This is a genomic window from Candidatus Pseudothioglobus sp. Uisw_041, from assembly GCF_048087625.1.
Taxonomy (GTDB): domain Bacteria; phylum Pseudomonadota; class Gammaproteobacteria; order PS1; family Pseudothioglobaceae; genus Pseudothioglobus.
Genome location: NZ_CP159805.1, coordinates 1 through 115,343 on the forward strand (window position 1 = coordinate 1; position 115,343 = coordinate 115,343).

Genomic DNA, 115,343 nt, shown 5'->3' on the forward strand with positions numbered 1-115,343 from the left:
AGGCCTAAATATCAACCAAATCTAACAAAGGCTTTAATCATCTTTAGGCTTATTACAGGTATCATTAGAATATTGTTTTCCTATTTTAACCTTCTTTCTTATGTCTCAGACTTGGGTCCAGTGCCTAGAATCGCTAAAAAATACACTGCCATTAGGTGAGTTCAGTGTGTGGGTTAAGCCCCTAAAAGCAGCAGAAAGAAATGAGACTCTTTACCTCTATGCGCCTAGTGCTTCTGCACTTAAGTATATAAATAACCATAAAAATCTAGAGGCTGCAATTGTTCTCGCAGTATCAGAGTTTGATCGAAAACTAAAGGTTAGGTTTGGCGTTGTTGACTCTAGTAAAAAAATTGCCGGTCAAACAAAGCACCATACAACTCCATTATTCCCAGAATATACTTTTGATAGTCTGGTTTTAGGAAGTGCTAATCAGGTTGCGGCTCTTGCGAGTAGACAGATTGCAGAGAAGATTGGGGCCTCTCCATACAATCCTTTTATTATTTATGGTGAGTCTGGCCTTGGAAAAACCCACCTGATGCAAGCTGCAGGGCATCTTGCGCTAGAAAAAAACCCCAATACAAAAATAATATATGTTCCATTAATGGATTTTGTAAGAAATATTACAACCAGCCTAAGGCATAATACGATAGAAAATGTTAAGCTCTTTTATCAGTCAGCTGATTTATTGTTGGTTGACGACATTCACTTAATAGCTGGCAAAGATAAATCACAAGAAGAATTTTTTCATATTTTTAATTTTTTGTTCAGTACAAAAAAACAGATTATTTTTACATGTGACCAACCACCTAAAAATATTAAAGATCTTGAAAATAGGCTTAAAACTCGTTTTTCGCAAGGCTTAAATTTACAGCTTTCACCCCCAGAGTTAGAAATGAGGGCAGCTATCTTATTAAAGAAGTCTCAAAATCCTAAGATATCTCTTGATCTTAGTGAGGATGTTGCTCTTTTTATTGCAAGTCATGTTGTTTCGAATGTTAGAGATCTAGAAGGGGCGCTTCTTAAACTAAAGGCTTTTGTTGACTTTTCTCAAATAGATCATTCTTTTATAACCAAAGATGTTGTAGAGGGCGCACTAGGTGATCTAATTAAACCAAAAAAACTTATTATTGAAGTAAATGAAGTTCAAAAAACAGTTAGTAAGTTTTATGGGATAACAGTTTCTGACTTAATTTCAAATTCGCGAAAACAGCATTTAGTCAAAGCAAGACAAATGGCAATCTACTTATGTCACGAACTAACATCTTTATCGTTAGCAAAAATTGGTCAAAATTTTGGAAACAGGGACCACTCTACGGTTTTGTATTCCTGTGAAAAACTGAAAGGGCTTATAAATACAAACGAAGAGATAAAAAACGATATTGAAAATATAACAATTAAAATTACTAACTTATAAACAAAAAATTATAAGTTGTGTTGTTGATAAGAAACAAAACATCTTATAATTAGAACAATAACTAACAATAGTGTAAAAACAAACCTGAAGATATTAACAAGATATACACCACTTATGCTGTTGATTTTAAAAAGAAAAAAATAGAAATTAACAGAAAATAAGAACACTAATAATAATAATAATTAATTTATAAAGACATCCAGCCTATGAACACTGAATTAAGCGTTGAAGAATTAATTGAACCACTACAAACTGTAATTGGGGTTGTTGAAAAAAAACAAACCCTCCCAATACTTTCGCATGTATTAATTCAATTAAAAGACAAAGTATTAACGCTTACGACAACAGATATGGAACTTGAAATAAGTGCTTCGAATGAAATAAAAAGTGAAACAGAGGTGACATTCACAATATATGCAAAAGATCTAATAGATATTGTAAGAAAACTCCCAGAGAAAACAAAAATTAAATTTAAAATTGAAGAAAATAAAGTTTATCTAAATGCAAATAAGAATACATTTGAGTTAAATACATTCAATCATTTAGATTTTCCAGCGCTTCCTAAAACACAAAATACAAGCGTAATAAAAATAAAACAAGAAGCACTAAAAGAACTAATAGAAAACACAAGTTTTTCTATGGGAAATCAAGATATAAGGGCTTATTTAAACGGACTGTTTTTTGAGTTAAACAAAGACTCGTTAACTGTTGTAGCAACTGATGGACATAGACTCTCAATTGGTGAAGTAAAACAAAGCAATAATTTAGAAGATAAAAAAACAGTAATTCTTCCAAGAAAAGCAGTGTTAGAGTTAACCAAACTACTAAATAAAAGTACTCAAGATATGGCAGAAATTCATCTATCAGACAACTATTTCTCATTAGTAGATACAAATACGAAAATTATTAGTCGTTTAATTGATGGGAATTTTCCAAATTATAAGCAAGTTATGCCAACCGACTTCAGCAATACAATTGTTATAGATCGAGCAGACTTTCTCTCTAGCTTACAACAGGCATCAATTTTTGTTGACGAAAGAACAAAGGGTGTAAAACTGGTTTTTAGAGATGACAAGCTTAGTATATTTTCTCACTCAGAAAGAGGAAGGGCTGAAACGCAAATAGAAGTTACAAAACAAGAAAAAGAACTTGAAATTGCTTTTAACATCCATTACTTAATCTCTGTTTTAGAGAAATTAAGCTCAAAAGAAGTAAATATGGTTATACCAGGTGGCGAAAATAAATCTTGTTTACTAAGCGCGATGGGTGATGAAAGCTATCATTACATAATCATGCCAATGAGAATATAGCCAAAATTAATACATGGCAATAATTGAGAAACTGCATGTTGCAAGATTTAGAAATTTAAACGATCAGTATCTAGAACCCAACAAAAATATAAACCTAATTCTTGGCAGTAATGGCCAAGGAAAAACTAACTTTATTGAGTCTATATATTATTTAGGACACAGTCGATCGTTTAAAACAAAAAATATTAAAGATGTAATTCCTTTTGAAAAAGACCTTATTCAAATAAATGCAATAATCGATGGTGAAAAGTTAACTTTAAGTAAATCTAAAAGTAAAAGCACTATTGTAATTGGCACTGAAAAAATTACCAGTAATAGCCTTTTAAGCCAACACCTACCAACACAAATTATTTCTCCTGATAGGGGCTTTATAGTAGGCGGTACACCAAAACTTAAAAGATCTTATCTAGATTGGGGTGTTTTTCATGATAACAAAGAAGTATTAAAAACATATAAATCCTATAATAAAACCCTAAAAAATATAAATGCAATACTAACAGGAAATAATCAAAATCAACTTGAAGAGTGGTTCTCAAAATTCGCCTTCTTATCTGTTGAGATTACTCAAGCCCGAATAAACTACATACAGAAACTGACACAAATACTTGGAGAGAGCCCCTTGCTGTCTCTTAAGAGTTTTGTTGATTCCACAAAAAGCCTAGAGTTTAAATTACAAACAGGCTGGGTAAAGGATGTTGATAGCTTTAACCAAAACGAAATTAAAAAATATCTCCAAAACAATAAAAGTTCTTTTATAAAAACCAAACATTTGGGGTGTGGTCCACACAGGGCCTCAATTGATTTCTATTTAAGTAAAAAAAATGAAGGTTTTCTTTCAAGGGGGGAGCAAAAGAAACTTTCAATTGTTTTTTGGATGCTTCAAGTACTTGTATTAGCAAAAGACAACTCTGACCCAGTCGTTCTGATTGACGATATTTCTTCGGAGCTAGACCAGGAAAAAATTAACTCAATACTTGATTTTTTGACAAACCTAAATATACAAATATTTATAACCGATATTGGAAATAAAGACCTTCCTTTAGATCCAAAAAAAACCAATATTTATCTTATTAAGAATGGAGTTATCACTAGTGTTTAAGCTGTAATTTCTCTATTACAGCAATGTGAAAAATGTTATATGATTTATCGACAAAGTTACTACCCGTGGTATAATAAATTCATTTTTTAAGGGCCATTTATGACTGAAGAATACCAAGCCTCCAATATTAAAGTTTTAAAGGGTTTAGACGCTGTTAGAAAGCGCCCTGGAATGTATATTGGTGATACAGACGATGGTACTGGTCTTCATCATATGGTGTTCGAAGTTGTTGATAATTCAATTGATGAGGCTCTAGCTGGCCACTGCTCAAAAATTGAGGTTGTAATACACGATGATAACTCAATATCTGTAACAGATGATGGTCGCGGAATACCAGTCGATATTCATCCTGAAGAAGGAATATCTGCAGCTGAAGTTATTATGACCGTACTTCATGCTGGCGGTAAGTTTGACGATAACTCATACAAGGTTTCTGGTGGTCTTCATGGAGTTGGTGTCTCTGTAGTAAACGCCCTCTCTGAAACACTAAAATTATCCATTCATAGGTCTGGTGAAAGCTATGAGCAGGACTATGTTCTAGGTGTTCCAGTTTCACCAATTAAAACCATAGGAAAATCAGATAAAACAGGTACAACAATTCACTTCAAGCCAAGTGTGGAGATTTTCACTGAAACAGTTTTTAAGTTTGAGACTTTGTCAAATAGATTACGTGAACTGTCTTTTTTAAATTCAGGTGTTCGTATTGAAATTCATGATGAGCGCACTGATCAAAAAGATATTTTTGTTTATGAGGGGGGTATTAAAGCTTTTGTAGAACACTTAAACAAGTCTAAAAACCCAATTCATAATGACATTATTTCAATTTCTACAGAGAAAGACGATATTACTGTTGACGTAGCACTCCAATGGAGTGACTCCTACAATGAAAGTGTATATTGCTTTACTAATAACATTCCACAAAGAGATGGTGGGGCGCATCTTGCTGGCTTAAGAGCTGCATTAACACGAACTCTTAATAACTTCATAGATGCATCAGGGTTAGCAAAAAAAGAAAAAGCTGCTATTACTGGTGAAGATACTCGAGAGGGTTTGACTGCTATATTGTCAATTAAGGTACCAGACCCTAAGTTTTCATCACAAACAAAAGATAAGTTAGTTTCATCTGAAGTTAGAGCGCCAGTTGAGTCTTCTGTAAGTGAGAAATTAAGTGAATATCTTCTTGAAAATCCTGCTGAAGCTAAAATTATTATTGGAAAAATTTTTGATGCCTCCAGGGCTCGTGACGCTGCTAGAAAAGCACGTGAAATGACTCGTCGTAAAGGCGCTTTAGATATAGCAGGACTTCCAGGAAAGCTAAGCGACTGTCAAACTAAAGACCCTGCTGAATCAGAAATTTTCTTAGTAGAGGGTGATTCTGCTGGAGGATCAGCCAAACAAGGAAGGGACAGAAGAACACAAGCAATTCTACCCCTAAAAGGTAAAATTTTAAATGTAGAAAAAGCAAGATTTGAAAAAATTCTATCTTCTCAAGAGGTTGGAACACTGATTACTGCTTTGGGTTGTGGTATTGGTAAAGAAGAGTATGACCTTATAAAGCTTAGATATCACAAGATAGTTATTATGACAGACGCCGATGTTGATGGTGCCCACATTAGAACCCTGCTTTTAACGTTCTTCTATCGTCACTACCCAGAGCTAATTGAGAATGGCTATTTATTTATTGCACAACCACCCCTTTATAAAATTAAAAAAGGCAAGCAAGAGCGATATCTTAAGGATGATATTGAGCTTAATGAATATCTTCAGCAAGAGGCAATCCATGATGCTAGTCTTTTTGTTAGCAAGGATGCTCCAGCTATTCAGGGAATGGCGCTTGAAAAGCTTGTTACTAAGTACTATAGTACAATTGGCACTATTGAAAAAGTTGGTAAAAAATATAATGAGCCTTTGTTAATGTCTATGTTGGGAATGCCAAAATTAGATTTATCTGACGAAAAAATATCGCAAGAATGGTGTGTTAAACTTCAAGAGAAAATGAACAACAATAGCTCGATGTCAGAGCAAAATATTTTAGAGTTTAAAAATAATAGCATCCTATACTCTTTGAAAACTTATGGAGTAGAAGTGACAAATATTTGTCTTGATGAGGGCTTTTTTAACTCAGCAGAGTATAAAAAAATTGAGGCATATTCAGATCAAGTTGAGAGTATGTTTGATGATGAGACATACATTCAAAAAGGCGCCAAAGAAATTAAAACACCTAATTTTTCTACTGCTCTGAATTTTTTACTTGTTGAAGCAAGAAAAGGACAGGGGTTTCAGAGATACAAGGGGCTAGGAGAGATGAACCCTGATCAGCTTTGGGACACTACGATGAACCCAGAGACAAGAGTAATGCTTCGAGTGAAAATTGAAGACGCTATAGCCTCTAATGATGTTTTCACAACATTAATGGGCGATGAAGTAGAGCCAAGAAGGAACTTCATTGAACAAAACGCCCTAAAAGTTGATAACTTAGATTTTTAATTAAGTAAAACTTGCCGTGATTTAAATTCAAGCGGTTATGAATTTATTTATTAATACCTTGACCTTGTTTGTAAGATAATAAATAGAGTTTTCTTATAATGAAGTGGGGCCATGTCAATAAAACATCCGGTAATTGCCATAACTGGGTCTTCTGGTGCTGGTACATCGACCGTTAAAAATGCGTTTAATCATATTTTCTCACGTGTTGGAGCAACTCCAGTACTTATTGAAGGTGATAGCTTTCATAAATTTGATCGTAAACAAATGAAAAGTACCATGGAGGCTGAAGATAAAAAAGGAAATAAATACTTTAGTCATTTTGGTCCAGAGGCCAACCACTTTGATTTAATTGAAAACACCTTTAGAGATTATGGTGAAAAAGGCCATTGCAAGCGCCGCTACTATATTCATTCTGACGAAGAAGGCATCCCTTTTGGAAAAAAAGCTGGGGAGTTTACTGATTGGGAGGAGGTAGGAAGGGATAGTGATTTGCTATTTTATGAAGGGCTTCATGGTGGTGTTAAAGATGGAAATATAGATGTTGCAAAATTTGTTGATTTGTTGATTGGTGTAGTACCTGTAGTAAACTTAGAGTGGATCCAAAAAATTCATAGAGACAAAGAGCAAAGAGGCTATTCGGCTGAAGCAACAGTAGACACAATTCACAGAAGAATGTGGGACTATATTAATTATCTCACGCCTCAGTTTTCAAGAACACATATTAATTTTCAGCGTGTTCCAACAGTAGACACTTCAAACCCCTTTATTGCAAGAGACATACCAACTCAGGATGAAAGCTTTGTAGTTGTTAGGTTTCAAGACCATAAGTACTGCGACTTTGTTTATTTACAAGATATGGTTGCAGGTTCTTTTATGTCACGGCCAAATACCTTGGTTGTTCCTGGAGGTAAAATGGGCTTTGTAATGGAGCTAATATTAAGAGAGCAAATTGAAAAAATGTTAAATCGTTAATTCCATTCACAGTAACTATAATTTTTATTTAACAACTATGTTTATAAGTTTGTTTGGAACAACAATAACTTTAATTATTTCTTTGTTTTTTATATGTTTACTAACCCCTTCATCAGTAAAAGCTAACTCTTGGATTTTTTGATTGTCAGAGTTTAATGGGACCATCATTTTTGCTCTTAATTTTCCATTAACTTGGACTATGGTTTGTATATTGTCTTGAATAAGCGCAGATTCGTCAACAACTGGCCATTTAGCATCGACTACAGCCTCTTTACCGCCTAATAAAAGCCAAAGATGATGACATAAATGGGGAATTACTGGACTAAGACACTTGACCATGATTTCAATCGATTCTTGCCTAACAGCGACTCCTTTTTCAGTCGTATCTGTAAATTTAGACAAAGTATTGTTGAGCTCCATCATGGTTGCAATGGCTGTATTAAACGAATGTCTTCTGCCTAAATCGTCACCTACTTTTTTTAGCGCTAAATGTGTTCTTTTCCTAACTTCTTTTTGCCCATCATTTAGATCTTCAAGACTAACTTTCAAGGCTTTATTGTTTTTATTGGAATCTATAAACCCAGTAACAAGACGATAAAATTTGTTTACAAACCTATAGGCACCCTCAATTCCAGTATCTGACCACTCAAGATCTTGAGTTGGTGGCGCTGCAAAAAGTATAAAAAGTCTTGCCGTATCAGCTCCATACTTAGCAATCATTTCTTGAGGATCAACTGTATTTCCTTTTGATTTGCTCATTTTGGCGCCATCTTTCAAAACCATTCCTTGTGTAAGAAGATTTGTAAAAGGTTCACTCGCTTTAATTATTCCCTCGTCACGCAATAGTTTTGTGAAAAAACGCGAGTATAAAAGGTGCAAGATTGCATGTTCAATTCCACCTATATATTGGTCTACAGGAAGCCAATAGTTTGCACGCTCATCCAAAATAGCATTGCTTTGATCGACACATGTGTATCTTGCAAAGTACCAAGAAGATTCAAAAAAAGTATCAAAAGTATCCGTTTCTCTTTCCGCCTTTCTGCCGCATTTAGGGCACAATACGCTATAAAAATTAGGCATCTTTTTTAATGGAGAACCAACACCATCAAGCTCAACATTTTCAGGAAGCCTTACAGGCAGGTTTTCAAGGCTTTCTGCAACAGCTCCACAAGAAGGGCAGTTAATTATTGGGATTGGGCAGCCCCAGTAACGCTGTCTTGAAACACCCCAATCCCTAAGACGATAATTAGTCTTTAGCTCCCCCATCTTCAGCGTAGAAAGTTTTTCACTAATTGCGCTAAACGCCTGGTCAAAGCCTAAGCCGTTGAACTCACCAGAGTTTATAAGAATTCCTTTTTCAACGTAAGCTGTTTTGCTAGTATCTACATTACCACTTTGGTCAGAAATAACATTAACGATAGATATATTATATTTTTTTGCAAACTCATAGTCCCTTTGGTCATGCGCAGGAACGCTCATTACTGCCCCAGTTCCATAGCCCATAAGAACAAAGTTTGCTATCCAAATTGGAGTAGATTCGCCCGTTATTGGGTGAATACAAGTCAATCCAGAATCAATGCCTTTTTTCTCCATAGTTTCAATAGCTGCTTCAGCCGTTTCCATTTTTTTACACTCTTCAAGAAACATTTGAATTTCATTGCTACCCTTTCCAGCCTTAATAGCAAGGGGGTGTTCTGCAGCAATTGCAAGATAAGTAACGCCCAATAAAGTATCAGGTCTTGTGGTATATACAGTTAGTGCTTCAGACCCATTAAGCTTAAATTTAATGTCAAGTCCAACAGATTTGCCAATCCAATTTGTTTGCATCATTTTTACAGCATCTGGCCAGCCGTCGAGTTTTTGTATGTCCGCAAGAAGCTCTTCTGCGTAATCAGTTATTTTCATATACCACTGAGAAATCTCTTTCTTTTCAACAGGCGCACCAGATCGCCAGCCACAACCTTCAACCACTTGCTCATTAGCCAAAACTGTTTGGTCTACAGGGTCCCAGTTTACGACTGCTTTTTTCTTATACACAAGGCCCTTCTCAAATAGCTTTACAAAAAACCATTGTTCCCAGCGATAGTACTCTGGATGACAAGTTGCTAATTCTCTTGACCAGTCATAACCAAAACCCAACTCTACAAGCTGTTCCTTCATGTGCTTAATGTTTTCATAAGTCCACCCAGCAGGAGGAACTTGATTTTTTATAGCAGCGTTTTCAGCTGGAAGTCCAAATGCATCCCAGCCAATAGGCTGCATAACATTCTTTCCAAGCATTTTCTGGTATCTTGAAATTACGTCGCCGATACTATAGTTTCGAACATGACCCATATGAAGCCTTCCAGAAGGATAAGGCAGCATTGATAGGCAGAAATACTTTTCTTTAGTTTTATCTTCAACCACAACAAAGGAGTTATTTGAGGCCCAATATTCTTGTGCTTCTTTTTCAATTAAAGTGGTGTTATATTCTTTTTGCATCATTAATTTTATAAGTTTTTAATTTAAATTAAGAGAGCCAACTAAAGATTGAACGTCTTTCATGTTGTGTTTTATTAGATATTTACTAATCCCTTCGTTTATTTCTTGGCAAACAAGGGGATCATAAAAGAGTGCAGTTCCAATACCAACTGTGTCTGCCCCAGCAATGATGAATTCAATCGCATCATTAGCCGACACAATTCCCCCTTGTCCAATTATAGGGACATTATATTTTTTACTAACCTGGTAAACCTGGTGAACCTTCAGAAGTGCAATCGGTTTTATAGCAGGACCAGATAGCCCTCCTTGATTATTTCCTATTACTGGCTTTTGTTTTTCAATATCAATAGCCATTCCCATGACTGTATTTATAACGGCAAGCCCATCACTTCCAGCATCAATACACCTTAATGCATTGGAGGCAATGTCTGTTTGATTTGGAGATAGCTTTGTAATAATTGGTTTAGAAGTATTTTTTCTGCAAATCTCAACAACTCTAAAAGACATCTCGGGGTCATTACCAAAAGCAACCCCACCTTCTTTTACATTTGGACATGAAATATTGATTTCAATGGCGTCGATATCAGAGTCATCAAAGTGTTTTGCAATTTCACCATATTCTTCAACGGTTGATCCAGAAATATTAATAATGAATTTAGTTTCTTGTTTATCCAGGCCTGGCATTATGTCGTTTATGACAGCAGTTGTTCCTGGATTTTGAAGGCCAATAGCGTTGAGCATTCCATTAGGAGTTTCAGCAATTCTGTGTAGTTTGTTTCCAAGCCTTGGCTCAAGAGTAGTCCCTTTTAAGCAGACCGCACCGACATCGGAGTTAGAGAAGCCCTTGATTCGAGTGTACTCTTCACCAAACCCAACACACCCGGAAAGCAAAATGATTGGTGAGTTTAATGCCATCCCACAAAAACTTGTTTTAAGATTATTTTGCATTGCCGTCATTATACTTTTATGGCGACTTGGAGGTTGATAACTTCGTCTAAAATGTTGCTATGAATGGAGTTTTTATAACAGGCAGTAATACAGAGGTTGGTAAAACTACTGTAGCCATTGAAATTGTTAGGCATCTCAGTAAGGCAAGAGAGGTTAAGGTTCGAAAGCCTGTTGAAACAAATTGTGAGCTGTTGAATGGAGACTATATTCCAAAAGATGCTGTTGCACTTAAAGAGGCCTGCAATTCTAAGGAGCTTTTAAACATAGTATGTCCTAATTGCTTCACTCTTGAAGCAAGCCCCGAAGAAGCCAGTGCAAATGTTGGAAAGGCGCTAAGTTTAGATGACTTAGTACGTGCCTGTAACGACCAAGTGGGAGACAGTTTTGTCTTAGTAGAGGGGGCAGGTGGGATCTATTCCCCAATTGCAGAAAGATCCCTTAACTCTGACCTTGCCGTTTGTCTTCAGCTGCCAGTTATCATTGTTGTTCGAGACGAGCTAGGCGCTGTTAGCCAAGGATTGCTGGCTATTGAGGCTGCAAAGAAAAATAATCTAAAAATTGTGTGTCTTGTGTTAAACGAAATTAAACCGAACACGCTTTCTAATAAAGAGTCTCTTGCTGCATACACAGATGTTCCAATACTTCCTTTTGCAAAAGGAAATATTGAATTTTTTAATTCTAAAATTGAAAGACTAATCTAATATAGTTAGATTTGGTTTCTGGTTTTCTTGATCAAGGGGATCGGCTTTGTTGTCAAAAAACATTCCCTCACCATTTTCTTTGGCATAAATAGACAATACCGCGTTGCACGGTACAATAATTTTTTCAGGCCTTCCATTAAATCTAGCCTTAAAGCTAATAGACTTGTTGGTTATTACTCGGCCTTCTGTTGCAGAAGAGGCAATGTTTAAAATAATTTTACCGTCACTTGCAAAGCCTTCAGGAATCGAAACACCTGTTTTTTCAGAGTTAACTAGTATATGAGGCGTAAAACTAGAGTCCTCTATCCAATCACAGTAAGCGCGGATTAAATAGGGGACTACACTTGACATAAGTTTCTTTAATTAAAGTCCTTTTCAGCAAAAGTTAGGCTTTCATGAAAACCCTCTTTTTCAAAAAGCCTGTTTGCGTATTCCATAATTGGTTTTGCTTTTTTACCGTCTAAAGATATGCCCAAAAGATTAAGACGCCATAGAATGGGGGCGATACAGACATCAACAAGGGTCATTGTTTCACTTTTAAAATAGGGCTTATGAGAGAATAAAGGCAGTAGCTCTATAAGATTTCCATGTAAAGTTTTTCTTGCAGCATCACTTTCCTTTTTGGCGCCATGTAGAATTTTATCAACAAGCTCGTACCAGCAGCCTTCTGATCTCGTGAAACGATAAATTAGAAGGCGTTTTTCCGCTTTTTCAATAGGATCAACTGGCAAAAGAGGAGGAAAGGGGAATCTTTCATCTAGGTATTCCATAATTACAGAGAGGTCATATAGAACCATTCCTCTATCAAAAAGTGTTGGAAGAGTTTCACAAGGATTGAGCTCTAAAACTTCTTCTGGCATTTCATCAAACTTAAGCTCTATAACCTCTCGCTCAATTAACTTGTGAGCCATAATAAATCGAACTGCATGTGACTCAAGCTCTTCAGAAGAAGCATAGAGGGTCGTTGAAGACGGATTAGGTTTAGATAGCATAGTTTTTGCACCAAATTAAAAAAAAATAGCCTTGCCTTTTAGAGCAAGGGATGTAAAGATAAAGATTGTATCAGAAATTAATCGCGCGGCCTCCATATGCCGTATTTAACATCTTTCCAGTACTCTCTCTTAAGCATATAGGCAAGAATAAATAGAATACTAAGGAACAGTAATACCCACTTACCTAGTTTTAGGCGGATTAGCTTTGCTGGCTCACCAACATAGTCTAAGAAATTTGTTATATCAAGAACGCTCTGGTCAAACTCTGCTTCAGACTGACTTTCTCTTAATGGCCATAAGACATCTGGCATAGAAGCATTTACCAGAACTTTATTGTTTACCCCAAAAATTCTCTCCTCATCATCATAAAAACTTCTGAGGTAAGTATAAATCCAGTCAGTTCCTTTTGACCTTGAAACTAAAGAAAGGTCTGGCGGAACGCCTCCAAACCATTTAGTTGCAGCACCTTCTGGCATGGCTGTAGTAATGGTTTGCCCTACTTTATTTCCAGCAAACATTAGATTTCTAGCAACATGCTCTTCGGTTAGGTTTAGGTCTTTAGCAATTCGATTGTAACGCATCAAGCTTATCTCATGACAACCTGAGCAATAATTCATAAAAAGTTTTGCGCCATTTTGTAAGGAGGCTTCGTCAAAAATATCAGTATCTGCATGATCTAAATGAACCTTACTAGCAGCAAAAATGTTTACGGAAAAAAGAAGAACAGATAAGCCAACTATTAATTTTAATTTAATATTCATATATTATCCAGTAACCCTCTCTGGAACCTCTTTGGTTTTTCCTAGAGTGCTAAACCAGGGCATTAAGATAAAAAATGAAAAATACAAAGTCGTAAAAATACGAGCCAGTAAAACATATAAAGGGGTAACCGGTTGAACACCAAGCCAGCCTAGCATAATAAAGCTGACAACAAAAGTCCCAAGAATCCATTTATAGATTGGGCTTCGATAGCGTATTGATTTAACTGGACTTCGATCTAGCCAAGGAAGGAGGAAAAACACCCCAAGCGCTGCAAACATTCCTAATACTCCAGGAAATTGTGAGCCAAACAGTGGAGGAATTGCCCTTAATACTGAGTAATAGGGAGTTAAGTACCATAATGGCGCAATATGTTCTGGAGTTTTAAGTGGATTGGCCTCGATGAAATTCGGAGCCTCTAGAAAATACCCGTTTAGTGCTGGTGCATAAAAAACAACTGCACAAAATATCCATAAAAACCCAACAACAACAACACTATCTTTAATTGTGAAGTATGGATGAAAGGGGATTCCGTCTTTTGGAATACCATCCGCATCTTTATTTTTCTTTATTTCAATTCCATCTGGATTGTTTGATCCAACGTGGTGAAGAGCAACAATATGCAAAAAAACAAGAACAACAAGAATAAGTGGAATGACAACAACATGCAATGAAAAGAAACGATTTAAAGTCGCATCACCAACAGCATAATCACCCAAAATCCAAACTAATAAATCTGGGCCTACAATCGGAACTGATCCAAAAAGTGAAATAATTACTTGAGCACCCCAAAACGACATTTGTCCCCAAGGCAAAACATAGCCCATGAAAGCTTCAGCTAATAAAAGAATATATAACACCATACCAAGTATCCATATCAATTCCCTCGGTCCCTTATAAGAACCATATAAAAGGGCGCGCATCATATGAAGATAAATTATTACAAAAAAAGCAGAGGCCCCTGTTGAGTGCATATAGCGTATAAACCAGCCCCATTCAACGTCTCTCATAATATACTCAACGGAGGCAAAAGCATACTCTGCGTCAGGCTTATAGTGCATGGTTAAGAATATCCCAGTAACCAGCTGCATTAAAAGCATCACTACTGCTAAGCCACCAAAGAAATACCAGAAATTAAAGTTTCTGGGGGTGTAGTATTCTGCTAAATGTTCATTAATAACTTTAGATAATGGAAATCTTTGGTCTATCCAACTTTGTTTATTATTCATATTTTCTCTTATGTTTTTTGTTGGTCAACTCCAATACGAATCAATGAATCAGTGACGTATTGATACGGAGGGATTACTAGGTTAGTTGGAGCAGGCACGCCTGCATAAACCCTTCCAGCAAGGTCAAACTTAGAGCCATGACATGGACAATAAAAACCACCTTTCCAACTGTCTCCACCAAGATCAGCTGCACCAGGCTCTGGCCTATATGTTGGAGAGCAGCCTAAGTGTGTGCAAACCCCAACGATAACAGCAACACTTTCTTTATTTTTGATCGCTCGAAAATTAGACGTTACATAATTTGGCTGTTGGTTTTTAGAGTTGCCTGTACCGTTTGGATCATCAAGATTTTTAATTAGGTCTTCTGAGTCAAGAGACTCTAATGCCTTTTCATCACGTTTAAATATCCACACAGGTTTTTTACGCCATAAAACACGAACAAGCTGACCAGCCTCTAATTTAGAAATATCAACATCTATAGGGGCTCCTGCTGCTTTAGCTTTAGCTGACGGTTTCCACGTTGATAAAAAAGGCCATGCTGCAAAACCAACACCAACCGCACCAACTACACTAGTGGCTTTGGTTAAAAAACGTCTTTTCTTTAGGTCGATTGTTTGTTCGGACATAAAAATGTTTTAAGATATTAAGATAAAAAGCCGCACCATTATAATGTAAATGGTTGATATTTAAAAGCAAAAAATGACCCAAATGACTAGTAGTTTTTTTTATCAACCTTAATAGTGATTGATTTGATATTTGTTAGGCCCTCGATTTGTTTAATTAAAGAGAGGAGATTTGTTTTTTGTTTTTCAGCTCGGAAGGCTATGGATGAGTTTTTAGCAAGTAGGGTAACGCCTTGAGAGCCTAAAAAGCAAAGATTAAGACCTTTAAACTGTTCAGAGTACTGCGCCTTAATTAATGCGTTTAAGTGGTTATGTTCTTTTGCTTTTTCAAATAAAGAGCTTAGATTGCTCCCAACTTTAAAATTTGTAGGGTTTCCTTTTGTTTTGTCTTGCATATATGAGAAAATACCCCAGTTTTATTAATTAATTTCGTTCGTCTTCTATGAGTATTATAAATAATGTTTTATCAAAAGTTTTAGGGTCTCATAATGACCGGCTAATAAAAAAGTATAACGGCCAAGTTTCCAAAATTAATTCGTTGGAAGAAAAGATGCGCTCGATGAGTGATGACGAGCTTGTCTCAATGACGGCAGAGCTAAAAGAGAGACTAAGTAATAAAGAGAGTGAGGAAAGCATTTTAGCTGAGTCTTTTGCCATTGTCAGAGAAGCAAGTCAAAGAGTTTTAGGTTTGCGGCATTATGATGTCCAGCTTATTGGCGGCATGGTTCTTAATGAGGGTAGTATTGCGGAAATGGGAACTGGTGAAGGAAAAACATTGGTTGCAACATTGCCAGCCTATCTAAATGCACTTGCTGGAAAGGGTGTTCACATTGTAACTGTTAATGACTATTTAGCAAAGCGTGACTCTGAATGGATGGGAAAAGTATTTTCTTTTCTTGGGCTTTCAGTTGGAACGGTTTTTTCAGGAATGTCTGGTGATGAAAAACAAAAAGCTTATTCTTGTGATATCACTTATGCAACAAATAATGAGCTTGGTTTTGACTATCTTAGAGACAATATGGCTTTTTCTCAAGAGCAAAAAACACAAAAAAAGCTTGCCTTTGCAATTATTGACGAGGTTGACTCGATCTTAATCGATGAGGCTAGAACGCCACTAGTTATATCTGGGCCAACAGGCGATCATGCTGAGGTCTACATCGCGATAGATAAAATGATTCCAAGCTTCACACTTCAAACCGAAGTTGGGGAGGGCAAGGAGGTTGAGGTTATAGTTGCAGGAGATTACACTCTTGACGAAAAACATAAACAGGTTTTTCTTACTGATGATGGACATATTAAAGCTGAAGACATGCTTATAGCCGCTGGCGCCTTAGCCCCAGAATCAAGCTTATATGACTCCAGCAATATTATTTTGATGCAACACTTATTGTCAGGACTTAGGGCCCATGTATTGTTTAAAAAAAATGTTGATTATCTCGTTAAAGACGATGAAGTTGTCATTGTTGATGAGTTTACTGGAAGAACAATGGAAGGCAGAAGATGGTCGGAAGGGCTTCATCAGGCAATAGAGGCAAAGGAAAATGTAAGCATTAAAAAAGAAAACCAAACCCTAGCATCAATAACATATCAAAATTATTTTAGGCTTTACGAGAAGCTATCAGGAATGACAGGAACAGCTGAAACAGAAGCATCAGAACTTCAAGACATTTATGGCCTAGAGGTTGTTGTTGTTCCTCCCAATACAATCTCCTCAAGGATTGATCACTCAGACCTAATTTATGGAACGACGAATGAAAAGCTTGATGCTGTTATGAAAGATATTCAGGCGTGTCAAAAAATTATGCAACCAGTTCTTGTGGGAACAAACAGCATCGAAAGCTCTGAAAGTGTTTCCGCTCTTCTAACGAAAAATAAAATTAAACACGAGGTTCTTAACGCGAAGCAGCACCAACGTGAGGCTGAGATTATTGCAAATGCTGGGGCTCCAGGAGCCGTAACTATCTCAACAAATATGGCTGGAAGGGGAACAGACATTGTTTTAGGAGGAAGGCCATTAGAGGGCGCTAATGAGGCAGAAACAGAGTCTTGGAAAGCTAAGCATCAAAGCGTTATAGACTCGGGAGGCCTGCACATAATTGGTACAGAGCGCAATGAGTCACGAAGGGTCGACAACCAGCTACGCGGACGATCAGGAAGACAGGGAGATATTGGATCAACGCGGTTTTATCTGTCACTTGAAGATAGCTTAATGAAGATATTCGCATCTGAAAAAACAGCCTCCATGATGAAAAAGCTTGGTATGAAGGAAGGAGAAGCCCTTGAACATAGTTGGCTGAATAAAACAATTGCCAATGCACAAAAGAAAGTAGAGGGGATGCATTATGACGCGCGAAAACACCTTCTTGAATATGACGATGTTGCAAATGACCAAAGAAAAGTGGTTTACCAGCTAAGAGATGAGTTAATGGGGACAGAAGATGTCAAGGAGCGCTATGAGGCTATTAGGGACGGCGTAATTAGCGACCTATTTTTTGAATATATTTCTCCAAAAGCACTTGAGGCGGATTGGGATGTTGGGGGCCTTGAAAGTGCTTTAGCTTTAGATTACTCTTCAGATATACCAGTACAAAAAAGTATTGACGAAGGCCTTAATGTTGACCAAGTTTTAAAAATGATATTGGAAGGTTTTATGGTTTCACATAAGGTTAAAGAGACTGCTATAGGCAGTGAAACTATGAGAACCTTTGAAAAAGCAGTTATGCTTCGAGCCCTTGATCAGCACTGGAAGGACCATCTTGCGGTTATGGATCAGCTAAGGCAAAGCGTTAATTTAAGAGGATATGGGCAGAAAAATCCTGTGCAGGAGTACAAGCGAGAGTCTTTTTCGATGTTTACAGTTTTGCTTGACACAATCAATAGTGAAATGGTTAAGGCGCTTTGTAGTCTTAATATTGATCAGGCTAATGCGCAATCTACCCCAACTTCTGGCGAGCTGCAAAGCCAAGAAAAGATCAGCCCCGCGCAGGAAAAAAAGCCCATAGCTCCAAGACCAAGGATTACTAGACAGCCCTCCAAGTTAAAGGTTGGGAGAAATGACCCTTGCCCTTGTGGATCTGGAAAAAAATATAAGCAATGCCATGGATAAAGCTTATTTTTTTGGAGGCAGCGCGTTCTAAATGGAGAAAATAACGCTCACTAAGCCGGACGACTGGCATCTGCACCTTAGAGGAGGGTCTGCAATGAAGTCTGTTGTTGGCATGAGCGCTTTACAGATGGGACGTGCGGTTATTATGCCAAATCTTTCACCGCCAATAAGAGATGTATCGCAAGCAATAGCTTATCATAAAGAAATCATGAGCGCTTTGCCAATAGAGTCAAATTTTAATCCTCTGATGGTGCTTTATCTTACAGATAGCACAACTAAAAATGAAATTATTGAGGCGAGTGAAGCCCAAGAAGTTCATGCAGTAAAGTTTTATCCTGCTGGAGCTACAACTAACTCAGATAGTGGAGTGACAAACCTGTTAAGCGCATACCCTGCTATAGAGCAAATGCAAAAAGAAGGGCTGCCGCTACTAATACATGGCGAAGTAACCGATATTGATATTGATATCTTTGACCGAGAAAAGGCTTTTATAGACAGAACGTTAACTAAACTAGTTCGAGACTTTCCTGGTCTAAAGATAGTTCTTGAGCACATAACAACAAAAGACGCTGTTGACTTTGTAAATGAATGTGAAATAAATATAGCGGCAACAATAACACCGCATCACCTCTTAGCAAACAGGAATCATATGCTGGTAGGGGGAATTAAGCCACATTTTTATTGCCTACCTGTGCTGAAAAGAAGATCGCCTCATCAAGAGGCATTAATTGCAGCAGCGACCTCAGGAAGTCCAAAATTTTTCCTAGGCACAGATTCGGCGCCACACGAGAAGCACCAAAAAGAGTCATCATGCGGATGCGCAGGATCTTTAGCGCACATGCGGCCATTGAGCTTTATGCTGAAGCATTTGATAGGAATGGAAAAATTGAAAAGCTAGAGGGGTTCGCGTCTTTTTTTGGTGCTGATTTTTATGGCCTTGAAAGAAACCAAGAAAAAATTACACTAGAAAAGGCTACATGGCGAATACCTGAGAGTTATAATTTTTCTGGTTCACATGTGGTGCCCTTTTTTGCGGGAGAGGACCTCTCTTGGAAGCTATTAACTTAAAAAATCCATACTTTTAAAGTAATCTTTGCTTTTTTCAACATCATTTTTAATTTGACTTTTAAGTTCTTCAAGTGAATTAAATTTTAATTCATCCCTACACTTTTGTTTAAAAACAACAGTCGCACGCTCACCATAAATTTCTTGATTAAAGTTAAAAATAAAAACTTCTAAAAGGACCTTGGTGCCACCTATTGTTGGTCTTTTACCAATATTGCACACACCAGTATAGGTTTTACTGTTAATTTTAACTAGTACACTATAGACGCCGAGAACAGGGCTGAGTTTTCGTCTGATACTTATATTTGCGGTAGGAAATCCAATTGTTCTCCCCATTTTTTCACCATGCGTAACCCTGCCGCTAATTGAGAAAGGCCTTCCAAGATAAGTTTCAGCTTTTATAAAGTTTCCTTGGGAGAGCAGTTTTCGTATTGCTGAACTGCTAATTCGCTGGCCTTCAAGATGAACAGCGTTAATCTTATTAACTAAATAGCCTTTTTCAGATGACATCTCTTGAAGCATTGAAAAGTCTCCAAGACGGCCCTTACCAAATCGAAAGTCATCGCCAATGAAGCAGTACTTTACGCCAACTTTGTTAACCAGAGTTTGGTTGATAAAAGACTCAGCGCTTATTTCGGAAAAAGCTTTGTTAAATCTTATTAAAAGGTGTTTATCTATGCCAAGCGATTCAAGAAAAAGGTGTTTGTCCCTAAAGCTGCTTAGTTTCGCTTTTGTCCTTCCAAAAAAAGATTCAGGGGTCACAGAAAAAGAAATTACAAGAGATGGTATGCCTTTATTTTTTGCAGTTGAGACAAGTTGTTTTAGTATTTCCTGATGTCCCACATGTACGCCATCAAAATTGCCAATGGTAAGAACACAGCCAGATTGATGTTTAAGATTATGAAGGCCGCGTATTAGTTCCATTATGCTATTTTACTCACAGCTTTAATGATGATTTAGTAAATCAAGTGAATGAATAATTTTTTTAACTGGTGCGGGAACACCAAGAGTAATATTATGTGTTTTGTAGTAATTATCAGATGATTCTGGGGAGCTTACAATAATTGGACTAATCCAAAGAGTGTAATGACTAAATGTGTGTTTGAATTTAGTAAGTGATTTGACGATTTTTGCCTTAGGGTTGTGGCTAATAATTTTCTCTTCTATTTCTTCTTTGTTTTCTGAGCACTCAGCAAAGCTCCATAGCCCTCCCCAAATTCCTTCGCTTGGTCTTTTTGTAAGATAAATTTCACCTTTTTCATTTTTATAAATTAAGAATACAATATTTCGTTCAGGTTTTATTTTTTTAGGCTTTTTATTTGGATAAATGTCCTGTTGATTATGATTAAAGGCGTCACAATTTTTTGATATAGAGCAGCTTTGACAATGTGGTTTTCTTGGGGTGCAAACAGTTGCCCCAAAATCCATTATTGCTTGTGTGTACTCTGCATTTTGTTTTTCAGGAGTATGAAGTTCTGCAAGACGCCATAATTCATTCATAACATTACTCGAGCTATAGTGGCCTGCTACCCTGTGGTATCTTGTCAAGACTCGTTTTACATTGCCATCAAGGATTGCATGTGGCTGGTTGAACGTAAGAGATAAGATAGCTCCAGCAGTTGACTTGCCAACCCCAGGAAGCGCTATAACCTCTAAATAGGTTTTGGGAAAAATCCCCCCATATAGTGATAAAGTAATTTGTGCAGTTTTATGCAAATTACGAGCCCGGCTATAGTAACCAAGGCCAGCCCATGCGGCCAAAACATCATCCTCGCTTGCATTAGCAAGCGAAGTTATATCTGGAAATTTTTTAACGAAATTGTTGAAATAATCAATAACAGTTTTAACTTGAGTTTGTTGCAACATAACCTCAGATAGCCATACGTGATATCCATTTGGAGGGCTAGATTGCCAAGGAAGGTTTTTTCTGCCATGTTTTATAAACCAATTTAAGAGACCACTCGTTAACTCCGTCACTTCTCTAGGTTTAGCGGATTATTTGGGTCAATAGTCTGCATAAAAGGCTTTCTAATGTTTTCATTAGTTACCTGATAAACACAGCCAATCCAGTTATTAATAATAGCACTAGCACTATCATGCCAGGTATTATCTAGGGTTTTTGTAAGAATCTCTTCTGGAAATTCTTTAATAGTCGCTGTTTTATTTATAAGCCTAGCACGATACTCTGTCAAAATAGCGCAACTCTGTAGTGACAAATAATTGCTTGGAAATGGTGGATAGTTTGAGGTTCTTTTTTCGAGGTAAAGCGAAACTTCTCTTTTATACTCCTTTAAAAGGCTGACGGAGTCATATTCAGGGTGCCCTTGAAAGAAGACAATTCTAAAAAGATCAGGACTCACTGCGAGGTGAACGCCAATTGCGCTTTTAGCTAAAACTACAGCTTTTGCCTCTTCAAATTGGGCCTCAGTGATCTCATTAAATCTTGAGTGTGGTATGTCAAAGCGAGTGTTAACACCCTTAACAAGAGGGTGTGTTCTATCAATTACCTGATGAGGAAATACGCCCCAATGTTTTTTTCCAATGGCCTTTCTTTTCTGGCCATACTTAAACTCTAAAACAGCATGGGTTGCAAGGCAAGAGCATAAGGTTGAGGTTACGTTTTCATAAGACCAGTCAACCACCTCTCTCAGCTGCTCATAAAATGGAGCGAGCCGAAGGTCTGGATCAGTCACATTAGCGCCCGTAATAATTAACGCATCAAGTCCTTGAAGTTTAATTTCTTCAAAGGTTTTATAGTGCTCTTTAATGTGCGCTGTCGAATGTTTTTCTCTTTTAATGCTTGAAAGTGAAAAAGGGTGGACATAAAACTGAGCAATTTGATTTGAATGGCCTATCAATCGAAAAAACTGCCTCTCTGTTGCTTCAAGCGCAGAATCGGGCATCATATTTAATAACCCAATATGAAGCTCTCTAATGGTTTGATGTTGAGCCCTCTCAATAGAAAGAATTGTTTCGCCTTGTTTTGCAAGACGTTCAAATGAAGGTAGTTTAGAGTGTGCTATTAGAGGCATGTTATTTAAGCGCGCTAGAGATTAAATTTAAGACGTCCTTTGCAGAACCGCATTTATGAAGCGCATCACTTTCTATTGTGCAGCCATATTCATCTGCAAGTGCGTTGTATTTTTTAAGCCTATCTGCAACTAGTTTTGGAAACACCCAGCTAACAAAAGCATTTGGGTTAATTTGAGCTGCGTAAGCTAAACTATTTTCTTCCAAGTAGGAGTGAAGAGCTTCCTCAAAAAACTTTGGGTTATAGTACATTGGCTTTGGCCGGCTTTTAGCTCTATCAATAAGTAATCTCTCATTTTCCTTACTTGTTTTAATATAAATAATTAGTGTTTTTTCTGACAGAAGTTGATAAAGTTTTCTGTCTTCTAGCTCGCACAGACTTCCCCCAGCATCGTTAATAAAATGAGTATAACCGTCTTTTAAAGACTGATTAATAAAATGAGGGACCTCATACATTGTCTTTTTTTCTGCCTCCAAAAAAAGACTTTGGCGGCGAATAAACTCCTTAATAGGAAGGCCGCCTTCTTCAGGATTGCCAACTTTTCCAAGAAACGCAGAAATGGGCTCTAAGTTATCAAAAGTAACTTGACTATTAACACTTATAGAGTTGTTTTCTATAAGTGGCTTAAGCCATGAATCATTTTTCATTTTGTTAGCTACATTGTTAATGATGGCTTCTTTAAGATGAGTCGCTCCAATTCTATAATCTCCAGAAAAATGGTACCACCCACCTTCTTCGCCAATAAGTTTAGCAAGATGAGTCTTCCCTACTCCAGACATCCCAAGAAGTGTTAATCGCTTATTTTTTTGATTTATAAACTGTTTGGCAGAATTTATCATATTGACTTTCATTAGTCCATTAGCTGCTTACTGTAAGGTGATACGAGCTAAATTTTCTTATATTAAGCACACCACTGTCCAACAACAAATATTGTCCTTTTATGCCTTCTAGAACACCTGTGATGATAGGCGTCTTATCAAAGTTTAAAGACACAACCTTTGTAGGATATTTTAGCACAGGGTAGTTTATATTTACCTCATCATCACTAAGGACTGTGGCTTCAGTTTCTTTTATCGTGCCTGCAATTTCACCTAGTAATGTCTCTTTTAGAGACGAAAGATTTGATTGCTCCACTTCATTTTTCAGCATATTTCGCCAGTTTGTTTTGTCGGCAACAAATTGTTTTAATGCAACCTCAATCTTCCCAGAATCTAGACGTGACTTTGCCTCAAGTATAGGCAGCGCTGAAACTGCCCCTTGTTCAATCCAGCGGCTATAAATCCTTTTTTTATTGGTGATTCCAACCTTAGGCTTCGATGTATTTGCAAGATAAATAATGGTTGGCTGAAAACAGTAGTTAAGACCCCATTGAGGCTCTCTACAAGTGCCCTCAGAATAGTGACAAGTCTCAGGCCTCATGATGCATAGGTCGCATCTAGCTAAAACTTGTGTGCATGGAAAGCAATAGCCCCCAGACCAACTTTTTTTAGTCCTTACTCCACAATTAGCACAAAGTATTATGTCATTATATTTGAGCTCAATATGCTTTCCTACAAAAGCATTCATGTCAATTAGATTCTCTCCAATAGGAAGGCTATACTTTGCGCTGACCCCTTCAAGAGTAGTGTTCATCATTTTTATGTGGCCACTTAACTGCATAATATCGATTGAATGTCCCTATATTTTTCAGCAGTTTTATTCATAATTGACTCTGGAATTATCGGAGCAGGAGGGGCTTTATCCCAGTCAAGAGTTTCAAGATAGTCTCTAATAATTTGTTTATCAAAGCTTTTTGGACTTTTCCCTGAAGAATAGTCGGCCAAAGACCAAAATCTTGAAGAATCTGGAGTTAAAATTTCATCCATTAGGGTCAACTTGTTTTCAGAGTCCAGGCCAAATTCAAACTTTGTGTCAGCAATAATAACGCTTCGAGATAGCGCATGTTTTTCAGCAAAATTATAAAGAGTAAGGCTTATTTTTTTGATTTGCTCTGCAATATCTTCCCCCACTAGCGAAGCAACTTCTTTGAAAGATATATTGGCATCATGCTTACCAGGTGCAGCTTTTGAAGAAGGAGTAAAAATAGGCTTTTTAAGTTTTTCAGCAAGAACCATATTAGGAGGGAGGTCTATTCCACAAATAGACCCAGATCCTAAGTATTCTTTCCAGCCAGAGCCAATTAAGTAGCCTCTTACAACAGCTTCAATAGGCAGAGGTTTGAGTTTTTTTACAACAATTGCCCTTCCTTCAAGCGCTTCAGCCTCATTACCTGGCAACACTTCATCAAGCCTAATGTTTGTTAGGTGGTTTTGAATAATGTGCTCAGTTTTATCAAACCAATAGTTTGCTATTGATGTGAGAATTTTTCCTTTTTCTGTAATAGGCTGATCAAAAACAACATCAAAAGCTGAAAGCCTGTCGGTTGTCACTATAAGCATGTTGTCTTTGTCAATATCAAAAATATCCCTCACCTTGCCGCGATGAAGAAGAGGTAGGGATAGCTTTGTTTGCAAACTGGAATGCATAATATTCATAAAACAAACTAAAGTATTCATTTTAATCGATTGCGCTATTGCTGAGGTATTGATATAACTGAAGAGCAAAAGAGCGTTACTTTATATTTAAATCCTGAAGAATTCTTCGCGCTCTTTTTTGAAACTCTGGCATAGCGCTAGTTGGCACGAAAGATTGTTTAGGTAATTTTATTTTTTCAGGATCTTGGTGGACCCCATTAACTCGAATTTCATAATGAAGATGGGGACCAGTAGATTGGCCTGTAGTCCCTACATAGCCAATTAACTCCCCTTTTTTAACTTTTTTTCCAGACTTTAAGCCCGTAGCAAATTTTGATAGGTGGGCATAAACGGTAAGATAGTTGGAGCCATGCTTTAAATAGATAACGTTGCCATAGCCAGATAACGTGGCCCTATATTTCACAATTCCTTTTGCAGGCGCATAGACCGGAGTTCCAGAGGGAGCTGCAAAATCAGTGCCTCGATGTGAGCGATAGATCTTGAGCGTAGGGTGGAATCGCCTTTTTGTAAAGCCCGAGCTAATTCGATTATATTTTGTAGGAGCAAACGTAAAGGTGTCGTTTATAGTGGCGCCCTTTGAAGTAAAGTATTTATTTTGACCAAGAGTATTTTTATATGAAAAAAGTGCAATAGTTTTTCTACTTCCAACGTAAATCATTGCAATTGGAGTTTTTCCTCCATTCCAAGACAATATAAATTTGTCACCCTTTCTTAGGTCTCTACTAAGGTCCATCTCCCATGAAAAGTTATCAACCATCATTTTAGTAACTTCAGCAGCTACCCCGGCTTTTTTGGCGTCATAGTTTAGAGACTTTTTGATTGTAATTATGGTCTGAGATAATTTCCCAATTGGCTGGATATTGGCTTTTCCATAATTAAAAGATTGGCCATCATAGGTTATAAATAAAGGGTTGTCATTAGCTGGACTATAAATGATTTGGTCTAGCTCGTGATTATCGTTAAGGGTTATCCTAAACTTATCACCAGGATAAATATTGTTAAGCCTCTTAGCCCTTTCATCAGAGGCCATTAGTTTTTTGAGAAGCTTTCCTGATAGGCCTGTGCTAAAGAAGAATTTGTAAAACGCGTCACCTCTTGATACTTTAAAACTATAGTCATGTGTTCCACTGGCAGCAGAAGGAGCGCTTAAAAAAACGCAAAATGATAACAAGGTGATTAAGAAAGATTTATACATTTAGGACGGTTTGTTATGAAAGACTCGGCTCAATAACAGACCGAGCTATTTGACGAGAAAGATAGTCATTTTCCACAACACTTGCAAGCGTGTCAAGCCTCGAAATAGGAGCTATAGCTAAGGTTTTTTCTATAATTTTGCTAATGTCTAGAAACCCTATTTTTTTATTTAAAAAAGCGTCCACAGCAACCTCATTTGCAGCATTAAGCGTTCCAGGGGAGCTCTGCCCTTGTTCTAAAGCATCATATGCTAGTCCTAGGCATTTGAACCTATCCATATCGGGCGATAAAAATTCTAGTGATGTTTGCTTGGTAAGATCAAGCTCTTCAACACCAGAAGTTTGCCGGCTTGGATAGGATAATGCATAAGATATGGCGCTTCTCATGTCTGGCAGCCCAAGTTGTGATAACACACTGCCATCATTGAAATAAACAAACGAGTGAATAATACTTTGGGGATGAATTACTACCTCGATTTTAGAAGACGAAAGTTGAAATAGGAAGTGAGCTTCAATTACCTCCAAGCCTTTGTTCATCATGGTAGCAGAGTCAACTGATATTTTTTGGCCCATTTTCCATTTTGGGTGCGCGCAGGCCTGTTTTGGGGTTGCTTTATTAAGTTCTGCTATTGGTGTTTTTAGAAAAGGACCGCCTGACGCAGTTAACTGTATTTTATTAAGGCCCTGTTTGCCACCTTGGAGGCATTGAAATATTGCACTATGTTCTGAGTCCACAGGGATTAATTCTGCCCCAGACTCTTTGGCGGCAGCAACTAATAAATTACCACCTAGGACTAGAGACTCCTTATTTGCAAGCATAACTCTTTTTCCTGAGGTCACCGCTGCAAAAGTTGAAGATAGTCCAGCGCTTCCAACTATTGCCGCCATAACAAAATCTGTATTTTTATGAGAGGCTATATCATTTAAAGCGCCCTCACCTTGTAAAACGATAACCCCTTCTGGCACAACTTTTCTTAAGCTCTCTGCAGCCTCTTCATTAGCCATTACTACAAATTTTGGCATGTGCTTAATGCAAAGCTTTTCCATTTCCCTCCAGCTATTGTTTGCCGTTAAGGCAAAGACGTTATATTTTTCTGGATGAAGTGACATAACAGCTAGTGTGTTTAGTCCAATTGAGCCCGTTGCCCCTAAAATAGCTATATTTTTCATAGCAAGAACACAATTAAAAGAAAAAATATTGGAGCAGACGATGTTAAGCTATCTATTCTATCTAGTATTCCGCCGTGTCCAGGAAGGATATTACCACTATCTTTTACTTCTGCAATGCGCTTTAAAACGCTCTCAAATAAGTCACCAAGAACTGACACAAGTGAAATCATCAGGGCTATAAAACTAAATATTAAAAAATCACTCAATATCGGCGCTTGGGTTGAAACATATACGTACAAAATAGCAACCACTTGAGCAAGAGCAGCCCCACCAAATACTCCTTCAAGTGTTTTTCCAGGACTAACACTTGGACACAACTTAGTTTTACCAAAAAGCTTGCCTGCAAAATAAGCGCCGATATCTGCCGCCCAGATTAAAATCAAAAGAATCAAGACTAGCATGGGGTCTAACAAGTGAAGTGCCATTAATGCGATTGCCATTGGCACAAAAATAAACAAACCGTTGACTAGCTTAACTAATAAATATTTTTTGAGTAGGCGAGAGCCTTTTGGAAATATTACTACCCAAACTAAGGCGATTAACCACCAAATTGCAGCAGCATATAAGATAGTTAAACTTGAAAGAGCATTACTTAGAAAATAGGTTACTAATAATATAAGTAAAGCATAAAGAGCCTTGCCCGCTAAATGCTTTATTTGAATTAGATTGCAGTACTCCCAAGAACTAATAATAAGAATTAAAGCAACGGCTAATGCAAAGCTAGTTTGAGTCAATACCAAGATACCAAAAACTGTAATTGGCGCAACAATAGAGGCCGTTAAGATTCTCTTAAGAAGCATTATTTTTCACCATTTCGCTTTCCAAATCGGCGCTCTCTCAAGTGAAATGCCTCTATAGCTGCATCTAGTTCATGCTCATCAAAGTTGGGCCACAAGGTGTTACAGAAATATAGTTCACTATAAGCAATCTCCCAGAGCAAGAAGTTGCTTATCCTTAATTCTCCACTTGTTCTAATTAACAGGTCTACTTTAGGAAAATCTGCGAGAGAAGAGTGCGCGTGGAAAAGGGAGGCATCAATTTTTTCAGGATCGATTTCTCCGTTGACAGACTTAATAGCAATTTTTTTGGCAGATTCTGCGATATCCCACTGACCACCATAGTTTGCAGCTATAACAAGATTGAGGCCATTATTATTTTTGAGCTGTTTTTCTGCGTCAATAGCTAGCCGCTGTATTTCAGGAGTAAAAACGGAAAGATCTCCTATAATTTTAAGCTTAATATTGTTATCGTTTAGTTTCGTTGTTTCATTTTTCAAAACAGTTAAAAAAAGCTTGAATAAAAGTCCAACTTCTTCACTAGAACGATTTAAGTTTTCACTACTAAAGGCAAATAGAGTTAATGTATTAACGCCCAACTGACCACAATGCTTAACAATTTTTCTAACACTTTGAACCCCCTTTTGGTGGCCACTTGAGCGAGGAAGGTGCTTTGATTTTGCCCATCTTCCATTTCCATCCATAATGATAGCTATATGTTGGGGCGGTAGTTTTTCGTCTTTAAATGAGCCTAGTTTTTTTTCAGTCATGGAGCGCAATTATACCTATTAGGGCCTTCAAAACCTAATCCAAAGTATCCATTGATGGGGCTTGATACTATCATTAACATAATGCACTAAAAAATCTGACTAGGTTTATGCGGTAAAATAATGCTTCATGAGCTTAGCAAAAAGAATAATCCCATGCTTAGATGTCCGCGACGGGAGAGTTGTCAAAGGCGTCAAGTTTATTGATATTAAAGATGCTGGGGATCCGGTTGAGGTGGCAAAGCGTTATGATAACGAAGGTGCTGACGAAATAACATTTCTAGATATTACGGCATCACATGAAGGAAGAAACACCACGATAGAAATGGTTGAGAGGATTGCTAATCAGGTCTTTATTCCGCTCACTGTTGGCGGCGGCATTCGAAAGGCTGATGATGTTCGCGCAATGTTAATGGCGGGCGCTGATAAAGTTGCAGTTAACTCTGCTGCAATTTTTAACCCAAAACTTATTAATGAGCTTTGCGCTATATTTGGCTCGCAGTGTATCGTTATAGCTATTGATGCAAAGCGAGTGTCCTTTAATCCATTGAAATGGGAAATATTCACCCATGGAGGGCGAAAACCTACAGGTATTAATGCCATAGATTGGGCCGTAAAAATGACAGAAGGAGAAAATGGTGCTGGAGAAATTCTTCTAACATCAATGGATAGGGACGGCACTAAAGATGGATTTGATCTTGAGCTAACTAAGGCAGTTTCTGACGCGGTTGACGTTCCTTTAATTGCCTCTGGCGGGGTTGGAAATTTATCACACTTATCTGAGGGCGTTATTGATGGCGGAGCCGATGCAGTTCTTGCTGCTAGCATCTTTCACTTTGGAGAGTTTACTTTAGAAGAAGCTAAAAAAGCAATGCGAGAAAATGGCATAGAAGTTAGGCTTTAGCTGGTTGAGTTTTTAAGTTCATAAGCGTATCATTACGCAGTTTTGACTCTAGGGAACAAATGACAGTAAAAAAAGATTTTTGGGTATTGTTATCGATATTTATTCTGCCCATAGCCATTGGTACTTTATTTTTTTATTTGAATCCGACTTATTTCAGTCAGAATACGGTTAACTATGGTGAGCTTATTCGCCCAGTTATAACAACTGAAAAAGTCGATATTGAATTTGAAGACGATGCCACATTTAATGGCTTTTGGACGCTTGCATACGCTTCAAAAAACTGTGATAGAATCTGTGAACAGGCTGTAGCAGATATTAAAACGATCCGCACCCTCATAAACATGGACATGCGAAGAATTCAAAGAGTTTTGATTACTGAAGATGGGTCGCTACCTATGGTTAGCGATGAAAACTTACTTATAGCTAAAGTTACTAATGAAAAGTTAGCTGCTAAGCTTGCAGAGTTTCCAGAAAACTCAATTTTTCTAATTGATCCAATTGGTAACTTTATGCTGTATTACAACTCAAAAGACATCAACATTAAGTTTGTGCTAAAAGATCTTAAGCGCCTACTTAAATATTCAAGGATAGGCTAATGGGCAGTCTTCCCTCTCTTAGAGACCTTTTGGGGCTTTGTAAGCTGAAAGTTGTCTCGCTGATTTTGCTTACGGCTGTTGTTGGAATGCTGTTAGCAGTGCCATACCTTCCTAATCTCTTTCTAATTGTTGTCGCTTCTGCAGGAATATCATTAGCCGCAATGTCCGCTGCAGTTTTTAATCACGTGGTCGATGAAAAAATTGATACAAAGATGTCTCGTACCGATCGACGCCCCTTGCCTGAGGGCAGAGTAACGAGAAACCAAGCGCTAATATGGGGTTTCTTTTTAGGCATTGTGGGCATTTCATTATTAGTAATTTATGTTAACTTATTGACTGCAATTTTGACGCTTATTTCTTTGATCGGCTACGCTGTTTTTTATACAATGTATTTAAAGAGGGCTACGCCTCAAAATATAGTTATTGGCGGCGCCGCAGGCGCTGCGCCTCCAGTTCTTGGATGGACCTCTATAGCAGGATCCCAGGGCATTGAATATGCGCTTTTGCTTTTTTTAATTGTCTTTATTTGGACGCCTCCGCACTTTTGGGCGTTAGCAATTCATAGGCGAGAAGAATATAAGAAAGCTGAAATACCAATGCTTCCAGTTACCCATGGCCTTGAATTCACTCGAGTACAAATTCTTTTATATACAGTGCTATTATTTTTGGTTGCTCTGCTGCCTTACCTGACAGGTATGAGCGGTTTAATTTACTTAGTTTCAGCCGCAACTCTAGGAGCACTATTTTTAGGCTACTCTATTAAGATTTTTATAGAGCCTGAAAATCCTCACATTGCATTTAAAACCTTTAAATTCTCGATTAATTATTTAATGGTTTTATTTTTAGCACTATTACTTGATCATTATCTTTTGATGACCTTTGGAGTCTCTTCATAGTAATGAGTTCTTTGCTTCAGGTTTTTAAAGCAGTAGCTTCAGCAATGATTGGAGTTGGGAAAAAGAAAAACCTAGTTAAAGATTTTGAGGCGACAGAGAAGACGGGCCCTTGGCCATATATAATTGTTGGAATTATTATGACCGCGCTTTTTATTGGAACTATTCTATTTGCAGTTAGGCTTGTACTACCTTAGATTTTCGATAATTATATCAATTGCCTTTGCCATTGCTAGAGGCTCATGAGGACTTGTCAAAAGAGCTGTGAGCTTTAATTCTGGGTTAAAAAGTAAGTAGCTGCTTGTGTGATCAATGTCATAGTGATCACCATGATCATGATTGCTATGATCTTCCAGCGCTAATTTTTGTGACCCAACTACTTCATGATAAACCCCTAACGAGCTGCTAATTGACATTAGCTCATCTTGATGAGCGGTCAAACCTAAAAAGGTAGGGTTAAATGCGCCTGCAAACTGATCAAGTTTTCCAATATCACGCATAGGGTCTACCGATATAAAAACAACTTGAAGTTTCTTTTGATTTTCCATCAACTGGTATGTCAGATTGATCTTTGAAAGGTCTATTGGGCAAACGTCTGGACATGATGTGTAGCCAAAATATAATAGCACCCATTTTCCTTGAGACACATCTGATAAGTGCGTCGCTATTGACCCATCATTAATAAAGTTTAGCTTCTCTGAAACAGACTTTGCCTCAGGATATAAAGATGCTGCAGGGGCAACAGATTTTTTGAGATCCTGCATATTTGGCTTACCACCAGCATAAAAAAAAGTAGCTATAGCCGCAATTGTGACTACCAAAAGTAAAGATATTTGGGTAGTTTTGTTCATATCATTAGGCAGTATTTTGATTAAACATTCTATGTGCGAGGCTTATTAAGCTTAACAAAAGAAAAAGAGCAACTGCGTTGTGCATTACCGCAGCAAACATTGGTAGTGACATGACTACATTTATAATACCAAGTGCAACCTGAACACCTAAAAGAGCCAGAACTATGACAATGTTTTTTTGAAAAGCCAGGTAGTTTTTTAGGGCAAAAGATAAAGCTATTATCGCTGCAGTAACAACTAGCGCACCAACTCTATGTACCATCTGAATGGCAGTTCTGGTTTGATTTTCCAAAATTCCAAACTCATAATCTACTCCAAGCTCACCCCAATAATAGGCATTTTTAAAGTCCATATCTTTAGGCCACATCTCACCCAAACAAGTAGGAAAATATTCACCACAAGAAAGTGCTGCATAGTTAGTACTTGTCCAGCCGCCCAGAAATATTTGGAATATCAGTAAAGCCGTTACTATGATGAGTATTAATTTATGGCGTTTTAAAACAGGCTGCCCAATTTTTGGTTGTGGACGCTGATTCAAAAAAAGCCAAAATAACAAAGTGGTTGTTGAGAAGCCCCCAAACAAATGCATGGTAACTATGCCTGGGTGAACCTGTTCGGTAACAGTCCACATTCCAAGCGCGCCTTGAAAGCCAACCAGTAAAAGCAAAGCTGTGGGAAGCTTAATAGATTGCTCTCTTTCGGTTTTACGAAATACTGCCAGTAAAAATATAACAAGGATTGAAAGTCCTAGTATTGAGGCGGCGTACCTATGAACCATTTCTTTCCATGCTTTAGCAACATCAAGGGGCCTTTCATATTCACTCGAAATAACATCTGGAACTAATAACTCGCCATAACATCCTGGCCAATCTGGACAACCAAGGCCTGCATCTGCAAGACGAGTATAGGCCCCAAGAATGACAACTATAAGAGCTAAGATTAAGGAAATATTAATGGTTTTATTGAACATAGTCGGTAATTAGTTTAGTCAGAGAGATATTTTAATTGAAGCAAGTTAAATTTTGAAAAATTACGTTAATTATTTTTTATTTCTTGATAATATATATGGCTCTTGATTGCATTTTCAATCTTTTGGTCTTTCTTTTTTAAAGCTAGGGTGGCAAGCGAAAAAAGTTCAACCAATATTGAGAATAAAGGTGAATTTTTACTTGGTAAAAAGACGATAAACAGGTATCATTTGATTGCATTTTTTATTTGACAATTGAAATTGCATATTTAAGAGCTATATATCTATTTAATAATATAGCTATACAAAGATTTAATTCGGAGATTCTATGAAATTATTGTTTAAACTTACCGGCGCATTTACTGCACTTTTGAGCTCCAAGTCTGTCTTGGCAGAGTACACATTCAATATGACCAAAGGCGTTACAGATATCAGTAACGATATTTGGGGCCTTCACATGATGGTATTTTGGGTTTGTGTCGGTATTGGTGTTGTTGTTTTTGGTGCAATGTTTTATTCAATTATTGCACACAGAAAGTCAAAAGGAGCTAAGGCTTCTAACTTTCATGAGAGCACGACAGTAGAGTTTTTATGGACAGGAATACCAGTTTTGATTCTAATCGCAATGGCTATCCCAGCTTCAAAGACACTTATTGACATTGAGGTTCTGGATAAGGCTGATATGACTATAAAGGTAACTGGAGTAAGGTGGAAGTGGCAATATGACTATCCTGAAGAGGGCATAAGCTTTGCTTCTAATCTCGCACAATCGTCTATGGATGTTATTAAGGGGACACCTGAAGAGCGTGAAGCTGTTCACAAAGATGGCGGCTACCTTCGCGAAGTTGATAAGCGTTTAGTCGTTCCAGTAGATACAACAATTCGTTTTTTGATTACATCAAATGATGTAATTCATAACTGGTGGGTTCCAGCGTTTGGCCTTAAGCAAGATGCAAACCCAGGATTTATAAATGATGCATGGGCAAAACCCAACATAATTGGAACTTATAGAGGGCAGTGCGCTGAGCTGTGCGGAAAAGGCCATGGATTTATGCCTATTGTTGTTGATGTTGTTTCTAAAGCTGACTACGCTGAGTGGGTTGAAAGTATGCAGGCTGAAAAAGTTGCTGAACTTGCAAGCGCTACTCAAGTTTGGACTGAGGCAGATCTTGTTGCTAAGGGAGAAACTGTATACAACGCAAACTGTTCTGGCTGCCATCAAAAAGACGGCACCGGTATTCCTGGTGTCTTTCCTGCAATGATTGGGTCAGAGGTAGCCAATGGCCCAGCAGCATACCAACTTAATCTAGTTATAAATGGAGTGGTCGGAAGAATGCCTTCATTTAAGGCGCTAAGTGATTCTGACATAGCTGCAGTAATAACATACGAAAGAAGATCTTTTGGTAATAATGGATCAGTTGTTCAACCTTCAGATGTTACATCTGCACGTTAATTTAAGGAGAAATATATGAGCTCAACTACAACGGCAGCATACGATGATCACGGTCATGGCCCTGAAAAAGGACTTCTAAGATGGGTTAAAACAACCAATCATAAAGATATTGGAACGCTATATATGTGGTTTGCATTTGCAATGCTTCTTATAGGTGGTTCACTTGCAATGGGAATTCGAGCAGAGCTTTTACAGCCTGGCTTGCAATTATTTGAACCACAGTTTTATAATCAGCTGACTACAATGCATGGTTTAATTATGGTTTTTGGAGCGATTATGCCGGCCTTTGTTGGTTTGGCAAACTGGCTTATTCCTTTAATGGTAGGAGCGCCAGATATGGCTCTGCCAAGAATGAATAATTGGAGTTTTTGGATCTTGCCGTTTGCAGGAGCAATTCTTTTGAGTACGTTCTTTATGGAGGGTGGAGCGCCTGCTTTTGGCTGGACTTTTTACGCACCACTTTCAACCACGTTTGCTCCAGACTCAACTGACTTCTTCATTTTTGCAATTCACTTACTAGGATTTTCTTCAATTATGGGAGCGATTAACATTATTGCTACGGTTCTTAATATGAAGGCCCCAGAAATGCGATTAATGGACATGCCACTTTTTGTATGGACATGGTTAATCACATCGTTTTTGTTAATTGGTGCAATGCCAGTTCTAGCAGGAGCTGTTACGATGATGCTGACGGATCGAAACTTTGGCACAGCATTTTTTGATGCGGCGGGCGGCGGTGATCCAGTAATGTTCCAGCATATTTTTTGGTTCTTTGGTCATCCAGAGGTCTATATTATGATTTTGCCAGCCTTTGGTATCATCTCTCATATTATTCCAACCTTTGCTAGGAAGCCTCTTTTTGGCTACTCTTCAATGGTTTATGCAACGGCATCAATTGCATTTTTGTCATATATAGTATGGGCTCACCATATGTTCTTAACGGGAATGCCTGTGGCAGGCGAGCTTTACTTTATGTACGCAACAATGTTAATTGCAGTCCCTACTGGAGTAAAAGTTTTTAACTGGGTTGCCACGATGTGGAAGGGCTCTTTGAGCTTTGAAACACCTATGCTTTGGGCGCTTGCGTTTGTATTTTTATTTACGATTGGTGGTTTTTCTGGACTAATGCTTGGCATCGCTCCAGCCGATATTCAGTACCACGATACTTATTTTGTAGTTGCTCATTTTCATTATGTTCTTGTAACTGGAGCACTATGGGGAATCATTGCAGCAGTATTTTACTGGCTTCCTAAGTGGACAGGAAAGATGTACAACGAGCCCCTTGCTAAATTTCATTTCTGGTGGGCGCTTATCTCGGTTAATGTAACGTTCTTCCCTCAACACTTCTTGGGACTTGCTGGAATGCCGCGTCGTATTCCTGACTACTCACTTCAGTTTGCTGACTTTAACTTTATCTCTTCAATTGGTGCATTTTCTTTTGGACTGTCATTCTTATTGCTTACTTACATTGTTGTAAATTGCATCCGTAATGGTAAGCCAGCAGACGCAAGACCGTGGGAAAGCGCTAAAGGTCTAGAGTGGACTTTAGCATCACCAATTGCTTATCATACGTTTGACGTTCCGCCAACAAGAGCTGAAATTTTGGCAGAGTCTCAGAGTAATTAATGGTAGATAAAAAAAACAATAGAGGTGTTGGTATAACTGCATTGATAGTTGCTGGTGTTGCAATTGGGCTATATGCACTAACCATTGCCCTTAACTCCTAACGTGGAAAGAAAAAAAATTACAAAAAGTTTTTGGATAAAGCTAGTTTCCGTTCCAATCTTGATGTTCTTTTTTGCCTACGCGATGGTGCCTTTATATGATGTGCTGTGCGACATCACAGGTTTTAATGGAAAGACTGGTAGAGTAGAAACAGAAAAGCAGTATCAAGTAAATGAAGAGAGATTGGTGAGTGTTAGTTTTTTTGCGGCAACGACTCCTGGCTTCCCAGTTCAGTTTGCGCCGAAAGTAAGCTCGATGGAAGTCATACCTGGAAAGTTTTATACTACCAGCTACATTGCTAAAAATACGACCGATGAAATAATTTATGGTCAAGCAATTCCAAGTGTTGCGCCTACAGATGCGGCTCTTCACTTTAAAAAGCTAGAGTGTTTTTGTTTTGTAAAGCAGGCGTTTCAACCTAATGAAGAGGTCGAAATGACGCTTCGATTTGTAATTGAGCCTGAAATGGATGAGTGGATCAAAGATGTTAGTTTGTCCTATAATTTTTATAAGTTAGATAGTTAAGAAAGGGGAAGAAAAATGAGTAACGAAAAATATTATGTACCTCATGGCACCTACTGGCCGATTATTGGATCAATTGGTGTTTCAACTTTATTTGTAGGGTTTGCGAACCAAATGCATGATGTAAGTTGGGGTTGGCCTGTGATGGTTTTGGGTTTTGCAATAATTGCATTTATGTTATTTGGATGGATTGGAACAGTTGTCAGTGAGAGTATTGGCGGACTCTACAATTCACAAGTTGACAAATCTTTTCGATGGGGAATGAGTTGGTTTATCTTTTCTGAGGTAATGTTTTTTGCAGCCTTCTTTGGTGCTCTTTTATACGCAAGAGTTTTGAGTGTGCCTTGGCTTGGTGGCGAGTACAACAATATTTATACGCCAGAGTTGTGGGAGGGCTTTAAATCAGCTTGGCCTCTTATTACTACTCCTGGTGAAGTAGGGCAGAACGGCGTTACTTTTGCTACTAACTTTAAACTAGTAGATACTTGGGGACTTCCAGCGCTAAATACGGGACTTCTTTTAACTTCAGGTGTCACTTTAACTTATGCTCATCACGCTTTAAGGGCTGGCCATAGAAACGCATTGATGGCTTGGATGCTAGCAACAATTGCGCTAGGGGTTGTGTTCCTGGGCTTCCAAATTACTGAGTATGGACATGCCTACCACGATGGATTAAAGCTAACTTCTGGAATTTATGGATCAACGTTTTACTTGCTGACAGGATTCCATGGTTTCCACGTAACCATTGGCGTGATTATGCTGACAGTAATTCTTTATCGTATTCAAAAAGGACACTTCAATTTGGAGAATCATTTCGCCTTTGAAGGCGTTGCTTGGTATTGGCATTTTGTTGACGTAGTCTGGCTAGGGCTATTCATATTCGTATACTGGATATAATTACGAATATATGGTTTTGTAAAAGGCCCCTTCGTTGGGGTCTTTTTTTTCAATTAACGTAGGAAAACTATGGATTATTTTGTAATAGCTATAATTGTATTAATATTTTTCTTTTTAGGCGCCGCTGTTATTGGCTTACTTAAAGGCGGCAGAGAAGGTTCTGACAAAATGTTTAAAGCGCTAAGAATGAGGATTATTCTTTCAGTTTTCTTGTTTGTCTTTTTACTATTTGCTAATTATATTGGATGGATAGAGCCTAATAACTTTAACCTGCTGCCAACCCAATAATGAGCTTACGTTTTATTCTTCCTTCGATTCTAATAACTGCGACCTTTGCATTTTTAGTATCCCTCGGTTTTTGGCAGCTGGAACGAGCCGATGACAAACGCAGTATCGAGGCCTCAATAAAGCAGGCGAATACTGGCAGCGTTGAACTTATCAGGAAAGAAGAAGGCCTTCAAAGCAAAGAGTATTATGAGGTTCGACTTCAGGGAAAGTACTTAAGTGATAAGCAGTTTATCTATGACAATCAAATTGTTGACCAAGTTTCAGGCTATTATGTTCTAACTCCTTATGCCTTAGAAGGCCAGTCAAAAGCTATCTTAATTAATCGAGGCTTTATTCCATGGAACGGGCGTAGAGATAAATTAGCAGATATAGTTATTGGACATGAGACTAGAGAAATAAAGGTACAGATCTCAAAACCAATTAAGAGAATGGAGCTCAAGCCAAGTGAAGTTGGTATTCAATTTCCAGTCCTAATCCAATCGATCGACCTACAAGATATGGCTGATAGAGCCAAGGTTGATTTTTCAAGTGTCATTGGCTTGTTAGATGCGTCTGCCTCTAATGGTTTCATTAGAAAATGGGAGCCGTACACTGGAAGTATTGAAAAGCATATAGGGTATGCTGTTCAATGGTTTTTGATGGCCCTTGTTCTTGCAATAATAGGAATTCGTATTGCGATAAAGCAGCGCAAAAAATAATCAAATTTTGATGGTATAAAACATTCTTTAAATAAAAAAGCTTACTGTATAATTTCCCACTAAGCCGAAGTAGCACAGTTGGTAGTGCAACTGATTTGTAATCAGTAGGTCGCCAGTTCGAGTCCGGCCTTCGGCACCAATAAATAAGTATTAAGCGGTCTAAATGACCGCTTTTTTATTGTTAATTTTTTACTCGTTCTCGTAAAATGAATTTTTGTACTTTTCCAGTTGAGGTTTTTGGAATGGCCTCAAAAATAAATTTACGTGGTAATTTAAATGAAGCCATGTTGTCACGGCACCATTGACCAAGTTCCTCTTCTGAGGCTTTCTGGTTTTTGTTAAGTTCTATAAATGCGCAAGGGGACTCGCCCCATTTTTCATGAGGCATTGCTACAACTGCTGCTGCATTAACAGCAGGGTGCTTATGTAATACCTCTTCTATTTCAATTGAGGATATATTTTCACCGCCAGAGATAATAATGTCCTTTGAGCGGTCCTTAAGCTGAATGTAGCTATCATTATGAATGACCGCTAAGTCACCTGAGTGAAACCATCCGCCTGCAAATGATTCTTCAGACGCCTTTTTATTTTTTAAATAACCCTTCATGACTACATTGCCCCTAAACATTACTTCACCAATAGTCTTTCCGTCATGAGGAACGGGTTTCATGGTTTTTGGATTAACAACATCTAGAGATTCTAGTGGCAGATAACGAACGCCTTGACGGGCTTTTAGTGAAGCTTGTTTTTCCTTATTAAGGTCATTCCATTCTTGGTGCCATTCATTAACAACTGCAGGGCCATAGGTTTCAGAGAGGCCATATAGATGAGTGACATTAAAGCCCGATACGTTCATTTCAGTAAGTGTTTTCTCAGGGGGAGGTGCTGCAGCGGTAAAGAACTCAACTCTGTTTTCAAGCAAACGCCTTTTACTATTTTCTAGTGAAAGAATTGTTGACATAACAACTGGAGCCCCACATAAGTGAGTCACTTTGTAATCGGACAAGGCGTCCCAAATCGGTTCAGGTTTGACGTGTCTTAAACAAACATGTGTTCCAATTATTGCAGACATTGTCCAAGGAAAGCACCAGCCGTTGCAGTGGAACATTGGCAGCGTCCAAAGATAGACTGCGTGTTTATTAATTGAGGCAATGAGCGCATTGCCTTGAGCTAATAGGTAAGCGCCGCGATGATGAGAAACAACTCCTTTCGGGTTTCCTGTAGTTCCAGAGGTATAATTTAGTGATATTGCATCCCACTCATCTTCGGGCATAAGCCAATCAAACCCGGAGTCTCCACCAGATAAAAAAGACTCGTATTCAACCGCTTCACTTAGGGAGTCACTTATTGGAAATTCACTGTCACTGTAGTCAATTAAAATCGGATTTACCTTAGATAGTTCTAATGCAGATCGAATGGCGCTAATAAACTCACGATCTACAATCAGCACTTTAGTATTAGCATGATCAATTTGGTAGGCAATTGTTGCGGCATCAAGTCGCGTATTTATACTATGTAAAACAGCTCCACACATTGGAACGCCATAATGCGACTCGAGCATTGCAGGAGTATTTGCAAGAATTACTGATACAGTATCACCGCGATTAACCCCTTTTTTTGAAAGTGCAGATGCAAGCTGACAAGAGCGCTGATAGAACTCACTATAGCTTCGCTTTATGGACCCATGAATTATTGCTGTGTAGTCTGGAAATACTGACGCCGCTCTTTCAAGAAAAGTAATTGGCGTTAGAGGCTGATAGTTAGCTGGATTTCGATCTAAATCAGTGTTGTAAGGATTGCCCATAATCGTTATGACTATTCATCTTGCCATTTAGGCTGACGTTTTTCTAGAAATGCATTAATGCCCTCTTTTGCATCAAGTGTCAGCATATTATCGACCATTACTTTTGATGCATAATCGTAAGCATCAGAAATAGACATATCTTTCTGATTGTAGAAAGCTTGTTTGCCAGTTTTTAAAGTCATACTTGATTTTGAGGCAATCACTTCAGCAAGCTCCATAGCGCTTATAGTTAAATTTTTATCGTTTACAACGCGATTGATAAGGCCAATGCTCTCTGCTTTATTTGCATCCACCATTTTTCCAGTTAATAGCATTTCCATCGCTGCTTTGTTGGATATGTTTCGAGATAGCGCGACCATAGGAGTTGAGCAAAAAAGACCAATATTGACGCCTGGCGTAATATATCGTGAGGATTCTCCACCAACAGCTAGGTCACAACACGCGACAAGCTGGCAGCCAGCTGCAGCTGCTACTCCAGCAACCTCAGCAATGATTGGCTTAGGATGATTGACAATTAGCTGCATGAGGGCAGAGCAGGATGAAAAAACTTTTGTGAAGTATTCGAGCCCATCATCATCAGCACTTCTTCCAGCAGACATTTGTTTTAAGTCATGACCAGAGCAAAATGCAGGGCCGTTAGCAGCAATTATGATTACTCTGGTCTTTCCATCTTTTGAGGCGTGATTAAGAGACAGAGTAATTGCAGTCATCATCTCTTCAGACAAAGCATTTCTTCGTTTGGCATCGTTTAGTGTTAAGCGAAAGACGCCATTATCAGTAAATTCTTCAAGCAGTATTGATTCGATAGGACTTTCCTTGTTGCTCATAAAATAAGCCTTATATTAGCATATACGCTTTAAATTTTTTTAAATGTTTATGTTAACTTCTACGCCAGAGTCTAGAGTATTTGCAATGAAGCAATATCTGTGAGCTCTGTCATGCATCTTTTCTAATTCTTCATGACTAACTTCAAAACCATGGTCAAAGGATACTTTTGGATGCAGGTCTATTTTATTTACAATCATTTGCTTCTTATCATTCTTGCCTAGGTGTGCAATTGCATGATCTTCGTAGGATAATACAGGCCACTTTGTTTTTGCTGAAAGAGCTAAAAAAGTCATCATATGACAGCTGCTTAATGAGGCAGCTAGAGCTTGTTCAGGGTTGGTGTTTTCAGCTGAGCCACCCCAGTCAGGAGCAGTGTCAGCCTTAACCATGTAATGATCATTGTATGAAACTTCATGTTCGCTAGAAAATTTTCCAGGAGAGAGTTCTTCTTCTTTTCTCTTCCAGTTAAGTTTGATAGATAGTTCAGACATAAACTTTCTCCTAAATAATTTTGATCGGTTTAAGACGCTGAAGTAATTTTTTTCTTAGGGTCATAGAATGGTTTTTGCACAACCTTAATAGGATGATTTCCCTCTGATGTTCGAGTTTCTGCAACCATATCTATAGCCGAATAGTTAACATCTATAATAGCAAGTGCAATATTTTTGTCAAGCCTAGGCGAGTAAACTGCTGACGTTATGTAGCCAACCTCACTTGAATCTATAAAAATTGGCCAGTAGCTGGTATTGGGATGCTGAAGAGGTGGGCATGAGATCTCTACACCAACTTGTCTTCGCTTAACTCCCTCAGATTGAATTTTTTTAAGTGCATCTTTTCCAATAAAGTCTGCACCCATTTCAAGGTCAACGAGTCGATCTAATCCAAGCTCAAATGGATTTACAGTGTAGTCCATATCTGCCTGGTAAGAAAGCATACCTCCCTCAATTCTTCTTATTGTTGAAGTATGTCCGGGAACCAGCCCCATTGGTTTGCCAATTTCCATGATGTGGTCCCAGAGTTCATTTCCTCGAGAGCCATCACGTAGGTATATTTCATAACCTAACTCACTTGACCAGCCTGTTCTGGAAATGATTAATGGGATCCCATTCAGTTCAAACTCTTCTAGCCAGTAATATTTAAGGCTATCTATTCTTTCACCAAAGATTGCTTTTGCAATATCGCCTGACTTAGGACCTTGAAGCTGAAGCGGCGATACATCAGGCTCACCTAAATTAACATCTAGGCCAGAGTTGACGGCGACACCTTTGGCCCACATCAAAATATCGCTATCAGCCAAAGATAGCCAGAAGTGATTTTCACCAAGCCTTAAGAGTACGGGATCATTTAATACGCCACCATTTTCATCAGTAATAAGTACATACTTGCACTGCCCAACAGCACACTCAGAAAGGTTTCGAGGCGTTAGTAATTGTACAAATCTAGCAGCATCTGGGCCCGTTATTTCAACTTGACGCTCAACTGCAACATCACAAAGAATGGCCTCGTTCACAAGATTCCAGAAGTTTTGTATTGGATCACCAAAGTCTCTAGGGATATACATATGATTGTAGACTGAAAATCCCTGTGCTCCCCAGCGCACTGTCGCATCAAAATATGGAGACTTCCTCACCTGGGTTCCAAAACTAAATTCTTTTTTCATAGACACTAATTCGCATTAAATAAAAGCGAAATAATACACATTTTTCAATGTGTTGCAGATGTTTTTATTGCGCTTTTTGGCTATGTTATAAAGTTTGTTTCTCGAGTCAGTTCCGAAAGAATTTCGGGTCCCTCAGATCTTAGGATTACAATCTCTTCAAGTCTAACCCCAAATCTGCCTTGAAGGTAAATCCCTGGCTCAACTGAGAACACCATTCCTTCATCAAGTATTACTTCGGATGTTGCAGTTATATAAGGTGGCTCATGAATGTCAATACCAAGCCCATGACCTAAGCGGTGAACAAAGAATTCTCCATAACCTGCTTCAGTAATGACATCCCTTGCAGCAGCGTCAACTTCTTTTGCCATCACGCCTGGTTTCGCAGCTGCCATAGCTGCTTGCACTGCACGCTCTACAATCGCATGAACTTCAAGATAATCTTTTGGTGGTTCTCCCACTACCGACATGCGTGTCATGTCACTTGGGAAGGTTCCTTTTCGACCACCGATATCAATCAATACTACGTCACCATTTTCTACTTTTCTGTTTCCAGTATGATGATGCGGGAAAGCACCATTTGGGCCAGATCCCACAATGCAAAATTGAGGTTTAGCGCCTTCTGAGATAAAGTGTTTATTTATTGCTTCACCAATTTCAAGCTCAGTCACACCTTCTTTAATTGCTGCAAAACCAGCTTTCATTGCTCGATCATCGATTAGCGCATTCTCTTTAAGATTAGAGTACTCATCATTATCTTTGCGCATCCTAAGTGCGCCAATAGTAGAATTAGTAAACTCATAGGTCGGTTTTGGTAAGGCGTCGATAAGTATTAAAGCAAAGTGAGAGCGCATTGCTTCATCTATAGCAATGTGTTTTGCATTTGATGAGCCGGTATAAGAGAGAGCCTCATCTAGTGCTTCTTCGGGACCGTTTTCATCTTTCCAGCTAAACATTTTAATATCAGAGCGCTTCATTGCATCCTCTGCATTCACTGACGGCATGAGGAAGGCATCATTTTCCAATCCCATCAATAACATACAAGGTCTTTCATCAGGAGAGGGGTTGAAGCCTAACAACCATTTCATATGGGTGCCAGGACCAAGGGCAATTAAATCAACATTGTTATCCTTCATGCGAGTGCGCACAGAGTTTATTTTTTGTTGCATAAGCTTTTCTAATAAATTTATAAATAAATTAAATTATAGATTCAATTTTAGGCATTAGTCTAATAAGTTCTTTAGTATATTGGTGCTCTGGATTATTAAATAATTCCTCAGATTCTTTTGTTTCACAAATACTTCCATTTTTAAGCACTACAATCCTATTACACATTTGTCTAATTACAGGAAGATCATGGCTAATAAACAACATAGTAAGGTGAAGCTCATCTTGAATATCTTTTAAAAGATTTAATACTTGAGCTTGTATGCTCACATCCAAGGCAGAAGTAGGCTCATCACAAATTAATAAGCTTGGTCTTGTAGCTAAAGCCCTGGCAATTGATATTCTTTGTCTTTGCCCTCCAGAAAATTCATGAGGATATCGATCCAATGACTGTCTTGACATTCCAACAATATCTATCAAATCGTAAAGATTTTGCGTGAGCTCATTCTTATTAATATTTTTTTGAAAAAGCTTTATTGGTTCAGATATTATGTCTCTTACTTTAAATCTTGGATTTAAAGATGAATATGGGTCTTGAAATATCATCTGAATTTGGCCCCTACTCTTATCAATTTGATATTTTTTTTTCAAATTATAAAGTGAGATATCATTATAAAAAATTTCTCCATTACTTGGCCTTACAAGACCTGTAATAATTTTTGCTATTGTTGATTTTCCTGAACCAGATTCACCAACTAAACCTAGAGTTTCACCTTCAAAAAGCTCAAAAGATACATTATCAACCGCCTTCTCTACTTTATTAGCTGACTCATTTTTTGATCCAAATGAAAAATTATTTATCAAAGATTTATCATCAAAAATTTTAGTAACACCTGCCAGTTGTAAAACTTTTTTATCTTTATTTTTTTCTCTAACTCCCCAAGTTTTAATGATTTTTTTTGTTAAATTTTTAGAATCAGATGTAATTTCTTTTCCATCAGGACTAATAAGTCTGAATCTATCAATTTTTTTATTTGTGGGAGGCACAGAAATAACTAAGCTTCTAGCCTCATTAGATTTAGGGTTCGTTAACAATTCTTTAGTATCACCTTGCTCAACAATAAGCCCATGTCTCATAACAATAACTTTATCTGTTGTCTCAGCAATAACGCCCATATCATGCGTAATAATAATTACACCTAAATTTCTTTTTTTAGTAAGATCTTTAAGTAGTTCTAGTATTTGATGTTGAATACTTACATCTAGAGCAGTTGTTGGTTCATCAGCTATAATTAAATCCGGCTCACAACTTATTGCTAAAGCAATAACAACCCTTTGACGCATTCCTCCACTAAATTGATGAGGATAATCTTCAATTCTTTTTTCAGCGTTATCTATTCCAACTTCTTCTAAGAGTTGAATCGATTTTTTCAATGCATCTTGATAGTTTAAATTTAGATGTGTTTGAATAGTTTCAATTAATTGATCTTTTATTTTAAATAATGGATTTAAGGATGTTTGAGGATCTTGAAAAACAAATCCAATTTTCTTTCCTCTAATTTTTTGAATGAGCTCTTCGTTATCTCTTAATTCATAATTATCAATTTTAATTGATCCACTTGTTATTTCTCCTGGTGGATCAATTAAATTTATGATGGCATTTGCAATGGTAGATTTTCCAGAGCCAGATTCACCAACTATGCCTAATATTTCACCCCTTTCCAATGTGAATTCAACATCTTTACTAGCAACAATTGTTTCTTTTCTAGTTGGATAGCTAATATTTAAATTTTTAACCTCTAAAAAACTCATCTTATTTTTAATTTTGGATTTAAGGCGTCTCTCATCCAATCTCCCAATAGGTTAATAGATAAAGCTAAAACGATTAAAAAGATAGCTGGGAAAAATGTAATCCACCATTCACCTGAAAATAAAAAACTATTTCCAAATCTAATTAATGTCCCTAGTGAAGGTGTGGTGGGCGGCACCCCTACGCCTAAAAAACTTAATGTAGATTCTGTGATTATTGCAAGAGCTAATCCGATTGTAGCAATCACTAAGAGAGGCCTAAGTATGTTTGGTAAGATATGTTTAAACATAATTAGAATGTTTGATAGTCCTATAATTCTCGAAGCTGAAACATATTCTTTATTTTTTTCAACCAGAGTAGACGCTCTAGAAACTCTAGCAAACTGTGGCCATTCAGAGATACCAATCGCAAAAATTAACACGTAAATTGCCATGTCACTATGCATCGATTGTGAAATGAATGATTTCGCGATACCATTTACGAGTAGAGCCATTAGAATACTTGGTATTGTTAATTGGACATCTGTAATTCGCATGACAACTATCTCATATTTACCACCTATATAGCCAGCAGTAACACCAAGGAATACTCCAAGTGTCATCGCAAAAAGTATTGATGCAAATCCGACGATTAATGAAATTCTTGAGCCATAGATAATTGTTGAGAACATGTCTCTTCCCTGTTGATCTGTTCCAAGAATAAAGCTAGAGCTTCCACCCTCAGACCATGAAGGTGGGGTAAATGCATCCATTAATGAGACTGAAGCTGGATCAAAAGGGTTGTAGGGGGAAACTACTCCAGCAAAAACTGAACAAAGTAAAATAATGAATAAAATAGTAGTAGAGATAACTGCAATTTTTGAGTTAAAAAAGCTATACCCTATATCGGTATCATAAATTTTATTAAAGGTTTTTTTTAACATCTCTAGCTCGCCTCTTCCTTAAGTCTTATTCTTGGGTCGATAAAATAATAGGTGATATCAACAACGAAATTTATCATAACAAAAATAAAGGCAACCATAATCATGTAGGCCGACATTATCGGTATATCAACAAAGTATACTGCGTTAATAAATAGTAGGCCCATCCCAGGCCATTGGAAAACAGTTTCTGTAATAATTGAAAAGGCTATTAAGGTTCCAATATTAATACCGGTAATAGTAATTACTGGTATTAGGCCGTTTTTAAGAGCATGCTTATAATTGATAGTATTTTCTTTGATACCTCTAGCTCTAGCAAATTTAATATAATCCGTTTGAAGTATTTCCATCATTTCTGCACGAACCAATCTGATGATATATGTCATTTGAAATAAACTTAATGTGATTGAGGGTAATATTAATGCCTTAAGTCCAGAAGCAGTTAAAAAACCTGTTGCCCAAAAACCTAACTCTACAACTTCACCCCTTCCAAAAGAAGGAAGAATTCCCAGTATTACAGAAAATAGGTAAATTAATAGTATTCCTATAATGAATGTAGGAAGAGAAACACCAACAAGTGAAACAACAAGGATGATATTTGAAATAAAGCTATCTCTATGGATTCCTGTATAAACCCCTAAAATGACGCCTGATACTATTGCCAGAATAGCAGATACAAATACTAATTCGAGAGTAGCTGGCATTCTTTCAGCAATTAAATCTGAAACCTCTCTTTTTAGTTGATAAGAGATGCCGAAATCGCCTTGAATAACATTACCTAAAAATCTTGAAAATTGAATATAGACTGGATCATTTAATCCTAGAATCTCTCTAACCTCTGCTTGTCTTTCGTATGAGGCGTCTATTCCAGTCATGCTATTGACAGGGTCACCAACAAAATTGAATAAAGAAAAGGAAACAAAAGCCACAACAATCATTACAAGAACAGATTGTAAGAGTCTTTTAAAGAAATAGATAAACATGGAGAACTTGGTGATGTAAAGGACGTTTATGTTACATCAACTTGAAATGTTTTTCTGGCCAGATAACTGACCAGAAAAATATAACTTTTTTAGTTTACATTTGCAAATCTAAATAATGGTTCGTTGTTCATCCTAATTGGAACATCGACATTACTTTTTGCTGCTTGATTAACAACTTGGTGATGTAAAGGAAGATATGTTACGTCATTTTGAGTAATATCCCAAGCTTCAGCAATCATAGCATTTCTTTCATCTAAGTTTGTTTCAACACCCATTGCCGCAACTAATTCGTCGACTCTAGCGTTACTGAAATTTACTTTATTCCAGCTTCCAGAGCTTTCAAACAAGTATGAATATACATAGTGACTATCAAAAGTTGGGACACCCCAACCTAGCATATACATGTCACTAGTCATACCATTAGCATCACCCTCTTTTACTTCAGAGAAATGCTGACTCTTAGTTTTTGCATCAAGATTTACTGTAACACCAATTTTTGCAAACATACCAATAGCTGCTACACAAATTGCTTCATCGTTGATATAACGATCATTAGGACAATCCAATGTGACCTCAAACCCATCAGGATATCCAGCTTCAGCTAAAAGCTTTTTCGATGTCTCAGGATCATAAGCCATTCTTTCATCACGAGCTGCTGTGTGTCCATTAACACCAGGAGCAGTAATAATTCCTGCAGGGACACTTTGCCCTCTCATTACCTTATCTTGAATAGCATCCATATCTAAAGCATGGTACATTGCCAGGCGAACTCTTTTATCTGCAAAAGGATTTTTTCCTTTAATATTAGATGAATTCAATTCAGCTGAACCTTGATCCATACCAAAGAAAATAGTTCTATTTTGAGGAGTCATTTTCACACTATGACCTGAAGAAGAGTTGATTCTTTTAATATCTTGAACAGGTACAACATTAGTGTAATCGATCTCCCCAGAAAGAAGTGCTGCAACTCTTGTTGCATCATTCTTAATTGGAAGTAATTCAATTTTATCTATGTTGTGTGCGTAATGATTTCCCCACCAGTTGTTATTTTTTTCAAAAACAGTTCTTACGTCCTGCTCTCTGAAAGTAATTTCAAATGGTCCAGTTCCATTTGCATTAGATGCGCAATACGATGTCTCACCTGCATCCCAATTATATGAAGCTTCACAATTATTTGCTTTTGCCCAAGCTTCAGACATTACAAATATCTGAGTTAATTCGTTTAACAGAATTGGATTTGGTCCATCAGTTTTTATTTCAACAGTGTGGTCATTAAGCGCTGTTGCGGATGTAATACTTTTAATTAAATCAACCATATCAGATGGAGCAGTTCTTGCTCTATTGATACTAAAAGCAATATCACCTGCTGTTAAAGATGATCCATCATGAAACATAACACCCCTACGAATGTTAAATATCCAAGTATCGTCTGCTGTTGCGACCCATGACTCTGCAAGCTGAGGAAGTATTTCCATATTAATACCTGGAGTTACTAAGCCCTCATATATTTGACGAGAAACCATGTGTGTTGGTCCTTCGTTTTGTGCATGCGGATCAAGTGTTAAAGAATCACCAGGCATCGACCATTTAATGGAATTAGCGAAAGCTGATGAAAAAATACCAATGAGCATGAATGACAAAACAATTTTTAAAGTCTTTTTCATTTTTTTCTCCTTAATAAACGCCTAAAGTAAGACGCGATAAATTTTCAATAAAAAAACCAGCTACTATAATTTTCGCCGGCTAACAACACTATATAGTATCAAAAATGTCAGGTCAAGGTTAATTTTGGTTAATGGCCGTCACTAACCTTATAAATTAATTCATCTAAAAGATAATTAAAAAAACTATATTTCAAAAAAAACCATAAATATTTTATGAGTAATAAGGGTTCTTTAAGCCTATTATCTAATCTTACAAAAAAACTATAAAAATTATGAAAAAAATTCTGACCTTTGTAGCGCTCCTAATCTTTTCTAGCTATTCAATTGCCCATAAGCCAGTAATGAATGAAAATTCAAGCTATCCTGCCGACGCACCCTATGAAATTGAAGAGCCTGAAATCTCAAAAGCTATTTATTCAACACTTACTGGGGAGCCTCATTTTTATCGAATTGAGTCTGAAACTGATTTTAACTTTTATGCAGGTATTCTGGCCGCGAAGATTGGAGAGTGCACGCTAGAAGAAAAATTTTCTTTTGAGGTTCTAGACTCCGATTTCCATCCGTTATTTATGGCCGATGGCGAAAACTTTGAGTGGACACCTTGGTATGAAGAGTATGGAAAACAGTGGTATTGGAATGGTCCAGAAGTGGGAGAAAGCTTTCTTTCAGATCGAGTGTTTAAAGCTGGAACTTATTACATAAGAGTATTTAATAACTCTAATACAGGTCAGTATATTATTGCTGTTGGCGATATCGAGAAGTTCTCGTTTACTGATATTGTGGGATTAATTTTCTCTATGGGAAAAATTGAAGATGAATTTTGGAATCCTAGCCTATGCCCTAGTGGCTAAGTTTCATCTGGATCAATAGGCTCTGGCGCCAAAACATCTCTATTTCCGGCACTATTCATAGAGCTAACGATTCCGCTGGACTCCATGTCTTCGATAATTCTGGCAGCGCGGTTATAGCCAATTCGCATTCTTCTTTGTAGACTAGAGATTGAGGCCCTTCTTGTAGAGGTGACAATTTGCACTGCTTCATCAAAAAGTGGATCTAATTCACCAGAGGATTGTCCAGAATCTTTATTACTGACAACCTCAGTCTGTGCTTTAAGAACCCCCTCTAAGTAGTTAGGGCTCGAGTTTTTCTTAAGGTGCTTCACGACTCGCAGAATTTCGCTATCCTCCACAAATGCTCCATGAACCCTTGTAAGATGAGTCATACCAGGCGCCATATAAAGCATATCACCCATTCCAAGAAGCTGCTCAGCACCTGATTGATCCAAAATAGTTCTCGAGTCTGTCTTTGATGAAACTTTAAAAGACACTCTTGTTGGTATATTGGATTTAATTAGACCAGTTATAACATCAACACTAGGGCGCTGCGTTGCAACAATAAGGTGTATTCCAGCTGCTCGAGCTTTTTGAGCAATTCGAACAATAAGGCCTTCAACTCGCTTAGACTTAGCGCGGTCTTCTTGTGCAAGAGCACCAAGCATATCGGCATATTCATCTATAACTATAACGATAAGGGGGAGCGATTCAAGCTCTGGATGCTTTTCACCTTCTTTTGCGTTATCTGGATTAAATGAAGGATCTAACAAAGGTTTTCCTGACTCTTGAGCACGGCGCTGCTTTTCATTAAATGACTCGATGTTTCTAACACTAAACTTAGCCAAAAGACTATAGCGCCTTTCCATCTCATTGACACACCACCAAAGCGCACTTGCAGCTTCATTCATATTGGTAACAACAGGAGTAAGGAGGTGCGGAATGTCTGCATAAGATGCAAGCTCAACGATTTTTGGATCAATCATGATAAACCTTACTTGCTCTGGTGAAGCCTTATAGAGGATGCTAAGAATAATTGCATTAAGGCCAACTGATTTACCCATTCCCGTTGCGCCAGCTACTAAGAGATGCGGCATTTTCGCAAGATCAACAACAATCGGCAATCCATTGATATCTTTACCAAGCCCCATGGAAAGCGTTGACTTAGCTTTTGTGAATACTTCACTTGAAAGGATTTCTTTAAGCCCAATCATCTCTCTATTATTGTTCGGAATTTCAAGGCCAATAACTGGTTTACCTGGAATCACATCGACTATGCGAACACTTTCCACAAGCAGCGCTCTAGCTAGATCTTTGTTAAGATTCATAATCTGACTAACTTTAATTCCTGGGGCAAGCGAGATTTCAAATTGAGTCACTACAGGACCTGGAGTTACGGCAGTTATTGTTACGTCAAAGCCAAAATCCTTTAATTTAATTTCAACTTGTTGGCCCATTTCAACCAGGAACTCGTCTGTGTAGCCTAAGCCAGAATTACTCACGTCATCTAAGAGTGAAAGGCTTGGGAGCCCGCCTGACATGCCTGATTTGTATAGATTGCTGCCCTGTTCTTTTTTAGGTCTCTCTGATTTCTCAGTTTTTTGAGGTTTTTCTGTTTTCTCAGTTTTTTGAGGTTTCTCTGATTTCTCAGTTTTTTGAGGTTTCTCTACAGCAGCTGGAGTAGAGCTGATAATTTCAGGTTTAGCCCTTAAACTGCTATTATTATCTGCAGTCTTTTTATCCCTATTAAAGGTTTTTTTGAAAAGGAATGTGCTGATGCTTCCCCATGACGCGCTCGAGGCGATACTAAAGCTAACAAAAATAATGCCAATATATATTATTGTAGATGAGTTACCAAAAATTTCATAAAACACCAGATCATGCATTGACATGCCAATCGATCCACCCGCTAAAAATGTATCTTTATACCCTTCAATAATTTTTATCTCTGGCGCAAATTGATGCGCTAGCGCTGCTGTAAAAAAAAGCATGACGAGAAACGCAGTCAATCGAAGCAAGAAGGTAATCTGACTGCTGCGCTCTTTATTTGCATCTCTATGAAAGTTATATCCAAGCCAGATTAGAGCTATAGGAATGATGTAAGAGACGTAACCAAGAACTGCAATGCTTATATCGCTCAGATAAGCACCAAACATTCCTGCACTATTTATAACTGGTTTAACTAGTTGTGCGCCCCCAGTCCATGGATCTTCATCGGGTGAATATGTCACAAGTGAAATTAGGAAAACGACACCAAGAGTTAAGAGAAGAATAAAAATCGACTCACTTGCAATCTTTGAGCGCGGATTATTTATGGGGGTATTTGTAGATGTGCGTTTATTATTTTTTTTCAAGATAGCTTATAATACTCATTTGGTTAATTAGTATAAAGTATTTCATAATGAGTGATATCAAACATTGTCGAGTTTTGATTGTTGGGTCAGGCCCTGCCGGCTACTCAGCAGCAGTTTATGCAGCAAGAGCAAATCTTAATCCAGTGATGGTTAGTGGGTTTGAACAGGGTGGTCAATTAATGACTACAACGGATGTGGATAATTGGGTAGGAGATCATGATGGTCTTCAAGGTCCAGACCTAATGGAGCGAATGAAAGAGCATGCCCTTCGTTTTAATACAGAAATAATTAATGACCATATTACTAGTGTTGATTTTTCTAAGCGTCCGTTTAAGCTTCAGGGTGGTGACACTACTTATACTGCGGATGCTGTGATAATTTCAACTGGAGCTACAGCCCAATATCTTGGACTGGATTCTGAAGAAGCTTTTAAAGGCAAGGGCGTTTCTGCATGCGCAACCTGTGATGGTTTTTTCTATAGAGGCCAAAAAGTTGCAGTTATTGGCGGCGGCAATACGGCAGTTGAGGAGGCTCTTTACCTTTCAAATATTGCGGAACATGTGACTATTATTCATCGACGTGATAAGTTTAGGTCTGAAAAAATTCTATCTGACCAGCTTATGGAAAAATCTAAAAATGGCAATGTATCTATTGAGTGGAACCATAATCTAGAAGAGGTTTTGGGAAATGATATGGGCGTTACTGGGCTTCGACTTAAGGGAAACGATGGAAAAACTAAAGAAATCGATGTTCATGGTGTCTTTATAGCCATTGGCCACACGCCAAATACGGGTATTTTTGAGGGCCAGATAGATATTAATAGTGGCTATATTCAAGTTGAGGCAGGACTCAAGGGTAACGCAACACAAACAAGTGTTGAAGGCGTTTTTGCTGCTGGGGATGTTGCAGACCACGTTTATCGCCAAGCCATTACCTCTGCAGGTTCAGGCTGCATGGCGGCATTAGACGCTGAACGATTTTTAGATAATTTGTAGGGATCAAGTAGCTCGAGGATGAAATTCAAAGTCTGATTTGTTTTGCCTTGTGTATAATTACGCGATTTGGCCATATAGCTCAGTTGGTAGAGCAAGGGACTGAAAATCCCTGTGTCCCTAGTTCAATTCTAGGTGTGGCCACCATTTTTAAAAGCCGAATTAGACGATTGTTTAATTCGGCTTTTTTATAACTAATTTTCTAGTTTGAGGCGCGCGTCTTCCAGAAGAATAAAGCTGCCAAAACTATTGCAGGCAATAAAGACATTGGGTCAAGCAAAGCAGCGCCTGTGGAAATGTGTAGAAGCTGGACTGCAATAAGTGCAAGGTTTAGATAGACACCATAAATAACACAAACTTTATTGAGGTTGTCTCCCACCCAAGATGGCGCCATCCATGCAAACAGGCCAAGGGCAAATAATGGAACAGATAGAATCTGGCCAAAAGACCTCATATTTTCGCTAACTGTCCAGCCAGCTCCCTGTGCGGCCATTTCAGGCGCAACCCAAAATAATAATGCATACACCCAAACAAAAATAGCTTGAGCTCTAAGTAGATTTTGTAAAGTCATTTTTTACTCCTAAAGTTATCAAAGTTTTCCATTAAGCTCAAAATGAGCTAAATATAATTATAAACTTTAATAGGAATAATTCCTGTTAAATCAAGCGACAGCTTTTTAGTGAAGCTGAGTAGGGCTGATAAAGTCCTGTTTTGAGGGCTGTAATGTTTCTTGAATAAAGAGAACGCCTATTCGAACAAACTCAACGATTTCATAAAAGTCTTGAGTGTTTTCCTCGTTATCTAATAGGTCAGCATCCATCTGAGAAATCTCACTAATGTCCTTGATCATCTCTAATACCTCTTCATCTGAGGCTTCTACCGAGCTCAGTCCAAGACCAACCAATAATCCCTGGCACCACTCAATAAGAGTATTTGCTTGCTCTCTTAGCGGTGACTCGTCATCTGCAATAACCGGCCAAAAATTTAACGTAGGGTCTGATAGTTGTTCATTGGTGTTATTAAATATCTCTGCAAGCACATGATGAGCTTCCTTTTCAATTAGGTTATTTAAATCAATAGTAACTAGTATTTCATTTAGCCAGTCATCTAATTGAATATCTTGCTTGACGCAATAAAATCCGCACAATAATCCATGGGCTGAAGAAATTGTGTCATCGGTATTAAGCTTTTGAAGGGCATCTTTTGCCAGATCATAATTGATAGGTTGACTCATTTTTAAAACGCTCCAGCTAAAATTTCCATGACGGCCATTCGAACTGCAATGCCATTCGTTACCTGTTGAAGGATAACTGATTGAGGCCCATCCGCAACGGATGATTCAAGCTCAATTCCTCTGTTAACTGGCCCTGGATGCATGACAATTGCATCGGGCTTTGCAAATTTTAAGATCTCATTTGTAATTCCAAAGCTATCAAAGTAAGTCTGCTCATCTGGGATATCTGCGGCAATCATTCTTTCTTTTTGCAGTCTCAAAGAGATAATAACGTCAGCACCTTCGATGCCTTTTTGAAGATTATCAAAGCGCTCTAAGCCAGGCGTTTCTTCTTTGTAATGAAGGGTGTCCGGAGCAATCAATCGTATGTCGGTTGTGCCTAAAGTTTGCATGGCCTGTATTCCAGATCGCGCAACACGCGAATGTCTTATGTCACCAACAATTGCAACGGATAAGTTATTAAAGGTTTTTTTACGCTGCCTTATGGTTAACATATCCAGAAGGGCTTGGGTCGGATGAGCATTAATTCCGTCCCCTGCATTTATAATGGATACGCCTTTCATGTTTTCTGCAACATGATGCGGGAGTCCATTTTGTTTGTGACGAATCACGAACATATCGATTTGCATTGCCTTGAGGGTGTGCATAGTATCCATCAAGGTTTCATTTTTTTTAGTTGCTGAATTTGCAAGGTCAACGTTAATTGTTTTAGCGCTCGTTCGTTTGCCAGCTATTTCAAAAGTATTTCTTGTTCGAGTTGAAGGCTCGAAGAAGAGATTGGCGACAGACATATCTCTTAAGATCTTAGATTTTTGGAGCTGACCATTTTTATCGACATGGCCATCAGCTACGTCTAATATTTTTTCGAGTTGTTTTTTTGGAAGACCTTTTAAACCTAAAAGATGAGCTAGCCTTCCTTTTGAGTTTAGTTGAGAATCGTTGCTAATCGTGTGTGGTTTCATTGAGCCAAGTTTGCAAAATTAGTTCAGCTGAACGCTTATCTACATCACCTCTATCAGCGTTTTTATGGGCGTAGTGCCATTTTAGTTGTTTTTTTGCTTCTGAAGAGGATAAATACTCGTCTATAAAAAAGACCTCAACATTAAATCGCTTAGTTAGTTTTTTGCCAAACGACTTTGCTATAAAGGTCATCTCTTGTTCTTTATTTTCTTTGTCAAGAGGCAGCCCAACAATAAAAGCATCAGCCTCATGCTGATTAATGATTAGCTCAAGATGCTCCCAATTTGTGGAGCCATCTTTGTGATGAAGAACCGTATCAATTCCGCTTGCATGGGAGGTCAGGCTATTGGCAATAGCAATACCGGTGCGTTTAGTTCCTACATCAAAACCAAGGTAGGTTTTGACGGTCATTGAAGCTGTTGAAATAATTCATAACCGACATAACCGTCTGCTGTAAGACCAATGTCAGACTGGAACTGTCTAGTTGCTTTTCGAGTTTTAGATCCCGCCATACCATCAGGAGTGCCGGTATCATAGCCCAGTAAATTCAAGGTATTTTGAATTTGCATAATGTCTTCTTTGCTAAGGAGGGGCTCATCAATAGTTTTTGCAGATAGTTTTGCGTTGCCGTTAAGCCTGTCGGATAGATAAGCCACTGAAAGAGCATACAAGATAGAGCGATTCCATCCCATTATTGTATTAAAGTTTCGGTACACTAAAAATGCCGGCCCTCTGTGGCCCATTGGTACAATTAAAGAGGCCTTAAAGTTTGATTTTGGTAGGTTTGAGTTGTTCCCTCGTCGAACCCCAAGTGCCGCCCATTCATTAACTGTCTTTTCATTATCTAATCCAGTTAATTGATAGTCGAAGTTTTTAGGAATTAAGGCTTCTCTTCCCCATTTTTCACTTTTTTTCCAGCCAAGTTTGTTTAGAAAGTTAGCAGCACTAGCATAAATATCAGCCTTCTCATTCCACAGGTCTACTTTGCCGTCATTATTGGCATCAACACCATACGCGATGACATTAGTTGGCATAAATTGCACTGCGCCCATTGCGCCGGCCCAAGATCCAGTTGCATCAAACGGAATGGTTTTCTTATCCATCAACTTTAAAACAGCAATAAGCTCCCTTGTAAAAAATTTTGATCGTCTTTTGTCATAGGCAAGTGTTGCCAAAGAGCGAATAAGGCTATCACTACCCATATAATTTCCATAGTTACTTTCAAGTCCTAAAAATGCAACTATAACGTAGGCTGGGACGCCGTACTTTTCAGAGGTTTTACTTAGTAATGAAGCATTATTTTTTAACGTGTCTTTGCCATTATTAAGGCGAACTTTATTAACTCTTTTGTTTACATAATGCCAAAAATTTTGATTAAACTCTGCTTGAGCTTTGTCCGATGCAATGGCAGAAGGTCTTGGCGTAAGCTCAAAGAAAGCCTTATCAATGGTTGATTTAGAAACTCCTTGCTCAGTTGCAGTTTTGCGGACCTGATCTAGAAATTCTTCAAACGAATGTGAGCTTGCAAAAACGCTTGTAGTGAGAAAAATGAGACAAAAAAATCTTAAAAACATAAGTAAATAATAGTGCGTGAATACGTTCTTATTTTAATACTTTTTTGCAGTAATGATGGCGATGGATGGGAAAAAAGAACATTATTTAGAAATAAATTAAAATTATCTGCGCTATTAATATGAAATAAAGAAGATAATTATAAAATTATAAAATCAATCCTTAATTTAATGCCAACTTATAGGCCCCTTGCAGAAATACTAAGACCCAGTGCGCTGAGCGAATTTATTGGCCAGCGTCATTTGCTTGACCCTGATAAGCCGATTGGTAAGGCTTTGGCCGACAAACATCTCCACTCAATGATTTTATGGGGGCCTTCTGGTGTTGGAAAAACCACCCTTGCCCGTATTATTTGCTCGCAGATGGGTGCCCATTTTGAACAAATGTCAGCAGTACTTGACGGCATTAAAGAGCTTAGAAATGTAATAGAGCATGCCCAGCTCTATAAGCACCAGGATAAAAATACGATACTATTTGTTGATGAAATTCATCGTTTTAATAAAGCTCAGCAGGACGCTTTTCTGCCTCATATTGAGTCTGGATTAATTACATTAATTGGAGCAACTACAGAAAATCCTTCTTTTGAAATTAACTCATCATTACTCTCAAGATCAAGGGTGTATATTCTTGATAAGTTAAGCAGTGAGGACCTCTCAACTATAGCCTCAAAAGCATTAAAGAATCAAGATATCCTTCTAGATGACGACGGATCACTAGCTCTGATTATTGATGGCAGTGATGGCGATGCCAGGCGCTTAATTAATATCATTGAGCAGCTAACTGAAACACCAAAAAAAACTCTATATAGAGATGATATTGCTAAAACGCTCCAGGAAAAAGTAAGCAGCTTTGATAAGGGCGGCGATATTTATTACCAACAGCTTTCTGCATTCCATAAGTCTGTCAGGGGCTCTTCTCCAGATGGCGCTCTTTATTGGATGGCAAGGATGATTGTTTCAGGCTGCGATCCAAAGGTTATCGCTCGAAGGCTTTTAGCAATTGCATCAGAGGATATAGGTAACGCCGATCCAAGGGCGCTCCAAATTACTATTAATGCCTGGGATGTTTATGAGCGCCTCGGAGATAAAGAGGGAAATAGAGCCATCGCTCAAGCGGCTGTTTTTTGTGCGTGTGCGCCAAAATCAAATGCAGTTTATAGCGCATTTAATCAAGCTATAGAGGCAGCAAAAAATACAGGTGACTTTGCAGTGCCTACTCATCTTAGAAACGCAAGTACCAAGTTAATGGAAGAGTTAGGGCACGGAAAGGGTTATCGCTATGCGCATCATGAGCCTGATGGTTTTAGTAAGGGCCAGACTTATTTTCCTGAAGAGATGGGCGAGCAAATATATTATGAGCCCACTGACCGAGGTCTAGAGATTAAAATTAAAGAAAAGTTGAAACAGCTTAGGTCAAATTTATGAACACTTTAACGTCTATTGTAAGCATTGGTATAGGCGCCACTGTCGGAGCCACTTGCCGATACTATATTGGCGTTTTTTCAATGCATTATTTTGATAAAGCCTTCCCCTATGGAACCTTAATTTCAAACATTATTGGCTCATTCATCGCAGGTCTATTGGTAGTTTTTGTCTTAGAAAAACTCTTTCTTAGTGAGACGTATCGGTTAATGCTACTTGTTGGATTGGCAGGCTCTCTAACTACCATGTCAGCGCTTTCAATTGAGTCTGTTGAGATGCTTAGCGGCGGTAACTATGGCCAGGCATTATTAAATATCTTGTTAAATTTAGGGCTGTCACTTCTTGCTGCAAGCTTTGGCGTAATGCTTGCAAAATACGGCTTTAATTTAGCGCAGAGCTAACTTAACCTCAACTTCATCTAAGAGAATAGATGAGATATTGAGATTAAACTGACTATCAAGCTCTCGAATGCAGGTTGGGCTGGTTACGTTTATTTCTGTAATGTAATCACCGATAACATCAAGCCCAACAAACATAAGCTCTTTTTCAATGAGCATTGGAGCAATTTGACTACATAAATATTGATCCCTTTCTGATAATGGTTGACCAACACCCTTTGCCCCTGCAGCTAAATTTCCCTTAAAGTTTCCTTCTGCTGGTATTCGAGCGAGCGCATAATCAACAGGCCTTCCATTAATTAATAAAATACGTTTGTCACCGTCCTTTATTTCAGGCAAAAACTCCTGAGCCATAATATAGCGACTTCCTTGGTTGGTTATTTTTAGGAGTACTTCCTCGATATTTTTATCACCATTTGCAAGTTTAAATATATCAGTTCCGCCCATTCCGTCCAGCGGCTTAACAACTACTGCTTTAATTTTGGAGATAAACTCTGAAAGCTTTTCGATATTTGAGCTGACAAGTGTTTCTGGAATGCAGTCTGGAAAATTTAAAGCAAAAAGTTTTTCGTTAGCATCCCTTAGTGAGCTTGGTTTATTCACAACTAAAACCCCGCTATCCTCTACCTGCTCTAGAAGATAAGTTGCATAAATATAATCCATATCAAACGGAGGGTCTTTGCGCATAAACACAACATCTATATTAGTTAGCTGGAGTTCTTCTGCCGCTTCACATTTATACCATTTATGCTCAGAATCTTTGACTAATGTCTTACGCGCAGTAGCAATAACTTTTCCGTCCCCATAAAACATATCAGTGCTATCAAAAGTGTAAATATCCCATCCACGTTTTTGCGCTTCTAGCATCATGGCAAATGAGGAATCTTTAATTGGCTTAATGCTGGAAATGTCATCCATCAGCACGGCGAGTATAATTGGCTTCATTAGGATAGTATAAAGTATTCAGATTAATTAATAATATACATGCCCGTCAAAATATGTTGAAGTAGCGAGGTTAAGGGCGTATAATTTCGCCTCTTTAGTGCGGGGTGGAGCAGTATGGTAGCTCGTCGGGCTCATAACCCGAAGGTCATAGGTTCAAATCCTATCCCCGCTACCAATTTAGACCCCCTCTTTTGGGGGTTTTTATTAGGAATTTTTTGTGGCTAAGATATCTGACAAAGTAGTTGCGTTAATTAATCCAAGTATCAATGATTTGGGTTATGAGCTGGTGGGCGTTGAATACGTTGCCAGTGGAAAACACTCTATTTTGAGGCTTTATATAGATTCAGAGGAAGGCATTGGGGTGGATGATTGTGAGGTTGTTTCTCGCCAAGTAAGTGCAATAATGGATGTTGAGGATCCAATAAGTGGGCAGTACAATCTTGAGGTATCGTCGCCCGGTATTGAGAGACCTCTTTTTAATATTGCACATTACCAACGTTTTTTAGGCCATGATGTTCGTTTGAGAACATTCAGGCCAATTGATGGTAGAAGAAACTTTACTGGTGCTATTGGTAGTGTTAGCGAAGCTAGTAATTCACTGGAATTAGTAACAGAGCTAGGCCCTGTTACTTTGGAGATAGATTTAATCGAAAAAGCAAATTTAGTTGCTCATTTTTAGGAGAAGCGCATGGATGGTAAAGAGTTATTTTTAATGGTTGAGGCAATCTCAAACGAAAAGAATATAACCAAAGATGATGTTATAGAGTCATTAGAAGAGGCGTTAGCTGTTGCAACAAAGAAGCGAAATAATATTGAAGTTCGTGTTGAGGTTGACAGACATACTGGTGAATTTAATACCTTTAGGCAATGGCTTGTCATTGAGGATGGTGAAAAATTTGTTGATGATGATGGAGAAATGTTTGATCCGGAGCTCCATATTTACCAAGCAGATTCAAACGGTCTAGATATTGATGCTTTTGTTGAAGAGCCAATGGAGTCTCTAGAGTTTGGAAGAATTGCAGCTCAAGTTGCTAAACAGGTAATCATTCAAAAAGTTCGTGAAGCCGAAAGAACAGTTATTGTTGATAACTATACGCAGCGTGTTGGAGAAGTTGTGATGGTTACAGTCAAAAGAGTTGATAGAGGAAACGTTTTTGTAGATATGGGTGGAATTGATGGCATGATTTCAAAGTTTGACTTGATACCGAATGAGTCAATTAGAAAAAATGATCGTTTAAGGGCTTATATTAAAGAAGTTAAGTCTACTCCTCGTGGTGCACAAATTTTTCTGAGCCGAACCGTCAACGATATGATGATCGAGCTTTTTACTATGGAAGTTCCTGAAATTAGTGAAGGCGTAATAGAAATTAAGGCTGGAGCGAGAGACCCAGGTCTTCGCTCTAAGCTTGCAGTTAAGGCAAAAGATAAGCGGATAGATCCGATTGGCTCATGTATTGGCATGAGGGGCGCACGCGTTCAGGCAGTCTCAAACGAACTAAATGGAGAGAGAGTTGATATTATTCTTTGGGATGAAGACCCTGCGCAGTTTGTAATTAATGCTATGGCTCCAGCAGAGGTTAGCTCAATTGTGGTTGATGAAGAGAAAGGTTTTATGGATATTGCGGTTGAGGAAGATCAATTAGCACTTGCAATAGGTAGGGGCGGTCAGAACATTAAGCTGGCAAGTAGACTTACTGGTTGGAAACTTAATGTAATGTCTATTAGCGATGCAGATGATATCCAGGCGAAAGAGTTACAGAAAACAGGCGAAAAGCTAGCTGAAAAACTTGGTGTTGATGCAGAAGTAGCCGCTGTCTTGATTGATGAGGGCTATACAAATCTTGATGAAATAGCTGAAGCTGAATCGGATGCATTATCCAAAATTGAAGAATTTGACTCTGATATGGTGGGTGAGCTTCAAGAAAGAGCCCAGGATGCGCAGTTAGTTAAGGCATTAACAGATGCAGAATCTACAGAAATCTTACTCAGCGTTGAGGGTGTTGACGAGGCCCTAGCAGCAGCACTTGTTGAAGCTGAAATTACTACAGTAGATGCATTAGCTGAACTGTCAATTGTTGAGGTTTTGGAAATTCAAGATGTTGGAAATGATAGCGCTTCTGCTGTTATTATGGCAGCCAGAGAAAAAGAAGGCTGGTTTGACTAATTTTAATATAGGTGTTTTAAGTATCAATAACTAGAATATATAGGCAAAAATATGGCACATACTGTAGAAAGTTTATCAAAATTACTCAAAAAAACACCTGACCAGGTTTTATCTATTTTATCTGGGGCAGGCATTTCAGGAAAAACAGTTGAATCGAATATTTCGGCAGATGAGAGGCAGGTTCTAATGTCTAGCTTGAGTAAGCGCTCCAGCACTAAGTCAAGTATTTCTGTATCTAGGAAAACAACAAAACCTGCTTCTAATACATCCTCTTCCGGTGGCGTAAAGATTCAGGTGAAAAAGAAACGTGAGGTTCCTCAGGCTGCTCCAACTGAACAGGTTGACGACGCTGCAATATTAAAAGCAAAAGAAGCTTTGGAGGCTGGAAAAATTGCGGAAGAAAAAGATGAGCAGCATGACGCGAAAAGAAATGACATGGTTCGTCAGCAAAAAATTAAAAATGAAGAGCAGTTGGCTCAAAAAACACAAAAAGAATTAACTGAAAAGGAAGTGCAGGATAAAAAAGAGAAGGAAAAATTAGAGGCAGAAAAATCAAATGATTCAAAGAAGAGCCCTAAGAGACTAAGGTCTACTCCATCCCCAGCATCAAATAGAAAACAGCTTCACGTTGCTAGACATAATCCAAATCGAAAACTTAAGAAAAAAGAAAGAACACATATTTCTCAGAAAACTCAGGATGAGCAGGCGCAGCATGGCTTTCATATGCCAGTTGAGCCCGTAAAGCATGAAATTTTAATCCCAGAAACTATTAAAATATCTGAGTTAGCGATCAAAATGACGACTAAAGCAGGTGAAGTACTAAAGGTCATGATGGGTATGGGCGTTATGGCCACCCTTAATGACGTAATCGATCAAGATACAGCGATGCTTGTGGTAGAGGAGATGGGGCATACGCCTGTTGCAAGTAGTGAGGAGACAGTTGAAGATACTTTAGTTCAAGAGACATATGATGACGAAGACTCTGCACCAAGACCTCCAATAGTAACTATTATGGGCCATGTCGATCATGGAAAAACATCACTTCTAGACTATATTAGAAAGTCGAAAGTAGCCTCTGCTGAGGCGGGTGGAATTACTCAACATATCGGCGCATACCAAGTTGAACAAAAGGGAAATTTAATTACTTTTATTGATACTCCAGGCCATGCAGCGTTTTCAAAAATGCGTCTTCGCGGAGCAACCGCAACTGATATTGTAATTCTTGTAGTCGCAGCAGATGACGGCGTTATGCCCCAAACTATTGAATCCATTAAGCATGCTAAGGCTTCAAATGTTCCTATTATTGTGGCTATTAACAAGATAGATAAAGAAGGTGCAGATCTTGATAAAGTGAAGCAAGTGCTTTCAACACATGACGTTATTTCTGATGAATGGGGCGGCGATGTTTTAATGGTTGGAGTTTCAGCCCTCACAGGGGCAGGTATTGATGAGCTTTTAGAAAGTATATCTTTAACGGCAGAAATGTCAGAAATTAAGGCTGTTGTTGATAAGCCAGCGAGTGGCGTAGTTCTTGAGGCTCGCTTAGATAAAGGACGCGGAAAAGTAACTACTATACTTGTTCAGTCAGGCACACTTAAGAAAGGTGACATTGTTATTGCGGGCCAAGAGTATGGAAAAGTTAAGCAAATTATTGATGATAATGGTAAGCCAATTAATAAGGCAGGGCCATCAACACCAGTTGAAATTTTAGGTCTATCAGGTGTCCCAGACTCTGGAGCTGAGGTTCTTGTTGTGGCTAGTGAGCGCAAGGCAAGAGAGGTAGCAGACTTTAGAAAGTCAAAAGATAGAGAGTCCAAGCTTCAAAAGCAGCAAGCTGAAAAGATGGATAACTTCTTCGCCACTATGGAAGAGGGTGAAATTTCTACAGTTAATGTGATAATTAAATCAGATGTACGTGGCTCAGCACAGGCCTTGGTTGAGGCTTTAGAAGAGCTCTCGACTGATGAAGTTAAAGTGAAAGTTGTATCTTCAGGCGTAGGAGCAATTAATAATACCGATATTTCTTTGGCCAGCGCTTCAGAAGCCGTTGTTCTTGGTTTCAATGTTAGGGCAGACTCTGTTGCTAAGAAGGCTGCTGATACTGAAGGTGTTAAAATTGAGTATTACAGTATTATTTATAATTTAATTGATGATATTAAAGCAATTATGGGCGGTTTATTAAGTCCAGAATTAAGTGAAAATATTATTGGAATTGCGGGCGTTAAAGATGTCTTTAGATCGCCTAAGTTTGGTGATATTGCGGGCTGTATGGTTGAAGAGGGAGTTGTAAGGAAAGATAGCCCAATTCGTGTGTTGCGAGAGAGTGTTGTAATTTATGAAGGTGAGCTAGAGTCGCTAAGGCGCTTTAAAGATGATGTAAAAGAAGTTAAGTCTGGTACTGAATGTGGAATTGGAGTTTTAAATTACAAAGACGTTCAGCCTGGAGATCAAATTGAAGTATTTGAGCGTATAGAGCGCGCTAGAACATTATAGGACAGAGATTCTAAATGGCACAACAAATAAGTTTTAGGACCGAAAGAGTAAACGAACTTATTAAGCGTGAACTCGTCCTCTTGTTATCGAAGGAAACGAAAGATCCTAGGCTCCAAGAGGTTGTTATTACTGACGTCATTGTTACTCGTGATTTAACCAGCGCAAAAGTTTTTTTCTCAGTCGAAGAGCTTTCTCAGAAATCTGTCGCAGCTTTGCTTAATAAGGCTAGTGGTTTTTTTAGAAAATCTTTATCAAAAACTTTAGACTTAAGGCATACCCCATCACTAAACTTTATTTATGATACAGCTCCAAATGCTGGAGCTAGAATGGATGATCTCTTAAGTAAAATTTAAACCCATAAATAATGTCTAAACGCAACCCAAAAGGTAGAGACATCAACGGAGTTTTACTTCTTGATAAAGCTAGTGGCCACAGTTCCAATACTGTCCTGCAAGATGTAAAACGTTTGTTCGATGCTAATAAGGCTGGACATACTGGAAGTCTTGACCCTCTTGCAAGTGGACTCTTGCCAATCTGTTTAGGGCAAGCAACAAAAGTTGCACAGTTCTTGTTGAATGGCGATAAGCGCTATTTTGTGCGTGGTAAATTAGGCCAAATAAGTGACACGGGAGACTCAGATGGCCAGGTCGTTGATTTTGGTTCCTCAAAAGGAGTTAATGAGCAAGCCATCAAAAATGTTTTGTTAGATTTTGCAGGCAGTATCAATCAAGTTCCGCCGATGTACTCTGCACTTAAGAGAAACGGAACGCCTCTTTATAAACTTGCAAGAAAAGGCATTGAGGTTGAAAGAGAAGCCAGGCCAGTTAAAATTCATGAGATAAAGTTCAAAGGCTTTGAAGAGGAAATTTTAAGCCTAGAAGTTTCGTGTTCAAAAGGCACGTATATTCGAACCTTGATTGAAGATATAGGAGAATCGTTAGGGTGTGGTGGGCATGTTATTGAGCTAAGAAGAATTGGGTTCACTCATTTTGATATACCTCAAGCCAGAACTTTTGAGGAGCTAGTGGAACTAAAAAATAAAGGTTTAAGCGAACTTGATTCAACTCTTCTTTGCGCGGATGAAATGCTACCAAACCTTAAAGGGCTTTATTTGGATGCTGAACAAACACTTGATATTAAGCACGGAAGAAAGGTTCAGTTTTCTGGTCTAGATGTTGGGCAAAAAATTAAGCTTTATGACGAAAAAAAACAGTTTATTGGTATTGGTGAGAATAATGTCTTATCTGAAGTTTGGCCTAAAAGGGTTTTTGTTTGAGAGGAAAATTTTTCAAGCTTAGTTTTTAAAAGGAGTAGTTATGAAAGTTTTAATAATAGGCTCTGGTGGCCGTGAACATGCGTTAGCTTGGCAGTGCTCTTTATTTGATGAAGTAGAGCATGTATTTGTAGCACCTGGAAATGCTGGCACAGACTTAGAGAAAAAAATATCAAATATTACTATAGACCCTGAAAATATCCCAGCGCTAATTTCGTTTGCTAAAAGTGAGTTTATAGACATTACAATTGTTGGGCCAGAGGCTCCTTTGGTTATGGGCATAGTTGATGATTTCCAAGAGGAAGGACTGGCAATATTTGGACCTTCAAAACTAGCATCTCAATTAGAGGGATCAAAAGCATTCTCTAAGGATTTTATGCATAGAAACAATATTCCAACAGCATTTTATAAGGTCTTCACTGAATCCAAGCTTGCAATTAAATATGTCAAAGAGATGGTCACGCCTATTGTTATAAAGGCGGATGGACTAGCTGCTGGAAAAGGAGTAATTATTGCAAATACTCTAAATGAAGCAACACTTGCTATTAATGATATGCTTGAAGGAAATCGATTTGGAGAGGCTGGATCAAGAGTAGTAATAGAAGAGTTTTTAATGGGTGAAGAGGCAAGTTTTATAGTTATGGTTGATGGAAGTAATATACTTCCAATGGCTACATCACAGGACCATAAGGCAAGAGATAATGGTGATAAGGGTCCAAATACTGGAGGGATGGGGGCGTACTCACCAGCACCAATAGTAAGCCCTTTAGTTTTTGATGATGTAATGGAAAAAATTATTAAACCAACCGTTGAGGCTATGAAAGCCGAGGGCATGCCATACACTGGTTTTTTATATGCGGGACTTATGGTCGATGATAAAGGCATGACAAAAGTACTCGAGTACAACTGTAGATTTGGAGATCCTGAAACGCAGCCAATAATGATGCGCTTGAAATCTAATTTAGCTAAATTATGTATTTCAGCAACTCAGGGTAATTTGGATTCAGAAAAAGCTGAATGGGATGAGAGGACTTCTTTGGGCGTTGTAATGGCTGCTTCTGGGTATCCAGAGGCTTATAAAAAAGGAGAAATAATTAATCTTCCTATAGAAGAATCTAACTCTAAAATCTTTCATGCTGGAACAAGGTTAGATGCAGGTAATATTACCAGTAATGGTGGGCGAGTTCTTTGCGCAACTGCATTAGGCGTGGACATTAAAGAGGCACAAGAAAAAGCTTATCAGCTTATTAATTCAGTAAGTTGGGAAGGGGGCTACTTTAGAACTGACATTGGCTTTAAAGGTATATAGGGTGCTTAACATTATTGGCGTAGATGAAGCTGGAAGAGGCCCTTTAGTTGGGAATGTTGTGGCAGCAGCAGTAATTTTTCCTGTTAATTTTTATATTGAGGGTCTCACTGACTCTAAGAAATTAACAGAAAAAAAACGTGAAGATTTCTACTGCCAGATTACTAACCAGTGCTTTTGGTCAGTGGCTGAGGCTAGCAGCATTGAAATTGATGAGATCAATATATTGCAAGCAACAATGCTTGCGATGACAAGAGCAATAAATAGTTTACAGCACCAGCTGTTAAGTCAAAATCAAGATGAGATATTTCAAGTTCTTGTTGATGGAAATCGTTGTCCAGATGTTGATAATTGCCGTGCAATAGTTAAAGGAGATTTGACTGAGCCCGTTATTTCGGCCGCATCAGTTATTGCAAAGGTTACAAGAGACAGGCAAATGAAGGAACTGGACTTAAGGTTTCCTGAGTACGGGTTTAAAAACCACAAAGGATATGGCACGAAAGAGCACCTTATTGCCTTATCAAATCATGGCCCAATTGATGGACAGCATCGATTCACTTTTCGGCCAATAAAAAACCTTTAGTTTGTTTCTAGTTCGTAGATTTGTTGCTGTAATTCATTTTGAGCAGCTTCAAGCTCTGCTTTTTTTGCTTCAAGAATAGCTCTTTTCTCTGCCTCTTCTTTTTTCTTGTTATCCTTTTCAATTTCTGCTGCAGGTTTTGTTGCTAGATAGTTAAAAAGTTTAACAACTTGTTTTACATTTTTTGCTTTACTAGCAACATTGGTAGCATGTTCTGCTTCCCTTTTTGTTACAGATCCCATTAAGTAGACTGTTGCCCTTTCAGTAAGAACAGAAACATGAGCCGGATGAAATACTTCTTGATCAAGGAATAGAGCCTCTATCTGAACTGAAATTACTCCGTCTCTAGCGCGATTTAAGTAGCTACTATTTGGCATCACTGCTACTTCATTAATCAGTTGGCTCATCTTTGGCGCTCTTTTCTTAACTGTTTCCTCAAGATAGCTTTTAAGATCATCAGTTGGCACTTCACCAACCATTAATACTGATTTGTTATAGACATTAAAGTTAATATGCGTATCTTCTAGCATGGAATCTTTACTGACAATGTTCCCTAAATTCATATAAAGAGTTTTGTCATCCAAAATTTCACCCATTGTGCGGCGATCATTAGACATTGTGGCAACAGTAGTAACTGCTGCAGCGCCTTGAACTATTGGAACGCATGAACTTAAGATATTGGATGATATGAGAAGTGCAGATAATATAATTACTTTTTTCATTAATACTCCTTGTTTCTAGTTAGCCAAAGTTTCAAAAAAAGATATGTCTGTATTTTAAAGTAGTATCAGTATTTATTAAAGCTAAAGACATAGATAAATTTTGATAATAATGCAAGTTAATAAAGCATAATGGTAATAAAATATATGAACCTTGGTTAAGACTTTAAAATGATAGGAAAGCTTTTTATTGTAGCAACTCCAATTGGCAATTTGAATGATATTACTTATAGGGCAATCGAAACACTAAAGAATGTCGATATAGTTTTAGCTGAAGATACCAGACATAGCAAAAAATTATTTGCACACTTTGAAATTTCAACGCCCCTAAAAGCTTTTCATGAGCACAATGAGCGAGAGAAGACTGAATCTATTATTTCTGAGCTAAATTCTGGTATTTCACTTGCACTTATAAGTGATGCTGGAACCCCTTTGATAAGTGATCCAGGCTATTTTTTAGTTTCACAGGCAAAAAAAGAAGGGATTGAGGTTGTGCCTATCCCAGGACCTAGTGCAATAATTACAGCCCTTTCAGCTTCTGGCTTAGCAAGTAATAGCTTTTCGTTTTTTGGATTTCTGCCTTCAAAAAAAATTGCAAGAATTAAATATCTTCAGAATAAAATCGCCCTTAATGAGACAATTATTTTCTACGAGTCGCCTAAGCGAATATTGACAACTTTAACGGACATGTTGGAAGTATTTGGAAATGAGCGCAAGGTCTGTCTTGCTAAAGAGCTGACCAAATCCTTTGAAACAATCCGCACTGACATAATAGAGAATGTAATCGAATACCTTGCTGCTGATTTAGCGCATCAAAAAGGTGAATTTGTAATACTAATATCTTCAGCTGATAAAATAGATCTTGTTGATGCTCAAAACCAATTAGGGAAAATTTTGCCAATCCTTTGCGCTGAAATGGGCGCATCAAAAGCGGCAAAATTGGCTGCTAAAATTACTGGTATCGATAAAAAACATTGCTACAATAAGGCTATAGAGTTATGAATAATTTCTACAAACACCACATTTTTTTCTGTAACAATATTCGACAAGATGGGAAGCAGTGCTGCTCAGAAAACGGCGCGAAAGAGCTTTATCGTTACGCTAAAGACCAATGTCGTGCGAATTCTACATTGGGTAAAGGCCAATTTGGTGTTAGTGAATCCCGTTGTTTAGGTCGCTGTGAGGATGGACCCGTTGCAGTTGTTTATCCTGACAATATTTGGTATCAATACATAGATGAAGAGGATATTGACGAGATTCTTACATCTCACTTAGAGGGCGGTAAGGTGGTTGAGCGATTACTAATTAAATAGCTTTAATTATTTCTCAAGTCGATTAATGCCCTCAAGGATATATGGGTATAAGTTACTCGCTATTATCCTGATACCCTTTTTATTAGGGTGCTTATAATCGGCCTGTAAGTTCTTCTTTTCTAGAGCAACATCTTTAAGTAAAAAAGGCATAAAAATTAAGTCATATTTGGCAGCAAGTTCAGGATAAATTCCATCAAATTTAATTTTATATTCTGGCCCCATACTTTCAGGAGATTGCATTCCAGCAAGTATTACAATCGAGTTACTTTGATTAAACTTAGTGATTATTGAATCAAGGTTCTCCATTGTCAGAAATGGGTTAAGGCCCCTTAACATATCATTTGCACCAAGGCACACAACCACTATGTTTGGCTTATCTCCAAGAGACCAATCCACTCTAGATAGGCCATTTTTAGAAGTGTTTCCAGAAATACTAGCATTAATAACGCTGACTGTAAAATTGTTATCTTCAAAATTACGCATGAGCTCTGAGGCTAAATTCTCGTTTTGAGATAGCCCATATCCAGCCATCAGGCTGTCTCCATAGAGCATAATTTTGATGGGGTTTGCAGCGTAAGCACCGGTAAATAAAAATATGCATATTAAGCCAGTAAATAGTGCTTTTAGCTTTAGTTTTTTTGAGATAATCATTGCCCGAATTTTATATTAGATTAAGTGATGAGTGAAGCTATACAGTTCAATAATGTTTCGTTAAATTACGGCTCTAAAAACGATGTAGTAGAAGTTTTAAAGCGTATCAATTTTTCAGTAAACAGTGAAGAGATTATTTCTATTGTTGGGCCAAGTGGTTCAGGAAAAACATCAATCATTATGCTTGCTTCAGGCCTTGAAACTGCTACTGAAGGTTCAATTAAGATTAATAATGAAGAAATTGTTGGGCTGAAGGAAGACAGACTATCAGAAGTTAGAAGAAAAAATATTGGCATTGTTTTTCAATCCTTCTATCTAATTCCTAACCTTACCGCTATTGAGAATGTTTTATTATCACTCGAGGCAAATCAAAAATACAATCAAGATAATGATGCTAAAGCATTGCTTGCAGATTTTGGTCTCTACCATAGGCTCAATCATCTTCCTAGTGAACTTTCTGGCGGCGAGCAACAAAGAGTTGCCATTGCTCGAGCACTAATAAATAAGCCTAAAATTATTCTGGCAGATGAGCCAACTGGAAATTTAGATAGTGCTAATTCAGAAAGCATGATGGATTTGCTTTTTAATTACACCAAAAAAAGTAAAACTTCACTAGTCATGGTAACCCATGACAATCTAATAGCTGAGCGATGCGATCGTATTATTGAAATTAAGGACGGTCAAATTGTTTGATATTCAGCAACTACGCTTAATTAATAAGTATGCAATAAGAGATTTTTCTAGAAGCTATAAAAAATTATGGGTTATCGCGAGCACCCTTTTTATTAGTTTACTCTTGCTTTCTCTGACGTTCTCCGTCAAGGAGGCTTTGAATAATGAAATTGAAGCAAACTCTAAAGAGTTATTAGGTGGCGACATTCAAATTACAAGTGGTATTGACCCGTTACCTAGTTTAGTGTTTGAAGAGTTAAAGGATTTAGGTAAAGTTAGCTCAACAATTGAGCTTGCAACCATGGTTTCAAAAAAAGGTCAGTCGCCTGTTTTTTCTGAGCTTCGGGCAGTAGATGATAACTACCCACTTTATGGCGAGATTATTACAACACCTCAGGGCGCTGCTGAAAAAATATTTTTAAATACAGAAAAGCCAACTGTTTTAATTAATGAGAGCATTCAAAACATGCTCCAAGTGGAGATTGGCGATGATGTTGTAATCATGGGTAAAAGCTTTCAAGTGGGTGGTTTGGTTTTATCAGTTCCAGACCTTGCAGAGCGAGCTGTTTTTGGTGAATTTGCTATAATTAGTAAGTCGAGTTACGATCAATTTAAGCTGAGTTCGGGCGGCAGTTTTCTTGATCACGAGTACCGCCTAAAGTTTAGTAATTCTAATCAAGAGGGCGAGCAAACTCGATTGGTTAAATCAATTATTGCCTATGATGATACTATTGAAACTAGACTTCCAGGAGAGAGTGGGCGGAGTTTAAATAGGATAATTGATAACTTTTCTAACTTTCTAAATTTAGTGTCAGTCAGCGCGATGATAATTGCGGGCATTGGAATCAGCAACACCTTGCTTTCTTTCGTTAACCAAAGAAATACTAGTATTGCGGTTAAAAAGTCGATAGGTTTTTCTTCGAATTTTATTCAACTCATGTACTTTTATGAAATTATTCTAATATTAATAGGCACATCAATTATTGCCTATTTGTTTGGGGTTTTTAGTCCTTTGTTGGCGAATGAATTTCTACCAAAATCTTTAGGAATCGATCTTCAGCCAACTGTCAGCTTGATAGGCTATCTAAATATTTTTTTCATTGGCCTATTAGTTGTTTTAATTTTTTCAATACCATCGCTGTATTCGATTAGCGAGATCAAAGCAGTTGCTTTGTTTCGTAATACTTTTCAGCCAGTAAGCCTAAACTTCTCTTTAAAGAATATTATTTTACTGGCGATTCTGGTTACAATTTTGACTACTTATTTTGTTCTTCAGACTGAGCAAAAATATTACACAGTCCTATACTTTTTAGCATTTTTTATTACGATGCTTATATTTTATGGCGTATCTAAACTGTTAATTTTCTTTCTTAGAAGGTTTCATAAATTTTCTAATAATGGCTATAGGATTGCGTATAGGAATATTGTTGCAAAAAAATCACTTGCACCTATCATGACAATATCTTTAGGCATAGGTTTAACGCTCCTTCTCACTTTGAGTTTTGTAGCCAATAATTTAAAAAAAGAAATATCAGATAGCATCCCATCGATGGCGCCAGATTTATTTTTTGTGAGCATCGATAGAGATATTAAAAGTGACTTAGAGTCTTTTATTAAAAATATGGATCCCAATGTAGCTCTTGAATTTAGCCCAATGGCGAGTGCTTCATTTATCTTCCTAAATGGAACGCCTATAGAAGAGCTTGTCTCAGAAAACAATAGATCTGCATGGGTTGTTAGGGGCGATAGGCGCATTTCATGGGCAGAAAAACCAAAGCCAGATAACCCAATTATTGAGGGTGAATGGTGGGAGCCTGGTAATGAGGATGAGATGTTCATTTCAATGGACAGTAGAGCTGCTTATGATCTAGGCATGAAGATCAATGACAAGATTACACTGAATATATTGGGCAGGGATGTCACTGGAACTCTAAAGAATTTTAGAGAGGTTGATTATCGGGATATTTCTGTTAACTTTGCAATTATTATTAATAAAGCTTTTGCTAACAAGCTCCCCTATGAATATATTGGAACGCTTAAGTCAGACCTATCCTCTAATGATATTCTGGCCCTTGTTGTCGAGAAGTTTCCTAACGTATCAGCTATAAAAGTTGATAGGATTTTGTCCCAAATTAGCGGCGTATTAAATAAGATATTTATAGCCGTAACTGGAATATCTTTAATTGTTATTGTGATTGGTTTGATAGTAATTGTCAGCGCAGTCATGGTTCAAACTACATTTAGAAGATACAATAATTTGATTTACAAAATATTAGGTGTGGATTTTCCAACGATACTTAAAGCAATGACGATAGAGTTTGCTGTTATATACTTCACCTTGATTTTCTTTGCACTATCAGTTGCAGTCTTGGGGTCATATCTTGTTGTTGAGAATACCCTTCAGCTAACTTGGAAATTTGATTTAGGGCTGACGCTTTGGATTTTATTGACAACTGCAACAGTATCTTTTGTACTTATTTTGATGGCAAATAAAAGTATCTTTAGCCCCAAAGTATATCCACTTATTCGTAATGAGTAATTGTTGGAGCTAGAAGTAATTTAAGTACTAAAGAAGAGCAAGTAGTCTTTGATTAAGGGTTTTTACTTTATCTTTTAGCTCACTTATTTTTGAGTTATTTTCAATAACATCAGTAGGAATATAATTATTTAATTGAAGGCGTTTTTCTCGACTTGTTTGAGAAAGCAGCATTATTTTTGCTTTTTCTTTATCAATATTGTCTCTCGACATTAGTCGTATCAACTGCGTTTCGGTTTCACAATCTACAACTATAGCTCTATCGAATGGCCCCCATAGTTCTTTTTCTACCAGGAGGGGTATTACTACAATCATAATCCCTTCTCTACAATCATCCATTGAAGATTTCATTTTCTGGAGTATCTTTGGATGAAGTATCTGCTCAATTTGCACTCTATTTCTTCCTTTCTTAAAGAGCTCATCACGAAGATTTTTACGATCAAGTGTCCCATCAGATAGAAGTATTGATTTTCCAAAAGCCTCTACGAGTTCTTTTAGGCCATCTGATCCTGGTAACACAACTTCCCGAGAAATAATGTCTAGGTCAATAATATAACAACCATGAATTTCTAATAAGTCACTTACTAGAGTTTTTCCTGAAGCTATTCCGCCTGTAAGGGCAATCTTAAGAACTTTCTGTTCCATTAAAATTAAGTTAAGTGCATGAAAGTAACTAAATTTTATATTGAATTCTAGCTGATACTGGAAGAATGATAATAATATGGTGCTTATTTGCTGGTTTAGCTTGACTTTTTCAAGAAAAATTTCGATAATAGGCGCTCTTTTTGGTTATGTAGCTCAGCTGGTTAGAGCACAGCATTCATAATGCTGGGGTCGGTGGTTCAAGTCCACCCATAACCACCATATCCCATAAGGCTTTAAGCTAATTCACTTAAATCAAAATAATGTTTTGGTACTCAACTGGTACTCATTAATACAGATTTCGACCCTTCTTCCTTCACCCTAATTAATCGCTAATAATTATATATTTAATAATTGTTTTCTAATTAATATGCTTTAACCAGTGGTTTAGAGAGCATACAACCAGTGGTTTAGTTAAATACTATTAAAAAACTACCATCCCTCGCATATATATTCAGACTTTGAAGGTACGGGGGACCCTCTATTGAACTCGGCTAACTATTAATAATCCCTCCCTCACAGATGAAACGAAGTTTGGTCTTTGGTTTCACCAGTCTATAATAGCCTCCATGAAAAAACTATTACTACTTCTAACATTATTCTTTTTCTCAATTCAAGGTTTCGCAGCAGGCTGTCCTGATGGCAGTGAGCCAGTCAAGAGTTTATCTGCGGACGGTACTTATTTTGTATTTGAGTGTAACAATAATACTCAAAACAGTTCATCGGCTAATCAAAACTACGACATAACTATTGTCAACAAATCAAGCTTTCCAACAAAAACTTTACAGGAGTGGGCTGATTCTGCTAGTTCTAAAATGGCTTCACGTGAGTCAGATATATTGGTTCTTTTGTATGATGTTGGGCAAGTAATTAACCCAGTTAAAAATTTATATGGAAGCTTTCGTCTTCACCAAGTATTAATGTCTCCAAAAGAAATCAATGAAAGTAAAAAGTTAATTGAAGACTGGTTTATAAATTCAGGCTGTTCTGGTGGCGCTGATTATGGCCTTATGAATGACATTAAAGTGGGCTTAGATAAAGGATTAGACTGGTCATCCCAATGGACTCTTTGCACTAATAAACGACTAATCGTAATGGCCCTTCCTGAGGAGATGAGAAGTAACCCAAATGGCCAAGATGCTATTTTTATTGATATCCAAGGTTTTCTTCAACACGAGCTCTATCATGCTTTTCAGCATGACTTAGCAAATACAGGTGAGTGCAGAAATAGGAGAGATAAAAAGAATAGTAACAGTAGCTGGATGATTGAAGGTGGAGCTAGATACTTTGCTGAACGCTTACTCCCATTCCCAAAAGCTGACTTTAAAGATTTAATTCTTCGACCAATCTATGAAAACAAAATGGTTTTAGGTGATGCAGAGGACGTCGTTGGCGCAGCAATACTTTTGTTGATGATAGAAAGAGGGTTAATTAATGAAAGTGAAATTATGGATGGTAGTTTATTTCATGATTGTGCGAGAGAGTTAAAATTTGACAAAAATAGCGATGAAATGAAATTTGTATTAAGTAATTGGAACAATGAAGAATATGAATTTTCACCAGAAATTTTATTAGATTATGATGCTTCAAAAGCAACTACGAATGAATCATTCCCAACAGTTGATTACAACACAAACGTCAAAGAACTATGTCAGGGACATATTGCAGCAAATTGGAAGGGTTACATGGAGCATAATTCTAGTGGTTACTTTTTTGCAGTTGTGGGAGAAGATGGTCGCTGTGAACACGGTGTTGGGAGAACTAAAGAAGACGCATTTAATGAGTGTACAAAATGGCAGGAAGAAAACAATATTGTTGGAACCTGTGAACTTTATGGTGAAGCAGGTGAGGTAGTTTGGGATGGCTCAGTTTGGGATGACTCTGTAAAGGCATCGAAGTCAGCTTCCAAAGAAGTATCCACCCTAGAGACAAATGAGTCAGTAGATTATGTTGAAAGACTTAAGCAAGTCAAAGCACTTCTAGACTCAGGAATTATCAATCAAGATGATTTTGAGAAAATGAAACAAAAGATTATTGATACCATGAACTAATCTACCATCCCTCGCATATATATTCAGACTTTGATACCTAGTGGGGGAGGCTCATTGAACTCGGCTAACTATTAATATTACCTCCCTCATAGATGAAACGAAGTTTGGACTTAGTAGTTTTGTACTTTAGTTAGTTGCTATGGTCTAATATTACAGAGCCAACTTTAGTATCTACAGAAACAATCCCTTGAATAGCGTCCATTACTTTATTTTTTGCAGCAGTTGCTCTTTCCATTGCTTCATTATTCTCATATAAAGTTATAGATATGTTGACGTTGCCTTCAGACTTAACTGCTATCAATTGCTCTGCTTCTGGAAAGTCACTTGGTGCATTTGGAACGTAGGCTGCAGCAGCAATATCTGCCGCTTCATTTGATTCAAAGGTTACTGTTGTAATTCTTGCTACTGACATTAGCACTCCTAGTATTGTTTTTAAAGAAAATTAATTATAGTGCAAAAAAGAACTCCCTCTCAGATGAAACGAAGTTTGGACTTTAGTCCAAGTCAGAATTAATCTAATACCATCTAACCATTCCAATAACTCCTGCTGTTGCGTAAAAGAACTGAAGAAAAAGTATCCCTTTATGCTTTCCTAGGTAAGCCCAAAATCCAATTGAAAAGGCTGACACTAACAATAAAAGAAAGCCAGTAAATTCGACTCCAATATTCAATGCCACCATCATTGAATACATTATTGCTGTTACAACTCCAAACCATTCTAGAACTTTACTTTTCATAATGCTACCCCTGAGTTTGCTTATTAACTTGTATTTGCCAAAGTCTCGCATATTGTCCATTAAGATCAAGCAGCTGTTGATGCTTGCCTTGCTCGACAATAGTGCCATTACCAAGCACAATAATTTGATCGGCATCGACAATGGTGGAAAGGCGATGAGCAATCACCAGAGTTGTGTGCTTATGCGCTAAACTCGCTAACGCCTTTTGTACCATTTTTTCCGAATATGAATCAAGCGCAGAAGTGGCCTCATCAAAAATCAATATCGTTGGATTTTTTAACAGCACTCGTGCAATCGCTAGGCGCTGCTTTTCACCGCCTGAGAGCTTCAAGCCTCTCTCGCCAACCAGCGTGTCATAACCTTGCGGCAAGGAGTCAATAAAACTGTCAATAAAACTGAGCTTCGCTGCCTGTTTGACTTCGGCTTCGGTTGCACCCGCACGACCGTAAGCAATATTGTAATAAATGCTTTCATTAAACATCACTGGATCTTGGGGTACGACGCCCATCGAGCCGCGCACCGAGTCTTGGGTGAATTGTTTAATATCTTGCTGATCAATGCATATTTCACCACTAGATATATCGTAAAAACGAAAGAGCAGCTTAGCAAGTGTTGATTTGCCTGCCCCAGAAGGACCGACAATCGCTACTTTTTGCCCCGGCTTAAGAACAAAGTTAATATTGCTTAGCACCTCCTGCTTGCCAGCATAAGCAAAAGAGACGTTATTAAATTTAACCTCACCTTGGGTGACTTTGAGTTCTGACGCATTAGCAACATCGGTGACTTTGGAGGAGCGATCCAATAGGTCAAACATATTATTCATATCGATGAAATTATGTTTAATTTGACGATAAATAATGCCCAAACCACCGAGCGGAATAAAGAGCTGTAAGAGGAGTGCTTGAATCATAATAAGGTCGCCTAAGCTAAGGCTCTTATCGACTACACCTTGTGCTGCCATAATCAAAACAATGGTCACACCGCAAGCAATCACTGCGCCTTGGACAAAATTAAGTGCTGTCATGGAGGTAAAGCTCTTGGTAGCCAGATCTTCCCAGCGCTGCATCGTCTCTCCGTAACGATCGACTTCAAATTTTTCTTGATTGAAGTATTTGACGGTCTCATAATTAATCAAACTATCGACTGCATTGGTATTGGCTTCGGATTGCATATCGTTCATTTGGTAGCGATACTTCATCCGCCAAGTGGTAATGGCCAACGTTAACGTAACATAAAAGAACACAGTTAATAAAGAGACGCCAGCAAAAAGAAGGTTATAATTTAGCCATAAAATGCCGATTACTAAACATATCTCAAATAATGAAGGCAGAATGTTAAAGACAAAAATGGAGAGTAAGGTGGAGACGCTTAGAGTGCCCCGGTCAATATCACGGGTAATACCGCCAATGCGACGATCTAAATGAAAGGATAAATCTAAAGTGTGTAAATGCCTAAAGACGCCAAGTGCAATCAGATTCATTGCGTGATAACGAACTTTGGCAAAAATGGCATCACGAAGCTCATTAAACAGTGAACTTGCCAATCGTAAAAGGCCGTAAGCAAGGAGCATGCCAAGCGGCAACACCAAGACTAAATTAGTCTGATCAAGTCCATCAACGATCTCTCTCAGCGCAAGGGGAACACCAACATTAGCCAATTTCGCTAACATTAAAAAACTAACAGACCAAATAACACGGGCTCGCATTTTGAGTAAATACGGCAAGAGCTTTTTTAAAACCTTAATATCCCTGGTTTTAAAATCGTAAGCCTTAGTTTGGTTACTGCTTGAGCTCATTGAGTGTGGCTTTAGTTATAAAAGACTAAAAAACAACATTATCACGTTTATTTGATTATTGATGGAGATATTATCCCCCTCAGTCATTTAAAGAAATTTTGACCTTTTTAGTGGCATAAATATTTATCTAAAAAACTCCTAATCTACACCTACCCCTTAACGTATTATTTATAATTACTCGTATGATTAAAATATATTTATCTTTGTTCTTAAGCAGTATTGTAAGTCTTTCACATGCAAATTATTTGGATGATTGGACGGATGAGGACCTCTGCAGATGGATGGATGCAGCTTTAATTCCTGAGCATATTTCAGAAGAGATTTATACGAGAAAGACTATATGCCTTAACGATTCTGAGGCTATTGAGTTAACAAGTCAAGCCACCTATATTAATGAAAATGGTACTGTTTTTCCTTCGCCTAAGCCTTCTGTAAAAGCAAATATGGGTAGTGGTTTGCGTTTTAGATTCACCTATAAGATAACTTTATGAAGAAACCTCGACTATGAGTTGGTGGACATCAGTTTTAGGCGGGGCGCTAGGCTATATGATTGGTGGCCCACTTGGTGCGATGCTTGGTGTTGCATTCGCGGGTAACCTTTCAAAAGGTAAGTCTAATTTCCGTGGATCTGCTTCAGATTATCGGCCCGGTGATCAACAGCGCGTTCAAGCAGCATTTTTTAGTAGTGTATTTTCAGTTATGGGATACATTGCCAAAGTAGATGGTAAAGTCTCAAAGTCTGAAATTCTGCTAGCTCAGCAAGTTATGCAGCACATGCAGTTATCTGAAGATATGCAAAAAGCTGCAAAAGAGCTCTTTAACCAAGGCAAACAAAATGATTTTAACCTTGACGAGGTGCTTGAGCAGTTTCGCACCGAATCTCATAGGCGCACCCACCTAGTCCGGATGTTTTTAGAGATTCAAATTCAAGCTACATATGCAGATGGTGTGTTCGATGATAAAGAGTATGACGCTCTTAAATATATTGCTAATAAACTGCGCTTCCCTATTCCTGAATTAGAGCGACTTATTCAGCAGTTTTCTATTGCGAGTGGCAAATCTAGCAAACTAACAATCGATGATGCATACGTCATATTAGGTGCTGATAAAAACTTAACTGATAAGGAGCTTAAAACAGCTTATAGGCGATTATTATCTCAGCATCACCCAGATAAGTTAGTTGCTAAAGGCCTGCCTGAAGAAATGACAAAGATGGCGAATGAAAAAACCCAGGAAATTATTAGTGCTTATGAGCTGATAAAAAAACATCGAGGCTCTAGTTAACTGTATCTCAATTTTTGTTGTAGAGTTAATAATTATTCATATTAGGTTTTAATATCATTTAAAAATGAAATAAAATCTTAGTCATAAAGCTAAGCAAAAACGCAGAGTAACTAATCACATGGCAAGAGGACAAAAATCATTTAAGCATTCTAATAATGGTCCAGCAGTTACCGATGATGAAATTTATATGATGGTAATGCTTTATACCTACCAACATAAAAGCATTGATTATCTTGCTCGGAAATTTAACGTCAGCTCTCCTGTAGCTAAAGAAATTATCATTCGAAGTCGTTTTGGCGGGGCTTGTGGCTAAGGTAAATATACTGCCACTAATTATTTTTATTCTTGCAGGCCAAGTCTATGCAGACAAAAATGATTTATTCCTTGAGGGATTAGAGGGGGTTGTCAGGATTGATTTTTCCGATGGAAGTATTTATAAAGGACAAGTTGATGAATGCTTAATTGAATTGACTAAAGCAACCTGTATGTCTGGGATGGGGGTTTATGACTCCATAGATGGCTCAAAATATTTTGGAAGTTTTAAGGGTAATAAGCCCAATGGTAGTGGTTTATTTAGACATCTAGACGGCCAAACCTATGAGGGAAATTTTAAAGATGGTGCTATTCATGGCAAAGGCATTATGACCTACTCAGATGGCAGAAGGTATGAGGGTGACTACAAAAATAATATACGCAATGGCAATGGCATCATGACCTATCCTGATGGCCGAAGGTATGAGGGCGGCTTTAAAAATAATATGCGCAATGGTTTTGGCGTCATGACCTATCAAGATAGAGGGAAATATGAAGAGGGCAGTAGCTATGAAGGAGAGTGGTTAGATGACGAGCGAAATGGCCAGGGAATTATGATTTATTCAAATGATGGTAGGCGCTTGAAAGGAGAGTTTAAGGATAATGTTTTTATTAACTATAATTAGAGCTTATAGGATAATTTGGAGATGAGCTAGTGGACATAAAAATTATATATTTTGATTTACCTTTTTGGCGTGCTGAAATATCAAGACTACCTCTGTTCATAGCAAATATAGACTTTGAAGACTTCAGGCCAAGTGATGAGGAGTGGGATTATGCTAAAGAGAATGGGAAAATGAAGGACGGCACAAAAATCCCATTTAGTGAACTACCCGTTCTATCTATAAATGGTGAAAGCATTGCGCAAACAATGGCAATTGCAAGAATATGTGGCAAGCTTGGCGGAATGTATCCAGAGGATATTATTGAGGCGGGCAAGGTCGATCAAATCGTTGTTGCTGTTGAAAATATTAATGCACTTTTAAGTCCCTCAATGAAAGAAAGTGATCCATTAAAAAAGAAGGCAATGCGAAAAGAGTTGACCTCTAATGAACTGCCAACATACTTTGGTTATTTACAAGATATTTTAGATGCCAATCATTCAGGTTGGTTTGTTGGAGACACTATGACTATTGCTGACCTTGCAGTTTGGAGTCTTTTAGGATGGATCGCTTCGGGCGTTATTGATGGTATCTCAGCGGAGGTTGTTCGCCCATTTGATGGCTTGGTCAGACTATACAACGAGATCAATAAAAATCCACGCGTCAGAGCCTGGAAAATTAAGACCTATGACCACGATAAAGTTCGAGATGATGAGTATAGCTTTGGCGTTCCAGACAGCATATAAAGTGAGCTAATTGAGCTTTCTCGAGTCATCAAGGTAGGAGAGCTTATTACGCACTGATGATATTTCAGCGGTGTTGATCTCTACTGTGATAACTTTTTCAGTTGTTCCAGCGTTTACAACATCAAGCCCATCTGGCCCAATAATTTTGCTCTCACCCATAAAATTGATGCCATTTAAGCTTCCAGTAGAGTTGGCATAAATCACATATATTCCGTTCTCAAATGCCCTAGTTCTGCAATTATAAAGAGCTGCAGCTGGCCAAAGGGATGACTGGCCGGTTGGAGCGATAATCAATTCAACGTCTTGTAGAGCTAATTTACGAATTATCTCTGGAAACTCTAGCTCATAACAAATGACGATCGCAGACTTTATCCCGTTGACCATAATGATCGAACTCTTGCTGCCTGGTTTAAATATCTTTGATTCATCGGCAGTAGGCGGCAGCATTTTTTTGCGATGGTTTGCAAGAGACAGGCCCTTACTATCAAAATACTGAGCTGAGTTAAACAGACTGTTTTTGACCACTTCTGGATATCCATAAAGAATGGCAGTTGAATACTTTTTTGCAAGTAGGCTTATTTTGTTTGCGAACTCACCATCACTCTGCTCACAAAACTCTTTGATTTTCTCAAAGCTCCCGTACCCCGAAAGAAATAGCTCAGGGCAAACGATTAAATCTAGCCCATCAGTTTGCTGTAATTTTTCCTCTAGCCTTTGAATCCTTTTTAAAGGATTTTCATCGCGCATTTTGTATTGAAATATGCCTGCATTAATTTTCATTTTTTTCTCGCGATTTACGAATTTTCTTAATCCAATTATAGGGCTTTATAATAATCCAATATATCCATACAGGCGCAACAACGATATAGAATATATGCCAATAAACGTTATAAAGATCAAACCAACTGATGAATATTTGATTATTTAGTTTTGAGTATGTTGTCGCAATGAAAAACGAAAACAGTATCCAAAAGATACTGAAGTAAAAACTAATTCTTGTTTTTAATGAGAAACTTATCATCAGAAATGATTGCACTATATAACCTTAAGGTAACTATAATTTAATTTGCAAATTTATAGAGACTTTCGATGATAAAAACATTACAGATAAGCGAGAAAGAGGCCTGGGATTTGGCATTTAATGCCTTAATAAATAACCAGACTTCTGATGATAATGCAAGAGAAGTTGCTGACGCCTTAATCAACGCTGAGTTTGATGGACAGGCTGGGCACGGCTTATCGCGAATACCTTCTTACGTTGAGCAGGTGTTGTCTGGTAAGGTTGCTGGTAATGTATCTCCCTCACTTCTAAGTTCAAAGGGGAGCGTCATTCGAGTTGATGCCAATCATGGCTTTGCTTTTCCTGCGATCTCATTAGCCCTCAGTGAAATAACAAAGACTTGCAAGAGCTTTGGTATTGCAGCTGCAAGCATTTCTCGCTCGCATCACTTTGGTCAGGCTGGAAGGCATGTTGAAAGACTTGCTGAAGATGGGCTTATTGGTTTAATGTTCGGTAATACCCCTAAGGCGATTCCGCCTTGGGGTGGAACGAAACCCTTGTTTGGAACAAACCCAATCGCATTTGCCTCGCCAAGAGAAACTGCTGCTCCATTAGTCATTGATATGAGCTTAAGTAAGGTAGCACGCGGCAAGGTTATGGTGGCCAATCAACTCAATGAGAAAATTCCAGAGGGCTGGGCAATTGATCAAGATGGCAGACCAACAACCGATGCAAAAAAAGCACTTGAGGGGGCAATGCTTCCAATTGGAGATGCCAAGGGGAGTGCTCTAGCACTGATGGTAGAGATGCTTGCAGCTGGGCTTACCGGTTCAAACTTTGGCTTTGAGGCGAGTTCTTTTCTTAATGCTGAAGGTGATTCACCGGGTGTTGGTCAGCTGATTATTGCAATTGACCCTAGTTTTTTCTCTGGAGAGAGTTTTGGTGAGCGAACTGAAACCCTAGTAGGTGCAATCCTTGATCAGCCCTCAACAAGGCTTCCAGGTGATAAGCGCATTGAAAAGAGGAAGGTACGAGAGATGTCACAAACCATCACCATCTCCAAGGACCTTTATGAAAAAATTGAGGTATTAATCCATTAGTTTTATTGACTTATGAGTTTTTATAGTTCATTTTGAATTATAGACCTAATGCACCTTTAACTATATAATTGGCATCTTACAAATTTATCATTACAAGGAAGCATGATATGAGTTTTTCAAATTCAAATCTAACCAAGACCGCGCTGAGCGCACTCTTAACCATGTCACTCGGTTTTTCCCTGAGCGTCAGCGCGGATGACTCAGAGCAAATTAAGTCTACGCTGATGAGCAGAATGACCAGTTCGACTGGCTCGTTTATCTCAACAGGTATTGGCGCACTACTGAGCCCCAACTTTAATACCGTTGAGGTTAGCACTAACCTTAAAGAGGGTGACTCATCGGTTGACATTGGCGTCCTTAGAGCTTTTGGTGACAACCCAAACTCATTTATCTTTAATCAGATCAATCTTAATCGTTTTGATGATAGAACCACTTTAAACCTTGGTCTAGGCTATAGAAGACTCAACGCTGACGAGACTTGGATGGGCGGCGTTAACGCATTTTACGATCACGAGTTCCCGAACGATCACAAACGTAACGGCGTTGGCTTTGAGCTTATTAGCTCCGCCTTTGAGGCAAGGGTGAACTCATACCACGGCACCACAGGCTACATTAAAGACAAGAGTGGTACTAACTCGAAAGCACTTGACGGCAGAGACATGGGCTTCAAGGTAGCGCTGCCTTACCTCCCCGGAATGATGTTTGGCATGAACGCAGTGCAGTGGAAGGGTATTGACGGCATGAAGGACAAGAAGAGCAGGAAGTACACGCTCGGCGGTTACCTCTCTGACAACGTCTCGATTAGCTTTGAGCGTCATGACTATAAAAACAAAGCGACTAAAGATAACAACAGCATTAACCTGAACTACACGTGGGGCTTTGGCGCACAGAATACAAGACCTAAACTCTTAGAGTTTGCAAGCTCGGCTTACGAACTTAAGAAGCTTGGCGATCAGCGCTATGACCTTGTCAAGCGTGAGAATCGAATCGTTAAGAAGAAATCTGGCGTTCTAACAGTGAGTGGGTACTAATATGAAAACATTAAACTTAAATAAAATATTACTATTAATTAGCTTATTTCTAATATCAGCTGTTTTTTCAACGGCAGCGGATGCAAGCTGTAGGTATACAGCTGCAGGATTGCTTGATGTTCAATCTGGAAGCCAACAATACCAGGTTTATGAAACTAGAGCGGGCCGGTATTCTGATGCATGTTCAGATACACCGGATGAGTATGAGTTAACGTTTTATAAGTTAGGGATTTGCACTGCTACTACTGCTGCAAATGATTTGAGCTCATGTCAATATATTGTAAATGATGCCGCTGGTGTAAACCATGTAATTGTTGCAGGCACTACTGGTGCAATGGCGATTCCAGAATTTGCAATTGATCCAGGAACATATACCCATATGGTTGTTGTTATTAGTAATAAGTTAGGTGTAAAGCACTCATTTACAGCTACAAATAGTCTTACTGGTGCAAGTTCTAGTACTGGAACGTCCTGTTGGACTTCTGTTGCTGGTCCTAGTGCTTATACGAATGAGCCCATTACAACGCCACATGGCGATACGATTGAAGATGGTATTCAATTAATTAGTTGTGGAGCTGCGGCTGCTTCGGCCCCTATTTTCTCTTATGAGGTTATCAATAAGTTAACTGGAGAGCGTTGCTCTTCTACTTGGTTAGCAAATGGTGACAGATATCAAGTTGTAGATGAAGATGATAATGTGGCAACTGTTGGAAATGGTACAGCAGAAGTCTCTCTTCTTAAGTCAACAGATGTATTTGCAACAGCTTGCACAGATGCCGCAAAAATTCTTTGGACCACAACGCTTACAACGCCTTATGTGGTGACAACAGAATCAACTTGGAAACTGAATATGAGAACAACGGATTCAGTCTCTATTGATTTTGATAGTGGTGTAGTGGACCCAGACGCTACTCCGGTAGTTGGTTCAAACAATGACATCATGAAGATGGGCGCAGACCCTGTTCAGTTGTATCTAACCGTTACCGATTAATTTTTTGGTGGATAGGAAAAGACTAGGATAGTCGAGACCTGCCACCATCAACACCGATAATTTGACCTGTAACCCAAGAACTCTCTTCGCTCAGTAGAAACTTTGCAATTGAGGCTGAGTCTTTTCCCTCACCAACTCTCTTAAGCGGATGTGCCTTAGCAAGTGCCTCAGCAACAATTGGATTCTTTAACATTGGCTGAGCAATCTTAGAGTTCGTAAGGCTTGGTGCAATACAGTTAACACGAATGTTTGGCGCAAATTCAGCAGCAAGTGTAACCGTTAACCCTTCAATTGCTGCCTTGGCAGTAGCAATAATAGTGTGGTTGGTGAAACCTTTCTGGGCAGCAACCGATGAGAATAAGACAATAGAGCCGTTACTTTTTTTAAGGTCTTCTTGAAAACCTTTAATCGACTCAATTGCCGAGTAGAGGTTTAACTTCATGCAGTTATGTAAGTCATTTTCGCTCACTCTCTTAAGCGGCTTTAAGTCTATTGATCCGACGCAGTATGCGACTCCCTTCACATCAAAGTCTGAGGTATCTGCTTTAACCTTGTCTATAAAGTTTTCTTCTAGCACGTCAGCAACAGAATAAGTGCAGCCAAGTTTTTCTGATAATGGTTTTAATTCATCCTCATTTCTAGCAATTAAATGCACTTCATGATCTGAGTTTGTAAGCTGCTCGGCAAGGCTTGATCCAATAGATCCGGTAGCACCAAAAATTAGATATTTATTTGACATATAAGTTTTTTAAATGAGTGAAAAGATAAGCTCATTATTTTAGCAACTATTAATCACTAAAGATATTATTTGGATAACTATTTTGTTTATACTTTATTAATTCTTCAAATTAATTTACTTTTATTTATGAAAAAACTATTTACTATCTTATTACTATCCATCGGCTCTATGAGCCCATCTTATGCCGACACAAAAGTTTCAGAAGAGGCAATAAGGTGCTCAGCGCTTATTTATATTCAGCTTACTAGAACAGAGATGGCCGGCCTTACTGCAGGTGAAGAAATCATGAATAGAATTTATGCCTACCACGCCATTGATGGAACGGATATGGAGATGACTAATGGTCAAATTGTTGCCGCTCAAACAGAGGCCATAACTAAGCTCACTCAAGAGTATATAAAGGGTGCTAATCTTGCAGTAGAGTACCGTCACTGCGTTTATTGGATGACAGACATTGCCAACTTTATTAATATCAGTGAGTATGTTTCTCCAGAGGATCAGACTGAAGAGGCTGAGGCTGCGGAGATGGCGCTCTTTTTATCTGCGCCGACAGAGTCCTCTGTCACAGTCTTTAAAAACCCTATCGAAACATGGGGGCAGCAGGTTGACTTAGGGTTTGCATCATGGGCTTCACAGGAGTTAAAGGTGCCCTATAAAGAAGCTATTCTAAGTAAAGTAAGTGAGAAGTTTGAGTAGATGTTTTTCCAAATATAGGTACTAAAAGAATGGATAAGAAAACCAGAGATAACGCTGCGATGATGAATGGCCTCTATTGGTGGGGCGTGCCAACGCTTTTTCGTTGTCCTCATAATCCCGAGACCGAGGGCTGCGACATTGCACTTGTTGGCGTCCCTCATAGCACTGGAAATGGGACTACTCAGCGCGATCAGCATTTGGGCCCGAGGGCAGTTAGAAATATTTCTGCTCAGGGAAGACGCGGACACCTTAAGTTTGGTATTTCTCCATGGGAGATGTGCGAAATTAGAGATTTTGGTGACGTTCCACTGCCAGAGGCAAATAACAATGAGAAGTGTATAGAGCACATTACTGAGTTTTATGACATTATTGCCAAGTCTGGAGTAAGGCCAGTTTCAATTGGGGGAGATCACTCGATTACTGGCGGAATCCTTCAGGCAATTGCAGGTCCAAAGTCCAAACTAACCAGCGGTAAGAAAGCGGTGCTTGTTCACTTTGATGCCCATACTGATGCGTTTCATCAGCTCGATCATTTTTTGGGCGCGGTTAAATCAGCTGCTCATTGGGCAAGCTACCTAGTTAGAGATGGTTTTGTTGATGCTTCAAAAAGTATTCAGGTTGGAATCAGGGGCAATACTAGAACCCTGGATTGGCTGAATTCAAGTTACGAGCTGGGCTATGAAATAATTACCAAAGACCAGTATGACGAGTACGGCGTTGAAAAATGTATTGAGATGATTCAGGAGCGTGTTGGGGATTCACCTATTTATGTGACCTTTGACTTAGACTGTTTGGACGTCACTGTGGCGCCAGGTGTTTCAAATCTTGAGCCGGCAATTGAGGGCTTTAAGATGCCGGACGTGCTTCAAATGCTGCAAGGGCTTCGTGGTAAGAATGTCATTGGTGGTGACGTAGTTTGCCTAATGCCAACGGTTGATTCGCCGAACCAAATCACAGCGCATGTTGCCAACGCGATCATGTTTGAAATAGTGTGCCTAATTGCTGATAATATTGGCAAAAAACCGTAACTTATTTTTATGTAGCTAATGATAAAGCACTGCGTATTTCTTAATTTTAAATCTGAAACAAGTGAGTCTGAGCAATTTGATATTTTTGAGGGCCTTTCAAATCTCAAGAATCAGATTGAAGGTTTAAATGATTTTGAATATGGAAATAATCTAGATTTTGAGCAAAAATCAGCCGACTTTAATTCTGGCTTTATAGCAAGTTTTGAGAATCGCCAGGCATTGCTTGAATATAACGAGCATCCAGAGCATGCCCTTCTTGGTAGTAAACTAGTTTCGATGTGTAAAGGTGGACACCAAGGGATTATTGTTTTTGATATAGAAACTTAACCCTTATAATTTTCAAGGTGAATATCTAGCGCCTTAGTAGAGATTAATGTTTCCAGCAACGCAAAAATTAAAGATGCTGACAGCATTAAAAGACCAAAACCAAAAATATAATACGCAAGAGAAATTTGCTCAATATAAAAACAAATAATTGTCATTAGGTTAAAAATAAAACTTACAATTCCAAAGACCTGCATCCTTTTAATATAAGTAACGCGCTTCTTGAGAATATCCAGTTGCTCCTCAGTATGTTTAGTCTTGGACTCATCACTACCCTCAGTTGTCATTGCCCTAATAAGGACACTGAGAGAATGAAGGCGATTTGTATAGGCTACAAATAGTAGTGAAATTGCGGGGAAAAGCAGTGCGGGTGTTGTCATATCCATAACACCCTATTTTAATTAGTAATCTACCCCAATGTACTTAAATCCTGATTTAGTAAGACTAGTTTTAAAGTTTGGTTGACTTTATTACGCTTAATAGCTGATCAATATCTTCCTCATCATTATAGATATGAGGGGATATACGGATTCCATGACTTCTAAGATCAACACTAATATTATGCTCTTTAAAATTCTTTAATATTTTCTGTTGGTTAGCCCCAAAGTCTAATATCATCGTGCCGCCTCTAATCGCCTCTTCCCTGGGTGAGACGAATTCTAAATCAAGCGCATTTGCAGTCTTTTCTATTAAGAACTGGTTGTGTTTTCTTATATTTTTTAAACCAATATTAGTAAAGTAATTTATGCTGTGAGTAGCTATGGCGTATGGCGCAATTGATGGAGTGCCTCCCCAAAATTTAAGTGCACTGTCACGGTAGCGAAAATTATGAATATCAAACTCAAATGGATTCTCATGGCTAAACCAGCCCACATCTTTAGGATTGCAAGTATCTAGGCAATCTGAGTTGACCCATAAATAAGCAGCCCCAGGGCCTCCGCATAACCACTTAACACTTGATCCAATCATAAAATCTGGGTTTAACGCCTTCAGGTCTATCGGCACAACACCTACAGATTGGGCAATGTCTAAAATAGAGATGATATTTCTAGCTCTTGCCATTGAAAGCACCTGTGAGATTGGCGACAGCTGACCCGTATTTGAGTATGCATGACTGACGAACACTAAATCAACATCCTTAGTCAGGTACTCGTCCCATACGCTTGCATTCGTTATATCAATATTGGAGGGAATAAATCTAATCTCGCAGTCTTTAGGTAGTGATTTTTTAAGGGCAAAGCCCATTCCTGGAAAGTCAATTTCACTGACCAAGATGACGCAGTTTTTCTTTTGAGCTCGGTCTAAAGACATCAGTATTTTAGTTAGTCCACTTGATAAATTAATTTGTGGGCAGAATTCAGATTGCTTTGCATTAAAGAGCTTCGCTAAGGATGCAGTAAACTCATTAATAATTCCAAGCCACTGCTCCCAAGGCTCGCTCAGTGAATTTTTCCAAGGAGTGTAAAGCTGCTCTGAAAAGTTTTTTTCAGAGGTTTTTAATGGTCTTCCAACAGAGTGATTAAGGAGATAATTTGCTTTCGTTAAAATAAAATCCTCTTTAAAGTTATGCTTATTTACTTTGCCATTAGTTGACAAGCGCTTTTTGAGGAGCGCAATATCAGCAAAGCGAGTTCGTATATCACTGCGATCAGCAGCTGCCCTTCGATCCCTTAATTTTTCAAGTGAGTCCAGTAAAACTTTTAATGGTGGACCGCTCGCGGTAATATTACTAAGTTGAGATTCTTTAAGGTCTGTTGAGGGCTGCGCTATATACTTCTCAACGAGCTGATTATGATGCTGAGTTGCAGCGTCACCATGAAGCTGACAAATTTCAAGGAACAGAGTGAGATTATCCTTGTACCACTCTTTAGAGGAAACATCAGCACTTAGAAAATCGTCCATAATGCTGGTTCTTCTCATGCAGTCTCTTAGAATACTTTGATCTTCTGGGACCATATATAGAAATTTATCAACAAGCATTTGTGAATATGCGGGCTCATTAGCAAAGCAAAGTCCAAGCAAAATATCAATGACATTTATTCCTGCAAAGTCACCTGCATTTGCTCCTCGATAGACCTGAAATCCAACATGATAGGGCTTATAGTAGGGACGAACGCAGTAAAAGAAGTCATCCACACTAAGCTTATTAAATAATGCAGCGTTAGATTCAATGACTTCTTCAAGCGCCTTTTTAACGACTACTAATAGTTCAGGACACATCGGATGCGAAATGCCTAGTGGATGCAATTTAAGTAATGCGTCAGCGGCTCTTTTATAGGCAAGAATTGCTTTAGTGTTGTAATCAAGAAATAATTTTTCAGCAGGCAGGTTTGTAAAGCTTTTATATACTCCATCAACTGCCTTATTATGTGTTGAAAGGTGCGCAGTAGCAAAGCGAGGCGTAACACCAATTGAGGCGCCTATATTCATAGCAAGTCCTGAGGCCTCTTTCAGTGGTGAAGTGGATTGTTTTGAGGGGTCGGTGATTTCATGTCTTCGACATGCCGCCATATAGAGACCAACATTACCTAATAAATCGAATGCATTATCAAAGCCTTCATCCGTATTTCCCTCGGATAAAAGTGTTTTAATTATCTCCCTGCCTTCATCCTCAAGAGCTTGCTTTAAATCGTCACCAACAGACTCAACATTAGTGCGTTCGCTTTGATTAGAGTAAAGCTCTTCAAGTTCTGAATTTAATTCAACAAAGCGATTTCTAATCCAGTAATCAAAGGTCTGCGAGTTTGGAGTCATTTCTATAGTTATTTATATAAAAAAAGGCATAATATCATTATTTATCGAGTTTTAATCACTAAAATTAACTAATAAATAGTATAATAATAGAGATATTCATTAAATTAAAGTATATTATTATTGAATATCGCTAATTTATTGGAAATTAAGAATGAATACTAATATTGATACTAAGGATTTAAGCATATTGTCTATTCTTCAGAATAGGGGAAGAATAGCTATTTCAGAGTTGGCTGCAAAATTAAATATGTCCGATACACCCTGCCTTAGAAGGGTCAAAAAACTTGAAGAGGCCGGAGTCATTAGTGGATATAGTGCAAATATAAATCCTGAAGCGATGGGCTTTAATGCAATGGTCTATGTCTTTATAAGGCTAACTGAGAATTCAAATATCAGCGCTGATTTATTTGAAAATGCAATGAAAAAATTACCAGAAGTGCTAGAGTGCTCTGTCATAACTGGCTCACATGATTATCTTTTAAAGATTATTGCAAATGATTTACTTGGCTATGAAAGTTTTGTTAAAAAATCGCTTGGTAGTTTGACGTGTATTGCCAGTATTGAATCGACGGTAGTATTAAAGCAGACATTTGCTAGAGGCGAGCTTCCAATTGAGATAATAAACTAACGAAATAACTAAGAGAGGAGATAAAATGGAAATCCAACAACTAGAACCACAATTAGAAAGTATGCAAGAAGAGTATGAAAAGGCTCAAAAATTTAAAGAGTATGTTCAAGGTATATTCATAGAGAATAACTCTCAAGAGGAGTTTAAAAGAAGAGTAGATGCAATCTTTAATGAAACATTTAAGGATGAGCGTTTATGACACTTGCTAAATATAATACGAAAAATGGCTCTCCAAATGATAGGCGCAAGAGAAAGAGAGCTTTAGAGCAAGAGTTAGAAGAGCTGCGTATTAAGAGTAGCAGTGATAAAGATCTTGATGAAGAGCTTGATCTTCTTGAAAATGAAGACAGTGAGTAAAAATAACTTTTACTTCATCCTCTGGATTCTATTTAACGTAATAGTTAGCGTTATCTTTTTGGCTCTGATCTACTAGTCAAATTTTAGTGCGTATGAGGGAGTAATAGTTTTTTCTTAATACTAATTTATAGCAGTTACTAATCCACAGCTTTGATTTGCTGGAACTGATACTTTTATTTTTTTCGGCATGCTTAACTTTAAATTGTTTACATTTTTAATAAATGTTTGTTGATCAAAGGATTCTCTAATCATTGAGTTAAACTTCTTTTCTTCACCAATGGTACTAACTGATAATCCGTTGTAATCATGTGCTGGATATACTTCGGTAGTATCAGGAAATTTAAAAAGCTTATGAATTGATTCATAAAGAGATATGGCTGAACCTCCTTGAAAATCACATCTTCCAGTACTTCGTATAAATAATGCATCACCAGTAAGAATTTTATTACCAATCTTATACGACATGCACCCTAAGGTGTGCCCTGGGGTTTCTATTGCAGTAATATCATAATTACCAATCGAAAGAATATGGCCTTCGCCCGCCATAATATCTGAACATGCTTCAGCGTCAACATTCTCAATGCCTATAACAATTTTAGCTTTAGGATAGAATTTTTTTAGAGGGCACGCACTGGTTATATGATCAGCGTGGATATGCGTTTCAATAATAAATTTTAAGTCTAGATCTAGCTCTTTTAGCAAAGCTGTATCTCTGTCAATCATAATGTCTACCGCATCAACAATTGCAGCTTCTTTAGAATCACTGTCTGCTATAAGATAGGTGAAAGTACAACTTTCTCTTTCAAATAGTTGTTTGAAAATTAAACTCATATTATTGGACTCAATATATTGGAATTAAATTATTAAATAAATATTAACACTCAACACATAAATTTAAGGTACATTATTTCGGTGTGTATATAGTAATCATACAACTTTAATTCAGATGCTGCAAGACTATCTAAAACAATAACAACATTTTGATTTATTGCTTCAAGCAGCAGAGACAATTGCGATTATTGAGGCTGAGAAAATAAGTATTGAAACATGCTCGGTTGAAGCTGTAAAAGCCTAACTTAATATTTAGGCTTTTGATAGTAATATTTTAGCTAGTAAGTTCCAAGTTTGTAGTCATCCCAAAGTTGTTGTGCAAGTGCACCAATGTATGCATCATCATTCTCTAGAGCTTGTTTAATCCAAAATCTCGACTCTAAGAAATTTATATCAGCACCCTTATCAAGTAAATACATTCTTCCAATGTTATATTGAGATGGAGCATCTCCCTGTTCAGCTGCTTTCATAAACCAACTAAAAGCAAGTTTATCATCTTGGGCAGCACCCTGACCTCTAAGATATAGGTTTGCTAAATTATATTGTGCGTTAACATTGCCTTGTTCAGCAGATTTTTTATACCACTCAATTGCTACTGCAAAATCTTGCGGTGTCCCCTTTCCATTCGCATGCATCCAAGCGAGGTTATATTGAGCTCTTTCGTGTCCATCTTCAGCAACTTGAGTCCATTCAAGCACAGCAGCTTCATAGTTACCACTGGCATATTCTCTTTGTCCATCTATGTAATCAGCAAAGGCACTATTGAGTATGGTAAGTGAGAATAGAAAAGCTACAAGAATCTTATTTTTTGACATATTTTTCCCTGAAAGTTTAAGTAGTTCTTAAGTGGTAAGCCTAATGTGCGATATATTACCATATTTGCTTAAAAATTTGCAGGTTTGAATGACTCTAATTGTATTAATTAATTAGGCAATTCACTATAGAATATATTTATTAATTTTTGCAATAGGCCATTAAAAATAATATGTTTAACGCTAAGTTTAAGATGATTAATTTTTTATTAATCTCTATTGGGCTAAGTTTCACTCAAATTGCTGCCGATGAAATTAAAGTTGCAGTTGCAAGTAATTTTTATCCAGCAATGAAAGAAGTTGTATTACAGTATGAGTTAAAAAAATATCAATCTTCTGAGAATCATAAGATAATCCTTATTTCAGGCTCTTCGGGCAAACACTACGCGCAAATTTTGAATGGCGCTCCTTTTGACATATTCTTCTCAGCTGATAAGGCAAGGCCAATTCTATTAGAAAAAAAAGGAATATCTAAGACTGGATCAAGATTCACCTACGCACTAGGTAAGCTTATTCTTTGGAGTTCATCAGATGGTTTTATAAAGAATGACGAGCGGCTTTATAATAATGATTTAAGGTTTTTAGCAATAGCTAATCCTAAAATTGCGCCGTATGGAGTAGCAGCTAGAGAGGCTCTGATATCAATGAATCTATGGGAAAATTTGCAAAGTAAGCTAGTAAGAGGTGAAAATATTGCACAGACATTTCAATTTATTAATAGTGGCAATGCTAAACTAGGATTCATTTCTTACTCACAACTTATGAATCCTAATTACCCTGTGGCTGGTTCATTTTGGGAAGTGCCCCAAACACTCTATACGCCAATAGAGCAGCAAGTAGTGCTGTTGAAGAAAAGTTCGCTTGCAAAAGACTTTTTGTCATTTATTGAATCAGATGAGTCTTTAAATATCATCTCAAAATATGGATATGACTTACCATAATGTTAAATGAATACGATCTTTCAGCCCTTCTAGTTACAATAAAGTTAGCTTCGATAACTACAGTTATTCTCATTTTAGTTGGCACCCCAATTGCATGGTGGCTTTCACAAACTCGTTTTAAATTTAAGGCAGTAATTGAAGCGATCATTGCTCTACCACTAATTCTTCCTCCTACGGTGCTGGGTTTTTATTTGCTTATGACTTTGGGCACTAATGGTCCAATAGGAAATTTTTTGGAGTCACTAGGTGGAAGTTCAATCGCTTTCACATTTACTGGACTCGTTGTTGGGTCAGTTATTTATTCACTTCCTTTTGTAGTTCAGCCACTACAGAATTCTTTTGGATCTATTGGAAAGCAGCCCATGGAGGTTGCAGCAACCTTGGGCGCATCAAAACTAGATCGCTTTTTTACAGTAGCAGTCCCTTTGGCTCGCTCTGGTTTTATCACTGCAAGTGTTTTAGGCTTCGCTCACACAGTAGGAGAGTTTGGAGTTGTCCTGATGATAGGAGGCAACATTCCAAGTGAGACAGGAGTTTTATCAATAGCCATTTATGATCATGTTGAGGCAATGGAATATGGCCAGGCCCATGTTTTAGCTGGGGGCTTACTTATCTTATCTTTTGTCATGCTCCTTGTTGTGTATATCTTTAATCGCCGATTTTCTATTATGAGGAGTGATTAGTGATTGAATGTAAGATAAAAATTGATTTAGACAGCTTCATTCTTGATGCTAATTTTAGTATTCCTGATAAAGGTGTAACTGTTATTTTTGGTCCTTCAGGATCTGGCAAAACAAGTTTATTAAGAGCATTGGCGGGCCTAGAAAAGACCCGTAAGGGATTTCTAAAAATAGGCGATTCAATTTGGCAGGATAGTGAAAATTTTGTTTTAACTCATAAGCGTCAAATTGGCTATGTGTTCCAAGATACTACTTTATTTGAACACCTTAATGTTCAGGGCAACCTCGATTATGGGATTAAAAGATCGTCAAATATAGAAAAAGAATTTATAGACTCTATCCTTAATTTATTAGATATAAAAAAATTACTTAATCGATCTACAGCGCAACTCTCAGGCGGTGAAAAGCAACGAGTTGCAATTGCTAGAGCTCTACTGATTAAGCCTAAAATTTTATTAATGGATGAGCCATTATCAGCGCTTGATATTAAACGTAAACAAGAAATTCTGCCCTACCTCGATGCGCTTCATAATGATTTAGATATTCCAATTATCTATGTAACCCATTCTCCTGATGAGGCCTCAAGATTGGCTGATTATTTACTACTCCTTGATCATGGGAAGGTCATCGGGTCTGGGCCAATAAACGATATGCTCACCAGGTTTGACCTTCCAATGTCCCATGGCAGGGAAGCCACTTCATTGGTTGAAGCTAAAGTAATCAGCCGTGAAAAAGAATTTAATCTAATGCATCTAGATTTTCCAGGAGGTAAATTTTTAGTTCCAGATAATAATTTGCCAATTGGCAGTAATGTTCGTTTGAGGGTTTCAGCGCGTGATGTAAGTCTTACAAGAGAAAAGCAGACTGATACTAGTATCTTAAATATCTTTCCAGCAATAGTTGATGAAATGTCACCTGAAGGAAAGGCTCAAATTATGGTTCGGCTTAAAATAACAGAAATCACTTTACTCACGCTGATAACAAAAAAGTCCGCTAAGATCTTAAATCTAAAAAAAGGATCAAAGGTTTTTGCGCAAGTTAAAAGTGCAGCAATACTTTCGTAACAACTTTAGCTAGTTCTTTCGGCGGCCCTTAATCTTTTAATTGGCCTTTCGTCAATGAAGACATGAATAAGCGCTGTAATTGCTGCAATAATTGCAGCCCACCACCACACCTGGTTGTATGATCCTGTTGTATCAAAAAGGTATCCGCCTAGCCATACGCCTGTGAATGAGCCAATTTGGTGATTCAAAAAAACAATACCATATAAGGTGCCCATAAATCTTAATCCAAACATCTGCGCGACTAGGCCCGAAGTAGGGGGGACTGTAGCTAGCCAAAGCAACCCGGTTGCAAAGGAGAATGCGTAGATTGTAAAAGTTGAAATTGGAATTACAAGAAATAAAACAATCACAATAGACCTTGCGCCATATATAAAAGCTAGTATCCATTTTTTTGAATAAATACCTGAAAGGTGACCCGAAACTAAAGAGCCAAAAATATTACTAAGGCCAATAATTGCTAGGCTTGCTGCAGCAATTGAGCTGTCAAAACCCTTATCCGCAAGATAAGAAGGCATATGAACCGTGATAAATGCCAGCTGAAAGCCACAAACAAAAAAACCTGCAATTAAAAGCCAATAATGAATATGTCCTGATGCCTCATTAAGGGCCTCTCTGAGGTTTTGAGAGGGCTCATTATCAACATTGCTGTTCGTTTTTTCATCGCCTTTAAATACTGGCGCGAAAAGAATCATCGACAGTGCGCCTATTGCCATTATTATTAGTGCTGTTTGCCATCCATAAGCAACTAGAAATTCTCGCGCAACAGGAATAAAAAGGAATTGTCCAGCAGAGCCTGCAGCAGTTCCAACACCTAAGGCAAGTGCTCTTTTTTCTGGACTAACCATTCTCGCCATAGCAGGAAGAATAACGCCCAGACCAGTTCCGGCAATTCCCATTCCTATAAGTATTCCAGCGCCTATATGAAGACTCATAAAGCTATCTGCAGTGGCCGTCACATATAGACCTAAAGAATAAAGAATGGTCCCAACTATAACTACTCTTGCAGTTCCAAACTTATCAGCAAATGCGCCTGCAAGAGGTTGAGTTAAGCCCCAAAAAAGATTTTGCAGGGCTAATGAGAAAGCAAAGACTTCACGACCATAGCCAAAGGTTTCAGAAACTGGCTTAAGAAAAAGTCCTAGTGATGATCTAAAGCCAAAATTAATAGCCAAAAGGATGCACGCTAATGCAATTGCTAGACTTAATATTTTTTTATTTTGCATCAGATCAATATTCTTTTAACGTTGCGATAGTATAACCATAATTATTTGACGAGCCTTTATATAAGTATTAATATAGCCCACACTTGTTTTAATTAATTTTAATTAGAGAGCTATATGCGCATACTGGTTTTTCAACATGTCGACTGTGAACATCCTGGATCTTTAAGGCAGTTTTTAGCTGAGGATGGAATTGAGTGGGATGCAGTTTATTTGCATCGAGGTGATAAAATCCCAAGCTTTGATAATTATGACGCGCTTTGGGTAATGGGCGGCCCAATGGATGTCTGGGATATAGAGGAAAATCCCTGGTTGGTTGATGAAAAAGCAGCAATTAGGCATTGGGTCCGAGTCTTAGGTAAACCATATTTAGGACTATGTTTAGGCCATCAGTTGCTTGCAGATGCGCTTGGAGGAACCTGCGGCCCTCAAAAAATACCTGAAATTGGCGTTCTTGAAGTTGAACTAACTGATGAGGGAAAGTCAGATCCACTTTTCAAAGGTACAGCTCATCATCAGCAATGCCTTCAATGGCACTCTGTCAGGGTGGCACAAGCTCCAGAAGGTGCTGTTATTTTAGCTAAGTCAGATGCCTGCTCTATTCAAGCAATGCGGATAGGAGTAAACGCATGGTCAATGCAATATCATGTTGAAATAGAGTCAGATACTGTCGAAAACTGGGGCGCTATCCCTGCTTATGCAGAAGCTTTAATAAATACACTTGGCCAGGGCGCATTGTCAGATCTTAAAAAAAATACTGATGAAAATATGAGTCAATGTTTGAGTTGCGCAAAACAAATTTATAAAAACTTTATGCAAGTAATGGTTTAGTTAAATTCAAGTTTTTTACATAACAAATTTATAAAAATTTTATGGAATTAAAAGTTTAGTTGAATTCAAGTTTTTTTGTGAATTATTTCACATCTATAGATAAGTAAAATAATCATATATAACAACATCTTAAAGGTAAATTCGTTCTAAATTATCATACGAATTATTTAAATAAAATAAAATGTAAATTTAATGATTGACACCGAATTTAATTCAAGGTATCTTTCCGTTTTTTAAGTGTTTTATTTTACATCCTAGCTAAGGGGAAACTAATGAGTGATGAAGATGATTTTGACCTAAATGACTTAGATGATAAGGAATTAGTCGAGCAGATTCAAGATGATCTTTATGACGGCCTTGACGCAGAGGTCACTGAAGGCACTGAAATTTTGCTTGCTCGGGGCTGGGACGCTAACGATGTATTAGGTCAGGCTTTGGTTGGGGGCATGAAAATTGTAGGAGTAGACTTTAGGGATGGTATTTTATTTGTACCTGAGGTTCTTAAGTGTGCTGGAGCTATGAAGGGCGGAATGGGAATACTCAGGCCTATTCTTGCAGAGTCTGCAGAAGACACTTCATTAGGCAAGTTTGTTATTGGAACCGTTAAAGGCGATATTCACGACATTGGTAAAAACTTAGTTGCTATGATGTGTGAAGGTGCTGGGTTTGAGGTTATTAATTTAGGTATCAATAATCCTGTAGAAAATTATCTTGAAGCTATTGATGAGCATGAGCCAGTAATTGTTGGTATGTCTGCTTTACTTACAACAACTATGCCTTATATGGGAGTTGTTGTTGAAGAGATGGAAAAAAGAGGGATGCGTAAAGATACTCATATAATGTGTGGTGGTGCGCCATTGAACCAAGAATTTGCTGATGCAATTGGAGTCCCTGCATATGGCCGCGATGCTGCAAGAAGCGCTGAAATGGCTGAGGAGCATGTTCTTAGTTTGCGTAAAAAGCGTGATCATCGATAAGAAAAATATTGACAAGACTAAAAAAAGATTAGTTTTAGGCTGTGGCGCATTAGTATATGACCTTCTAAGGCTAATCAAGCAAAACCCATCACTTTCAGATAAAGTAAATTTGCAATGTTTGCCAGCCAGCTGGCATAACAGCCCTCAATTAATTGCTCCTGGCGTTGAAGAATATTTATCTGAGAATTCTCATCTTTATGAGGAGATATATATTGCGTATGCAGACTGCGGAACTGGAGGCGCGCTTGATAGAGTTCTAGAAAAGTTTGATGCAAAACGTATAGAGGGTGCGCATTGCTATGAGTTTTTTGCTGGAACAGATGTTTTTGAGCGGTTATCAGAAGAAGAGCTAGGTACTTTTTATTTAACAGATTATTTAGTTAAAAATTTTAATAGAATCATGATTAAGGGTTTGGGGCTTGATAAGCATCCTGAGCTTTTTGAGGTTTATTTTAAGCATTATAAAAAATTAGTGTATTTGGCTCAAACTGAAAATGAGCAGTGGCAAAAAGATGCTCAGCAGTATGCTAAAGATTTTGGCTTTGAGTATGAATATCGACTTGTAGGAACCGGAAGCCTTGATGTTGTTTTTGAAGAAATTGATATCCAGCCATTGGAAATAAAAGATTAATGGAGTATGTAAAATGTTTAAAGAAGTAATTATAAAAAATCGCTGGAAAGCTAGGCTGGGTAAATAATGTCATTATTAAATCTCTTTTCTTCTAAAGAAGAAAGCCCAAAAGTAAGTAATCATCTTAAGGAGTTTTTAACTGATTTTTCGATTGAAGTTATGCCTCGCACTGCGGCAAAAATTGAAAGTTTTGAAGAGATACTTCCAAAAAATACAAGGGTTTATATTGCTCATATTGAAGGTGTTCCTATTGAAGAGATGGTGCAGACAGCTAAACGGGTAAGCCGCGAAGGCTTCAATGTTATGCCTCACTTTCCAGCTCGGATCATTAAAGATAAGAGTGCCTTAGAAGAGTGGATAAATATTTATCAAGGTGAGGCGGGCATTAATCAAGCGCTGCTTTTAGCTGGGGGAGTGGACAAGCCACATGGTGTGTTTGAAGATTCAATGCAGCTTGTAGAGACAGAGCTATTTGAAAAATATAATTTTAAAAACTTACACTTTGCAGGCCACCCGGAAGGTAATAAAGATATTGACAACGATGGTTCAAATAAAAATGTCGATGACGCGCTGCAATGGAAGCAAAAATTTAATGAGCGCTCAGATATTGATATCGCAATAACAACCCAGTTTTGTTTTGAAGCAGAGCCAGTAATCGAATGGGCAAACTCATTGACTAATAATGGAATAAATATACCAATTCATATTGGAGTAGCTGGACCCGCAAAACTTCAAACTTTAATTAAGTTTTCAATTGCTTGTGGAGTTGGTCCTTCATTAAAGGTACTGCAAAAAAGAGCAAAAGATGTGAAGAAACTATTACTTCCATTTGATCCAAATGACTTTTTAGAGACTTTAGCTAAACATAAAAAAGAAAATCCAAAATTTAATATCAGTAATATTCATTTTTTCCCTCTAGGTGGTATAAATACAAATGCTTCATGGATTAAAAATGCAATTAATAATTCATAGAAGGAGTAAGTAAATTGACAACAACAACACTATCCTCATTATCAAAAGAGGTAACTATTGGCTTTGGCCATCCATTTGTAATGATTGGTGAAAGAATAAATCCAACTGGCAGAAAAATTCTAGCTGCAGAAATGAAGGTTGGTGATTACTCACGTGTAGTTGCTGATGCTATTGCGCAGGTTGCTGCAGGCGCACAAATGTTAGATATAAATGCAGGCATCCCTCTTGCAGATGAGCCAGCAATTCTTGCTGAAGCAATAAGACAAGTTCAAGCCGTTGTGGACGTTCCTATTTCAATTGACTCATCAATTATTGAAGCCCTTGCATCTGGCCTAGAAGCCTATCAGGGAAGAGCACTAGTAAATTCTGTCACGGGTGAAACTGAAAATTTGGAGAGAGTGCTTCCACTAGTTAAAAAGTATGGCGCAGCAGTTGTAGCGATCTCTAATGATGAAACTGGTATTAGTGAAGATCCAAACGAGCGTTTTAAGGTTGCTAAAAAGATTGTTGAACACGCTGCAGACTATGGAATTAAGCCAGAAGATGTAGTTGTTGACCCATTAGTTATGCCAATTGGTGCGATTTCTCAAGCTGGCAATCAAGTTTTTGAGTTAGTAAGGAAGCTTCGTAGTGAGTTAAAAGTTAATACAACGTGCGGTGCATCAAATGTTAGTTTTGGCTTACCACAACGAAATGGTATTAATAATGCTTTCCTTCCTATGTTAATTGCAGCAGGAATGACTTCTGCAATTGTAAACCCATTACACCCAGAGTTAGTTCAGGCAATTAGAGCTGGAGATGTTTTAACGGGTGTTGATGATGGTTGTGGAAGTTGGATTAAAGCCTACAGAGAGCCAACAGCTGATGGAAGTGATGTTAGGGATGGGAGACGCCGCAGAAAACGTGCGTAACAATAATAATGACCAGTATTGACTATAGAGGATCTTGCGTTTGCGGCCAAACAAGCTATAGCGCCTTGGATTTGGCTGACGTATCCTATTGCCACTGCGTGCAGTGCCGAAAAATGACTGGTCACTATATGGCTGCATGCCAAGCCAAAAGAGATAAAATTAAAATTATTGGAAAAATTAAATGGTTTTATACTCATGAGGACTCAAGGCATGGTTTTTGTGATAATTGTGGAGCACATATGTTTTGGCAAAACGACAGTTTGTCAACTATAAGCGTAACTGCCGGTAGTTTAGAAGATGCAAAAAATTTGAATGTGAAACATAATATTTTTACTGAAGAGAAAGGGTGTTATTACACAATTAGCCCCAATGAAACTCAAATTGAGGGCTATGGTAAAAGCCATAATAGCAAGGAGTAGTATTTTGGAAGATGTCCAGCAAGTTTGCTTTACCCCGTCAGGACGCCAATTCAAGGGTGAGGCTGGAGATACTTTGCTGCAAGTTGCTCAAGATGCAGGAGTAGCTATACGCTCATTATGTGGTGGCTATGGGCAGTGCCATCAATGCTGGATTGAGGTGTCTGAGGGCTCACATCCTAAATTTGGTGTTGATTGTAAGCCTGAAAATGTTAGCGGAATTACCAGTCTAGAAAAACAATTAATCATCGATAATCCAAGTTACAAAGGTAAGCGACTCGCATGTCAAACTTGTATCCAGGGTGACTTAGTAGTAGATGTTCCTGAAGATAGCCAAGAACATAAGGCCTATATAAGTAAAAAAAATGCTAAACAAAATTATTCTATTTCAAGTTCAATCACTCTTTTAGATTGCACACTTGAAGAGTCAACATTGGATGAAAATCCCTCCGCCTCAGAAAACCTATTGGCGCAACTTGAAAAGCAAGGTGTCAAGGCAAGTATTGACTTCAACCTATTAAGAGGTTTGCAGCCTTTAATTCATGAAACTAAGGGAAATCTTACTGTTGCGGTTAGGGATAAAAATCAAATTGTTGCAGCCTATCCCCAAGGGAGTCATAAAGTATTTGGAGGTGCAATTGATATTGGTTCTACCACTTTAGCCCTTTATGTATATGATTTGAAAAATGGTAAGTTGGTCTTTGAGTCTTCTGCAATGAATCCTCAGATTCGATTTGGCGAAGACCTAATGAGTAGAGTTTCTTATGTAATGATGAATAAAGGTGGTGATGAAAAATTGACTGTTGCAGTAAGAAATAAGATTACAGAGATGCTGCATGAGGCTTGTGAAAATCTAGAGATTGAGTGGGATAAATTATTAGAGGTTGTGCTAGTTGGCAATCCAATTATGCACCATATATTTTTTGGGATTTCACCTGTAGAACTTGGTCAGGCCCCATTTACATTGGCAATAAGGGGCTGGCTTGATGTTGACGCAAAAGACTTGGGCTTTGATTTACACCCTAAAACAAGACTGTCATTTTTGCCGTTAATTGCGGGCCATGTTGGCGCTGATACTGCTGCAGCTTATCTTAGTCAAATGGACACAATGCACTCTGAAACAACCTTACTGGTTGATATTGGAACCAATGCAGAAATTATGCTTGCTAAAGATGGGCGAGTGTATGCCACATCCTCTCCAACAGGACCAGCCTTTGAGGGCGCTGAAATTTCCTCTGGAGTAAGAGCAACCTATGGGGCTATCGAGAGAGTAAGGATAGATAAAGATACTCTGAAGGTTCGATTTAAAGTGATTGGATGCGATGCGTGGTCAGACGAGCCAGACTATGAAATGCTTAAAATGCAGGCAGTTGGCATATGTGGAAGTGGAATTATTGAAGCTATTGTGGCGCTTGCTGAGGCAGGTATTATTGATCAAAGTGGACTTTTTGTTGAATCAATTGCACCAGAGCTTTTCTCAAAGAAAGGAAATACATCTCGTTTTTTATTAGTTGAGCAAGGTGATAAATCGATTTATGTAGAACAAGTAGATATTCGCTCTATTCAATTGGCTAAGGCCGCATTATCTGCTGGTGTTTCTATACTGATGGATTATCTTGAGTGCACTGAGTTTGATAAAGTATTATTAGCAGGGGCTTTTGGCGCTCACTTAGATGCCAGATATGTTGCTCTTTTGGATATCATTCCAACCTCAACTGCAGAAAAGATTATTTCAGTAGGTAATGCTGCTGGCGTTGGTGCTAGCGCTGCATTATTAGATGTTAAAAAGCGAAAAATAATTATTGATGCAGTAGACAAAGTTGTTAAAATTGAAACTGCTACTGAGCCAAAATTCCAAGAGTATTTTGTTGATGCAATGAAATTCACTGTATCACCAGTAAAACAACAGCAAACCAATAAAGTTAGACGCCGCAAAAGAGCGCCTTAGTTATAAATTAGGAGAAATTGTAATGGCTAGAGAAAGAAGAAGACGTAGAGGAGGTGCAGATGATTCTGATGCACAAGAGGCGGTTAAAGCGCCTGCGTATATAAAAAGAAAAATTCCCCATTACAGCATTCTTAGTGATGATGACCTTAGTATTATTGAAGACAATGCCGATACTATCTTAGAAGAGATTGGAATCGTATTTTCTGAAGACCAAGAGGCACTTGATATACTTGAAAAAGCTGGTGCTAGTGTTGATGGTGAGAGAGTTAGATTTCCAAAAGGAATGTGCCGTAAATTAATACAAGATAATGCTCCAAAGCAGTTTACTCAATTCGCTCGTAATCCTGAGAGAAATGTTGAAATTGGCGGTGATAATATGGTTTTAGTTCCTGCTTATGGCCCTCCATTTGTTCATGATCTTGATGAGGGTCGACGCTATGCAACAATAGAAGATTTTAGGAACTTTATAAAGCTTGCTTATATGTCAGATAATATTCACCACTCTGGCGGAACTATTTGTGAGCCAGTAGACTTGCCAGTTAATAAGCGTCACTTTGATATGGTTTATAGTCACATCAAATACTCAGACAAAGCCTTTATGGGATCTGTTACTTCAGCTGAGAGAGCTCAGGACACTGTTGATATGGTCAAAATATTATTTGGTGATGATTTTGTTGATAAAAATTGTGTACTTATAAGTTTAATTAATGCAAGCTCACCAATGTCGTTTGATGCCACTATGCTTGGGGCGCTTAAGGTTTATGCAAGAAATAATCAGGCAACAATTGTAACCCCGTTTATTGTTGCTGGAGCGATGGCTCCAACAACTGCAGTAGGCGTTGCAGCTCAAAGTCTTGCTGAAGGGCTAGCAGGCATGGCATTTGCTCAACTCATCAGGCCCGGCACACCTGTTATTTATGGTAATTTTGTAACTGCAATGTCTATGAAATCTGGCGCTCCAACTTTTGGAACTCCTGAAGCTGCGCATATGATGAATATTTCTGGAGCTTTAGCCAGAAGACTTGGCGTTCCATTTAGGAGTGGTGGCGGCTTTAATGGCGCCAAAATGCCTGATGCTCAAGCAGGCTATGAGGCTGCTAATACAATGCAAGCAACTCTAAATGCAAGTGTCAATTTTAATTTACATACTGCTGGCTGGCTGGAAGGCGGTTTATGTATGAGCTATGAGAAATTCATAATGGATGCTGATCAAGCAGGCATGATGAGAGTATCAGCAGAAGGGATTGATATGAGCGAAAATGGCCAAGCAATGGATGCAATCCGTGAAATTGGAGCTATGTCTGATGATGTACCCAAGCATTATCTTGGGTGTGAACATACAAAGAAGAATTTCAAGAGCGCTTTTTATATGTCAGATGTTCTTGATGATAATAGTTTTGAGCAGTGGGTTCAAGATGGCTCAAGAGACACAGCAATGATTGCAAATGGTGTATACAAAAAAATGTTATCTGAGTATGAATTCCCCCCACTTGATGCAGCTATAGATGAAGCTTTATTAAAATATATTAAAGACCGTAAAGATAGTTTTGAAGATTCAAATATTTAATAATTTTAATTTTCATATTTATTATAATTCAAGCAGTTATGAATTTAATTATTAAAGTGTGATTGATTTTGTAAGATAATGTTCCAATTATTATATATATAGAGCTAAAGAGCTATTTTCACTTGAAAATTACAGGTGTTATTGCTCTTTATTTTTTTACTTTCGTGAGTATTTAGGAGAAAAAATGAGCGAGTATAAAACAGATATTGATATTGCCAGAGAAGTTACCGGTGAACACATCAATGACATTGGTGCAAAACTCAATATTGATCAAGCTGACTTGGTTCCTTTTGGGCATGACAAGGCTAAGATTTCATGGAGCGCTATAGACGCGGTCCAAAAGAATAAAAATGGCAAACTCATTCTGGTTACTGCTGTAACGCCTACGCCAGCTGGCGAGGGTAAGACAACTACTTCTGTTGGTCTCACTGATGGCCTTAATAAGATTGGCAAACAAACAACAGTTTGTTTGCGCGAGCCAAGTTTAGGACCATGTTTTGGTATGAAAGGTGGAGCTGCTGGTGGCGGTTATGCTCAAGTAATTCCAATGGAAGATATTAATCTTCATTTTACTGGCGACTTTCATGCAATTACTTCAGCGCATAGCTTGCTTTCTGCAATGATTGATAATCATATTTACTGGGGAAATTCAACAAATATAGATAGCAGAAAAGTAGTATTTCGTCGTGTTGTTGATATGAATGACCGCTCCCTTCGGACAATTACTTCTTCTTTGGGCGGCTCAACAAATGGTTATCCGCGCGAAGATGGCTTTGATATTACAGTTGCCTCTGAAGTCATGGCTATTTTTTGCTTGTCACAAAACTTGACAGAGCTTGAGGAAAAATTAGGAAATATCATAATCGCCTATACTCGTGATTTAACGCCAGTAAGAGCAAAACAAATTAATGCCCATCATGCAATGACAGTCCTACTAAAGGACGCGTTTAGACCAAATTTAGTTCAAACTTTAGAGGGCAATCCTGCGCTGATTCACGGTGGTCCGTTTGCAAATATAGCTCATGGCTGTAATTCAGTTATTGCTACAAAGACAGCGCTTAAATTATCAGATTATGTTGTCACAGAAGCTGGATTTGGAGCCGATTTAGGCGCAGAAAAATTCTTTGATATTAAATGCCGCAAAGCAGGACTTGCGCCAGATGCTGTTGTTTTAGTTGCAACAGTTAGGGCTCTAAAACATCAGGGCGGCGTTGCTAAGGCAGATTTAAATAATGAAAATACTGACGCACTTGCTAAAGGCTGCGTTAATCTTGGAAGACATATTCGTAACCTGAGCCAGTTTGGAGTTCCACTTGTCGTTGGTATTAATAAATTTGTATCGGATACTGAGGCTGAATTTCAAGTAATCAGAGATTATTGTGAGCAGTTTAATGTAGAAGTGAGTGTTACAAGTCACTGGGAACATGGCGGTGAAGGTGCAATTGACCTAGCAGAAAAGGTAGTTAAGCTAGCTGACTCGGGTACTGCGCAATTCAAAACATTGTATGATGATGAGCTATCCCTATTGGAGAAAGTAGAAACTATTGCCAAAAAACTCTATGGTGCAGATGAGGTTCTAGCGGATAAAGTTATTAGGGCTGAACTTACTAGGTATCAAGATAACGGTTTTGGTCATTTACCAGTTTGTATCGCTAAAACACAGTATAGTTTTTCTACCGATCCTCAATTATTAGGCGCTCCTACTGGACACTCAATGTCGATTCGAGAAGTTAGGCTTTCAGCTGGTGCTGAGTTTGTTGTGGTGGTTTGTGGTGCAATTATGACTATGCCAGGATTACCAAGAGTTCCTGCAGCAGATAAAATTAAGCTGGATGAACATGGACTAGTCCAAGGTCTTTTTTAAGCTATGACTATTAGTGATACAGTTGATTACGACATTCATAGGGTTGAAAATTCGACCCTTGAAGAGTCTAGTGACTGCATTGCTATTGAAGAGCCACTAGAGATTGCTATTCGTTATTTCAAAAATAATGAGTGGATTGTAGACCCACTTATGGTCACCATGAGAACGCCAGGGGACGATGAAGCTTTGGTTAGTGGACTGCTGTTTTCTGAGGGCATTATTCAAGATAAGGATGCTATTGATACGATTGATGTAAATGGTGAAAATAAAGGAAAGTACGATGTTGATAACTCACTAATTGTTACTTTATCAAAAGGCAATCAGTTAGATTTGAAAAATTTACAGCGTCACTTTATGGTTAATTCTAGTTGTGGAGTTTGTGGGAAAGGTACTTTAAATGCCATTGAAATTGCCTATGAGCCAAATATTGATAAAGCTGGTCCAATTGTAAGTATTGATTTGATTACAGAACTACCTAATATATTAAGAGCGAGACAAGAACAATTTGCTAATACCGGAGGAGTTCATGCTAGTGCACTATTGACTGAGGGCGGGAAAGTGCTCCATTTAGCAGAAGATGTGGGCAGACATAATGCGCTTGATAAATTGATAGGCCACGTAAGGTGCAATGATATGCTAAGACCAATCGAGCAATTTGTTATGTGTTCTGGTCGACTAGGATTCGACATCATACAAAAAGCAGTAATGTCTAGAATAGGAATGATTGTTGGTATCGGAGCTCCAACTTCATTAGCACTTGATTTAGCGAAAAAATTTGATATTACTTTGATAGGTTTCATCAAAAAAAATAATTATAATATATATACTGGTGCTTGGCGCATTAGTGAAGGATCTTAGGAGATTAAATGTCTAGAAATATCAGTTTATTGTCAGGAAAAAAAGATGACAAAAATAGCTTGTTTGGAAAGATTTCGGTCAGTCCAACAGATGCTAGTGACTCGGAGCTTGCAGCTGAATACAATTTAGGTGTCTCTACGGTTCACAGTACTAAGAGCTTCTATGACTTTCTTAATGAAGACTTTCAAAGTAAAAAAGCCTATGTATGTTCTGGAAGTGCTTGTCTTTGTAGGGGCACCCAAGATGTTGTTTCTGATAAGCTGAATCAAAAATTTGGAGAAGAGAACGTTGGTGAGATGATTTGCCTTGGAAGGTGCTATGAAAATAGTGCATTTAACTACAATGGTGAAAACTATTCAGGCGATGACATCAATAAATTAGATCAAATCATTGCTGGAAAGCATACTAGCCCTGCTTACACAATGAAATCATTTTCAAACACTCCATTCTTAGTGGAAGAGAGTGTTTTCTCTACTTATGACGATTTTAAAGATTTACTTGAAGTCTGTTTTGCAACTGATAAAGACGATTTAATAGCGTCTTTAAAAGATTCAGGACTTCGCGGGCGAGGAGGTGCAGGATTTCCAACTGGAATGAAATGGGAGTTTTGTAAGGATCAAAAAGTTTCAACGAAGTATGTTGTGTGTAATGCTGATGAAGGTGATCCTGGAGCATTTTCTGATAGATATTTGATGGAAGAGCAGCCACTTAAAGTTTTATTTGGTATGGTAATTTGCGCCTATATCATTGGTTCAAAACAAGGTTTTTTGTACATTCGAGGGGAATATCCTGAGTCCATTACTATTACGAATGACTCATTAGAAAAACTTCGTGAACTAGGGCTGCTTGGGGATAATATTTTAGGCACTGGCTTTGACTTTGATATGAATGTTGTTGAGGGTCAAGGCGCTTATATTTGTGGTGAAGAAACTGCATTAATAGCCTCTATTGAAGGGCGACGTGCAGAAGTTGATGTACGACCTCCTTTTCCTGTCGTAGAGGGTTTATACAAAAAACCAACTGTAGTTAATAATGTTGAAAGCCTAGCAGCGGTTGCTGCAATATTCAAACTCGGAAGTGAGGCCTACAAGAGTATTGGAAACGGCAGATCATTAGGTACTAAATTAATCTCTTTAGATGGTTATTTCAATAATCCAGGTCTCTATGAAGTTGATTTGGGAACCCCAATTAGTTTTATTATTGATGAGATTGGCGGCGGCTTCAATGATGATATCAAAGCTCTGCAGATTGGCGGTCCTTTAGGTGGGATTGTTCCAGTTGATATCTTAAAAACTCTAACATTAGATTTTGAAGCTTTCTCTGAAGGCGGATTCTTGCTTGGACACGCTAGTTTTGTATGTATTCCTAAGTCATTTTCGGCAGTTGAGTATGCGAAACACTTGTTTGCTTTTACTGCGCATGAGTCATGCGGCAAATGCTTTCCTTGTAGATTAGGCTCTGTTCGTGGCAAAGAAATGCTAGAATCCGCAATAGAAGGAAAACAAAAATTTTCTGAAGAATTGATTTATGATTTATTAGAGACAATGGAAGTAGGGTCGTTATGCGCACTAGGCGGCGGTCTTCCTCTTGCAATTAAAAATTTACTCGAGCACTGCGGTGACGAGTTCCAACCTATGATGGAGAAGTAGTATGTCAGAAAACCCGCAAGGTGTATTTATTGATGATGTTGAGTTCCCGTTTGATGACTCATCATCTATTTTAGCGTTTACTGATAAGGCTCTTGGAGACAAAATTATTCCAACCCTTTGTAACGACGATAATCTTCAGCCATATGGGGCCTGTAGGGTTTGTTCTGTTGAAGTTCAACAATCAGAAGATGGACCAAAGAGAACAGTAGCATCATGTCATACGCCGATTGTTCCAGGTATGCGAATTCATACAAATTCTACTAGTATTAAAAAACTGCGAAAGAATATTGTTGAGCTAGTTTTAAGTGATCATCCACCTGATTGTCTGACTTGTGAAGTCAATGGTAACTGTGAATTACAAGACGTAGCGGCAAGTGTAGGCGTTCGCCAAATACGTTATGCAAAAGGTGAAAACCATTGTGATCGTGAAAAAGACTTGTCTCATGCTTATATGAGAATGGATCTGTCGAAATGTATTAACTGTTCAAGATGTGTGCGTGCTTGTGATGAAGTTCAAGGTCAATTTACGTTGACGATGACAGGAAGAGGTTTTGAGTCTCGTATTACAACAGATAATGACATGCTCTTTGGAGACTCTTCATGCGTCTCTTGTGGTGCCTGTGCACAAACTTGCCCAACATCAGCAATATCTGATGTATTTCAGTCAAAATCAGTTGAAGCTGACAAAACAGTTAGAACGACATGCTCATACTGTGGAGTAGGTTGTAATCTAGAAGTGGCTGTAAAAAATGATGAAGTGTTATCAATCCGAGCACCTCAAGATGCTGTTAATGCAGGACATACCTGCTTAAAGGGGCGCTATGCATTTAAATTTTATAACCACGAAGACAGGCTAACATCACCACTTATTAGAAAAAATGGAGAGTTGGTTCCTTGTTCTTGGGATGAAGCTTTAGATTTTATTAAAGACAAATTTGAATCAATCAAAGAGAATCATGGTCCAGATGCAATAGCTGGTATTTCTTCTGCACGCTGTACTAATGAAGAAAACTATATGTTTCAAAAAATGATTCGTCAAATAGTCGGCACTAATAATATTGACTGTTGTGCTCGTGTTTGCCATTCACCTACTGCCTGGGGAATGCAGCAAAGTTTTGGAACAGGTGCTGGTACTAATTCAACTGCTGATATTCCTTTAGCCGATTGCATGATGGTTATTGGTGCAAATCCAACTTCTGCGCATCCTGTAACTGGCGCAAAAATTAAGCAGCAAGCCATGTCTGGAGCGACACTTATTGTTATTGACCCAATTCGCACTGAATTGGCAAGGATGGCTGATCACCACTTACAGCTTAAACCTGGAACAAATGTTGCGGTATTAAATATGTTTCAGCATTTCATAGTAGAGGCTGATCTTCTAGACCAAGAATTTATTAAAGAGCGATGTGAGGGCGGTGAAGAGTTTATTGAACAAATTAAAAAGCTTGATGTGGACGCAATGGCTGAAATTAGTGGCCTTGACAAAGATGATGTTAAAGCAGCAGCGATTGCATATGCCTCTGCAAAAAATGCTATGGAGTTTCATGGCCTAGGTGTAACTGAGCATTCTCAGGGTACAAAGACAGTTATGTTAATTTCAAATCTGGCAATGATGACAGGTAATCTTGGTCGTCCTGGTGTGGGTGTTAACCCACTTCGTGGCCAGAATAACGTGCAAGGTGCTGCAGATATGGGCTGCCAACCTCATCATGGTCCAGGATACTTATGGATGGATCAAAAAGAAGTTCAAGATTTCTATGAAGATAAGTTAGGACTTCCTTCGCCAACAACTCAAGGTAGAAAGATTCCAGAAATGTTTGATGGCGCAGTAGATGGATCCCTTAAAGCGCTATGGATTTTTGCTGAAGATGTTGTTCAAACAGACCCAAATACGCATCATGTTGTTAAGGCTATGCAAGGCCTGGATTTGCTTGTTGTGCAAGAAATCTTTATGAGTGAAACCGCCAAAATGGCTGACGTAGTTCTGCCAGGAACAACTTTTCTTGAAAAGAGTGGTACATTTACAAATACTGAGAGACGAATTCAGCAAGTTAATGCTGCAGTTAAGCCACTTCCTGGAACAAAAACAGACGGTCAAATTATTGTAGAAATGATGCGTAAATTAGGCTTTGAACAGCCTGATTTCAATGCTGAGCTTGTTTTGAAAGAAATAGCCAGTGTGGTTTCATTTTTTGAAGGTGTAACTTGGGAGGGTTTGCGCGCAAGCCCAATGGGCTTACAGTGGCCTGTTAATAAAAAAGGCGAAGACACTCAAATACTTCATATTGGTGAATTTAAGCGAGGTAAGGGTAAGTTTCACTATCATGATTGGAAGGAAAGTGAAGAACTTACTAAGCATAAGAATGAGTATCCATTTATTCTGACTACTAGTCGTGAACTTCAACATTACAACTGCGCAACTATGACAAGGCGAACATCAAACGTAAAAATCTTGACGAAAGATGTAATTATGCTAAACCCAAAAGACGCAAGGGCGAAAGATCTTATAACTGGTGATCGCGCAACTTTGAAGTCTGATAGAGGTGAAATTACTCTTGATGTTGAGGTTACTGATCGTGTGAAAAAAGGAGTCATAAGAACTACTTTTCATTTTCCTGAAGTGTTAATTAATGAGGTAACAAGTGCAGTTACTGATGAAGAGACTAAGTGTCCAGAATACAAGATTGTAGCTGTAGACGTCTTAAAAGCTTCTTAGTAGATTAAATAAAGTGAGTCTTTATCGGCTCACTTTAAAAAAATTAATAGCGTCTTTCTAGCTTACTTTTTTGTAATATCCGCCCTGCGATTTCTTCAATCGAGATGTGGCTTGTATCTATAAAGGGTACATTATTTTGAACATACATATCTTCCGCTCTTCTAACTTCCTTTTGACACTGTTCAATTGATGCATAGCCACTATTAGACCTCCTTTCACCCCTTATATTCTGAAGTCGAACTGGATTGATACTTAACCCATAAAGCTTGTTTTTAAATGGCTTTAAAACACTCGGAAGTTTAACTGAATCTAAGTCCTCATCAATTAATGGATAATTAGCAGCATATATTCCATATTGAAGCGCTAAAAAAAGACATGTGGGCGTCTTACCTGATCTTGATACGCCAGTAAGAATTATGTCTGCATGATCATAATTTTTAGTGGATAACCCATCATCATTATTGAGTGCAAAATTTATACTATCAATTCGACCCGAGTATGTATTTTTATTTCCTACTCCATGAGAAAGCCCCATTTCATGAGATGATTTAGTCTCTAGAGTATCTTCCATTTTTGAAATAAAAGTCTCAAAAAAATCAAAAATAATCCCACCACTATTTTCAAGTAGATGGGCATATTCAGCTGACACTTGGGTACTAAAAATAAGGGCAGGCTCGCCATCAGCTTCTGAGGCTTCTTTAATTAATAAGGCAGCTGTCTGAGCTTTTTTTTGCGTATCTATAAATGCTAGATTAACCCTTTTAAAGTTTATTTCAGGGAATTGCGTAAGAAGACTGTTACCAAGTGCTTCAGCTGTAATACCCGTTCTATCTGAAATAAAAAATACAGTTCTCATATTAATGTTTTAAAGCTTGCCAAGCTTATTCCAAGTTTCAACAACAGTATCAGGGTTTAGTGAGATGCTAGTTATCTGTTGTTTTAGCAGCCACTCTGCAAAATCAATATGATCTGATGGTCCTTGACCGCATATGCCAATATATTTGCCCTGACGATGGCACGCCTCAATGGCCATGGTAATCAATTTTTTAACTGCATCATTTCTTTCATCAAATCCTTCAGCTATTAGGCCGGAGTCTCTATCCATCCCAAGTGTTAATTGTGTTAAATCATTTGAGCCAATAGAGAAGCCATCAAAATATTGTAAAAAATCTTCAGCGATAATGGCGTTTGATGGAAGTTCACACATCATGATTATTCTTAAACCATCTTTTCCTCGCTCCAACCCATTCTCTTTTAAGAGTTCAATTACTTTTGAAGCTTCAGATGTAGTTCGAACGAAAGGAATCATTATTTCAACATTTTTAAAACCCATCTCATTTCTAACATTTTTAATTGCAAGACATTCTAATTCAAAGCACTCTCTAAAATCTTCAGAGATATATCTTGATGCACCACGAAAGCCAATCATTGGGTTTTCTTCATGTGGCTCATATAGCTCACCTGCAAATAAATTTGAATATTCATTAGATTTAAAATCAGACATTCTAATGATTACTGGCGATTTGGAAAAGCTTGCAGCGATTGTTGAAATTCCTTCCGTTAATTTTTGAATATAAAAATCTATAGGAGACTTATAGCAAGAGGTTCTTTTTTGAATTTCATCTTTAAGATCTTTTGGAAGGCTATCAAATTCAAGTAAAGCTTTAGGATGAATACCAATTGTATTATTTATAATAAATTCGAGTCTAGCAAGGCCCACTCCAGAATTTGGAATACTTGAAAAATCATATGCCCTAGAGGGGTTTCCCACATTCATCATAATTTTGACAGGAATTTCTGGCAGGTTGCTTACTTCAGAAAATGTATGCTCAAATTTTAAAGTCCCTTGATAAACTTTTCCGGTATCCCCTTCAGCGCAAGATGCTGTAATTACCTCAGAATCTTTAAGTATTTCAGTTGCATTTCCTGTACCAACAATTGCCGGCACTCCAAGCTCTCTAGCTATAATTGCTGCATGACATGTTCTGCCGCCGCGGTTTGT

The 115,343-nt window shown here is 38.1% G+C and carries 113 protein-coding genes, 4 tRNA genes and 2 pseudogenes (1 of these 119 running past the window's edge); 67 read left to right on the forward strand and 52 right to left on the reverse strand.

From position 1 onward, the window contains the following. Positions 1 to 100 precede the first annotated feature (100 nt). The 5 genes from dnaA (at position 101) to ABXT44_RS00025 (ending at position 7,282) form a co-directional block, all read left to right on the forward strand. Positions 101 to 1,414, forward strand: coding sequence for a chromosomal replication initiator protein DnaA (dnaA, locus tag ABXT44_RS00005; RefSeq protein ID WP_416687025.1), 1,314 nt, complete (start codon positions 101 to 103; stop codon positions 1,412 to 1,414). 206 nt (positions 1,415 to 1,620) lie between these two features. Then, entirely contained in the window at positions 1,621 to 2,724 is a 1,104-nt protein-coding gene (gene dnaN / locus ABXT44_RS00010; protein WP_416687026.1) for a DNA polymerase III subunit beta, read from the forward strand. 13 nt (positions 2,725 to 2,737) lie between these two features. Further along, the gene (gene recF, locus ABXT44_RS00015) at positions 2,738 to 3,823 is read left to right on the forward strand and encodes a DNA replication/repair protein RecF (RefSeq protein WP_416687029.1); all 1,086 of its coding nucleotides are present in this window, start codon (positions 2,738 to 2,740) and stop codon (positions 3,821 to 3,823) included. 99 nt (positions 3,824 to 3,922) lie between these two features. Then, positions 3,923 to 6,310 carry a DNA topoisomerase (ATP-hydrolyzing) subunit B gene (gyrB, locus tag ABXT44_RS00020; RefSeq protein ID WP_416687031.1) on the forward strand — a complete coding sequence of 796 codons (2,388 nt, stop codon included), beginning with the start codon at positions 3,923 to 3,925 and terminating at the stop codon, positions 6,308 to 6,310. Positions 6,311 to 6,421: 111 nt separating this feature from the next. Next, the gene (locus tag ABXT44_RS00025) at positions 6,422 to 7,282 is read left to right on the forward strand and encodes a phosphoribulokinase (RefSeq protein WP_416687032.1); all 861 of its coding nucleotides are present in this window, start codon (positions 6,422 to 6,424) and stop codon (positions 7,280 to 7,282) included. Positions 7,283 to 7,306: 24 nt separating this feature from the next. Here ABXT44_RS00025 and leuS read toward each other — a convergent pair whose 3' ends face one another. Together leuS and ABXT44_RS00035 are read right to left on the reverse strand one after the other, a co-directional pair. Continuing rightward, entirely contained in the window at positions 7,307 to 9,763 is a 2,457-nt protein-coding gene (gene leuS / locus ABXT44_RS00030; protein WP_416688481.1) for a leucine--tRNA ligase, read from the reverse strand. Between the two features lie 18 nt (positions 9,764 to 9,781). After that, positions 9,782 to 10,720 (reverse strand): dihydroorotate dehydrogenase, encoded by a 939-nt coding sequence (locus ABXT44_RS00035; protein ID WP_416687033.1) that lies wholly within the window; start codon positions 10,718 to 10,720, stop codon positions 9,782 to 9,784. Positions 10,721 to 10,770: 50 nt separating this feature from the next. On the opposite strand from ABXT44_RS00035, the gene bioD reads away from it, so the two are divergent. Continuing rightward, entirely contained in the window at positions 10,771 to 11,412 is a 642-nt protein-coding gene (gene bioD / locus ABXT44_RS00040; protein WP_416687035.1) for a dethiobiotin synthase, read from the forward strand. Here the strand turns inward: bioD and ABXT44_RS00045 are convergent. The 6 genes from ABXT44_RS00045 to ABXT44_RS00070 form a co-directional block, all read right to left on the reverse strand. Next, positions 11,404 to 11,763, reverse strand: a complete 360-nt coding sequence (locus ABXT44_RS00045) for a ClpXP protease specificity-enhancing factor (RefSeq protein ID WP_416687037.1) — start codon at positions 11,761 to 11,763, stop codon at positions 11,404 to 11,406. The genes bioD and ABXT44_RS00045 overlap by 9 nt on opposite strands. Positions 11,764 to 11,771: 8 nt before the next feature. After that, complete coding sequence (locus tag ABXT44_RS00050) at positions 11,772 to 12,404, reverse strand: glutathione S-transferase N-terminal domain-containing protein (protein ID WP_416687039.1); 633 nt, start codon at positions 12,402 to 12,404, stop codon at positions 11,772 to 11,774. A 77-nt stretch (positions 12,405 to 12,481) separates the two neighbouring features. Continuing rightward, on the reverse strand, positions 12,482 to 13,165 hold the full coding sequence (locus tag ABXT44_RS00055) for a cytochrome c1 (RefSeq protein WP_271537844.1): 684 nt from the start codon (positions 13,163 to 13,165) through the stop codon (positions 12,482 to 12,484). 3 nt (positions 13,166 to 13,168) lie between these two features. After that, a complete protein-coding gene (locus ABXT44_RS00060; protein ID WP_416652093.1) occupies positions 13,169 to 14,392 on the reverse strand; it encodes a cytochrome b in 1,224 nt (407 codons plus the stop codon). 8 nt (positions 14,393 to 14,400) lie between these two features. Continuing rightward, on the reverse strand, positions 14,401 to 15,018 hold the full coding sequence (gene petA / locus ABXT44_RS00065) for a ubiquinol-cytochrome c reductase iron-sulfur subunit (protein WP_271541964.1): 618 nt from the start codon (positions 15,016 to 15,018) through the stop codon (positions 14,401 to 14,403). An 86-nt stretch (positions 15,019 to 15,104) separates the two neighbouring features. Then, the gene (locus ABXT44_RS00070) at positions 15,105 to 15,410 is read right to left on the reverse strand and encodes a hypothetical protein (RefSeq protein WP_416687040.1); all 306 of its coding nucleotides are present in this window, start codon (positions 15,408 to 15,410) and stop codon (positions 15,105 to 15,107) included. Between the two features lie 47 nt (positions 15,411 to 15,457). Here ABXT44_RS00070 and secA point away from each other — a divergent pair, with 47 nt between their 5' ends. Next, complete coding sequence (secA, locus tag ABXT44_RS00075; protein WP_416687042.1) at positions 15,458 to 18,121, forward strand: preprotein translocase subunit SecA; 2,664 nt, start codon at positions 15,458 to 15,460, stop codon at positions 18,119 to 18,121. A gap of 31 nt (positions 18,122 to 18,152) precedes the next feature. Further along, positions 18,153 to 19,189, forward strand: a pseudogene (gene pyrC, locus ABXT44_RS00080) (dihydroorotase). On the opposite strand, the gene ribF reads toward pyrC, so the two are convergent. The 10 genes from ribF to uppS form a co-directional block, all read right to left on the reverse strand. Further along, positions 19,181 to 20,110, reverse strand: a complete 930-nt coding sequence (gene ribF, locus ABXT44_RS00085; RefSeq protein WP_416687044.1) for a bifunctional riboflavin kinase/FAD synthetase — start codon at positions 20,108 to 20,110, stop codon at positions 19,181 to 19,183. The pseudogene pyrC and the gene ribF sit on opposite strands and share 9 nt — an antisense overlap. A gap of 21 nt (positions 20,111 to 20,131) precedes the next feature. Continuing rightward, positions 20,132 to 21,163 (reverse strand): A/G-specific adenine glycosylase, encoded by a 1,032-nt coding sequence (mutY, locus tag ABXT44_RS00090; protein ID WP_416687045.1) that lies wholly within the window; start codon positions 21,161 to 21,163, stop codon positions 20,132 to 20,134. Beyond that, complete coding sequence (gene metA / locus ABXT44_RS00095; RefSeq protein ID WP_416687047.1) at positions 21,160 to 22,218, reverse strand: homoserine O-succinyltransferase MetA; 1,059 nt, start codon at positions 22,216 to 22,218, stop codon at positions 21,160 to 21,162. Before metA ends, mutY begins: the two co-directional genes overlap by 4 nt. A gap of 1 nt (position 22,219) precedes the next feature. Beyond that, positions 22,220 to 23,068 (reverse strand): ATPase, encoded by an 849-nt coding sequence (locus tag ABXT44_RS00100; protein WP_416687049.1) that lies wholly within the window; start codon positions 23,066 to 23,068, stop codon positions 22,220 to 22,222. 7 nt (positions 23,069 to 23,075) lie between these two features. Continuing rightward, entirely contained in the window at positions 23,076 to 23,849 is a 774-nt protein-coding gene (locus tag ABXT44_RS00105; protein ID WP_416688484.1) for a DUF2797 domain-containing protein, read from the reverse strand. Positions 23,850 to 23,866: 17 nt separating this feature from the next. Continuing rightward, the gene (locus ABXT44_RS00110; protein WP_416688487.1) at positions 23,867 to 24,742 is read right to left on the reverse strand and encodes a phosphoribosylaminoimidazolesuccinocarboxamide synthase; all 876 of its coding nucleotides are present in this window, start codon (positions 24,740 to 24,742) and stop codon (positions 23,867 to 23,869) included. Between the two features lie 85 nt (positions 24,743 to 24,827). After that, entirely contained in the window at positions 24,828 to 25,946 is a 1,119-nt protein-coding gene (locus tag ABXT44_RS00115) for a peptidoglycan DD-metalloendopeptidase family protein (protein WP_416687052.1), read from the reverse strand. 13 nt (positions 25,947 to 25,959) lie between these two features. Continuing rightward, positions 25,960 to 27,114, reverse strand: a complete 1,155-nt coding sequence (dxr, locus tag ABXT44_RS00120) for a 1-deoxy-D-xylulose-5-phosphate reductoisomerase (protein WP_416687054.1) — start codon at positions 27,112 to 27,114, stop codon at positions 25,960 to 25,962. After that, complete coding sequence (locus ABXT44_RS00125) at positions 27,111 to 27,914, reverse strand: phosphatidate cytidylyltransferase (RefSeq protein ID WP_416687057.1); 804 nt, start codon at positions 27,912 to 27,914, stop codon at positions 27,111 to 27,113. Before ABXT44_RS00125 ends, dxr begins: the two co-directional genes overlap by 4 nt. Then, positions 27,914 to 28,660, reverse strand: a complete 747-nt coding sequence (uppS, locus tag ABXT44_RS00130) for a polyprenyl diphosphate synthase (RefSeq protein WP_416687059.1) — start codon at positions 28,658 to 28,660, stop codon at positions 27,914 to 27,916. The genes ABXT44_RS00125 and uppS overlap by 1 nt, the downstream gene beginning before the upstream one ends. 127 nt (positions 28,661 to 28,787) lie before the next feature. Here uppS and hisF point away from each other — a divergent pair, with 127 nt between their 5' ends. Genes hisF through ABXT44_RS00150 form a run of 4 tightly spaced genes read left to right on the forward strand, consistent with a single transcriptional unit; the run spans position 28,788 to position 31,247 of the window. Next, entirely contained in the window at positions 28,788 to 29,561 is a 774-nt protein-coding gene (gene hisF / locus ABXT44_RS00135; protein ID WP_416687061.1) for an imidazole glycerol phosphate synthase subunit HisF, read from the forward strand. 59 nt (positions 29,562 to 29,620) lie between these two features. Continuing rightward, positions 29,621 to 30,157, forward strand: coding sequence for a hypothetical protein (locus ABXT44_RS00140; protein WP_416687063.1), 537 nt, complete (start codon positions 29,621 to 29,623; stop codon positions 30,155 to 30,157). Further along, positions 30,157 to 31,053 (forward strand): heme o synthase, encoded by an 897-nt coding sequence (gene cyoE, locus ABXT44_RS00145; RefSeq protein ID WP_271558680.1) that lies wholly within the window; start codon positions 30,157 to 30,159, stop codon positions 31,051 to 31,053. Before ABXT44_RS00140 ends, cyoE begins: the two co-directional genes overlap by 1 nt. A 2-nt stretch (positions 31,054 to 31,055) precedes the next feature. Further along, complete coding sequence (locus tag ABXT44_RS00150) at positions 31,056 to 31,247, forward strand: DUF2970 domain-containing protein (protein WP_416687066.1); 192 nt, start codon at positions 31,056 to 31,058, stop codon at positions 31,245 to 31,247. Here the strand turns inward: ABXT44_RS00150 and ABXT44_RS00155 are convergent. Together ABXT44_RS00155 and ABXT44_RS00160 are read right to left on the reverse strand one after the other, a co-directional pair. Then, positions 31,239 to 31,901, reverse strand: coding sequence for an SCO family protein (locus ABXT44_RS00155; RefSeq protein WP_416687068.1), 663 nt, complete (start codon positions 31,899 to 31,901; stop codon positions 31,239 to 31,241). The two genes, ABXT44_RS00150 and ABXT44_RS00155, sit on opposite strands and share 9 nt — an antisense overlap. A gap of 4 nt (positions 31,902 to 31,905) precedes the next feature. Then, on the reverse strand, positions 31,906 to 32,871 hold the full coding sequence (locus ABXT44_RS00160; RefSeq protein WP_416687071.1) for a COX15/CtaA family protein: 966 nt from the start codon (positions 32,869 to 32,871) through the stop codon (positions 31,906 to 31,908). A gap of 325 nt (positions 32,872 to 33,196) precedes the next feature. On the opposite strand from ABXT44_RS00160, the gene coxB reads away from it, so the two are divergent. The 7 genes from coxB (at position 33,197) to ABXT44_RS00195 (ending at position 38,590) form a co-directional block, all read left to right on the forward strand. Continuing rightward, positions 33,197 to 34,321, forward strand: a complete 1,125-nt coding sequence (gene coxB, locus ABXT44_RS00165) for a cytochrome c oxidase subunit II (protein WP_416687074.1) — start codon at positions 33,197 to 33,199, stop codon at positions 34,319 to 34,321. Between the two features lie 15 nt (positions 34,322 to 34,336). Next, positions 34,337 to 35,947 carry a cytochrome c oxidase subunit I gene (ctaD, locus tag ABXT44_RS00170; protein WP_416678104.1) on the forward strand — a complete coding sequence of 537 codons (1,611 nt, stop codon included), beginning with the start codon at positions 34,337 to 34,339 and terminating at the stop codon, positions 35,945 to 35,947. 102 nt (positions 35,948 to 36,049) lie between these two features. Beyond that, a complete protein-coding gene (locus ABXT44_RS00175) occupies positions 36,050 to 36,571 on the forward strand; it encodes a cytochrome c oxidase assembly protein (protein ID WP_271537158.1) in 522 nt (173 codons plus the stop codon). A gap of 15 nt (positions 36,572 to 36,586) precedes the next feature. Continuing rightward, positions 36,587 to 37,465, forward strand: a complete 879-nt coding sequence (locus tag ABXT44_RS00180; protein ID WP_271558684.1) for a cytochrome c oxidase subunit 3 — start codon at positions 36,587 to 36,589, stop codon at positions 37,463 to 37,465. Between the two features lie 69 nt (positions 37,466 to 37,534). Beyond that, positions 37,535 to 37,753 carry a DUF2909 domain-containing protein gene (locus ABXT44_RS00185; RefSeq protein WP_271537156.1) on the forward strand — a complete coding sequence of 73 codons (219 nt, stop codon included), beginning with the start codon at positions 37,535 to 37,537 and terminating at the stop codon, positions 37,751 to 37,753. Then, complete coding sequence (locus ABXT44_RS00190; protein WP_416687077.1) at positions 37,753 to 38,451, forward strand: SURF1 family protein; 699 nt, start codon at positions 37,753 to 37,755, stop codon at positions 38,449 to 38,451. The genes ABXT44_RS00185 and ABXT44_RS00190 overlap by 1 nt, the downstream gene beginning before the upstream one ends. 63 nt (positions 38,452 to 38,514) lie before the next feature. Further along, a tRNA-Thr gene (locus ABXT44_RS00195) sits at positions 38,515 to 38,590 on the forward strand. A gap of 42 nt (positions 38,591 to 38,632) precedes the next feature. On the opposite strand, the gene ABXT44_RS00200 is transcribed toward ABXT44_RS00195, so the two are convergent. The 9 genes from ABXT44_RS00200 to ABXT44_RS00240 form a co-directional block, all read right to left on the reverse strand. Then, positions 38,633 to 40,255: an acyl-CoA synthetase gene (locus ABXT44_RS00200; RefSeq protein ID WP_416687080.1), complete on the reverse strand. Its 1,623-nt coding sequence runs from the start codon at positions 40,253 to 40,255 to the stop codon at positions 38,633 to 38,635. An 11-nt stretch (positions 40,256 to 40,266) separates the two neighbouring features. Continuing rightward, positions 40,267 to 41,082 (reverse strand): enoyl-CoA hydratase, encoded by an 816-nt coding sequence (locus ABXT44_RS00205; RefSeq protein ID WP_416687083.1) that lies wholly within the window; start codon positions 41,080 to 41,082, stop codon positions 40,267 to 40,269. Positions 41,083 to 41,121: 39 nt separating this feature from the next. Beyond that, complete coding sequence (locus ABXT44_RS00210; RefSeq protein ID WP_416652140.1) at positions 41,122 to 41,574, reverse strand: OsmC family protein; 453 nt, start codon at positions 41,572 to 41,574, stop codon at positions 41,122 to 41,124. Positions 41,575 to 41,603: 29 nt separating this feature from the next. Next, complete coding sequence (locus tag ABXT44_RS00215) at positions 41,604 to 42,743, reverse strand: glycine cleavage T C-terminal barrel domain-containing protein (RefSeq protein WP_416687086.1); 1,140 nt, start codon at positions 42,741 to 42,743, stop codon at positions 41,604 to 41,606. A gap of 80 nt (positions 42,744 to 42,823) precedes the next feature. Further along, a complete protein-coding gene (locus ABXT44_RS00220) occupies positions 42,824 to 43,909 on the reverse strand; it encodes a M24 family metallopeptidase (protein ID WP_416652145.1) in 1,086 nt (361 codons plus the stop codon). Between the two features lie 28 nt (positions 43,910 to 43,937). After that, positions 43,938 to 45,659, reverse strand: a complete 1,722-nt coding sequence (locus ABXT44_RS00225; RefSeq protein WP_416687089.1) for a dipeptide ABC transporter ATP-binding protein — start codon at positions 45,657 to 45,659, stop codon at positions 43,938 to 43,940. Continuing rightward, complete coding sequence (locus tag ABXT44_RS00230) at positions 45,656 to 46,579, reverse strand: ABC transporter permease (RefSeq protein ID WP_271556359.1); 924 nt, start codon at positions 46,577 to 46,579, stop codon at positions 45,656 to 45,658. The genes ABXT44_RS00225 and ABXT44_RS00230 overlap by 4 nt, the downstream gene beginning before the upstream one ends. A gap of 2 nt (positions 46,580 to 46,581) precedes the next feature. Then, the gene (locus tag ABXT44_RS00235) at positions 46,582 to 47,559 is read right to left on the reverse strand and encodes an ABC transporter permease (protein WP_416678126.1); all 978 of its coding nucleotides are present in this window, start codon (positions 47,557 to 47,559) and stop codon (positions 46,582 to 46,584) included. Between the two features lie 89 nt (positions 47,560 to 47,648). Continuing rightward, positions 47,649 to 49,223, reverse strand: coding sequence for an ABC transporter substrate-binding protein (locus ABXT44_RS00240; protein ID WP_416687092.1), 1,575 nt, complete (start codon positions 49,221 to 49,223; stop codon positions 47,649 to 47,651). A gap of 272 nt (positions 49,224 to 49,495) precedes the next feature. Between ABXT44_RS00240 and ABXT44_RS00245 the strand changes: the two genes are divergently transcribed. Continuing rightward, on the forward strand, positions 49,496 to 50,074 hold the full coding sequence (locus tag ABXT44_RS00245; RefSeq protein WP_271537147.1) for a hypothetical protein: 579 nt from the start codon (positions 49,496 to 49,498) through the stop codon (positions 50,072 to 50,074). Here the strand turns inward: ABXT44_RS00245 and ABXT44_RS00250 are convergent. Continuing rightward, positions 50,071 to 52,407 carry a DNA translocase FtsK gene (locus ABXT44_RS00250; RefSeq protein ID WP_416687096.1) on the reverse strand — a complete coding sequence of 779 codons (2,337 nt, stop codon included), beginning with the start codon at positions 52,405 to 52,407 and terminating at the stop codon, positions 50,071 to 50,073. The two genes, ABXT44_RS00245 and ABXT44_RS00250, sit on opposite strands and share 4 nt — an antisense overlap. A gap of 47 nt (positions 52,408 to 52,454) precedes the next feature. On the opposite strand from ABXT44_RS00250, the gene trxB reads away from it, so the two are divergent. Both trxB and ABXT44_RS00260 read left to right on the forward strand, forming a co-directional pair. Then, the gene (gene trxB / locus ABXT44_RS00255) at positions 52,455 to 53,402 is read left to right on the forward strand and encodes a thioredoxin-disulfide reductase (RefSeq protein WP_416687099.1); all 948 of its coding nucleotides are present in this window, start codon (positions 52,455 to 52,457) and stop codon (positions 53,400 to 53,402) included. A 68-nt stretch (positions 53,403 to 53,470) separates the two neighbouring features. After that, positions 53,471 to 53,546: transfer RNA gene (locus tag ABXT44_RS00260), tRNA-Phe, on the forward strand. Positions 53,547 to 53,601: 55 nt separating this feature from the next. Here ABXT44_RS00260 and ABXT44_RS00265 read toward each other — a convergent pair. From ABXT44_RS00265 to ABXT44_RS00285, 5 genes are all read right to left on the reverse strand, one after another. Then, entirely contained in the window at positions 53,602 to 53,970 is a 369-nt protein-coding gene (locus ABXT44_RS00265; RefSeq protein ID WP_416687102.1) for a hypothetical protein, read from the reverse strand. Positions 53,971 to 54,075: 105 nt separating this feature from the next. Continuing rightward, the gene (locus ABXT44_RS00270; RefSeq protein WP_416678138.1) at positions 54,076 to 54,633 is read right to left on the reverse strand and encodes a UPF0149 family protein; all 558 of its coding nucleotides are present in this window, start codon (positions 54,631 to 54,633) and stop codon (positions 54,076 to 54,078) included. Between the two features lie 2 nt (positions 54,634 to 54,635). Further along, positions 54,636 to 55,595, reverse strand: a complete 960-nt coding sequence (locus ABXT44_RS00275; RefSeq protein ID WP_416687104.1) for an aspartate carbamoyltransferase catalytic subunit — start codon at positions 55,593 to 55,595, stop codon at positions 54,636 to 54,638. Beyond that, complete coding sequence (ruvX, locus tag ABXT44_RS00280) at positions 55,576 to 56,004, reverse strand: Holliday junction resolvase RuvX (RefSeq protein WP_416687106.1); 429 nt, start codon at positions 56,002 to 56,004, stop codon at positions 55,576 to 55,578. Before ruvX ends, ABXT44_RS00275 begins: the two co-directional genes overlap by 20 nt. Next, on the reverse strand, positions 56,001 to 57,167 hold the full coding sequence (locus ABXT44_RS00285) for a lytic murein transglycosylase (protein ID WP_416687109.1): 1,167 nt from the start codon (positions 57,165 to 57,167) through the stop codon (positions 56,001 to 56,003). Before ABXT44_RS00285 ends, ruvX begins: the two co-directional genes overlap by 4 nt. Before the next feature lie 168 nt (positions 57,168 to 57,335). Between ABXT44_RS00285 and ABXT44_RS00290 the strand changes: the two genes are divergently transcribed. Further along, positions 57,336 to 58,589 (forward strand): replication-associated recombination protein A, encoded by a 1,254-nt coding sequence (locus ABXT44_RS00290; RefSeq protein ID WP_416687111.1) that lies wholly within the window; start codon positions 57,336 to 57,338, stop codon positions 58,587 to 58,589. Continuing rightward, positions 58,586 to 58,987 (forward strand): fluoride efflux transporter CrcB, encoded by a 402-nt coding sequence (crcB, locus tag ABXT44_RS00295; protein ID WP_416687113.1) that lies wholly within the window; start codon positions 58,586 to 58,588, stop codon positions 58,985 to 58,987. The genes ABXT44_RS00290 and crcB overlap by 4 nt, the downstream gene beginning before the upstream one ends. Here the strand turns inward: crcB and gshB are convergent. Next, a complete protein-coding gene (gene gshB, locus ABXT44_RS00300) occupies positions 58,973 to 59,929 on the reverse strand; it encodes a glutathione synthase (RefSeq protein WP_416687115.1) in 957 nt (318 codons plus the stop codon). The two genes, crcB and gshB, sit on opposite strands and share 15 nt — an antisense overlap. A gap of 98 nt (positions 59,930 to 60,027) precedes the next feature. Between gshB and ABXT44_RS00305 the strand changes: the two genes are divergently transcribed. The 8 genes from ABXT44_RS00305 to ABXT44_RS00340 all read left to right on the forward strand — a co-directional run bounded on the left by ABXT44_RS00305 (position 60,028) and on the right by ABXT44_RS00340 (position 67,748). Continuing rightward, positions 60,028 to 60,104 (forward strand) — tRNA-Met (locus tag ABXT44_RS00305). Positions 60,105 to 60,146: 42 nt separating this feature from the next. Beyond that, positions 60,147 to 60,608, forward strand: a complete 462-nt coding sequence (gene rimP, locus ABXT44_RS00310) for a ribosome maturation factor RimP (RefSeq protein WP_416687117.1) — start codon at positions 60,147 to 60,149, stop codon at positions 60,606 to 60,608. Between the two features lie 9 nt (positions 60,609 to 60,617). Then, positions 60,618 to 62,093 (forward strand): transcription termination factor NusA, encoded by a 1,476-nt coding sequence (gene nusA / locus ABXT44_RS00315; RefSeq protein ID WP_416687119.1) that lies wholly within the window; start codon positions 60,618 to 60,620, stop codon positions 62,091 to 62,093. Positions 62,094 to 62,144: 51 nt separating this feature from the next. Continuing rightward, entirely contained in the window at positions 62,145 to 64,586 is a 2,442-nt protein-coding gene (gene infB, locus ABXT44_RS00320) for a translation initiation factor IF-2 (RefSeq protein WP_416687122.1), read from the forward strand. A gap of 14 nt (positions 64,587 to 64,600) precedes the next feature. Then, positions 64,601 to 64,939: a 30S ribosome-binding factor RbfA gene (gene rbfA, locus ABXT44_RS00325; protein WP_271541843.1), complete on the forward strand. Its 339-nt coding sequence runs from the start codon at positions 64,601 to 64,603 to the stop codon at positions 64,937 to 64,939. Positions 64,940 to 64,950: 11 nt separating this feature from the next. After that, positions 64,951 to 65,862 carry a tRNA pseudouridine(55) synthase TruB gene (gene truB, locus ABXT44_RS00330; RefSeq protein WP_416687124.1) on the forward strand — a complete coding sequence of 304 codons (912 nt, stop codon included), beginning with the start codon at positions 64,951 to 64,953 and terminating at the stop codon, positions 65,860 to 65,862. Between the two features lie 40 nt (positions 65,863 to 65,902). Next, on the forward strand, positions 65,903 to 67,168 hold the full coding sequence (gene purD / locus ABXT44_RS00335) for a phosphoribosylamine--glycine ligase (RefSeq protein WP_416687126.1): 1,266 nt from the start codon (positions 65,903 to 65,905) through the stop codon (positions 67,166 to 67,168). Between the two features lies 1 nt (position 67,169). Beyond that, positions 67,170 to 67,748 carry a ribonuclease HII gene (locus tag ABXT44_RS00340; protein WP_416687128.1) on the forward strand — a complete coding sequence of 193 codons (579 nt, stop codon included), beginning with the start codon at positions 67,170 to 67,172 and terminating at the stop codon, positions 67,746 to 67,748. Here the strand turns inward: ABXT44_RS00340 and ABXT44_RS00345 are convergent. Then, complete coding sequence (locus ABXT44_RS00345) at positions 67,745 to 68,467, reverse strand: BON domain-containing protein (RefSeq protein ID WP_416687130.1); 723 nt, start codon at positions 68,465 to 68,467, stop codon at positions 67,745 to 67,747. The two genes, ABXT44_RS00340 and ABXT44_RS00345, sit on opposite strands and share 4 nt — an antisense overlap. Before the next feature lie 168 nt (positions 68,468 to 68,635). Here ABXT44_RS00345 and rsmI point away from each other — a divergent pair, with 168 nt between their 5' ends. Together rsmI and ABXT44_RS00355 are read left to right on the forward strand one after the other, a co-directional pair. Beyond that, positions 68,636 to 69,466, forward strand: a complete 831-nt coding sequence (gene rsmI / locus ABXT44_RS00350) for a 16S rRNA (cytidine(1402)-2'-O)-methyltransferase (RefSeq protein ID WP_416687132.1) — start codon at positions 68,636 to 68,638, stop codon at positions 69,464 to 69,466. Then, complete coding sequence (locus ABXT44_RS00355) at positions 69,463 to 69,777, forward strand: (2Fe-2S) ferredoxin domain-containing protein (RefSeq protein WP_271556386.1); 315 nt, start codon at positions 69,463 to 69,465, stop codon at positions 69,775 to 69,777. Before rsmI ends, ABXT44_RS00355 begins: the two co-directional genes overlap by 4 nt. A 6-nt stretch (positions 69,778 to 69,783) precedes the next feature. Here ABXT44_RS00355 and ABXT44_RS00360 read toward each other — a convergent pair whose 3' ends face one another. Beyond that, entirely contained in the window at positions 69,784 to 70,428 is a 645-nt protein-coding gene (locus tag ABXT44_RS00360; RefSeq protein WP_416687135.1) for an arylesterase, read from the reverse strand. A gap of 27 nt (positions 70,429 to 70,455) precedes the next feature. Between ABXT44_RS00360 and ABXT44_RS00365 the strand changes: the two genes are divergently transcribed. Further along, positions 70,456 to 71,121: an ABC transporter ATP-binding protein gene (locus ABXT44_RS00365; protein WP_416687137.1), complete on the forward strand. Its 666-nt coding sequence runs from the start codon at positions 70,456 to 70,458 to the stop codon at positions 71,119 to 71,121. 136 nt (positions 71,122 to 71,257) lie between these two features. Further along, a complete protein-coding gene (locus ABXT44_RS00370) occupies positions 71,258 to 73,639 on the forward strand; it encodes an ABC transporter permease (protein ID WP_416687140.1) in 2,382 nt (793 codons plus the stop codon). 27 nt (positions 73,640 to 73,666) lie between these two features. Here the strand turns inward: ABXT44_RS00370 and coaE are convergent, their stop codons facing one another. Continuing rightward, positions 73,667 to 74,281: a dephospho-CoA kinase gene (gene coaE / locus ABXT44_RS00375; RefSeq protein WP_416687142.1), complete on the reverse strand. Its 615-nt coding sequence runs from the start codon at positions 74,279 to 74,281 to the stop codon at positions 73,667 to 73,669. A gap of 142 nt (positions 74,282 to 74,423) precedes the next feature. Between coaE and ABXT44_RS00380 the strand changes: the two genes are divergently transcribed. Together ABXT44_RS00380 and ABXT44_RS00385 are read left to right on the forward strand one after the other, a co-directional pair. Next, a tRNA-Met gene (locus ABXT44_RS00380) sits at positions 74,424 to 74,500 on the forward strand. A 347-nt stretch (positions 74,501 to 74,847) separates the two neighbouring features. Continuing rightward, on the forward strand, positions 74,848 to 76,329 hold the full coding sequence (locus tag ABXT44_RS00385) for an SHOCT domain-containing protein (RefSeq protein WP_416687145.1): 1,482 nt from the start codon (positions 74,848 to 74,850) through the stop codon (positions 76,327 to 76,329). Between the two features lie 130 nt (positions 76,330 to 76,459). Here the strand turns inward: ABXT44_RS00385 and ABXT44_RS00390 are convergent, their stop codons facing one another. The 3 genes from ABXT44_RS00390 to ABXT44_RS00400 form a co-directional block, all read right to left on the reverse strand. Next, positions 76,460 to 76,741: a hypothetical protein gene (locus tag ABXT44_RS00390; RefSeq protein WP_416687148.1), complete on the reverse strand. Its 282-nt coding sequence runs from the start codon at positions 76,739 to 76,741 to the stop codon at positions 76,460 to 76,462. Positions 76,742 to 76,844: 103 nt separating this feature from the next. Next, positions 76,845 to 77,066 carry a hypothetical protein gene (locus tag ABXT44_RS00395; RefSeq protein ID WP_416687151.1) on the reverse strand — a complete coding sequence of 74 codons (222 nt, stop codon included), beginning with the start codon at positions 77,064 to 77,066 and terminating at the stop codon, positions 76,845 to 76,847. Between the two features lie 4 nt (positions 77,067 to 77,070). Next, positions 77,071 to 78,861: an ABCB family ABC transporter ATP-binding protein/permease gene (locus ABXT44_RS00400; protein ID WP_416687153.1), complete on the reverse strand. Its 1,791-nt coding sequence runs from the start codon at positions 78,859 to 78,861 to the stop codon at positions 77,071 to 77,073. Between the two features lie 182 nt (positions 78,862 to 79,043). Here ABXT44_RS00400 and ABXT44_RS00405 point away from each other — a divergent pair, with 182 nt between their 5' ends. The 5 genes from ABXT44_RS00405 (at position 79,044) to ABXT44_RS00425 (ending at position 81,805) form a co-directional block, all read left to right on the forward strand. Beyond that, positions 79,044 to 79,352 carry a hypothetical protein gene (locus tag ABXT44_RS00405; protein ID WP_416687156.1) on the forward strand — a complete coding sequence of 103 codons (309 nt, stop codon included), beginning with the start codon at positions 79,044 to 79,046 and terminating at the stop codon, positions 79,350 to 79,352. A 13-nt stretch (positions 79,353 to 79,365) separates the two neighbouring features. After that, on the forward strand, positions 79,366 to 80,145 hold the full coding sequence (djlA, locus tag ABXT44_RS00410; RefSeq protein ID WP_416687159.1) for a co-chaperone DjlA: 780 nt from the start codon (positions 79,366 to 79,368) through the stop codon (positions 80,143 to 80,145). 118 nt (positions 80,146 to 80,263) lie between these two features. Continuing rightward, the gene (locus tag ABXT44_RS00415; RefSeq protein WP_271541654.1) at positions 80,264 to 80,458 is read left to right on the forward strand and encodes a hypothetical protein; all 195 of its coding nucleotides are present in this window, start codon (positions 80,264 to 80,266) and stop codon (positions 80,456 to 80,458) included. Next, a complete protein-coding gene (locus ABXT44_RS00420) occupies positions 80,451 to 81,083 on the forward strand; it encodes an MORN repeat-containing protein (protein WP_416687162.1) in 633 nt (210 codons plus the stop codon). Before ABXT44_RS00415 ends, ABXT44_RS00420 begins: the two co-directional genes overlap by 8 nt. Before the next feature lie 29 nt (positions 81,084 to 81,112). Next, positions 81,113 to 81,805, forward strand: a complete 693-nt coding sequence (locus ABXT44_RS00425; RefSeq protein ID WP_416687164.1) for a glutathione S-transferase — start codon at positions 81,113 to 81,115, stop codon at positions 81,803 to 81,805. Between the two features lie 6 nt (positions 81,806 to 81,811). On the opposite strand, the gene ABXT44_RS00430 is transcribed toward ABXT44_RS00425, so the two are convergent. Further along, positions 81,812 to 82,585, reverse strand: a complete 774-nt coding sequence (locus ABXT44_RS00430; protein WP_416687166.1) for a nitrilase-related carbon-nitrogen hydrolase — start codon at positions 82,583 to 82,585, stop codon at positions 81,812 to 81,814. Between the two features lie 309 nt (positions 82,586 to 82,894). Here ABXT44_RS00430 and ABXT44_RS00435 point away from each other — a divergent pair, with 309 nt between their 5' ends. From ABXT44_RS00435 to ABXT44_RS00445, 3 genes are all read left to right on the forward strand, one after another. Beyond that, on the forward strand, positions 82,895 to 83,905 hold the full coding sequence (locus tag ABXT44_RS00435) for an Ldh family oxidoreductase (RefSeq protein WP_416687169.1): 1,011 nt from the start codon (positions 82,895 to 82,897) through the stop codon (positions 83,903 to 83,905). 107 nt (positions 83,906 to 84,012) lie between these two features. Continuing rightward, positions 84,013 to 84,936, forward strand: a complete 924-nt coding sequence (locus ABXT44_RS00440) for an inverse autotransporter beta domain-containing protein (RefSeq protein ID WP_416687171.1) — start codon at positions 84,013 to 84,015, stop codon at positions 84,934 to 84,936. 1 nt (position 84,937) lies between these two features. Further along, on the forward strand, positions 84,938 to 85,927 hold the full coding sequence (locus tag ABXT44_RS00445) for a hypothetical protein (RefSeq protein WP_416687173.1): 990 nt from the start codon (positions 84,938 to 84,940) through the stop codon (positions 85,925 to 85,927). A 22-nt stretch (positions 85,928 to 85,949) separates the two neighbouring features. Here ABXT44_RS00445 and ABXT44_RS00450 read toward each other — a convergent pair whose 3' ends face one another. Then, complete coding sequence (locus ABXT44_RS00450) at positions 85,950 to 86,666, reverse strand: SDR family NAD(P)-dependent oxidoreductase (RefSeq protein WP_416687175.1); 717 nt, start codon at positions 86,664 to 86,666, stop codon at positions 85,950 to 85,952. 126 nt (positions 86,667 to 86,792) lie between these two features. Between ABXT44_RS00450 and ABXT44_RS00455 the strand changes: the two genes are divergently transcribed. From ABXT44_RS00455 to ABXT44_RS00465, 3 genes are read left to right on the forward strand one after another with little or no spacing between them, the layout of a single operon-like run. Further along, a complete protein-coding gene (locus ABXT44_RS00455) occupies positions 86,793 to 87,362 on the forward strand; it encodes a hypothetical protein (RefSeq protein WP_416687177.1) in 570 nt (189 codons plus the stop codon). Positions 87,363 to 87,391: 29 nt separating this feature from the next. Beyond that, positions 87,392 to 88,390, forward strand: a complete 999-nt coding sequence (locus tag ABXT44_RS00460; protein WP_416687179.1) for an arginase family protein — start codon at positions 87,392 to 87,394, stop codon at positions 88,388 to 88,390. An 18-nt stretch (positions 88,391 to 88,408) separates the two neighbouring features. After that, entirely contained in the window at positions 88,409 to 88,717 is a 309-nt protein-coding gene (locus ABXT44_RS00465; RefSeq protein ID WP_416687182.1) for a Dabb family protein, read from the forward strand. Here ABXT44_RS00465 and ABXT44_RS00470 read toward each other — a convergent pair. From ABXT44_RS00470 to ABXT44_RS00480, 3 genes and pseudogenes are all read right to left on the reverse strand, one after another. After that, positions 88,714 to 89,100 (reverse strand): DUF2721 domain-containing protein, encoded by a 387-nt coding sequence (locus ABXT44_RS00470; protein ID WP_416687184.1) that lies wholly within the window; start codon positions 89,098 to 89,100, stop codon positions 88,714 to 88,716. The two genes, ABXT44_RS00465 and ABXT44_RS00470, sit on opposite strands and share 4 nt — an antisense overlap. 64 nt (positions 89,101 to 89,164) lie before the next feature. Continuing rightward, complete coding sequence (locus tag ABXT44_RS00475; RefSeq protein ID WP_416688490.1) at positions 89,165 to 90,310, reverse strand: aminotransferase class V-fold PLP-dependent enzyme; 1,146 nt, start codon at positions 90,308 to 90,310, stop codon at positions 89,165 to 89,167. After that, positions 90,308 to 91,468: pseudogene (locus ABXT44_RS00480) on the reverse strand (PrnB family protein); the annotation flags it as partial. The pseudogene ABXT44_RS00480 and the gene ABXT44_RS00475, both read right to left, overlap by 3 nt. Positions 91,469 to 91,619: 151 nt before the next feature. Between ABXT44_RS00480 and ABXT44_RS00485 the strand changes: the two are divergent. The 3 genes from ABXT44_RS00485 to ABXT44_RS00495 are packed head-to-tail and all read left to right on the forward strand — an operon-like array spanning position 91,620 to position 92,453. After that, positions 91,620 to 92,096, forward strand: coding sequence for an Lrp/AsnC family transcriptional regulator (locus ABXT44_RS00485; protein ID WP_271556339.1), 477 nt, complete (start codon positions 91,620 to 91,622; stop codon positions 92,094 to 92,096). A gap of 25 nt (positions 92,097 to 92,121) precedes the next feature. Continuing rightward, entirely contained in the window at positions 92,122 to 92,295 is a 174-nt protein-coding gene (locus tag ABXT44_RS00490) for a hypothetical protein (RefSeq protein WP_416678193.1), read from the forward strand. Then, positions 92,292 to 92,453, forward strand: a complete 162-nt coding sequence (locus tag ABXT44_RS00495; protein WP_416687185.1) for a hypothetical protein — start codon at positions 92,292 to 92,294, stop codon at positions 92,451 to 92,453. Before ABXT44_RS00490 ends, ABXT44_RS00495 begins: the two co-directional genes overlap by 4 nt. 120 nt (positions 92,454 to 92,573) lie before the next feature. On the opposite strand, the gene ABXT44_RS00500 is transcribed toward ABXT44_RS00495, so the two are convergent. Both ABXT44_RS00500 and ABXT44_RS00505 read right to left on the reverse strand, forming a co-directional pair. Then, positions 92,574 to 93,284 (reverse strand): MBL fold metallo-hydrolase, encoded by a 711-nt coding sequence (locus ABXT44_RS00500; protein WP_416687188.1) that lies wholly within the window; start codon positions 93,282 to 93,284, stop codon positions 92,574 to 92,576. 278 nt (positions 93,285 to 93,562) lie between these two features. Further along, positions 93,563 to 94,099 (reverse strand): tetratricopeptide repeat protein, encoded by a 537-nt coding sequence (locus ABXT44_RS00505; RefSeq protein ID WP_416687191.1) that lies wholly within the window; start codon positions 94,097 to 94,099, stop codon positions 93,563 to 93,565. A 191-nt stretch (positions 94,100 to 94,290) separates the two neighbouring features. On the opposite strand from ABXT44_RS00505, the gene modA reads away from it, so the two are divergent. From modA to modC, 3 genes are read left to right on the forward strand one after another with little or no spacing between them, the layout of a single operon-like run. Next, positions 94,291 to 95,037 (forward strand): molybdate ABC transporter substrate-binding protein, encoded by a 747-nt coding sequence (gene modA, locus ABXT44_RS00510; protein WP_416687193.1) that lies wholly within the window; start codon positions 94,291 to 94,293, stop codon positions 95,035 to 95,037. Continuing rightward, complete coding sequence (gene modB, locus ABXT44_RS00515) at positions 95,037 to 95,720, forward strand: molybdate ABC transporter permease subunit (protein ID WP_416687195.1); 684 nt, start codon at positions 95,037 to 95,039, stop codon at positions 95,718 to 95,720. The genes modA and modB overlap by 1 nt, the downstream gene beginning before the upstream one ends. After that, on the forward strand, positions 95,720 to 96,781 hold the full coding sequence (modC, locus tag ABXT44_RS00520; protein WP_416687197.1) for a molybdenum ABC transporter ATP-binding protein: 1,062 nt from the start codon (positions 95,720 to 95,722) through the stop codon (positions 96,779 to 96,781). The genes modB and modC overlap by 1 nt, the downstream gene beginning before the upstream one ends. Before the next feature lie 5 nt (positions 96,782 to 96,786). Here the strand turns inward: modC and ABXT44_RS00525 are convergent, their stop codons facing one another. After that, positions 96,787 to 98,007, reverse strand: coding sequence for an MFS transporter (locus ABXT44_RS00525; RefSeq protein WP_416688493.1), 1,221 nt, complete (start codon positions 98,005 to 98,007; stop codon positions 96,787 to 96,789). 111 nt (positions 98,008 to 98,118) lie between these two features. On the opposite strand from ABXT44_RS00525, the gene ABXT44_RS00530 reads away from it, so the two are divergent. The 12 genes from ABXT44_RS00530 (at position 98,119) to fdhF (ending at position 113,341) form a co-directional block, all read left to right on the forward strand. Further along, positions 98,119 to 98,832: a type 1 glutamine amidotransferase gene (locus tag ABXT44_RS00530; protein ID WP_416687198.1), complete on the forward strand. Its 714-nt coding sequence runs from the start codon at positions 98,119 to 98,121 to the stop codon at positions 98,830 to 98,832. 272 nt (positions 98,833 to 99,104) lie between these two features. Continuing rightward, positions 99,105 to 99,809, forward strand: coding sequence for a corrinoid protein (locus tag ABXT44_RS00535; protein ID WP_416687200.1), 705 nt, complete (start codon positions 99,105 to 99,107; stop codon positions 99,807 to 99,809). Continuing rightward, entirely contained in the window at positions 99,796 to 100,440 is a 645-nt protein-coding gene (locus tag ABXT44_RS00540) for a DUF1638 domain-containing protein (RefSeq protein WP_416687201.1), read from the forward strand. The genes ABXT44_RS00535 and ABXT44_RS00540 overlap by 14 nt, the downstream gene beginning before the upstream one ends. Positions 100,441 to 100,506: 66 nt before the next feature. Beyond that, complete coding sequence (locus tag ABXT44_RS00545) at positions 100,507 to 101,412, forward strand: methylenetetrahydrofolate reductase (RefSeq protein ID WP_416687203.1); 906 nt, start codon at positions 100,507 to 100,509, stop codon at positions 101,410 to 101,412. A 14-nt stretch (positions 101,413 to 101,426) separates the two neighbouring features. Continuing rightward, positions 101,427 to 102,323 (forward strand): dihydropteroate synthase, encoded by an 897-nt coding sequence (locus ABXT44_RS00550; RefSeq protein ID WP_416678211.1) that lies wholly within the window; start codon positions 101,427 to 101,429, stop codon positions 102,321 to 102,323. Between the two features lie 8 nt (positions 102,324 to 102,331). Then, the gene (locus ABXT44_RS00555; protein WP_416687205.1) at positions 102,332 to 102,742 is read left to right on the forward strand and encodes a GFA family protein; all 411 of its coding nucleotides are present in this window, start codon (positions 102,332 to 102,334) and stop codon (positions 102,740 to 102,742) included. Then, entirely contained in the window at positions 102,714 to 104,687 is a 1,974-nt protein-coding gene (locus tag ABXT44_RS00560; RefSeq protein ID WP_416687206.1) for an ASKHA domain-containing protein, read from the forward strand. Before ABXT44_RS00555 ends, ABXT44_RS00560 begins: the two co-directional genes overlap by 29 nt. A gap of 22 nt (positions 104,688 to 104,709) precedes the next feature. After that, on the forward strand, positions 104,710 to 106,254 hold the full coding sequence (locus ABXT44_RS00565; protein ID WP_416687209.1) for a trimethylamine methyltransferase family protein: 1,545 nt from the start codon (positions 104,710 to 104,712) through the stop codon (positions 106,252 to 106,254). A gap of 184 nt (positions 106,255 to 106,438) precedes the next feature. Next, on the forward strand, positions 106,439 to 108,118 hold the full coding sequence (locus ABXT44_RS00570) for a formate--tetrahydrofolate ligase (RefSeq protein WP_416687212.1): 1,680 nt from the start codon (positions 106,439 to 106,441) through the stop codon (positions 108,116 to 108,118). A gap of 3 nt (positions 108,119 to 108,121) precedes the next feature. Further along, the gene (gene fdhD, locus ABXT44_RS00575; RefSeq protein ID WP_416687213.1) at positions 108,122 to 108,976 is read left to right on the forward strand and encodes a formate dehydrogenase accessory sulfurtransferase FdhD; all 855 of its coding nucleotides are present in this window, start codon (positions 108,122 to 108,124) and stop codon (positions 108,974 to 108,976) included. An 8-nt stretch (positions 108,977 to 108,984) separates the two neighbouring features. Beyond that, the gene (locus ABXT44_RS00580) at positions 108,985 to 110,625 is read left to right on the forward strand and encodes an NADH-ubiquinone oxidoreductase-F iron-sulfur binding region domain-containing protein (protein ID WP_416687215.1); all 1,641 of its coding nucleotides are present in this window, start codon (positions 108,985 to 108,987) and stop codon (positions 110,623 to 110,625) included. Position 110,626: 1 nt separating this feature from the next. Then, positions 110,627 to 113,341 (forward strand): formate dehydrogenase subunit alpha, encoded by a 2,715-nt coding sequence (fdhF, locus tag ABXT44_RS00585; protein WP_416687218.1) that lies wholly within the window; start codon positions 110,627 to 110,629, stop codon positions 113,339 to 113,341. Positions 113,342 to 113,384: 43 nt separating this feature from the next. On the opposite strand, the gene ABXT44_RS00590 is transcribed toward fdhF, so the two are convergent. Both ABXT44_RS00590 and ppsA read right to left on the reverse strand, forming a co-directional pair. Continuing rightward, entirely contained in the window at positions 113,385 to 114,197 is an 813-nt protein-coding gene (locus tag ABXT44_RS00590; protein WP_271537855.1) for a pyruvate, water dikinase regulatory protein, read from the reverse strand. A 9-nt stretch (positions 114,198 to 114,206) separates the two neighbouring features. Beyond that, positions 114,207 to 115,343 carry the end of a phosphoenolpyruvate synthase gene (gene ppsA, locus ABXT44_RS00595; RefSeq protein ID WP_416687221.1) on the reverse strand. It continues 1,227 nt past the right edge of the window, so only the last 1,137 of its 2,364 coding nucleotides appear in the window; its start codon lies beyond the right edge, outside the window; the stop codon is at positions 114,207 to 114,209.

Bases quoted from the DNA above. Each gene is read 5' to 3' on its own strand.
- dnaA (WP_416687025.1), top strand. From the start codon at position 101: ATGTCTCAGACTTGGGTCCAGTGCCTAGAATCGCTAAAAAATACACTG.
- dnaN (WP_416687026.1), top strand. From the start codon at position 1,621: ATGAACACTGAATTAAGCGTTGAAGAATTAATTGAACCACTACAAACT.
- recF (WP_416687029.1), top strand. From the start codon at position 2,738: ATGGCAATAATTGAGAAACTGCATGTTGCAAGATTTAGAAATTTAAAC.
- gyrB (WP_416687031.1), top strand. From the start codon at position 3,923: ATGACTGAAGAATACCAAGCCTCCAATATTAAAGTTTTAAAGGGTTTA.
- ABXT44_RS00025 (WP_416687032.1), top strand. From the start codon at position 6,422: ATGTCAATAAAACATCCGGTAATTGCCATAACTGGGTCTTCTGGTGCT.
- leuS (WP_416688481.1), bottom strand. From the start codon at position 9,763: ATGCAAAAAGAATATAACACCACTTTAATTGAAAAAGAAGCACAAGAA.
- ABXT44_RS00035 (WP_416687033.1), bottom strand. From the start codon at position 10,720: ATGACGGCAATGCAAAATAATCTTAAAACAAGTTTTTGTGGGATGGCA.
- bioD (WP_416687035.1), top strand. From the start codon at position 10,771: ATGAATGGAGTTTTTATAACAGGCAGTAATACAGAGGTTGGTAAAACT.
- ABXT44_RS00045 (WP_416687037.1), bottom strand. From the start codon at position 11,763: ATGTCAAGTGTAGTCCCCTATTTAATCCGCGCTTACTGTGATTGGATA.
- ABXT44_RS00050 (WP_416687039.1), bottom strand. From the start codon at position 12,404: ATGCTATCTAAACCTAATCCGTCTTCAACGACCCTCTATGCTTCTTCT.
- ABXT44_RS00055 (WP_271537844.1), bottom strand. From the start codon at position 13,165: ATGAATATTAAATTAAAATTAATAGTTGGCTTATCTGTTCTTCTTTTT.
- ABXT44_RS00060 (WP_416652093.1), bottom strand. From the start codon at position 14,392: ATGAATAATAAACAAAGTTGGATAGACCAAAGATTTCCATTATCTAAA.
- petA (WP_271541964.1), bottom strand. From the start codon at position 15,018: ATGTCCGAACAAACAATCGACCTAAAGAAAAGACGTTTTTTAACCAAA.
- ABXT44_RS00070 (WP_416687040.1), bottom strand. From the start codon at position 15,410: ATGCAAGACAAAACAAAAGGAAACCCTACAAATTTTAAAGTTGGGAGC.
- secA (WP_416687042.1), top strand. From the start codon at position 15,458: ATGAGTATTATAAATAATGTTTTATCAAAAGTTTTAGGGTCTCATAAT.
- ribF (WP_416687044.1), bottom strand. From the start codon at position 20,110: ATGGAACTAATACGCGGCCTTCATAATCTTAAACATCAATCTGGCTGT.
- metA (WP_416687047.1), bottom strand. From the start codon at position 22,218: ATGCCTCTAATAGCACACTCTAAACTACCTTCATTTGAACGTCTTGCA.
- ABXT44_RS00100 (WP_416687049.1), bottom strand. From the start codon at position 23,068: ATGAAAGTCAATATGATAAATTCTGCCAAACAGTTTATAAATCAAAAA.
- ABXT44_RS00105 (WP_416688484.1), bottom strand. From the start codon at position 23,849: ATGAACACTACTCTTGAAGGGGTCAGCGCAAAGTATAGCCTTCCTATT.
- ABXT44_RS00110 (WP_416688487.1), bottom strand. From the start codon at position 24,742: ATGCATTCCAGTTTGCAAACAAAGCTATCCCTACCTCTTCTTCATCGC.
- ABXT44_RS00115 (WP_416687052.1), bottom strand. From the start codon at position 25,946: ATGTATAAATCTTTCTTAATCACCTTGTTATCATTTTGCGTTTTTTTA.
- dxr (WP_416687054.1), bottom strand. From the start codon at position 27,114: ATGAAAAATATAGCTATTTTAGGGGCAACGGGCTCAATTGGACTAAAC.
- ABXT44_RS00125 (WP_416687057.1), bottom strand. From the start codon at position 27,914: ATGCTTCTTAAGAGAATCTTAACGGCCTCTATTGTTGCGCCAATTACA.
- uppS (WP_416687059.1), bottom strand. From the start codon at position 28,660: ATGACTGAAAAAAAACTAGGCTCATTTAAAGACGAAAAACTACCGCCC.
- hisF (WP_416687061.1), top strand. From the start codon at position 28,788: ATGAGCTTAGCAAAAAGAATAATCCCATGCTTAGATGTCCGCGACGGG.
- ABXT44_RS00140 (WP_416687063.1), top strand. From the start codon at position 29,621: ATGACAGTAAAAAAAGATTTTTGGGTATTGTTATCGATATTTATTCTG.
- cyoE (WP_271558680.1), top strand. From the start codon at position 30,157: ATGGGCAGTCTTCCCTCTCTTAGAGACCTTTTGGGGCTTTGTAAGCTG.
- ABXT44_RS00150 (WP_416687066.1), top strand. From the start codon at position 31,056: ATGAGTTCTTTGCTTCAGGTTTTTAAAGCAGTAGCTTCAGCAATGATT.
- ABXT44_RS00155 (WP_416687068.1), bottom strand. From the start codon at position 31,901: ATGAACAAAACTACCCAAATATCTTTACTTTTGGTAGTCACAATTGCG.
- ABXT44_RS00160 (WP_416687071.1), bottom strand. From the start codon at position 32,871: ATGTTCAATAAAACCATTAATATTTCCTTAATCTTAGCTCTTATAGTT.
- coxB (WP_416687074.1), top strand. From the start codon at position 33,197: ATGAAATTATTGTTTAAACTTACCGGCGCATTTACTGCACTTTTGAGC.
- ctaD (WP_416678104.1), top strand. From the start codon at position 34,337: ATGAGCTCAACTACAACGGCAGCATACGATGATCACGGTCATGGCCCT.
- ABXT44_RS00180 (WP_271558684.1), top strand. From the start codon at position 36,587: ATGAGTAACGAAAAATATTATGTACCTCATGGCACCTACTGGCCGATT.
- ABXT44_RS00185 (WP_271537156.1), top strand. From the start codon at position 37,535: ATGGATTATTTTGTAATAGCTATAATTGTATTAATATTTTTCTTTTTA.
- ABXT44_RS00190 (WP_416687077.1), top strand. From the start codon at position 37,753: ATGAGCTTACGTTTTATTCTTCCTTCGATTCTAATAACTGCGACCTTT.
- ABXT44_RS00200 (WP_416687080.1), bottom strand. From the start codon at position 40,255: ATGGGCAATCCTTACAACACTGATTTAGATCGAAATCCAGCTAACTAT.
- ABXT44_RS00205 (WP_416687083.1), bottom strand. From the start codon at position 41,082: ATGAGCAACAAGGAAAGTCCTATCGAATCAATACTGCTTGAAGAATTT.
- ABXT44_RS00210 (WP_416652140.1), bottom strand. From the start codon at position 41,574: ATGTCTGAACTATCTATCAAACTTAACTGGAAGAGAAAAGAAGAAGAA.
- ABXT44_RS00215 (WP_416687086.1), bottom strand. From the start codon at position 42,743: ATGAAAAAAGAATTTAGTTTTGGAACCCAGGTGAGGAAGTCTCCATAT.
- ABXT44_RS00220 (WP_416652145.1), bottom strand. From the start codon at position 43,909: ATGCAACAAAAAATAAACTCTGTGCGCACTCGCATGAAGGATAACAAT.
- ABXT44_RS00225 (WP_416687089.1), bottom strand. From the start codon at position 45,659: ATGAGTTTTTTAGAGGTTAAAAATTTAAATATTAGCTATCCAACTAGA.
- ABXT44_RS00230 (WP_271556359.1), bottom strand. From the start codon at position 46,579: ATGTTAAAAAAAACCTTTAATAAAATTTATGATACCGATATAGGGTAT.
- ABXT44_RS00235 (WP_416678126.1), bottom strand. From the start codon at position 47,559: ATGTTTATCTATTTCTTTAAAAGACTCTTACAATCTGTTCTTGTAATG.
- ABXT44_RS00240 (WP_416687092.1), bottom strand. From the start codon at position 49,223: ATGAAAAAGACTTTAAAAATTGTTTTGTCATTCATGCTCATTGGTATT.
- ABXT44_RS00245 (WP_271537147.1), top strand. From the start codon at position 49,496: ATGAAAAAAATTCTGACCTTTGTAGCGCTCCTAATCTTTTCTAGCTAT.
- trxB (WP_416687099.1), top strand. From the start codon at position 52,455: ATGAGTGATATCAAACATTGTCGAGTTTTGATTGTTGGGTCAGGCCCT.
- ABXT44_RS00265 (WP_416687102.1), bottom strand. From the start codon at position 53,970: ATGACTTTACAAAATCTACTTAGAGCTCAAGCTATTTTTGTTTGGGTG.
- ABXT44_RS00270 (WP_416678138.1), bottom strand. From the start codon at position 54,633: ATGAGTCAACCTATCAATTATGATCTGGCAAAAGATGCCCTTCAAAAG.
- ABXT44_RS00275 (WP_416687104.1), bottom strand. From the start codon at position 55,595: ATGAAACCACACACGATTAGCAACGATTCTCAACTAAACTCAAAAGGA.
- ruvX (WP_416687106.1), bottom strand. From the start codon at position 56,004: ATGACCGTCAAAACCTACCTTGGTTTTGATGTAGGAACTAAACGCACC.
- ABXT44_RS00285 (WP_416687109.1), bottom strand. From the start codon at position 57,167: ATGTTTTTAAGATTTTTTTGTCTCATTTTTCTCACTACAAGCGTTTTT.
- ABXT44_RS00290 (WP_416687111.1), top strand. From the start codon at position 57,336: ATGCCAACTTATAGGCCCCTTGCAGAAATACTAAGACCCAGTGCGCTG.
- crcB (WP_416687113.1), top strand. From the start codon at position 58,586: ATGAACACTTTAACGTCTATTGTAAGCATTGGTATAGGCGCCACTGTC.
- gshB (WP_416687115.1), bottom strand. From the start codon at position 59,929: ATGAAGCCAATTATACTCGCCGTGCTGATGGATGACATTTCCAGCATT.
- nusA (WP_416687119.1), top strand. From the start codon at position 60,618: ATGGATGGTAAAGAGTTATTTTTAATGGTTGAGGCAATCTCAAACGAA.
- infB (WP_416687122.1), top strand. From the start codon at position 62,145: ATGGCACATACTGTAGAAAGTTTATCAAAATTACTCAAAAAAACACCT.
- rbfA (WP_271541843.1), top strand. From the start codon at position 64,601: ATGGCACAACAAATAAGTTTTAGGACCGAAAGAGTAAACGAACTTATT.
- truB (WP_416687124.1), top strand. From the start codon at position 64,951: ATGTCTAAACGCAACCCAAAAGGTAGAGACATCAACGGAGTTTTACTT.
- purD (WP_416687126.1), top strand. From the start codon at position 65,903: ATGAAAGTTTTAATAATAGGCTCTGGTGGCCGTGAACATGCGTTAGCT.
- ABXT44_RS00345 (WP_416687130.1), bottom strand. From the start codon at position 68,467: ATGAAAAAAGTAATTATATTATCTGCACTTCTCATATCATCCAATATC.
- rsmI (WP_416687132.1), top strand. From the start codon at position 68,636: ATGATAGGAAAGCTTTTTATTGTAGCAACTCCAATTGGCAATTTGAAT.
- ABXT44_RS00355 (WP_271556386.1), top strand. From the start codon at position 69,463: ATGAATAATTTCTACAAACACCACATTTTTTTCTGTAACAATATTCGA.
- ABXT44_RS00360 (WP_416687135.1), bottom strand. From the start codon at position 70,428: ATGATTATCTCAAAAAAACTAAAGCTAAAAGCACTATTTACTGGCTTA.
- ABXT44_RS00365 (WP_416687137.1), top strand. From the start codon at position 70,456: ATGAGTGAAGCTATACAGTTCAATAATGTTTCGTTAAATTACGGCTCT.
- coaE (WP_416687142.1), bottom strand. From the start codon at position 74,281: ATGGAACAGAAAGTTCTTAAGATTGCCCTTACAGGCGGAATAGCTTCA.
- ABXT44_RS00385 (WP_416687145.1), top strand. From the start codon at position 74,848: ATGAAAAAACTATTACTACTTCTAACATTATTCTTTTTCTCAATTCAA.
- ABXT44_RS00390 (WP_416687148.1), bottom strand. From the start codon at position 76,741: ATGTCAGTAGCAAGAATTACAACAGTAACCTTTGAATCAAATGAAGCG.
- ABXT44_RS00395 (WP_416687151.1), bottom strand. From the start codon at position 77,066: ATGAAAAGTAAAGTTCTAGAATGGTTTGGAGTTGTAACAGCAATAATG.
- ABXT44_RS00400 (WP_416687153.1), bottom strand. From the start codon at position 78,861: ATGAGCTCAAGCAGTAACCAAACTAAGGCTTACGATTTTAAAACCAGG.
- ABXT44_RS00405 (WP_416687156.1), top strand. From the start codon at position 79,044: ATGATTAAAATATATTTATCTTTGTTCTTAAGCAGTATTGTAAGTCTT.
- djlA (WP_416687159.1), top strand. From the start codon at position 79,366: ATGAGTTGGTGGACATCAGTTTTAGGCGGGGCGCTAGGCTATATGATT.
- ABXT44_RS00415 (WP_271541654.1), top strand. From the start codon at position 80,264: ATGGCAAGAGGACAAAAATCATTTAAGCATTCTAATAATGGTCCAGCA.
- ABXT44_RS00430 (WP_416687166.1), bottom strand. From the start codon at position 82,585: ATGAAAATTAATGCAGGCATATTTCAATACAAAATGCGCGATGAAAAT.
- ABXT44_RS00435 (WP_416687169.1), top strand. From the start codon at position 82,895: ATGATAAAAACATTACAGATAAGCGAGAAAGAGGCCTGGGATTTGGCA.
- ABXT44_RS00440 (WP_416687171.1), top strand. From the start codon at position 84,013: ATGAGTTTTTCAAATTCAAATCTAACCAAGACCGCGCTGAGCGCACTC.
- ABXT44_RS00445 (WP_416687173.1), top strand. From the start codon at position 84,938: ATGAAAACATTAAACTTAAATAAAATATTACTATTAATTAGCTTATTT.
- ABXT44_RS00450 (WP_416687175.1), bottom strand. From the start codon at position 86,666: ATGTCAAATAAATATCTAATTTTTGGTGCTACCGGATCTATTGGATCA.
- ABXT44_RS00455 (WP_416687177.1), top strand. From the start codon at position 86,793: ATGAAAAAACTATTTACTATCTTATTACTATCCATCGGCTCTATGAGC.
- ABXT44_RS00460 (WP_416687179.1), top strand. From the start codon at position 87,392: ATGGATAAGAAAACCAGAGATAACGCTGCGATGATGAATGGCCTCTAT.
- ABXT44_RS00465 (WP_416687182.1), top strand. From the start codon at position 88,409: ATGATAAAGCACTGCGTATTTCTTAATTTTAAATCTGAAACAAGTGAG.
- ABXT44_RS00470 (WP_416687184.1), bottom strand. From the start codon at position 89,100: ATGGATATGACAACACCCGCACTGCTTTTCCCCGCAATTTCACTACTA.
- ABXT44_RS00485 (WP_271556339.1), top strand. From the start codon at position 91,620: ATGAATACTAATATTGATACTAAGGATTTAAGCATATTGTCTATTCTT.
- ABXT44_RS00490 (WP_416678193.1), top strand. From the start codon at position 92,122: ATGGAAATCCAACAACTAGAACCACAATTAGAAAGTATGCAAGAAGAG.
- ABXT44_RS00495 (WP_416687185.1), top strand. From the start codon at position 92,292: ATGACACTTGCTAAATATAATACGAAAAATGGCTCTCCAAATGATAGG.
- ABXT44_RS00500 (WP_416687188.1), bottom strand. From the start codon at position 93,284: ATGAGTTTAATTTTCAAACAACTATTTGAAAGAGAAAGTTGTACTTTC.
- ABXT44_RS00505 (WP_416687191.1), bottom strand. From the start codon at position 94,099: ATGTCAAAAAATAAGATTCTTGTAGCTTTTCTATTCTCACTTACCATA.
- modA (WP_416687193.1), top strand. From the start codon at position 94,291: ATGATTAATTTTTTATTAATCTCTATTGGGCTAAGTTTCACTCAAATT.
- modB (WP_416687195.1), top strand. From the start codon at position 95,037: ATGTTAAATGAATACGATCTTTCAGCCCTTCTAGTTACAATAAAGTTA.
- ABXT44_RS00530 (WP_416687198.1), top strand. From the start codon at position 98,119: ATGCGCATACTGGTTTTTCAACATGTCGACTGTGAACATCCTGGATCT.
- ABXT44_RS00535 (WP_416687200.1), top strand. From the start codon at position 99,105: ATGAGTGATGAAGATGATTTTGACCTAAATGACTTAGATGATAAGGAA.
- ABXT44_RS00545 (WP_416687203.1), top strand. From the start codon at position 100,507: ATGTCATTATTAAATCTCTTTTCTTCTAAAGAAGAAAGCCCAAAAGTA.
- ABXT44_RS00555 (WP_416687205.1), top strand. From the start codon at position 102,332: ATGACCAGTATTGACTATAGAGGATCTTGCGTTTGCGGCCAAACAAGC.
- ABXT44_RS00560 (WP_416687206.1), top strand. From the start codon at position 102,714: ATGGTAAAAGCCATAATAGCAAGGAGTAGTATTTTGGAAGATGTCCAG.
- ABXT44_RS00565 (WP_416687209.1), top strand. From the start codon at position 104,710: ATGGCTAGAGAAAGAAGAAGACGTAGAGGAGGTGCAGATGATTCTGAT.
- ABXT44_RS00570 (WP_416687212.1), top strand. From the start codon at position 106,439: ATGAGCGAGTATAAAACAGATATTGATATTGCCAGAGAAGTTACCGGT.
- fdhD (WP_416687213.1), top strand. From the start codon at position 108,122: ATGACTATTAGTGATACAGTTGATTACGACATTCATAGGGTTGAAAAT.
- ABXT44_RS00580 (WP_416687215.1), top strand. From the start codon at position 108,985: ATGTCTAGAAATATCAGTTTATTGTCAGGAAAAAAAGATGACAAAAAT.
- fdhF (WP_416687218.1), top strand. From the start codon at position 110,627: ATGTCAGAAAACCCGCAAGGTGTATTTATTGATGATGTTGAGTTCCCG.
- ABXT44_RS00590 (WP_271537855.1), bottom strand. From the start codon at position 114,197: ATGAGAACTGTATTTTTTATTTCAGATAGAACGGGTATTACAGCTGAA.